121 protein-coding genes, 6 tRNA genes and 2 pseudogenes (1 of these 129 only partly in view) are annotated in these 113,111 nt (G+C 42.2%); 22 read left to right on the top strand and 107 right to left on the bottom strand.

Annotated features, from left to right (window positions below):
* Positions 1–9: 9 nt before the first annotated feature.
* The 3 genes from rnc to HMPREF9331_RS10955 form a co-directional block, all read right to left on the bottom strand.
* A complete protein-coding gene (rnc, locus tag HMPREF9331_RS10965) occupies positions 10–774 on the bottom strand; it encodes a ribonuclease III (RefSeq protein WP_009642429.1) in 765 nt (254 codons plus the stop codon).
* Positions 775–2,025: a beta-ketoacyl-ACP synthase II gene (fabF, locus tag HMPREF9331_RS10960; protein WP_009642437.1), complete on the bottom strand. Its 1,251-nt coding sequence runs from the start codon at positions 2,023–2,025 to the stop codon at positions 775–777.
* 92 nt (positions 2,026–2,117) lie between these two features.
* Positions 2,118–2,354: an acyl carrier protein gene (locus tag HMPREF9331_RS10955; protein ID WP_016420975.1), complete on the bottom strand. Its 237-nt coding sequence runs from the start codon at positions 2,352–2,354 to the stop codon at positions 2,118–2,120.
* Between the two features lie 274 nt (positions 2,355–2,628).
* On the opposite strand from HMPREF9331_RS10955, the gene HMPREF9331_RS10950 reads away from it, so the two are divergent.
* Entirely contained in the window at positions 2,629–3,690 is a 1,062-nt protein-coding gene (locus HMPREF9331_RS10950; RefSeq protein ID WP_016420974.1) for a TlpA disulfide reductase family protein, read from the top strand.
* A gap of 66 nt (positions 3,691–3,756) precedes the next feature.
* On the top strand, positions 3,757–3,972 hold the full coding sequence (locus HMPREF9331_RS10945; RefSeq protein WP_016420973.1) for a hypothetical protein: 216 nt from the start codon (positions 3,757–3,759) through the stop codon (positions 3,970–3,972).
* A 139-nt stretch (positions 3,973–4,111) separates the two neighbouring features.
* Here the strand turns inward: HMPREF9331_RS10945 and HMPREF9331_RS10940 are convergent, their stop codons facing one another.
* Both HMPREF9331_RS10940 and HMPREF9331_RS10935 read right to left on the bottom strand, forming a co-directional pair.
* Complete coding sequence (locus HMPREF9331_RS10940; protein ID WP_016420972.1) at positions 4,112–5,023, bottom strand: lysophospholipid acyltransferase family protein; 912 nt, start codon at positions 5,021–5,023, stop codon at positions 4,112–4,114.
* Positions 5,013–5,261, bottom strand: coding sequence for a phosphopantetheine-binding protein (locus tag HMPREF9331_RS10935; protein ID WP_016420971.1), 249 nt, complete (start codon positions 5,259–5,261; stop codon positions 5,013–5,015). Before HMPREF9331_RS10935 ends, HMPREF9331_RS10940 begins: the two co-directional genes overlap by 11 nt.
* 255 nt (positions 5,262–5,516) lie before the next feature.
* On the opposite strand from HMPREF9331_RS10935, the gene HMPREF9331_RS10930 reads away from it, so the two are divergent.
* A tRNA-Asp gene (locus HMPREF9331_RS10930) sits at positions 5,517–5,590 on the top strand.
* Between the two features lie 174 nt (positions 5,591–5,764).
* On the opposite strand, the gene HMPREF9331_RS10925 is transcribed toward HMPREF9331_RS10930, so the two are convergent.
* Together HMPREF9331_RS10925 and HMPREF9331_RS10920 are read right to left on the bottom strand one after the other, a co-directional pair.
* Entirely contained in the window at positions 5,765–8,143 is a 2,379-nt protein-coding gene (locus HMPREF9331_RS10925; RefSeq protein WP_016420970.1) for a heavy metal translocating P-type ATPase, read from the bottom strand.
* Position 8,144: 1 nt separating this feature from the next.
* On the bottom strand, positions 8,145–8,348 hold the full coding sequence (locus tag HMPREF9331_RS10920) for a heavy-metal-associated domain-containing protein (RefSeq protein WP_016420969.1): 204 nt from the start codon (positions 8,346–8,348) through the stop codon (positions 8,145–8,147).
* Positions 8,349–8,894: 546 nt separating this feature from the next.
* Here HMPREF9331_RS10920 and HMPREF9331_RS10915 point away from each other — a divergent pair.
* The 3 genes from HMPREF9331_RS10915 (at position 8,895) to HMPREF9331_RS10905 (ending at position 13,854) form a co-directional block, all read left to right on the top strand.
* Positions 8,895–9,317: a transposase gene (locus tag HMPREF9331_RS10915; RefSeq protein ID WP_200792503.1), complete on the top strand. Its 423-nt coding sequence runs from the start codon at positions 8,895–8,897 to the stop codon at positions 9,315–9,317.
* A 583-nt stretch (positions 9,318–9,900) separates the two neighbouring features.
* Positions 9,901–10,986: a bifunctional 3-deoxy-7-phosphoheptulonate synthase/chorismate mutase type II gene (locus HMPREF9331_RS10910; RefSeq protein WP_016420967.1), complete on the top strand. Its 1,086-nt coding sequence runs from the start codon at positions 9,901–9,903 to the stop codon at positions 10,984–10,986.
* A gap of 9 nt (positions 10,987–10,995) precedes the next feature.
* Positions 10,996–13,854: a DEAD/DEAH box helicase gene (locus tag HMPREF9331_RS10905; RefSeq protein WP_040357471.1), complete on the top strand. Its 2,859-nt coding sequence runs from the start codon at positions 10,996–10,998 to the stop codon at positions 13,852–13,854.
* A gap of 114 nt (positions 13,855–13,968) precedes the next feature.
* Here HMPREF9331_RS10905 and HMPREF9331_RS10900 read toward each other — a convergent pair whose 3' ends face one another.
* The 3 genes from HMPREF9331_RS10900 to panD form a co-directional block, all read right to left on the bottom strand.
* Positions 13,969–14,412 (bottom strand): tellurite resistance TerB family protein, encoded by a 444-nt coding sequence (locus HMPREF9331_RS10900; protein ID WP_009642423.1) that lies wholly within the window; start codon positions 14,410–14,412, stop codon positions 13,969–13,971.
* Positions 14,413–14,508: 96 nt separating this feature from the next.
* The gene (locus HMPREF9331_RS10895) at positions 14,509–15,960 is read right to left on the bottom strand and encodes a Fic family protein (RefSeq protein WP_016420965.1); all 1,452 of its coding nucleotides are present in this window, start codon (positions 15,958–15,960) and stop codon (positions 14,509–14,511) included.
* Between the two features lie 46 nt (positions 15,961–16,006).
* Positions 16,007–16,363: an aspartate 1-decarboxylase gene (gene panD / locus HMPREF9331_RS10890; RefSeq protein ID WP_016420964.1), complete on the bottom strand. Its 357-nt coding sequence runs from the start codon at positions 16,361–16,363 to the stop codon at positions 16,007–16,009.
* Between the two features lie 89 nt (positions 16,364–16,452).
* Here panD and HMPREF9331_RS10885 point away from each other — a divergent pair, with 89 nt between their 5' ends.
* Positions 16,453–16,872 (top strand): hypothetical protein, encoded by a 420-nt coding sequence (locus tag HMPREF9331_RS10885; protein WP_016420963.1) that lies wholly within the window; start codon positions 16,453–16,455, stop codon positions 16,870–16,872.
* 56 nt (positions 16,873–16,928) lie between these two features.
* Here the strand turns inward: HMPREF9331_RS10885 and rplL are convergent, their stop codons facing one another.
* The 16 genes from rplL to HMPREF9331_RS10805 form a co-directional block, all read right to left on the bottom strand.
* Complete coding sequence (gene rplL / locus HMPREF9331_RS10880) at positions 16,929–17,306, bottom strand: 50S ribosomal protein L7/L12 (RefSeq protein WP_009642430.1); 378 nt, start codon at positions 17,304–17,306, stop codon at positions 16,929–16,931.
* Positions 17,307–17,351: 45 nt separating this feature from the next.
* Complete coding sequence (gene rplJ, locus HMPREF9331_RS10875) at positions 17,352–17,870, bottom strand: 50S ribosomal protein L10 (RefSeq protein WP_009642436.1); 519 nt, start codon at positions 17,868–17,870, stop codon at positions 17,352–17,354.
* A gap of 23 nt (positions 17,871–17,893) precedes the next feature.
* Positions 17,894–18,583, bottom strand: coding sequence for a 50S ribosomal protein L1 (gene rplA, locus HMPREF9331_RS10870; RefSeq protein WP_016420962.1), 690 nt, complete (start codon positions 18,581–18,583; stop codon positions 17,894–17,896).
* A gap of 10 nt (positions 18,584–18,593) precedes the next feature.
* Positions 18,594–19,031 (bottom strand): 50S ribosomal protein L11, encoded by a 438-nt coding sequence (gene rplK, locus HMPREF9331_RS10865; protein WP_016420961.1) that lies wholly within the window; start codon positions 19,029–19,031, stop codon positions 18,594–18,596.
* A gap of 135 nt (positions 19,032–19,166) precedes the next feature.
* The gene (gene nusG, locus HMPREF9331_RS10860) at positions 19,167–19,715 is read right to left on the bottom strand and encodes a transcription termination/antitermination protein NusG (protein WP_009642440.1); all 549 of its coding nucleotides are present in this window, start codon (positions 19,713–19,715) and stop codon (positions 19,167–19,169) included.
* Positions 19,716–19,898: a preprotein translocase subunit SecE gene (gene secE / locus HMPREF9331_RS10855; RefSeq protein WP_009642443.1), complete on the bottom strand. Its 183-nt coding sequence runs from the start codon at positions 19,896–19,898 to the stop codon at positions 19,716–19,718.
* 36 nt (positions 19,899–19,934) lie between these two features.
* Positions 19,935–20,008, bottom strand: a tRNA-Trp gene (locus tag HMPREF9331_RS10850).
* A gap of 62 nt (positions 20,009–20,070) precedes the next feature.
* The gene (tuf, locus tag HMPREF9331_RS10845) at positions 20,071–21,258 is read right to left on the bottom strand and encodes an elongation factor Tu (protein ID WP_002666853.1); all 1,188 of its coding nucleotides are present in this window, start codon (positions 21,256–21,258) and stop codon (positions 20,071–20,073) included.
* 69 nt (positions 21,259–21,327) lie between these two features.
* A tRNA-Thr gene (locus HMPREF9331_RS10840) sits at positions 21,328–21,399 on the bottom strand.
* 8 nt (positions 21,400–21,407) lie between these two features.
* A tRNA-Gly gene (locus HMPREF9331_RS10835) sits at positions 21,408–21,480 on the bottom strand.
* Positions 21,481–21,509: 29 nt separating this feature from the next.
* Positions 21,510–21,592 (bottom strand) — tRNA-Tyr (locus HMPREF9331_RS10830).
* Positions 21,593–21,627: 35 nt separating this feature from the next.
* A tRNA-Thr gene (locus HMPREF9331_RS10825) sits at positions 21,628–21,701 on the bottom strand.
* 131 nt (positions 21,702–21,832) lie between these two features.
* Entirely contained in the window at positions 21,833–22,591 is a 759-nt protein-coding gene (locus HMPREF9331_RS10820; RefSeq protein WP_016420960.1) for a lysophospholipid acyltransferase family protein, read from the bottom strand.
* 12 nt (positions 22,592–22,603) lie between these two features.
* A complete protein-coding gene (locus tag HMPREF9331_RS10815) occupies positions 22,604–23,842 on the bottom strand; it encodes a murein hydrolase activator EnvC family protein (protein ID WP_016420959.1) in 1,239 nt (412 codons plus the stop codon).
* Positions 23,842–24,609 carry a lipoprotein insertase outer membrane protein LolB1 gene (gene lolB1, locus HMPREF9331_RS10810; protein ID WP_016420958.1) on the bottom strand — a complete coding sequence of 256 codons (768 nt, stop codon included), beginning with the start codon at positions 24,607–24,609 and terminating at the stop codon, positions 23,842–23,844. Before lolB1 ends, HMPREF9331_RS10815 begins: the two co-directional genes overlap by 1 nt.
* A gap of 71 nt (positions 24,610–24,680) precedes the next feature.
* Entirely contained in the window at positions 24,681–25,694 is a 1,014-nt protein-coding gene (locus HMPREF9331_RS10805; protein WP_016420957.1) for a helix-turn-helix transcriptional regulator, read from the bottom strand.
* 102 nt (positions 25,695–25,796) lie between these two features.
* Here HMPREF9331_RS10805 and HMPREF9331_RS10800 point away from each other — a divergent pair, with 102 nt between their 5' ends.
* Positions 25,797–26,621 (top strand): SAM hydrolase/SAM-dependent halogenase family protein, encoded by an 825-nt coding sequence (locus HMPREF9331_RS10800; protein ID WP_051113226.1) that lies wholly within the window; start codon positions 25,797–25,799, stop codon positions 26,619–26,621.
* Positions 26,622–26,810: 189 nt separating this feature from the next.
* Here HMPREF9331_RS10800 and HMPREF9331_RS10795 read toward each other — a convergent pair whose 3' ends face one another.
* The 19 genes and pseudogenes from HMPREF9331_RS10795 to HMPREF9331_RS10710 all read right to left on the bottom strand — a co-directional run bounded on the left by HMPREF9331_RS10795 (position 26,811) and on the right by HMPREF9331_RS10710 (position 41,525).
* A complete protein-coding gene (locus HMPREF9331_RS10795; RefSeq protein ID WP_016420955.1) occupies positions 26,811–27,317 on the bottom strand; it encodes a hypothetical protein in 507 nt (168 codons plus the stop codon).
* Positions 27,318–27,351: 34 nt separating this feature from the next.
* Positions 27,352–28,290 (bottom strand): bifunctional riboflavin kinase/FAD synthetase, encoded by a 939-nt coding sequence (locus HMPREF9331_RS10790; RefSeq protein WP_016420954.1) that lies wholly within the window; start codon positions 28,288–28,290, stop codon positions 27,352–27,354.
* Positions 28,291–28,296: 6 nt separating this feature from the next.
* Complete coding sequence (locus tag HMPREF9331_RS10785; protein ID WP_016420953.1) at positions 28,297–29,097, bottom strand: rhomboid family intramembrane serine protease; 801 nt, start codon at positions 29,095–29,097, stop codon at positions 28,297–28,299.
* An 11-nt stretch (positions 29,098–29,108) separates the two neighbouring features.
* On the bottom strand, positions 29,109–29,849 hold the full coding sequence (locus tag HMPREF9331_RS10780) for a rhomboid family intramembrane serine protease (RefSeq protein ID WP_016420952.1): 741 nt from the start codon (positions 29,847–29,849) through the stop codon (positions 29,109–29,111).
* Positions 29,850–29,861: 12 nt separating this feature from the next.
* Positions 29,862–30,788, bottom strand: coding sequence for an electron transfer flavoprotein subunit alpha/FixB family protein (locus HMPREF9331_RS10775; protein ID WP_016420951.1), 927 nt, complete (start codon positions 30,786–30,788; stop codon positions 29,862–29,864).
* A 9-nt stretch (positions 30,789–30,797) separates the two neighbouring features.
* Positions 30,798–31,538 carry an electron transfer flavoprotein subunit beta/FixA family protein gene (locus tag HMPREF9331_RS10770; protein WP_016420950.1) on the bottom strand — a complete coding sequence of 247 codons (741 nt, stop codon included), beginning with the start codon at positions 31,536–31,538 and terminating at the stop codon, positions 30,798–30,800.
* Positions 31,539–31,646: 108 nt separating this feature from the next.
* Positions 31,647–33,137, bottom strand: a complete 1,491-nt coding sequence (locus tag HMPREF9331_RS10765; RefSeq protein WP_016420949.1) for a cellulose synthase family protein — start codon at positions 33,135–33,137, stop codon at positions 31,647–31,649.
* 103 nt (positions 33,138–33,240) lie between these two features.
* Positions 33,241–33,471: a WG repeat-containing protein gene (locus tag HMPREF9331_RS13380; RefSeq protein WP_262482233.1), complete on the bottom strand. Its 231-nt coding sequence runs from the start codon at positions 33,469–33,471 to the stop codon at positions 33,241–33,243.
* A gap of 24 nt (positions 33,472–33,495) precedes the next feature.
* Positions 33,496–33,618, bottom strand: a complete 123-nt coding sequence (locus tag HMPREF9331_RS13470; protein ID WP_016420947.1) for a hypothetical protein — start codon at positions 33,616–33,618, stop codon at positions 33,496–33,498.
* Between the two features lie 168 nt (positions 33,619–33,786).
* Entirely contained in the window at positions 33,787–34,038 is a 252-nt protein-coding gene (locus HMPREF9331_RS10755) for a type B 50S ribosomal protein L31 (RefSeq protein WP_009642311.1), read from the bottom strand.
* 225 nt (positions 34,039–34,263) lie between these two features.
* Positions 34,264–34,584, bottom strand: a complete 321-nt coding sequence (locus HMPREF9331_RS10750; RefSeq protein ID WP_016420946.1) for a DUF4286 family protein — start codon at positions 34,582–34,584, stop codon at positions 34,264–34,266.
* Positions 34,585–34,598: 14 nt separating this feature from the next.
* A complete protein-coding gene (locus HMPREF9331_RS10745) occupies positions 34,599–36,749 on the bottom strand; it encodes a TonB-dependent receptor (protein WP_016420945.1) in 2,151 nt (716 codons plus the stop codon).
* A gap of 91 nt (positions 36,750–36,840) precedes the next feature.
* Positions 36,841–37,479, bottom strand: a complete 639-nt coding sequence (locus HMPREF9331_RS10740; protein WP_016420944.1) for an HmuY family protein — start codon at positions 37,477–37,479, stop codon at positions 36,841–36,843.
* 12 nt (positions 37,480–37,491) lie between these two features.
* Positions 37,492–38,728, bottom strand: a pseudogene (locus tag HMPREF9331_RS13555) (HmuY family protein).
* 160 nt (positions 38,729–38,888) lie between these two features.
* Positions 38,889–39,494 (bottom strand): HmuY family protein, encoded by a 606-nt coding sequence (locus HMPREF9331_RS10730; RefSeq protein WP_016420941.1) that lies wholly within the window; start codon positions 39,492–39,494, stop codon positions 38,889–38,891.
* A gap of 267 nt (positions 39,495–39,761) precedes the next feature.
* Positions 39,762–40,580, bottom strand: coding sequence for a purine-nucleoside phosphorylase (locus HMPREF9331_RS10725; protein WP_009642361.1), 819 nt, complete (start codon positions 40,578–40,580; stop codon positions 39,762–39,764).
* Positions 40,581–40,649: 69 nt separating this feature from the next.
* On the bottom strand, positions 40,650–40,934 hold the full coding sequence (locus HMPREF9331_RS10720) for a virulence protein (RefSeq protein ID WP_016420940.1): 285 nt from the start codon (positions 40,932–40,934) through the stop codon (positions 40,650–40,652).
* On the bottom strand, positions 40,922–41,131 hold the full coding sequence (locus HMPREF9331_RS10715) for a hypothetical protein (protein ID WP_016420939.1): 210 nt from the start codon (positions 41,129–41,131) through the stop codon (positions 40,922–40,924). The genes HMPREF9331_RS10720 and HMPREF9331_RS10715 overlap by 13 nt, the downstream gene beginning before the upstream one ends.
* Before the next feature lie 25 nt (positions 41,132–41,156).
* On the bottom strand, positions 41,157–41,525 hold the full coding sequence (locus tag HMPREF9331_RS10710) for a helix-turn-helix domain-containing protein (protein WP_016420938.1): 369 nt from the start codon (positions 41,523–41,525) through the stop codon (positions 41,157–41,159).
* 150 nt (positions 41,526–41,675) lie between these two features.
* On the opposite strand from HMPREF9331_RS10710, the gene HMPREF9331_RS10705 reads away from it, so the two are divergent.
* The 3 genes from HMPREF9331_RS10705 to HMPREF9331_RS10700 all read left to right on the top strand — a co-directional run bounded on the left by HMPREF9331_RS10705 (position 41,676) and on the right by HMPREF9331_RS10700 (position 43,760).
* The gene (locus HMPREF9331_RS10705; protein ID WP_016420937.1) at positions 41,676–42,266 is read left to right on the top strand and encodes a membrane lipoprotein lipid attachment site-containing protein; all 591 of its coding nucleotides are present in this window, start codon (positions 41,676–41,678) and stop codon (positions 42,264–42,266) included.
* Positions 42,267–42,278: 12 nt separating this feature from the next.
* A complete protein-coding gene (locus tag HMPREF9331_RS13220; RefSeq protein ID WP_016420936.1) occupies positions 42,279–42,809 on the top strand; it encodes a hypothetical protein in 531 nt (176 codons plus the stop codon).
* A 108-nt stretch (positions 42,810–42,917) separates the two neighbouring features.
* Entirely contained in the window at positions 42,918–43,760 is an 843-nt protein-coding gene (locus HMPREF9331_RS10700) for a hypothetical protein (protein WP_040357465.1), read from the top strand.
* Positions 43,761–43,814: 54 nt separating this feature from the next.
* Here HMPREF9331_RS10700 and rplQ read toward each other — a convergent pair whose 3' ends face one another.
* From rplQ to HMPREF9331_RS10535, 34 genes and pseudogenes are all read right to left on the bottom strand, one after another.
* On the bottom strand, positions 43,815–44,291 hold the full coding sequence (gene rplQ, locus HMPREF9331_RS10695) for a 50S ribosomal protein L17 (RefSeq protein ID WP_009642314.1): 477 nt from the start codon (positions 44,289–44,291) through the stop codon (positions 43,815–43,817).
* Positions 44,292–44,324: 33 nt separating this feature from the next.
* Complete coding sequence (locus HMPREF9331_RS10690) at positions 44,325–45,317, bottom strand: DNA-directed RNA polymerase subunit alpha (RefSeq protein WP_034567245.1); 993 nt, start codon at positions 45,315–45,317, stop codon at positions 44,325–44,327.
* A 20-nt stretch (positions 45,318–45,337) separates the two neighbouring features.
* Complete coding sequence (gene rpsD / locus HMPREF9331_RS10685; protein ID WP_009642375.1) at positions 45,338–45,943, bottom strand: 30S ribosomal protein S4; 606 nt, start codon at positions 45,941–45,943, stop codon at positions 45,338–45,340.
* Between the two features lie 86 nt (positions 45,944–46,029).
* Positions 46,030–46,422: a 30S ribosomal protein S11 gene (gene rpsK / locus HMPREF9331_RS10680; protein ID WP_002666650.1), complete on the bottom strand. Its 393-nt coding sequence runs from the start codon at positions 46,420–46,422 to the stop codon at positions 46,030–46,032.
* Positions 46,423–46,433: 11 nt separating this feature from the next.
* Positions 46,434–46,808, bottom strand: coding sequence for a 30S ribosomal protein S13 (rpsM, locus tag HMPREF9331_RS10675; RefSeq protein WP_009642357.1), 375 nt, complete (start codon positions 46,806–46,808; stop codon positions 46,434–46,436).
* Positions 46,809–46,811: 3 nt separating this feature from the next.
* Positions 46,812–46,928: a type B 50S ribosomal protein L36 gene (gene ykgO, locus HMPREF9331_RS12865; RefSeq protein ID WP_002666762.1), complete on the bottom strand. Its 117-nt coding sequence runs from the start codon at positions 46,926–46,928 to the stop codon at positions 46,812–46,814.
* A gap of 31 nt (positions 46,929–46,959) precedes the next feature.
* On the bottom strand, positions 46,960–47,175 hold the full coding sequence (gene infA, locus HMPREF9331_RS10670) for a translation initiation factor IF-1 (RefSeq protein ID WP_002666434.1): 216 nt from the start codon (positions 47,173–47,175) through the stop codon (positions 46,960–46,962).
* A complete protein-coding gene (secY, locus tag HMPREF9331_RS10665; RefSeq protein WP_009642291.1) occupies positions 47,175–48,503 on the bottom strand; it encodes a preprotein translocase subunit SecY in 1,329 nt (442 codons plus the stop codon). The genes infA and secY overlap by 1 nt, the downstream gene beginning before the upstream one ends.
* 13 nt (positions 48,504–48,516) lie before the next feature.
* On the bottom strand, positions 48,517–48,969 hold the full coding sequence (gene rplO / locus HMPREF9331_RS10660; RefSeq protein ID WP_009642325.1) for a 50S ribosomal protein L15: 453 nt from the start codon (positions 48,967–48,969) through the stop codon (positions 48,517–48,519).
* Between the two features lie 17 nt (positions 48,970–48,986).
* Complete coding sequence (rpmD, locus tag HMPREF9331_RS10655) at positions 48,987–49,172, bottom strand: 50S ribosomal protein L30 (protein WP_009642301.1); 186 nt, start codon at positions 49,170–49,172, stop codon at positions 48,987–48,989.
* Between the two features lie 12 nt (positions 49,173–49,184).
* Positions 49,185–49,709, bottom strand: coding sequence for a 30S ribosomal protein S5 (rpsE, locus tag HMPREF9331_RS10650; RefSeq protein ID WP_009642374.1), 525 nt, complete (start codon positions 49,707–49,709; stop codon positions 49,185–49,187).
* Positions 49,710–49,715: 6 nt separating this feature from the next.
* Positions 49,716–50,069, bottom strand: coding sequence for a 50S ribosomal protein L18 (gene rplR / locus HMPREF9331_RS10645; protein WP_009642295.1), 354 nt, complete (start codon positions 50,067–50,069; stop codon positions 49,716–49,718).
* 11 nt (positions 50,070–50,080) lie between these two features.
* Complete coding sequence (rplF, locus tag HMPREF9331_RS10640) at positions 50,081–50,623, bottom strand: 50S ribosomal protein L6 (protein ID WP_009642292.1); 543 nt, start codon at positions 50,621–50,623, stop codon at positions 50,081–50,083.
* A gap of 19 nt (positions 50,624–50,642) precedes the next feature.
* Positions 50,643–51,041: a 30S ribosomal protein S8 gene (rpsH, locus tag HMPREF9331_RS10635; protein ID WP_009642373.1), complete on the bottom strand. Its 399-nt coding sequence runs from the start codon at positions 51,039–51,041 to the stop codon at positions 50,643–50,645.
* A gap of 17 nt (positions 51,042–51,058) precedes the next feature.
* Positions 51,059–51,328, bottom strand: a complete 270-nt coding sequence (rpsN, locus tag HMPREF9331_RS10630) for a 30S ribosomal protein S14 (protein ID WP_002666758.1) — start codon at positions 51,326–51,328, stop codon at positions 51,059–51,061.
* Position 51,329: 1 nt separating this feature from the next.
* Positions 51,330–51,881: a 50S ribosomal protein L5 gene (gene rplE, locus HMPREF9331_RS10625; protein ID WP_009642331.1), complete on the bottom strand. Its 552-nt coding sequence runs from the start codon at positions 51,879–51,881 to the stop codon at positions 51,330–51,332.
* A gap of 2 nt (positions 51,882–51,883) precedes the next feature.
* A complete protein-coding gene (rplX, locus tag HMPREF9331_RS10620) occupies positions 51,884–52,198 on the bottom strand; it encodes a 50S ribosomal protein L24 (RefSeq protein ID WP_016420934.1) in 315 nt (104 codons plus the stop codon).
* Positions 52,199–52,209: 11 nt separating this feature from the next.
* On the bottom strand, positions 52,210–52,578 hold the full coding sequence (rplN, locus tag HMPREF9331_RS10615; RefSeq protein WP_009642349.1) for a 50S ribosomal protein L14: 369 nt from the start codon (positions 52,576–52,578) through the stop codon (positions 52,210–52,212).
* Between the two features lie 2 nt (positions 52,579–52,580).
* Positions 52,581–52,838 (bottom strand): 30S ribosomal protein S17, encoded by a 258-nt coding sequence (rpsQ, locus tag HMPREF9331_RS10610; RefSeq protein WP_009642304.1) that lies wholly within the window; start codon positions 52,836–52,838, stop codon positions 52,581–52,583.
* Between the two features lie 16 nt (positions 52,839–52,854).
* Positions 52,855–53,046 carry a 50S ribosomal protein L29 gene (gene rpmC, locus HMPREF9331_RS10605; RefSeq protein ID WP_009642293.1) on the bottom strand — a complete coding sequence of 64 codons (192 nt, stop codon included), beginning with the start codon at positions 53,044–53,046 and terminating at the stop codon, positions 52,855–52,857.
* 11 nt (positions 53,047–53,057) lie between these two features.
* Entirely contained in the window at positions 53,058–53,477 is a 420-nt protein-coding gene (rplP, locus tag HMPREF9331_RS10600) for a 50S ribosomal protein L16 (protein ID WP_009642299.1), read from the bottom strand.
* Positions 53,478–53,497: 20 nt separating this feature from the next.
* Positions 53,498–54,232: a 30S ribosomal protein S3 gene (rpsC, locus tag HMPREF9331_RS10595; protein WP_016420933.1), complete on the bottom strand. Its 735-nt coding sequence runs from the start codon at positions 54,230–54,232 to the stop codon at positions 53,498–53,500.
* A gap of 10 nt (positions 54,233–54,242) precedes the next feature.
* Positions 54,243–54,650, bottom strand: coding sequence for a 50S ribosomal protein L22 (rplV, locus tag HMPREF9331_RS10590; protein ID WP_009642329.1), 408 nt, complete (start codon positions 54,648–54,650; stop codon positions 54,243–54,245).
* A gap of 5 nt (positions 54,651–54,655) precedes the next feature.
* Positions 54,656–54,935 (bottom strand): annotated as a pseudogene (gene rpsS / locus HMPREF9331_RS10585) (30S ribosomal protein S19).
* Between the two features lie 7 nt (positions 54,936–54,942).
* Positions 54,943–55,767 carry a 50S ribosomal protein L2 gene (gene rplB, locus HMPREF9331_RS10580; protein ID WP_016420931.1) on the bottom strand — a complete coding sequence of 275 codons (825 nt, stop codon included), beginning with the start codon at positions 55,765–55,767 and terminating at the stop codon, positions 54,943–54,945.
* Positions 55,768–55,775: 8 nt separating this feature from the next.
* A complete protein-coding gene (rplW, locus tag HMPREF9331_RS10575; RefSeq protein WP_016420930.1) occupies positions 55,776–56,066 on the bottom strand; it encodes a 50S ribosomal protein L23 in 291 nt (96 codons plus the stop codon).
* 4 nt (positions 56,067–56,070) lie between these two features.
* Positions 56,071–56,700, bottom strand: a complete 630-nt coding sequence (gene rplD / locus HMPREF9331_RS10570; protein WP_009642365.1) for a 50S ribosomal protein L4 — start codon at positions 56,698–56,700, stop codon at positions 56,071–56,073.
* A complete protein-coding gene (gene rplC / locus HMPREF9331_RS10565) occupies positions 56,700–57,317 on the bottom strand; it encodes a 50S ribosomal protein L3 (RefSeq protein WP_009642338.1) in 618 nt (205 codons plus the stop codon). The genes rplD and rplC overlap by 1 nt, the downstream gene beginning before the upstream one ends.
* Before the next feature lie 205 nt (positions 57,318–57,522).
* Positions 57,523–57,828, bottom strand: a complete 306-nt coding sequence (gene rpsJ / locus HMPREF9331_RS10560) for a 30S ribosomal protein S10 (protein ID WP_002666495.1) — start codon at positions 57,826–57,828, stop codon at positions 57,523–57,525.
* A gap of 12 nt (positions 57,829–57,840) precedes the next feature.
* Positions 57,841–59,961 carry an elongation factor G gene (gene fusA / locus HMPREF9331_RS10555; protein ID WP_016420929.1) on the bottom strand — a complete coding sequence of 707 codons (2,121 nt, stop codon included), beginning with the start codon at positions 59,959–59,961 and terminating at the stop codon, positions 57,841–57,843.
* 13 nt (positions 59,962–59,974) lie between these two features.
* Positions 59,975–60,451: a 30S ribosomal protein S7 gene (gene rpsG, locus HMPREF9331_RS10550; protein ID WP_009642347.1), complete on the bottom strand. Its 477-nt coding sequence runs from the start codon at positions 60,449–60,451 to the stop codon at positions 59,975–59,977.
* Positions 60,452–60,478: 27 nt separating this feature from the next.
* A complete protein-coding gene (gene rpsL, locus HMPREF9331_RS10545; RefSeq protein WP_002666477.1) occupies positions 60,479–60,892 on the bottom strand; it encodes a 30S ribosomal protein S12 in 414 nt (137 codons plus the stop codon).
* Positions 60,893–61,387: 495 nt separating this feature from the next.
* Positions 61,388–63,784 (bottom strand): Lcl C-terminal domain-containing protein, encoded by a 2,397-nt coding sequence (locus HMPREF9331_RS10540; RefSeq protein WP_016420928.1) that lies wholly within the window; start codon positions 63,782–63,784, stop codon positions 61,388–61,390.
* A 27-nt stretch (positions 63,785–63,811) separates the two neighbouring features.
* Positions 63,812–64,408 (bottom strand): hypothetical protein, encoded by a 597-nt coding sequence (locus HMPREF9331_RS10535; RefSeq protein WP_016420927.1) that lies wholly within the window; start codon positions 64,406–64,408, stop codon positions 63,812–63,814.
* Positions 64,409–64,571: 163 nt separating this feature from the next.
* Between HMPREF9331_RS10535 and HMPREF9331_RS10530 the strand changes: the two genes are divergently transcribed.
* On the top strand, positions 64,572–65,882 hold the full coding sequence (locus HMPREF9331_RS10530) for a DUF389 domain-containing protein (protein WP_016420926.1): 1,311 nt from the start codon (positions 64,572–64,574) through the stop codon (positions 65,880–65,882).
* Here HMPREF9331_RS10530 and HMPREF9331_RS10525 read toward each other — a convergent pair.
* From HMPREF9331_RS10525 to HMPREF9331_RS10465, 13 genes are all read right to left on the bottom strand, one after another.
* Entirely contained in the window at positions 65,872–66,906 is a 1,035-nt protein-coding gene (locus tag HMPREF9331_RS10525; RefSeq protein ID WP_016420925.1) for a threonine aldolase family protein, read from the bottom strand. The genes HMPREF9331_RS10530 and HMPREF9331_RS10525 overlap by 11 nt on opposite strands.
* Positions 66,903–67,580 (bottom strand): hypothetical protein, encoded by a 678-nt coding sequence (locus HMPREF9331_RS10520; RefSeq protein WP_016420924.1) that lies wholly within the window; start codon positions 67,578–67,580, stop codon positions 66,903–66,905. The genes HMPREF9331_RS10525 and HMPREF9331_RS10520 overlap by 4 nt, the downstream gene beginning before the upstream one ends.
* Positions 67,580–68,275, bottom strand: a complete 696-nt coding sequence (locus HMPREF9331_RS13550; protein ID WP_016420923.1) for a hypothetical protein — start codon at positions 68,273–68,275, stop codon at positions 67,580–67,582. Before HMPREF9331_RS13550 ends, HMPREF9331_RS10520 begins: the two co-directional genes overlap by 1 nt.
* Positions 68,276–69,085: 810 nt before the next feature.
* Entirely contained in the window at positions 69,086–69,595 is a 510-nt protein-coding gene (locus tag HMPREF9331_RS10510) for an STM3941 family protein (RefSeq protein WP_016420922.1), read from the bottom strand.
* A gap of 14 nt (positions 69,596–69,609) precedes the next feature.
* On the bottom strand, positions 69,610–70,305 hold the full coding sequence (locus HMPREF9331_RS10505; RefSeq protein WP_016420921.1) for a hypothetical protein: 696 nt from the start codon (positions 70,303–70,305) through the stop codon (positions 69,610–69,612).
* 15 nt (positions 70,306–70,320) lie between these two features.
* Positions 70,321–71,007: a hypothetical protein gene (locus HMPREF9331_RS10500; RefSeq protein WP_016420920.1), complete on the bottom strand. Its 687-nt coding sequence runs from the start codon at positions 71,005–71,007 to the stop codon at positions 70,321–70,323.
* An 11-nt stretch (positions 71,008–71,018) separates the two neighbouring features.
* Entirely contained in the window at positions 71,019–71,678 is a 660-nt protein-coding gene (locus HMPREF9331_RS10495) for a hypothetical protein (protein WP_016420919.1), read from the bottom strand.
* 29 nt (positions 71,679–71,707) lie between these two features.
* On the bottom strand, positions 71,708–72,526 hold the full coding sequence (locus HMPREF9331_RS10490; protein ID WP_016420918.1) for a DUF2262 domain-containing protein: 819 nt from the start codon (positions 72,524–72,526) through the stop codon (positions 71,708–71,710).
* Positions 72,527–72,613: 87 nt separating this feature from the next.
* A complete protein-coding gene (locus tag HMPREF9331_RS10485; protein WP_211212268.1) occupies positions 72,614–73,234 on the bottom strand; it encodes a hypothetical protein in 621 nt (206 codons plus the stop codon).
* A gap of 110 nt (positions 73,235–73,344) precedes the next feature.
* Positions 73,345–76,182 (bottom strand): leucine--tRNA ligase, encoded by a 2,838-nt coding sequence (gene leuS / locus HMPREF9331_RS10480; protein ID WP_016420916.1) that lies wholly within the window; start codon positions 76,180–76,182, stop codon positions 73,345–73,347.
* Between the two features lie 82 nt (positions 76,183–76,264).
* Positions 76,265–76,789 carry a DUF1877 family protein gene (locus HMPREF9331_RS10475; protein WP_016420915.1) on the bottom strand — a complete coding sequence of 175 codons (525 nt, stop codon included), beginning with the start codon at positions 76,787–76,789 and terminating at the stop codon, positions 76,265–76,267.
* Positions 76,790–76,841: 52 nt separating this feature from the next.
* The gene (locus HMPREF9331_RS10470; protein ID WP_016420914.1) at positions 76,842–79,898 is read right to left on the bottom strand and encodes a type III restriction-modification system endonuclease; all 3,057 of its coding nucleotides are present in this window, start codon (positions 79,896–79,898) and stop codon (positions 76,842–76,844) included.
* 3 nt (positions 79,899–79,901) lie between these two features.
* Entirely contained in the window at positions 79,902–81,749 is a 1,848-nt protein-coding gene (locus HMPREF9331_RS10465; protein WP_016420913.1) for a site-specific DNA-methyltransferase, read from the bottom strand.
* 218 nt (positions 81,750–81,967) lie between these two features.
* Here HMPREF9331_RS10465 and radC point away from each other — a divergent pair, with 218 nt between their 5' ends.
* On the top strand, positions 81,968–82,675 hold the full coding sequence (gene radC, locus HMPREF9331_RS10460) for a RadC family protein (RefSeq protein WP_016420912.1): 708 nt from the start codon (positions 81,968–81,970) through the stop codon (positions 82,673–82,675).
* Here the strand turns inward: radC and HMPREF9331_RS10455 are convergent.
* The 3 genes from HMPREF9331_RS10455 to HMPREF9331_RS10445 form a co-directional block, all read right to left on the bottom strand.
* Positions 82,672–83,781, bottom strand: coding sequence for a beta-ketoacyl synthase N-terminal-like domain-containing protein (locus HMPREF9331_RS10455; protein WP_016420911.1), 1,110 nt, complete (start codon positions 83,779–83,781; stop codon positions 82,672–82,674). The two genes, radC and HMPREF9331_RS10455, sit on opposite strands and share 4 nt — an antisense overlap.
* A gap of 54 nt (positions 83,782–83,835) precedes the next feature.
* Positions 83,836–85,557 carry a mechanosensitive ion channel family protein gene (locus HMPREF9331_RS10450; RefSeq protein WP_016420910.1) on the bottom strand — a complete coding sequence of 574 codons (1,722 nt, stop codon included), beginning with the start codon at positions 85,555–85,557 and terminating at the stop codon, positions 83,836–83,838.
* 209 nt (positions 85,558–85,766) lie between these two features.
* On the bottom strand, positions 85,767–86,333 hold the full coding sequence (locus HMPREF9331_RS10445; protein WP_016420909.1) for a hypothetical protein: 567 nt from the start codon (positions 86,331–86,333) through the stop codon (positions 85,767–85,769).
* A gap of 866 nt (positions 86,334–87,199) precedes the next feature.
* On the opposite strand from HMPREF9331_RS10445, the gene HMPREF9331_RS10440 reads away from it, so the two are divergent.
* Entirely contained in the window at positions 87,200–89,257 is a 2,058-nt protein-coding gene (locus tag HMPREF9331_RS10440) for a ribonuclease R family protein (protein WP_248641635.1), read from the top strand.
* A gap of 59 nt (positions 89,258–89,316) precedes the next feature.
* Here the strand turns inward: HMPREF9331_RS10440 and HMPREF9331_RS10435 are convergent, their stop codons facing one another.
* Positions 89,317–89,778 (bottom strand): lipocalin family protein, encoded by a 462-nt coding sequence (locus tag HMPREF9331_RS10435; RefSeq protein WP_016420907.1) that lies wholly within the window; start codon positions 89,776–89,778, stop codon positions 89,317–89,319.
* Positions 89,779–90,010: 232 nt separating this feature from the next.
* On the opposite strand from HMPREF9331_RS10435, the gene HMPREF9331_RS10430 reads away from it, so the two are divergent.
* Together HMPREF9331_RS10430 and HMPREF9331_RS10425 are read left to right on the top strand one after the other, a co-directional pair.
* Positions 90,011–90,673: a class I SAM-dependent methyltransferase gene (locus tag HMPREF9331_RS10430; RefSeq protein ID WP_016420906.1), complete on the top strand. Its 663-nt coding sequence runs from the start codon at positions 90,011–90,013 to the stop codon at positions 90,671–90,673.
* 60 nt (positions 90,674–90,733) lie between these two features.
* Complete coding sequence (locus HMPREF9331_RS10425) at positions 90,734–91,393, top strand: LysE family translocator (protein WP_016420905.1); 660 nt, start codon at positions 90,734–90,736, stop codon at positions 91,391–91,393.
* A gap of 82 nt (positions 91,394–91,475) precedes the next feature.
* Here the strand turns inward: HMPREF9331_RS10425 and HMPREF9331_RS10420 are convergent, their stop codons facing one another.
* The 7 genes from HMPREF9331_RS10420 to HMPREF9331_RS10390 form a co-directional block, all read right to left on the bottom strand.
* Positions 91,476–91,982 (bottom strand): OmpH/Skp family outer membrane protein, encoded by a 507-nt coding sequence (locus tag HMPREF9331_RS10420; RefSeq protein ID WP_016420904.1) that lies wholly within the window; start codon positions 91,980–91,982, stop codon positions 91,476–91,478.
* Between the two features lie 871 nt (positions 91,983–92,853).
* Entirely contained in the window at positions 92,854–93,672 is an 819-nt protein-coding gene (locus tag HMPREF9331_RS10415; protein ID WP_016420903.1) for a class I SAM-dependent methyltransferase, read from the bottom strand.
* Positions 93,673–94,539: 867 nt separating this feature from the next.
* Entirely contained in the window at positions 94,540–95,214 is a 675-nt protein-coding gene (tsaB, locus tag HMPREF9331_RS10410; protein WP_016420902.1) for a tRNA (adenosine(37)-N6)-threonylcarbamoyltransferase complex dimerization subunit type 1 TsaB, read from the bottom strand.
* Positions 95,215–95,687: 473 nt separating this feature from the next.
* Positions 95,688–96,884 (bottom strand): alpha/beta hydrolase, encoded by a 1,197-nt coding sequence (locus HMPREF9331_RS10400; protein ID WP_016420900.1) that lies wholly within the window; start codon positions 96,882–96,884, stop codon positions 95,688–95,690.
* Positions 96,885–97,029: 145 nt separating this feature from the next.
* Entirely contained in the window at positions 97,030–97,179 is a 150-nt protein-coding gene (locus tag HMPREF9331_RS12995; protein WP_234945881.1) for a hypothetical protein, read from the bottom strand.
* A gap of 226 nt (positions 97,180–97,405) precedes the next feature.
* Positions 97,406–99,718 (bottom strand): glycoside hydrolase family 3 protein, encoded by a 2,313-nt coding sequence (locus HMPREF9331_RS10395; RefSeq protein WP_016420899.1) that lies wholly within the window; start codon positions 99,716–99,718, stop codon positions 97,406–97,408.
* A gap of 7 nt (positions 99,719–99,725) precedes the next feature.
* Positions 99,726–101,930, bottom strand: coding sequence for a TonB-dependent receptor (locus HMPREF9331_RS10390; RefSeq protein WP_016420898.1), 2,205 nt, complete (start codon positions 101,928–101,930; stop codon positions 99,726–99,728).
* A gap of 222 nt (positions 101,931–102,152) precedes the next feature.
* Here HMPREF9331_RS10390 and HMPREF9331_RS10385 point away from each other — a divergent pair, with 222 nt between their 5' ends.
* The gene (locus HMPREF9331_RS10385) at positions 102,153–102,848 is read left to right on the top strand and encodes a YiiX/YebB-like N1pC/P60 family cysteine hydrolase (protein WP_016420897.1); all 696 of its coding nucleotides are present in this window, start codon (positions 102,153–102,155) and stop codon (positions 102,846–102,848) included.
* 31 nt (positions 102,849–102,879) lie between these two features.
* Here the strand turns inward: HMPREF9331_RS10385 and HMPREF9331_RS10380 are convergent, their stop codons facing one another.
* The 4 genes from HMPREF9331_RS10380 to HMPREF9331_RS10365 form a co-directional block, all read right to left on the bottom strand.
* Entirely contained in the window at positions 102,880–104,748 is a 1,869-nt protein-coding gene (locus HMPREF9331_RS10380) for an ABC-F family ATP-binding cassette domain-containing protein (protein WP_016420896.1), read from the bottom strand.
* Positions 104,749–104,774: 26 nt separating this feature from the next.
* On the bottom strand, positions 104,775–105,275 hold the full coding sequence (locus tag HMPREF9331_RS10375) for a hypothetical protein (protein WP_016420895.1): 501 nt from the start codon (positions 105,273–105,275) through the stop codon (positions 104,775–104,777).
* A 6-nt stretch (positions 105,276–105,281) separates the two neighbouring features.
* A complete protein-coding gene (gene recN / locus HMPREF9331_RS10370) occupies positions 105,282–106,940 on the bottom strand; it encodes a DNA repair protein RecN (protein ID WP_016420894.1) in 1,659 nt (552 codons plus the stop codon).
* 78 nt (positions 106,941–107,018) lie between these two features.
* Positions 107,019–107,531: a nitroreductase family protein gene (locus tag HMPREF9331_RS10365; protein WP_016420893.1), complete on the bottom strand. Its 513-nt coding sequence runs from the start codon at positions 107,529–107,531 to the stop codon at positions 107,019–107,021.
* 577 nt (positions 107,532–108,108) lie between these two features.
* Between HMPREF9331_RS10365 and HMPREF9331_RS10360 the strand changes: the two genes are divergently transcribed.
* The 5 genes from HMPREF9331_RS10360 to HMPREF9331_RS10340 form a co-directional block, all read left to right on the top strand.
* Complete coding sequence (locus tag HMPREF9331_RS10360; RefSeq protein ID WP_016420892.1) at positions 108,109–108,441, top strand: HipA N-terminal domain-containing protein; 333 nt, start codon at positions 108,109–108,111, stop codon at positions 108,439–108,441.
* Positions 108,434–109,402: a HipA domain-containing protein gene (locus HMPREF9331_RS10355; RefSeq protein ID WP_016420891.1), complete on the top strand. Its 969-nt coding sequence runs from the start codon at positions 108,434–108,436 to the stop codon at positions 109,400–109,402. The genes HMPREF9331_RS10360 and HMPREF9331_RS10355 overlap by 8 nt, the downstream gene beginning before the upstream one ends.
* 130 nt (positions 109,403–109,532) lie before the next feature.
* A complete protein-coding gene (locus HMPREF9331_RS10350) occupies positions 109,533–110,939 on the top strand; it encodes a leucine-rich repeat domain-containing protein (RefSeq protein ID WP_016420890.1) in 1,407 nt (468 codons plus the stop codon).
* A gap of 19 nt (positions 110,940–110,958) precedes the next feature.
* Positions 110,959–112,125 carry a DUF4903 family protein gene (locus HMPREF9331_RS10345; protein WP_016420889.1) on the top strand — a complete coding sequence of 389 codons (1,167 nt, stop codon included), beginning with the start codon at positions 110,959–110,961 and terminating at the stop codon, positions 112,123–112,125.
* 2 nt (positions 112,126–112,127) lie between these two features.
* A protein-coding gene (locus HMPREF9331_RS10340; protein ID WP_016420888.1) for a TonB-dependent receptor crosses the window boundary here: on the top strand, positions 112,128–113,111 show its 5' end (the start). 1,353 nt of this gene lie beyond the right edge of the window; the window shows 984 of its 2,337 coding nt (coding positions 1–984); its start codon is at positions 112,128–112,130; the stop codon falls past the right edge of the window.

Raw genomic sequence — 113,111 nt, 5'->3', positions numbered from 1 at the left:
CGTTTTGGGTTAGGGTTGTTTGATAGGATTTTTCTTTTTGTTTTTCTTTTTCTGATCTCCCGCACGGAAGAAAGCACGCTTGGCAGCGCGTTCTTCAGCTTTTTTCTTGGAGGTATCATGCGCTTTGGCATAGACTTTTTCGTTGATCATCACCTTGGCTTGGAAGTGCTTGGTGTTGCCCTGATAGGTGGTGTCTTCTTCGGAAACGAAAGCGATGGTCTTGTGGTACTTCTGTGCCCACTCTACCATTAGGGACTTGTAGCTAATGACCTTATGCTCCAAGTCTCTCATGCTTAAGTTGTTATCTATCAGGATACGATGGATAAACTCGGTGGCCTTGCCATAGCCCAAGTCCAAGTAAATTGCCCCTACGAGGGCTTCCAATAGATTTCCCGTGATGTTGCCGCTAAGCAGTACGGTCTTCTTGTCCGTCAGCAGGTAGTCCCTCAGGCGTAGCTGTTCGCCTATTTGGTTGAGGTTCTCTCGCCTTACCATACGGGTACGCATCTTGGTCAGATCCCCTTCGTTCTTGTCGGGGGCTTGTAGGAAGACAAAGTGAGCGATGACCGCACCGAGTATGGCATCGCCAAGGAACTCCAATCGTTCGTAGCTCACATGGGGCGCAGTCCCCTCACAGCGAGCCGTACCAAGGGTAAAAGCCTCCTGGTAGTAATGGATCTCCTTAGGGCGGAAGCCTAAGAGATTCTCCATTTTAGCAAAAAATATCCCGTCTTTTTTTTGAAAACGGGATATTATTTTTTTTAAGAATAGCATCTAATCCAATTTTTTGAACAATACACAAGCATTATGTCCTCCAAAACCAAAGGTATTACTCATGGCAACCTTTACCTCGCGTTTTTGTGGTTGGTTAAAGGTGAAGTTAAGTTTTTGGTCAATGTTCTCATCAGGGTTTTCAAAGTTGATGGTTGGGGGGACTACTTGGTGTGTGATAGCCAGTACAGAAGCGATAGCCTCTATAGCTCCAGCGGCACCGAGTAGGTGACCAGTCATGGACTTGGTAGAGTTAAGATTGAGCTTATAGGCATGTTCGCCAAAGACCTCCTTAACGGCCTTCGTCTCAGCTATATCGCCTAGTGGAGTGGAAGTACCATGTAGGTTGATGGCATCTACGTCCTCTGGGGCGAGATGAGCATCGGCCAAACAGTTCTTCATCACTGCTTTTGCTCCTAGTCCTTCTGGGTGAGGAGCTGTTAGGTGATAGGCATCGGCAGAGAGACCGCCTCCTGCTAGCTCACAGTATATTTTGGCACCACGTGCCTTGGCGTGTTCGTATTCTTCCAAGATGAGCGCCCCTGCCCCCTCTCCCAGTACGAACCCATCGCGGGTTACATCGTAAGGGCGAGAAGCACGCTTGTAGTCATCGTTACGGGTAGAAAGGGCATGCAAAGCATTGAACCCTCCGATACCAGCCTCGTTGACTGCCGCTTCGGAGCCTCCTGTGACCATTACATCGGCATAGCCTAGGCGGATATAGTTCAGCGCATCGATCAGCGCATTGGCCGAAGAGGCACAAGCCGATACGGTAGTGAAGTTAGGCCCGCGCAAGCCATAGCGAATGGAGATCATACCAGGGGCAATGTCGGCAATCATCTTAGGGATAAAGAAAGGGTTAAAGCGGGGTGTACCATCGCCACGACCAAAGGCGAGTACCTCGTCTTGGAAGGTCATCAGTCCCCCGATACCAGCACCCCATATAACTCCGATGCGGTCTTTGTCCTCGTGTTCTAAATCAAGGCCAGCGTCCTTAATTGCTTCATCGGAAGCCACTACGGCAAATTGGGTAAAGCGGTCCATCTTGCGTACCTCTTTCTTGTCTATAAACTCGTTGGGGTCAAAGCCCTTTACCTCACAGGCGAATTGGGTCTTGAACTTGGAAGCGTCAAAGTGTGTAATGAGGTTCGCTCCACTCTCCCCACGAAGGAGTGCGTCCCAATAGGCGTCCAAGGTGTTTCCTATAGGAGTGATGGCGCCTAATCCTGTTACAACTACACGTCTGGTTTGCATAATTAATAGAGGTTTTAAATTAAAATGGTATTACCTACAATATACCAAACGGGGAGTTTTCCTCCCCGTAGAGCATTTCAAGTGAGTATATGCTATTTTTTGTTTTCTTCTATGTACTTAATAGCTTGTCCCACTGTTGAGATGTTTTCAGCCTGATCATCAGGGATTTGAATGTCAAATTCTTTTTCAAATTCCATGATCAACTCTACAGTGTCCAAGGAATCTGCTCCTAGATCATTGGTGAAGCTAGCCTCTGGTACTACTTCTGTTTCATCTACTCCGAGCTTATCCACAATAATAGCTTTTACTCTTGATGCAATGTCTGACATAACTTAAAAATTTTAATTTAACTCGTTGCAAAAGTAAGAAAGTTTTTTTGATTAGCAGTCATATGTTGAAAAAAAAAGCGTGGTTTTTCGCAAATTAGCTGTATATCAATGTTTTAACTCTCTTAAAATATCTTTTTGAGGGGTTAAAATAGGGGTCAAGGAGGAGAATCGTCTTTAAGAAATTCTCTTAAATTCTCGGCAAGGCTGCTTTTTCTGCGCTTTATGGTATGAAAAGTGAAAAAAAATTTATATTTTTGCCCAATATTTATGCCTTATGAGAACTATTTTTTCATATCTATGCTTGCTACAGGCAGCCGTAGGTTTTTCCCAAAACTTTACACTCACTGGTCGGGTAAGTAGCCCCTATGAGGGTAAGATATACTTGTGGTATGGCGACAAGGTGGATAGTACCGAGGTCTCCAACAAGGAGTTTTATTTCTCAGGACAAGTGCCCTATCCTACCAAAGCCTCTCTTTCGGTGAGTCCTAAGTTCAAGAATACAGGCTTTTTTGTCTTGGAAGCGGGCGATCTCTCTACTGATATTGCCATAGAAAACCGCCATCAGGTGTATCTTAAAGGGCTTAACGGTAGCCCCTCGCTCAATGAGGTCAAGGATATTCTGATCTTCAGGCATAAGAATGCTTCGCTCTCCAACCTGGCTGATCTGCTAACTCCTCGCTTGGAGAAGCTCATCAAGCGCGAACCTAAGAGCCAGTTTGCTGGTATCCTCTTGTCCGACCTGATGACCGACCGCATACTCCCCTACCGCTATGCTCAAAGGCTCTATGACCTTTTGGACAAACGTACGCAGGACAAGGAAGATATCCAAAAAATAGAACAGATGCTTAGTGCCATGAGCCGAACTCAAATAGGTAGCCAACTGCCTGATATGGAGTTTGATACCGAAAAAGGGCGTGAGAAGCTCTCGGCGGCTAAGAAGAAACTCACCTTGGTGCTCTTTACTGCCTCGGATTGTATTGCTTGTGTGGAGGTTACCCGCCAGTTTGCCGAGCTTTACAAGAAATACCACAGCTCGCATGGCTTTACCATCTATGCGGTTTATCTAGATCATGAGCGCAACACTTGGCTTGATCATATCCATCGCGAAGGCTATCGCTTCACTACTCTTATTGCTCCTAAGAAGTTCAAGGACGAGACTTTACAATCCTTAGGCATCATAGATGTACCGTCCAACTTCCTCATTGACGAAAATGGCAAAATCCTCGCGGTAAACATTACCCCTAAGGGCGTACATCGTGGCCTTGACCCCGAAGCGGCTGCCTATGTCCCCGTTCCAAAAAAAGTAAAAGGTAAAAAAGTGAAAAAACTTAAATAGTGACGAGTGACGAGTGACTAATGACAAGTGACTAATGACTAATGACTAACAACTAAAAACTAACGAATGTATATAGAATATATCGGTTATTTTGCCTCGGTATGTATTGTACTGAGCTTTATTATGAAGAAGGTACAGCATATTCGCCTAATCAACTTGATAGGTTGTTTATGCTTTGTTATCTATGGCCTTCTGTACGAACCTAAACTATGGCCTGTTATTATTCCTAATGCCCTTATCTGCTTTGTACAAATATACTACCTTAGTAAAAGTAAAAAGTAAAAAGTAAATGGTAAAAGGTAAAGCCCATAGGCTGGCGCGAGTCACATACTTGCTTCCAAGTATTCAGCAACTTTAGCTCGTGCCTAACTATTATTAGAGCTTGTAGCTCGTCCCTTTCATGTGGCGCGCTACAAGCTTTTCATTTTTTATTTTTCGTTTCTAACTCTTCCCAAAAATCAAAGTAGTTAAACCACTGCAAGGGGTATCGCTGTAGCATCTGCTCCATGCTTTGTGTAAAGGCGCTTAGCAGGCCTTGAGCATCTCGGTGAGCGGTCTGTGCGACACGAGCGTAGAGGTGATAGTGTAGGTTGCGCTCCTTCATTACATAGACGAAGATGACGGGCACGCCCAAGCGGGAGGCAATATGAAAAGGACCCGCAGGAAAGCGCGCCATTTGCCCCAAGAGCGGAGCGGTGAGATACTTATTGCCCTCAAAATAGCGATCGCCTGTAAGGCAGATAATCCCATGGTGTTGCAAGGCTTCATTGATCTCAAAGATATGAGAGAGGTCGTCCTTGATATAAATGTACTTAGGCGGGGGAGCCGAAGAAATCTCCTGCAAATAGTCCCTAATGGCGGTACGCTCCAGATCTACCGTAACAGTGTGTATCTGGCAATCCTCATCTATCTCCCTGAAGAATGGTTCGGCCATCTCAAAGTTACCAATATGAGCGGAAATAAGTACCCCGCCCTTATGTGCCTTAAGCAATTCTTGTAGGTGTTCTACCCCATCAAAATCATAAGTGAATTGATCACGTAGCTGAGCTGAGACGGCTACCTTGTCTATTATCGTCTGTCCGAAGACAAAGTAATTGCGGTAGAGGCTTACCCAAGTCTTTGCCCACGAATACCCCAAGCGTTGGCGGAAATAGTAACGCAACACACGGTTGGAACGCCTTTCGAAGAGGAAGTAATAAAAAGCCACAAAGACAAGCAACCCATAAGCCCAGCGGACACCTAAGTGCTTGATGAGCAGCACAAATACCTTGTACCCCCATACACTTCCCTTGGACTTACCCTGCCATTGGGTCTTGGCCTTTTTATCTTCCATTCATTTTCTCCTCTAAAGTAGTATAAAAATCATTGAAGCTGACAATGGGTTTGAAATCCGCCTCCACGAGTTTTACCCCGAAGGTCTCCTGAATGACCACTACCAAATCCACATAGTCAAGGCTATCCAAGCCTAAGGACTCGCGGAAATTGGCCTCTGGAGCAATAACCGAGCGATCTACTTCAAACTCTTCTACCAAGATATCGTTGATGGTAGCTATAATTTCATCTCTTTTCATAAGTACTAGTTCTTGGGTGCAAAAATAGGAAAAAAAATTGAATTTTGAGTTTTGAGTTTCAAGTTGCTAATAGCTAACCACTGATTCTATGGGGGCAATTTGTCATTTAATCCTCCTGCTGACCACTGATTACTGACTGCTCATCACTGTAACATATTGACAATCAATGAAAATAAAAAATAATTGAATTTTTTTTGAAAAAAGTATTGTTAGTTTGAAAAAATGTTGTACCTTTGCACCGCAAAACAAAACAATGGTCTGGTAGTTCAGCTGGTTAGAATACATGCCTGTCACGCATGGGGTCGCGGGTTCGAGTCCCGTCCAGACCGCTAAAAATTTAGTTGTGTTGTTTTGTGTAATATTTGGTTTTACACAGGTTTATTTAAACCAATGAAAGGCTTTCCTATGGAAGGCTTTTTTTATTTAATGACTAATGACAAGTTAATGACTAATGACAAGTGACTAATCCATTCTATTAGTCACTTGTCATTAGTCATTATTTTTTACTTAAGCCTAAGCGCATTTGTTATCACACTTACAGAGCTAAAGCTCATAGCTAAAGCACCGAGCATGGGTGAGAGCAGTATACCAAAGAAGGGATACAATACCCCTGCGGCGATGGGAATGCCTACCGTGTTGTACACCAAGGCAAAAAACAAATTCTCCCGTATATTCTTCACGACCGCCTCACTGAGGGTACGCATCTTGACGATTCCGCCTAAGTCTCCTTTGACCAAGGTAATCTGTGCACTCTCTATGGCTATATCTGTACCTGTACCCATGGCTATTCCCACATGAGCTTGCGCTAAGGCGGGCGCATCATTGATACCATCTCCTGCCATGGCCACAATCTTTCCTTGTTGCTGCAGGTGCTGTACTTCCTTTTGCTTATCTTCGGGAAGCATGCCCGCCTTGTAGTGGGTAAGACCCAGTTGCTGGGCTACTGCCTGAGCGGTAATAGGATTATCACCTGTGAGCATAACCACGGTGATTCCCTGCTCTTGTAAGGCCTTGACAGCTTGAGCGGCAGTATCTTTGACCTTATCGGCTATAGCTACGGCGGCAATCACTTCTTTTTCTATAGCCAGAAAAGAAAGTGTTTGCCCTTGACGCTGTGCTTCTGTTACTTGGCTGAGCTGCCCCTCGGTAAGAGTAGCTCCGATCTCCTGCATGAGTCGGTCATTGCCAAAATAATAATGTTTGCCCTGATAGGTTGCCTCTACCCCACGCCCTGCTAAGGCCTTGAAATCGGTCATAGCAAGGGGAATTATTCCATGTTCGGCTGCATAAGTATTAGTTGCCTTGGCCAAAGGGTGTTCGCTGGATTTATTCACTCCATAGAGAATTGGCCATAGGGTTTGCTCGTTATACCCTGCCCAGGGGATAAGCGCCCTTACACTGGGTTTACCTTCGGTAAGAGTACCTGTCTTATCTACAATCAAGGTATCCACTTGCTTCATACGCTCTAAGGCCTCCGCATTCTTGATGAGGATTCCCTGCCGTGCCCCTTTGGTAACCCCTACCATGACTGATACAGGGGTAGCTAAGCCCAAGGCACAAGGACAAGCGATGATAAGCACTGCAATGGCATTGACCAAAGCATATTCGTAGGCGTGTTCTTTAGCAAAAACTGCCCAGATGATAAAAGTCAAGACAGATACGGCTACCACAATAGGAACAAAGTAAGCGGCAATACGGTCGGCCAACTTTTGGATAGGAGCTCGGCTAGTGGTAGCCTGCTGTACCATGGCAACAATCTGGGAAAGCAGCGTATCGCTACCCACTTTCTCGGCTTGCATGACAAAGGCCTGCGCGCCATTGATAGTTCCTGCCGATACGGTGTCGCCCGTTTGCTTTTCCACTGGCAGCGGTTCTCCTGTAATCATACTCTCGTCTATCGTAGCGACCCCTGTGGTGATACGACCATCTACAGGGATTTTAGCCCCTGGTCTTACCCTGAGTAGGTCGCCCTTGACAACCTGCTCTATAGGCACTTCCTTTTCCTCTTCACCTATGAGCTTTATAGCGGTGTTCGGTGCTAATTGGAGCAGCATACGCACCGCCTCTTGGGTACGTCCGTGAGCATTGGCCTCCAAGAGTTGGCCTAAGATAACCAAGGTAAGGATCACCGTGGTAGCTTCAAAATAGAGGGGCACCGAACCATGTTCCTTGAACTGCTCAGGCAGGCTATCAGGCAGGCAGAGCGCTACTACGCTAAAGCCCCAAGCTGCTGCTGCACCAATACCAATAAGGGTAAACATGTTGAACCGCAGCGTTTTGATACTCACCCATGCGCGAACAAAGTACGTCCATCCATAGTAGAAAACCACAGGTAGTGATAGGGCAAACTGTACCCAGTTCCAATAAGTAACGGGCATCAGCCTATACATAGGGTTGTCATGCCACATACCCCCCATAGCAATGATAAAAATAGGCAAGGTAAAAGCCACTGCTCCCCAAAACTGACGGCGTAGCTCCTGGCGCTTCTGCTGTTCTTGCCCGCCTCCTTTGAGGCTCTCAGTGGAGACCTGTTCCACTAAGTCCATTCCACAAACAGGACAATGGCCTGGATGGTCGTAGGTCTTGTTCCCCTCACAGCGCATCGGGCAGTAATACACCCCTGTCCCCTTGTGGGTAGAGGCTTGAGGCTTAGGCGCAGATGTAGCCTCCTCCAAGGAGGTTACCAAGGTGTAATGAGTACCCTCCAAGGCGGTTTTAAGCGTTTCAAAAGGCACATGCTGGCTCATCTCCACTACAGCGGTTTTCTCCTTAGCATTGGCCACGACCTTGCTGACACCCTCTATAGCCTCCAGACTCTTTTTGACGGTCATCTCGCAGCCGCTACAACTCATGCCCTTTACATAATAGGTGTGTGTCATCATGTCAGTCTTTTTTAATAGTGTAATCAGTACCTTCTAAGGCTTTTTGGAGTGCTGGCAAAGACACTTCTTCTTTGGATTCCACAAAGGCTTTTTGCGCGTTAAAATCTACTTTAACGGTAGTAACACCTGCTACTTTAGACAATCTTTCTTCTACGGTGGTTGCACACCCAGTGCAGCCCATTCCTTTGATAGTGTATGTTTTCATGAAATTATTTATTTATACGCATTCTTCCCCTCAAATACTGTGCTAAAGGGGAAATACTGACAGAATGACATAGAATAATAATTAATGATTAATGAGTTAGGGAATTAATCATTAATCATTATAGGCATTAATCATTATTTTTTGTATTTTTGCGTTTTCGTATTTGAAGGGAGAATTGAAATAAGGGCGAATTGCCATTCGCCCCTACAGCACACCCATGACACATTTGCTCACACATATATACGCATGAATATTTGGCCAACACATGTCGTAGGGGCAAAGTCTGCGCTAGTAGAGCATGTGAGGCATTTCGCCCACACAAGAGACATTTCGCCCACACAAGGGAGCATTTCGCCCTCTCAAAGGAGCAATTCATTTAAACCATAATAATCAACAACTATAGAAATGAATAACTATGAAATAAACAAATACCATCGTAGATCGATTCGCCTACAAGGATATGATTATTCACAGAAAGGCATGTACTTTTTAACTATATGCGTAAAAGATAAAGAATGTATATTTGGAACTATTTCTGATGGTAATATGATACTGAATGTCATAGGTCATATAGTAGCTAATGAATGGGAGAACACCCCCAATATTCGTGATAATATTGCCCTTCATGATTATGTCATAATGCCTAATCATTTACATGGTATCATAGAAATTACCTACAATAAGAATAACGAAGAGCAGGTAGGCGATTTTGTTTCTCCAAAGAAATCAATAGGCGCTATCGTAAGAGGATTTAAGATTGCTACCATAAAAAGGATAAAGGCTCTCATATCCACTGTAGAGGAGAATGACAGTTCGCCGATAGAAGAATGGATTATCAACCATTTACCACAGATATGGCAGCGAAATTATCACGAACACATTATAAGAAATTATGAAGATCATGAGCGTATTGCCAATTATATAAACACCAATCCACTACGCTGGGATGAAGACATGTTCAATAATTGATAATACATATTTCACGAGCGAATGTTAAAAAGGGCAAATTACCATAAAGATAAATTGAAATAGGACAAATCAAAATGAGGATAAATTGAAATAAGAGCGAATTGAAATAAAGACAAATCGAAATAAGAGCGAATCGAAATAGGGCGAATTGCCATTCGCCCCTACAGCACACCCATGACACATTTACACACACATATATAACGAATGGCCAACGCATGTCGTAGGGGCGAATGGCAATTCGCCCACACAAAGAATAATTAAGCAATTTTTACCCTCTCATAAGCAAGGTAAAATTTTAATTGTAACTTATTGATTGTCAATCAAAAAATATTGCTAAGCATTTTTTGAGGAGAAATAAGCAATTTTTACCCCCTCATAAGCAAGGTAAAATTTTAATTATAACTTATTGATTATCAATCAAAAAATATTATTAAGCAATTTTCGAGAGGAAATAAGCAATTTTTACCCTCTCATAAGCAAGGTAAAATTTTAATTGTAACTCATTGATTATCAATATAAAAATATCGATGAGCAATTTTTGAGAGAAAATAAGCATTCTTTTGCACCTATAACCCCTAACACAATGGAAATAACCAAAGCAAACCGAAAATGGCTCGATGACCTACACCTCTCTCACCCTGTGGTGATTGCTGGCCCTTGTAGTGCCGAGACCGAAGAACAAGTCCTTAAAATCGCCCATGCACTCAAGGATACCGACGTTACTTACTACCGTGCTGGTATTTGGAAACCGCGTACTCGCCCTGGTATGTTCGAGGGCGTAGGTGCCTTGGGTCTCAAATGGCTCGAACGCGTTAAGAAAGAAACAGGCCTGAAAACCGCTACCGAGGTAGCCAACAAAGACCATGTGAGATTGGCCTTGGAGCACGATATTGACTTGCTCTGGATCGGTGCCCGCTCTACCGTGAGCCCCTTTATCGTACAGGAAATTGCCGACGAACTTAAGGGTACCGACAAAGTCATCTTGGTCAAGAACCCTGTAAACCCCGACCTCTCCCTATGGATAGGCGCCATAGAGCGCTTGCTTAGGGCAGATATCAAAAACTTAGGGGTCATTCACCGCGGCTTCTCTACCTATGAGAAGACCCAGTACCGAAATATCCCTGAGTGGCAGTTGGTCATAGAATTGCAAAATAAGTTCCCCGACCTGCCTCTTATCTGTGACCCTTCGCATATCACTGGCAATCGCGAACTGATTTTCGATGTGTCACAGACAGCACTAGATCTGAACTTCAACGGACTGATGATCGAGACTCACTGCACCCCCAATGAGGCTTGGAGCGATGCCGCCCAACAGGTTACCCCTGAGCGATTGGTAGATATCATGAACGACCTGCGTATCCGCCAGACTTCCTTCGGCGAGGGCGACTATGCTTCCCAAATCAGTTCCTTGCGCTCTCGTATCGATATACTGGACGACGAACTCTTGGAACTGCTCAAAAAGCGTATGCTCCTCTCCGACGAAATAGGTAAGCTCAAGAAAGCCAACAATGTGGCCATCCTACAGAACACCCGTTGGCATGAAATCCTTGGCAAAATGATTCTTGAGGGGGAAAAATATAACCTTAGTGAGGAATTTGTGATAAAAATCTTCAAGGCGATACACCAAGAATCCATCAACCGACAAGAGAAAATCGTCAAAGGCAAATAATCCATGGCTGTGCACCTCTTCTTTAATTTTTCTTACGATGCTGATTTCCAACTCTTCCTTCCGCATGCCTTTGTGGCTGAACAGCGGAATGGTTGTTGGTACCTGCTGCGAAAGGCTACCGAGGAGGTGCTTAAGAACAGCCCTATAGAACTCTCTGTGGTAGAGAAAGAGGCCTTGGTGCTATCCCATAGCCTTGACCCCCTGCTCTTATTCGAAAAATATACCGATCGGAAACACCCGCTCCCTGAGCGTTATAAGGACAAGGCCAAGAAGAAGTATATTCAGCAACAGATAGAGAGCAAGGCCAATGCTCTGCTCACCCTGATTGCCCAGCATAAGTTGTGGCTTGTGGTGAACTGCCAAAAGGAGCAGCCACTGGATCGGCAACTACTTGAGTGCTCGGATAGGGTGCTGGCTCCTCTGCTGGAGTTTGAGAAAACCCCTACAGGCATCACCTACCGCCTTTTCCTCTTGGACAAAGAAAAATCTCTCCCTTCTGAACATGCTATTACACTGCTTAGCCACGAGGGGCCTTGGATTGTCTGGGATAAGACCTTAGTGCAAGTAGCTCCTATCAGGGCGCTGAACCTCAAGCCGTTTTTGGACAAGACGGCTGTTGCTATCCCTGAGAGTACCATACCCGAATACTTCAACAAGTTCCTCAAGGAGATTATCAAAAAGGTTGATATCAGCACTATAGGCTTTGATATGATCCAAAAGCACCACTTGGTCTCTACCCAAATCAGATGGGTGCACGACTTCATGGCCGATACATACAAGCTCTATTTGTCTTTTGACTACGATGGAGTTGTCTTCCATAGCAATCAAAGCCGAAACCAGCAATCCCACTTGGAGGTCTTGCCCAATGGTGCTATCCAGATAGAACACTACAAGCGCAACCCCGCTGAGGAGGCCGAGCGAGGCCAATGTTTGGAAGCCCTTGGTTTTGCCGAAGAAGGAGGTAATTTCTTTGTGAAAGACCCTTACCCCTTTGCCTCTTATTTCCTCCTGCTTAAGCATAGAGAAACGCTTGAAGCCCAAGGATTTGTCCTCTCCGACCTTGAGATTAACGGACAGAAAGTCAATACAGCTGCCTTCTCCCTTAGCATTGGAGAAACCACTGAGGCCAATGATTGGTTTGACCTACATATCACCCTCACTCAAGGAACACATCAAATACATTTCTCACAGCTTATCAAGAACCTACGGGAGCACAATCCCCTCTATCCCCTACCCGATGGCACACTGTTTGTCATTCCAAAGGAGTGGTTTTCCAAATATGAGAAAATCAGTAAGTTCGCCCGTGTGGTAGATCATAAAGTACAACTGCCCAAGAGTAACTACACCCTCTTGGAAGAGCTGCCTGAACTCCGCCCTATAGCTCCCATGGCTGAAGTCCAGTATAGCCCCTCCCCCAATCTCAAAGCTACACTACGACCTTACCAAAGGGAAGGTGTCCAATGGCTCCTGCAACATCATTATAATGGTTTAGGCGCCTGCCTTGCTGACGATATGGGGCTGGGTAAGACCCTACAGACCATTGCCCTCTTGGTACACATACATGATAGCTTGCCTGAGAGGGAGAACCCATTCCCTACCTCTATCTTTGACCTTGGCAAACCACAAAAGGAAGCCCTCAAGTGCCTTATTATCATGCCTTCCTCCTTGTTATTCAACTGGTATGAGGAAATCAAGCACTTTGCTCCTCATCTATCTTGTACCCAGTATGTAGGCTTAGACAGGAAGAACAAGGCGCTCCGACTCTCCAACTATGATATTGTGCTCAGTAGCTACCCCATTGTCCTGAGAGACGCTAAACTACTGGAGCGCTATAGCTTTCGCTATATCATTCTGGACGAAAGCCAACGTATCAAAAACAACAATTCCAAGATATTCAAGACCATCAGCACGCTCAAGGCCGAACACAAGATCTCCCTCAGTGGTACCCCTATTGAAAACTCGCTATCTGACCTATGGGCACAGATGCAGTTCATCAACCCCAATATCTTGGGTAGCTATAGCCAATTCAACAAGTATTTCCGCACCGAGATAGAGAAGAAGCACAACCCTATTGCCTTGGAAGAACTCAAAGGTATCATCAGCCCCTTCCTGCTTAGGCGTACCAAGCAGCAAGTACTACAAGACCTACCCGATATGGAGGAACAAATTGCCTATTGCCCCATGAGCGAGGCTCAAGAGAAGTGGTATGAACAGGAGAAATCCAAGGTGCGCAACCAGCTATTGCATATTGACACCGACGCTGATCCTGCTGCTGTGAAGCTCAACACGCTTAATATGCTCACCAAGCTGCGACAGATCAGCAACCATCCTCGTCTGGTAGATCCACAAAGCGAGATCCCTTCAGGCAAATACGAAGAGGTAACCAGCCACTTAGAACAACTATGGCGTGCAGGACAGAAAGCACTTGTTTTTAGCAGTTTTGTTTCCCACTTAGCCATTTATGAAGATTGGTGCCAAAAGGAGAAATTTAAGTACGTTTCGCTCACTGGATCCACTTCCTTAGAAGGTCGTCAAAGAGCGGTAGAGCAGTTCCAGAACAATCAAGATGTATCCTTTTTCTTTATCTCGCTCAAGGCAGGCGAAGTAGGGCTAAACCTTACCGCTGCCTCGTATGTGCTCTTGCTTGACCCTTGGTGGAATCCCTTCTCTGAGCGGCAAGCTATAGGGCGCGCTCACCGTATGGGACAACAGCACAAGGTCAATGTCATTCGTTTTGTCAGCCGTAACACCCTTGAGGAGAAGATCATACACCTCCAGCAGAGCAAAAAAGAACTCTCCGAACACCTCATAGAAGAAGACAACCTGAAGAACGAGGCTTTAGAACACTTAGAAGAACTCCTGCAATAGTGACTAACGACAAGTGACTAACGACTAAAGACAAGTGACTAATCACTAACCATTAAAACAAAAAAATGACCAATGACGAATCGTCATTGGTCATTTAATCGTTTGTCATTTAGATTAAACCTTATTCTTTATGAGCATTACTTCAATAATAGAAATTGCGGTTTTTTCTGGTACAGTAAGCAATTCAGCCAATTGGTTGATCATATCCTTTTCTTCTTCTTCGAGTACGCCGTCAGAAGTAGCGATATCTACTGCACAAGCGAAAGCAGTCAAGCGAAGATCAGAAGGAAGTGCTGCCACTGATTTCTCTACCAAGCTACCTGGGCCTTCTTTTTTAAGAATGCGGAAGAGCTTGTCGAATAGCTTATCAAAAGCTGCTCCTGAATAGTTATCATAGAGGCTAAGACGGTTCATGTAATTGACAATCTCGTCCCACTCTCCACGACCTACGTTACCATCGGCTCCAGCCATGGCAAGGGCAATCCCTGCGAAGGATTCTTGTTCGTTTAGTTTCACCTCCTCAGTTACAGCCTGGAAGATTTTTCCGAATAAACTCATAAAACTTTATTTTTAAATACTTGGGCAAAGATATAGAAAAAAACCGAATAAACAAATTTTTATTTCACTTTTTATTTATCATTTATTAAAAATTTGTCACTTGTCGTTAGTTATTAATTGTAGGACTTCTTTCCCTTTTTCAGTAAGGAAATATTGTTGCTTGCTACTGGTAGGTTTATCAGGAATGGTAAGCGCCACTAAGCCCTCTTCTATCGCGGGATTAAGGTAGTTTTTCCTAAAATAATCTCTATTCTTTAAACCTAATTTTTCTTGTATTTCCTCTCTATAAAGTATCCCTTCTAATATTTTTAACAATTCTCGTACTTGCATGGTACTTGCATGGTACTTGCATGGTGCTTGCATGGTATCTTGTTCCTTCCTATAACCATCTTGTTTTTCAGCCTCTTGCGGGGTACTTGCGGGGTACTTGCGGGGTACTTGCATGGTTGTTTCTTCTTGTTGCATTAACGCTTGCAAATCTTCGTCTATAGGGAGAATAACTTGTAAGAAATTATCCATAAAGTTAAACTGATCCCGACTATAAGCCTGCAAGATACGCGGAATACCTGAGCCTAAGTGCTCTACCAAATCCAAATCCCTATAGATACGCATCAACTCCTTATTCCTAGGAATAGACGCCCCTGAGAAAAACTCTTCTCGTGAAATCCCATAAGGAAGACCTCCACAGGAGGTAATCACCAAGCGGTCTTTAAATATCTCAAACTTGGGAGCCACTTCGTAGGTATAGTCATTATGTACAAAAGCATTGATCACTGCTTCACGGAGTGCTACTGCATTCCATAGTCTACGCTCTATACGTTGCTTATGGGTAATCTTGGTAAAAGTACGATTCTCTATATTGAGCCTATCCAAAACCTGTTGGGTTGCCTTGATGAGTGACTCATGCCCATACTCTTCATTCTGAATCAAATCCACTTGATTAACTCCTGCATAACGTGCTACCCTTACAGATATATTATTGATATCATTCATCAAATAGGCAACATAATTGTAATCCCCATCATCGTTCAGAAGCTCTAAGTTCTTAGCAAACTGCTCATTAAGTGTTTTCCCTATGGATTGATAATAAATATGCAATTGTTGGAAACGCAGATCCTTCTTCGGCGACCTAATTCTCGCTATAGAATTAAGCGTTCGTTTGACGAATAATTCCTCTATTCTTTTCACTGGCATAGGCTCAGAGGCACTTCCTATACGCATAAAAGCCCCTTTTTCCGAAAGTCCGTATTTCTTGATATAGTAAGGGCGTTCATAACCCATAAGCACAATGACTTTGATAATATCCTTTTCTTCTCTCTTTTCCACAAGGATATCAAAAAGCCCCATACAAGAGGGAACTATATTATTTTTTAAACGATCCTTGAGTTCCAACTGCAATGCATCAGCTGAGGCTACCCCTACCGTATGCCCCTCCTTATCAACCCCTATATAGATAGCCCCTCCCTCACTATTGAGGAAAGCTACCACTTCTTTCTCTAACTCTGGTGTTACTTTTTGTTTGTATTCTATGTGCTTGGTTTCTAACATAATCAACAAATTAGCGACTAATAGAGTAAGGATTAATCACTTGTCATTAGTCATTAATCAAACGGTTTGTTGTCTCATCAGGGAAGATGACGGTGGGTTGGAAGGTCTTAGCCTCCTCAAAATCCATCAGGGCATAGGAGATGATAATGACGATATCGCCTTTTTGCACCTTGCGAGCTGCCGGGCCGTTGAGGGTAATAGTGCCTGAGTTGCGTTCGCCACGAATGATATATGTGTCAAAACGCTCACCGTTATTGACATTTACGATAGAGACCTTTTCCCCTACAATAAGGTTAGCCGCCTCCAAAAGAGCCTCATCTATAGTGATGCTCCCTATATAATCCAAGTCCGCTCCGGTTACTTTTACGCGGTGGATTTTTGATTTTAATACTTCTATTTTCATAGGACAAAGGTAAAAAATTATTGGATAACTATAGGCTTTTCCCTCCCATTTTTTGTATATTTGCTTTCTGAACCTTCATACTAATCGTTATGAGAAAGTTATTGCTTTTATCCCTACTCTTGGTCGGTTGCAAACCACTTCTATTCATTGAAGTTCCCCCCGACATGCAGCTCGATACGAGTTTTCATGCTAAGAATCCCCATAAAGTAGTACTCTTTGTAGAGCATGATGTCTACTACAAGCAAGCTCAGACCAACCCCGATTATAGGGCTGCCAAAGAGCGTATTTCGGCACTGCTCCCTCCTGCCTCTAACAAATGTCTTTGTGGCATTACCGTACGGGGCGGTATTGTAAGGATAGACGGGAAGAAATCCTGGGTGATTGACATAGAGCAACTCCCCACTATAGCCGCCTTGGTACTCTACCGAGACAAAGGAAAGCCAGAGGTGGTGACCGATCCCAAGCAGTATGAGAAACGCTTACGCAAAATGTGGAAAGACTCTCAATAAAAAATCTCTTCCCCACGGGGGAAGAGACTTTCGTATTGTAAAAACTAAGAAAAGAATTATTTTAATTCTACTTCTGCACCAGCTTCTTCTAGTGATTTCTTAAGGTTTTCAGCGTCCGCTTTAGAAATACCTTCTTTCACTTTAGAAGGAGCACCATCCACTACTTCTTTAGCTTCTTTTAGTCCAAGACCAGTAAGGTCTTTTACTAATTTCACTACTGCCAATTTGTTAGCTCCTGCATTTTTGAGGATTACATCAAATTCAGTTTTTTCAGCAGCAGCTTCTCCAGCGCCAGCAGCAGGGCCAGCAGCTACAGCTACAGCAGCAGCTGCAGGTTCTATACCATACTCATCTTTAAGGATTTGAGCAAGCTCGTTTACTTCCTTAACTGTCAAATTTACTAATTGTTCTGCGAAATTTTTCAAATCTGCCATTTCTATCGTTTTTTAATGGTTTATAAATAAATTAATGTGTGTGTCTTACTGACGTTCAGAGAGTGTTTTAACAATTCCTGCAATTTTTCCACCTCCTGATTTAAGAGCTGAAATAACATTCTTAGCAGGCGATTGCAAGAGTGAAATGATATCTCCGATGAGTTCTTCTCTAGACTTGATAGCCACAAGAGTATCCAATTGGTTATCACCTACGAATACGGCTTCTTCTATATAAGCACCTTTGAGAAGGAGTTTGTCGGATTTCTTCTTGAAAGCCTGGATGAGTTTTGCAGGAGCGTTACCTACTTCAGCGAACATAAGGGAAGTATTTCCTTTAAGTACGGAAGGAAGCTCTCCAAAGTTCTTATCGGAAGCCTCCATTGCTTTGGCAAGGAAAGTGTTTTTTACTACCGATAATTTTATATTAGCTTTAAAACAAGCGCGACGAAGGTCGGAAGTTTCTTTTGCATTAAGGCCGGTGAGGTCTGCCAGATAGATTACATGGTTGGCTGCTAACTGTGCGGTTAAATCCTCTATTATTACTGATTTTTCTTCTTTTGTCATAATTTTCTTTTTTAACTACGTTGTTAGACTATTTTTGTATCTACTGCCACACTCGGACTCATAGTGCTTGAAAGGTAAATAGATTTTACGTAAGTACCTTTAGCGGTGGTTGGTTTTAGCTTAATGAGGGTTTGGATCAGCTCATTGGCATTCTCAGTGAGTTTTTCAGCAGAGAAAGATACTTTACCGATAGCGGCATGTACGATCCCTGTCTTATCCACACGGAAGTCAATCTTACCGGCTTTTACCTCTTGTACGGCCTTACCGATTTCCATAGTTACGGTACCAGTCTTAGGGTTAGGCATAAGCCCACGAGGACCGAGTACACGACCCAAAGGCCCTAACTTACCCATTACAGCTGGCATGGTTACGATCACATCTACATCTGTCCAGCCGTCTTTGATTTTTTGTAGGTATTCGTCCAATCCTACATAGTCAGCGCCAGCGGCTTGTGCTTCAGCTTCTTTGTCTGGAGTAACCAAAGCTAGTACGCGTACATCTTTACCAGTTCCGTGAGGAAGAGTTACCACGCCACGTACCATTTGGTTTGCTTTACGAGGGTCTACTCCTAATCTTACTGCGATATCCACAGAGGCGTCAAATTTTGTAAAAGAGATTTCTTTTATTTTCTTGCTTGCCTCTGCAAGGCTATATAGTTTGTCAGCTTCTATTTTAGATAAAGCCTCTTTGTATTTCTTTGTTAGTTTTGCCATAGTCCGTCAATTAAAAAGGTTTATCTCCAGTGATTGCGATACCCATAGAGCGCGCAGTACCTGCCACCATACTCATAGCCTTCTCAATAGTGAAAGCACTAAGGTCAGGCATTTTATCTTCAGCGATAGCACGTACTTGATCCCAAGTGATATTGGCTACCTTTTTACGGTTAGGCTCACCAGAGCCTCCCTTAGCTTTGGCTGCTTCCAAGAGTTGAACTGCCGCAGGTGGGGTCTTGATCACAAATTCAAAAGATTTGTCTTTGTATACGGAGATCACCACTGGTAATACTTTACCTGGCTTGTCCTGTGTGCGTGCATTAAATTGCTTACAGAACTCCATGATGTTAACTCCAGCAGCCCCCAAGGCAGGTCCAACCGGTGGCGAAGGATTCGCAGCACCTCCCTTAACTTGTAGTTTAACTACTTTGTGTAATTCTTTTGCCATTGTTCAACTTTAATTTATAATTCTATAATATATTCTTTCTTAATAGGCGAATTGCCATTCGTCCCTACATGCGGCCAATTGCCTTTTCTATGTGGGCGAATTGCCATTCGCCTCTACAGTAGGGCCTTTTGCCTTTTATATTTTCTCCACTTGAGTATAGCTAAGTTCAAGTGGGGTTTTTCTTCCAAAAATTTTGACAATTACCTCCAGCTTACGTTTTTCCTCATTAACCTTTTCCACATTTCCTGTAAAGCCATTGAAAGGTCCGTCTATTACTTTGACTGATTCTCCTACGGCATAAGGAATCGCTACAACTTCTACCTTTTCTTGCAATTCGTCTACGATACCGAGCATACGGTTCACTTCGGATTTGCGGATAGGAGTAGGAGCACCGCCCTTGGTTTCGCCTAAGAAGCCTATCACTCCTGATATACCTTTGATTATATGGGAAATCTCTCCAGAGAGGTCAGCCTTAATCATGACATAGCCAGGGAAGAAGACTCTTTCTACATTAATCTTTTTCCCGTTGCGTAGCTGTGGCACCTTTTCGGTAGGAACCAGTACTTGTTCTACATAGTCAGCATAACCAAGGCGGCTAATTTCGGACTCTATGTAGTTCTTTACTCTGTTCTCTTGGCCACTTACAGCACGTACTACATACCACTTTTTTTCAAGGACTGCCATTTAGAAAATTTTAAATATCTGTGCTATGAAGCTCTCAAATATGAAATCAACTCCAGCGATAAATAAGGAAAATACAACGGAGAAAATAGTTACTACCCACAGTAGGCGTTGTGCCTCGGCAAAGGGTGTCCAAGTAACATTCTGTGTCAATTCTGTGTAAGATTCTCTGATATAGTTTATCATTACTTTCCGTTTTATTAAGTTTGTAAAAAACTATCTTGGCACGGGTGGAGGGATTCGAACCCCCATCAACGGTTTTGGAGACCGCTATTCTACCCTTGAACTACACCCGTATAAAAAGAGTTTTGTTGCCAAAACCCTTTTGAAACATTTAATATTATGAAATCAAGATTTCTTAGTCAAGGATTTCAGTTACCTGACCAGCACCTACGGTACGACCTCCTTCACGGATAGCGAAGCGAAGACCTACGTTAAGAGCGATAGGTTGTAGCAATTCTACAGTAATGGTAAGGTTATCCCCAGGCATTACCATATCTACACCTTCAGGAAGGTTGATAGTACCAGTAACGTCGGTTGTACGTACGTAGAACTGAGGGCGGTAGTTATTGTGGAATGGAGTGTGACGTCCACCTTCTTCTTTTTTCAAGATATACACCTCAGCTTTGAATTTAGCGTGTGGTTTTACAGAACCTGGTTTGCAGATTACCATACCACGACGGATATCTTTTTTGTCGATACCACGAAGGAGTAGTCCTACGTTATCACCAGCTTCACCACGGTCAAGGATTTTCTTGAACATTTCTACCCCAGTGATAGTAGAGGTAAGCTTATCAGCACCCATACCGATGATTTCAACAGCATCACCTGTGTTAGCGATACCAGTTTCGATACGTCCTGTAGCTACAGTACCACGACCAGTGATAGTGAACACGTCCTCGATAGGCATCAAGAATGGTTTATCAATATCACGTTGTGGAAGCTCGATCCAGTTATCTACTGCATCCATAAGCTGCATTACAGTATCTACCCATTTTTGTTCGCCGTTAAGCGCTCCAAGAGCAGAACCTTGGATTACAGGGCCATTATCACCATCGTAGTCATAGAAAGAAAGAAGTTCGCGTACTTCCATTTCTACAAGTTCCAATAGTTCAGGGTCGTCCACCATATCCACTTTGTTAAGGAACACAACGATACGAGGAATACCTACCTGGCGACCAAGAAGGATGTGCTCACGAGTTTGTGGCATAGGCCCGTCGGTAGCAGCTACCACAAGGATAGCACCGTCCATCTGAGCAGCACCAGTAACCATGTTCTTTACATAGTCGGCGTGTCCTGGACAGTCCACGTGTGCATAGTGACGGTTCTTAGTTTGATATTCTACGTGTGAAGTGTTGATGGTAATACCACGCTCTTTTTCTTCAGGAGCGTTATCAATAGAGTCGAAACTTCTCGCTTCGGAGAGACCTGCATCAGCCAATACTTTAGTAATAGCAGCAGTCAAGGTTGTTTTTCCGTGGTCAACGTGTCCAATAGTACCAATGTTAAGGTGCGGTTTGGAGCGGTCAAAATTCTCTTTTGCCATGTTTAAATAATTTTAATCTTAGTTATAGAAAATCAATATATAAAGGTATGTTATTATATACTACAAAAGAGCCAATGACGAGATTTGAACTCGTGACCTCTTCCTTACCAAGGAAGCGCTCTACCCCTGAGCTACATCGGCTTTTCAAGAGCGGGAGACGAGGTTCGAACTCGCGACATTCAGCTTGGAAGGCTGACGCTCTACCAACTGAGCTACTCCCGCTTTTTAATACAATATGTCTTTCAAAATAGTGGGGAGAACAGGATTCGAACCTGTGAAGGTGAAAACCAGCAGATTTACAGTCTGCCCTCGTTGGCCGCTTGAGTATCTCCCCTCAAGTTAAAAATCAACAAATAACGATAAACATCGAGCCGGTAGAGGGATTCGAACCCACGACCCCGAGATTACAAATCACGTGCTCTGGCCAACTGAGCTATACCGGCAAAACAAACACTTATACCACAAAAAACAAGCGTTTTTTACTTCTCCTTTGCGAGGTGCAAATATACAACAATTTTTTGTTCTGACAACAAAAAAAATATTTTTTTTCAAAATAAGTTATTAACACCCCCCTTTATTCCTCTCTGCCCTTGATAAATGAGGGATGTTGCTCTATGGCTAGGGCTACTTTTTCTACGATTTCCTCTACAGTTTCTCTTTCATAATCTATCTCCAAGGGTGGTTTTATGCGCATACGTTGGGTAACACCCTTCTTTTTGACTATTATTCCTTTCTTGTCGAAGGAGCGGCGAAAGCCATCTATCACTATAGGTACTACGATTGGCTTATAGGTCTTGATAAGGTGGGCTGTCCCCTTACGAATGGGTTTCCATGGGGAGGTAGTACCTTGTGGAAAGGTAATCAGCCAACCGTCCTTAAGGGCAATCCCTATATTCTCTACATCTTCTGTCTTGACCTCTCTATGGATTTCCTTGCCCTTCTCTCGCCAAGTGCGGCTGACTTGTACCGCTCCTACATAGGCGAGAATCTTCGGTAGCAGCCCCGCATGCATGGTCTCGGTAGCAGCTACATAATATAGGTTGAGCTTAGGGTGCCATATATAGTTGATATTCTTAAGGCTATCCACCCGCCCACGGAGACTGGCATTGAACACATGGTACATGGCTACCACATCGGCAAAATAGGTCTGGTGGTTGGAGATAAAGAGTACTCCCTTATCAGGCAGGGTGCGGATAATCTCCGAGCCATCTATAAGCAAATGATTGAAGCCCCTATAACGGCGATGGGTCAAAGGGCCTAAGATACGTATGATCAGCCGCTTTATCCACAAGGCGTGCCCAAAGGGGTCTTGTTTCCATAGTCTAAATTTCATCTTGTTATATTTTTATTCTCTAAGCCAATGTTCGGGATTGAGCTTATTGGTGTTCTTATAGACAAAGAATTTCATCTCTGTTCGCCCCTCACTATCGGTAAAGATCTTGCCTAAGGGGGTTTTGGCGGAGACTTTTTGTCCCTTACTTACATATACTTGTATGAGGTTATAATATATGGTAATAAAATTCCCATGTCTCACCTGTACCGCCTTGTTGCCGCCAGGCACAGAGATAATAGCCGAGACTTCCCCATTGAACACACAGCGAGCATCGGAGTTGCGCGGTGCCATCAGGGTAATCCCATTATTATAGTGTTTCAGATCGGGATACACTGGGTCGTCATAGGTACCAAAGCCTTGGGACTTGTATCCACGCTCAATCGGCCAAATGAGTTTGCCTTTGTTGGCTTCAAAGTCCGAGGAGAGCGCTTGCCCTTCGGGGGTGAGGTCAAAGACCTTATCACTGCTTGTCTTGCCAGAGGTGGTGCCTGTGGTGGTAGTCTTGCCCTTGCCTTTTTTGTTGGCCTCGGCTATGGCCAAGCGGATCAATCGATCTATTTCTCTGTCTATCTTATTGGCTTGTGCCTGTTTTTTCTTTATCTCATTGGCATATTCGCTCTCTTTCTTTTTGATAGAAGCCACTAAACTTTCCTGTGTTTTGCGCTCTTGGGAGAGACGCTCTTGCTCTTTTTGGTTATCCTCTACGATTTTGCGCTGGTGGTTGTACTGGGCAGAAAGTGAATCGGTAAGCTGCTGCATGAGCGTATTTTTCTCTTGTATCTCCTGGGCTTGTTGCTTTCTGTATTGGCTATATTGTTGCAAATACTTCAATCGCTTGTAGCCCTGAGCAAAACTCTCTGAGGTCAGCAGCAAGAGCCAACGGCTTTGAGGCGAACGTGTTTTATAGGACTGTTCAATCACTGCGGCATAGTTCTTCTTCAGTAGCTCCAACTCTTTTTTAAGGCTGGCTATCTGGCTTTGGTTCTCATTGATCTGCTGGGAGAGCAGGTTGGCCTGATGGTTGGTTACTCGAATCAGCTGGGTACGTGCGGAAATTTTTTCACTGATCTCCTCTATTTGGGTAGCCAAGCTCTTGCGCTCCTGTGCTTGTTGGGAACGCAGGGCGGACATCTCTCGGATTTGCTCCAAGAGGGCTTTCTTCTGTCGCTCCAGTTGTTTTTGCTTTTGGGAGGTCTGGGCAAAAACGCCTGTAAATGAGGTGATGAGTATGAATAAGAGAATACGATGCATTAGGGTTGGAGGGTTAAGGGTTGGTAACCAGCAGGTACAGTATAAGGGAATTTAACAGATACATTACGCTGTAAGTTACTAAGTTGCAAGTTTAGCTGTACCTGCTCCCCTCCCTGACTGCCCTGTAGCAATAGGGAGAGCGGGAAGAGCTGCCCCTCCACCGTCTGATATGTATAAGCAGCCGAGAGAGAACGCTCTTGCTGAGTTTTTCCCTCTTGTACAATCAGCAAACTATCCATTCTGAAAGCAGTATTTAAAAAGAAAGACAAATCCAATTCGTCCTTTCTAAGCGCCCCCTTGTAGAGTTCCCCATCAGGAGTGAAGGTTGTGTGTCGGTCACGGAAAAGCAATTGTCCTAAGAGCAAATTTTCCAAAGCCTCAAATCCAAGATGCACCCCTAAATATTTTTCCGAGATGGAATAATCCCCCTCAAAATATGTATTGTCCAGCTTGTTATAGAACTGTACCTTTTCCTTGGTAATCAGCGCCTTGGCAATTCCTAAGGGCGCACTAAGCCAGATGATTTCCCCTTTTTTCATTCTAAAAGACAATGGGATGGTCTGCCCGATCTTACCTGCCTTAGAATAAGATACGGTCAGCGTTCCAGCCAGTGTCTCAAAAGCGGGGAAAGACTCCTGATGCTTTTCAAGAATCTCCTTTCCCCTGAGACGACTATCGGCAACTCCTTGGGTATTAGTAACCTTAGTTGTGCGACAGCTTGTTAAAAGCACTGTCAAAAGTGTTATATACGCTAGTAATGATTTCATTGTGTTTTCTACTTTTAAAAGGGTAAAATTACAATATTTTCCTACATGCTTGGAAAATGACTTTTATTTTATCATATATTTAGTTTTTCTTCTGTGTAATTAGCAGCTGCTTTTTTAAGTAATGAGGATATCTTACGCCTTAGCCTAGAGGGAGCCAAGACGACTATACTATTGCCAAAGCCGAGAATAAGCCGCTCCAGCTCGTAATTGTACCGTACCCTAATGCGAAAGACCACTCCGCCCTCTCGTGTCTCTACCACCTCCTGAGAGTGGTGAAAGGGCTTGGTGATCACATAGTTAGCATTATTATTATCTATCCAGAAAACCACTTCCTCCACGGGGTTGCCACGGGAGAGGGTTACTCCTATGATGTCTTTGAAGTATTCGTTGGGGTCTATATTTTTATCAACATAAGGAATTGGTAAAATATTCACACTTTCCATACGGTCAAGGGCTAAGGTAAGCAGTTCTGACTTGTAAAAAGCAATGAGAAACCAGCGATTGTTATACTCCTTGAGAAATTGTGGGTGCAGCTCTAGCTCTTGGGCTTGCTTGGCCTTGAACGATTTGTAGACAATTGCCAAAGCCTGCTTATGTAGAATCGCCTGATAGATAGGATCTATATACTCCAATCCCCTAAGGTGCTCGTTTTTATCCATGTGAATAGCGGGTTGCTTGGCGCGGGAGAGGAATATGGAGTCCTCCAACCTATGTACAATACCGCTCATATGCTTAAAGAAAGAGAAATCCTTGAATTCCTTGAGAAAATCCACCGCCTCACGCATACGCTTGATGTCTTCATAGGGAATCTCCGTCTTGGTAATGCTGTATTGGGGATCGGCATAGCGGTAATACTTATTGTCAAAGACCTCTATGGGGGCATTGTATCCGATCTTATCACTGCGCATATTTTGAATATCAAGCTGTACGGTACGCTTACTGACGACACTATCCTTGCCTTCATACTCGGTGAGTGCGTCGGTACAGGCATCAATAAGATCATCTATCGTCCAAAGGCGTGAGGTGTTTCTCAAGCATTTATCAATCGTTTTATACCGTATCAGTGCGTTTTTGTTGGTAGCCATAACAGTTGAGAAAGAGTTCCTAAGGGGCAAAGATAAAAAGAAATTGGAAATATAGTGGCCAATTGGCAGTTTTTTCTTACATTTGTACGAGCAAACGAAGCTATGGACAATATCAATATCATTACCCTCACCACAGATTTCGGAGAGCAGGACTACAGCGTGGGAGCTCTCAAAGGGCAGCTCTACGGCCTTATCCCTAAGGCACGTATTGTAGATATATCCCACCAAGTAGATCGCTATAGTATCACCGAAGCGGCTTACCTGCTACAGGGGGCTTATCGTCATTTCCCCGAAGGAACAATCCATATTATGGGGGTCAATAATGAACTCTCCGCCGAGCGAGGCCTCTTGCTCTTGGTATATGAAGGGCAATACTTTATCACCGCTGACAATGGTTTTATCGCCCTTTTCACCCGCAATAAGAAGGGAGCAGAGGTCTATTTGCTGAATTTGGAGGATAGGCGTTCTATCTTCCCCACCTTGGCATTTTCCACCAAGATAGCTCAGAGGCTCTGCCAAGGGACACCTGTAGCAGTATTGGGTACTCCCTATAGCGAACACCTATATATTAGCAACTTTATCCCTAAGGTACGTGCTCAAAGGATAGAAGGCAGCGTAATTTATATAGACCATTTCGGCAATGTAGTGTCCAATATCACCGAGGCACTTCTAAGAGAAGAAGCCAAGGGACGCCGCTTTAACGTGTATTTCCGCTACCAAAGTGTAGATAACTCTTCCGTAGAGGAGATCTGTAGCCAATACAACCAAAAGGAAGATGGGCTCTCTGCCGGCAATCCGTTCTTAGTCTTCAACCACCTAAAGTATTTGGAGATGGCCATTGACAAAGCCAATCCCAAATCCTTCGGGGGCAGCGCCAGCCTTATGGGTATTCATGTGGGAGATCCTGTAAGTATAGACTTTATATAAAAATAAAAGAGAGCTTTCGCTCTCTTTTACCAATTCTAACCACAAAATCTAATATATGAAAAACAATTTATCTTTTCTCGTTCTTTAACGGTGCAAAGATACAGCGGTTTTTTTTCAAAGGCAACAAGTTTTCTATTATTTTTTTCTATAGAAGTATAAGGTTCTTTTATACAATGGCAAAGTCTGTGATTAGAAGTCAGGGGTCACCTCTTCACTACTTACTGAGAGCTTAAACTTCGGTTCTAAAGTTATTTTCTTGGCTATATAGAAGCCGTCCTGCTTATAGTCTTTATGGACGAGGTAGAGGCCTTTAGTCTCCTTGAGCAGTTGGAGCAATTCCAAAGGGTTCTTCGCTCCATAGAGATCACTATAAAAAATAGAATTCTTCATATCCCCTTCATATACCAATCGCCTTGGGTTATCTCCCTTGTCATTGATATAATAGAGTTCATACGAAGGCCAATCTTTCGTGTCTTCCTTGACATAGTTTTTCTTCAGCAACCCATCTTCTACCAAAAACTGTACAGAAAGGCGGACTTCATCTTTCTTATAGATACGATACATGGAGTACTCTATATCCTTGGAGATCACCCCCACCGTATCTACTTGGGAATGCTTGTCTATGATGATATAGAGCTCATCCAACTTTTGTCCATAAGTCGTAGCGACAAAACAAAGGAAAAAGAGTATTCTCATTAGTGGTTAGTGATTAGTGGTTAGTGGTTAGTGGTTAGTAACTGACACAATTAACAATTAACAATTTACAATTATCCTCGTCCTTCTTCAGTTGTGCCTTGAGCGCCTCCAAGGAATCGAACTTGATCTCGTCGCGGATAAAATCTATAAAGTAAAGGCGTATTTCTCTCCCATAGAGGTCTCCCTCAAAATCAAAGAAATGTACTTCTATACTCTCACCTTTGCCCTCTATAGTAGGGTTCTTACCTATAGAAAGCATCCCATAGACTTTTTTGCCTGCGATGATACTATACACCGCATAAACCCCTATCTTAGGAATGATTTTGTACGGACTCTCCACCTGTAGGTTGGCCGTAGGATAGCCCAAGGTACGTCCTAATTTTTGACCATGTACCACCTTGCCTGCCAAGGAAAAAGGATAACCAAGGTAGTGGGTAGCCGTCTGTATATCCCCTTCGGTGAGTGCGTGTCGTATTTTAGTGGAACTGACCGAGCAAGAATCTACCTCCTGTACGGGGATTTCCTCCACTTGGAAATGGTATTGTGTCCCAAAGGCCTTAAGCTCCTCTATGCCTGCGGCTCGTCCCTTGCCAAAACGATGGTCATAACCGATGATCACCACCCGTGCTCTGAGCTTCTCAACCAATAAGTTTTGCACATAGTCCTGTGCAGAAAGAGCGGCAAACTCCTTGTTAAAGGGCTGTATGACCAGCTGCTCTATCCCATAAGATTCCAATAGCTGAGCACGCTCCTCTATAGTTTGGATCAGTGCAATAGGTGAGGAGGGATCAAGCACCATACGAGGGTGCGGAAAGAAAGTCAGCAGCGTAGGGGTGAGCCCTTGCGCTTTAGCTGTAGCTACCACCTGAGCGATGATACGCTGGTGCCCTACATGGATACCGTCAAAGGTGCCTATGGTCAGGACACTTTCCTTTGAGGGGTGAAAATGTGCTATATCAGTGATCAGTTGCATACTTAATTAATCCTCTTTGCTGGCAAGGAATAGGAATTTCTTCTCCTCTGTCGTTAAGCTATCATAGCCACTCTTGGAGATTTTATCTAAGATAGTGTTGACGCGCTCTTCGGCGGCTTGGTTGGGGTACTTACCCGAAGTGCTGGCCTTGGTGTTACCCTTAGGCAACAAGCGCGGGAAACGTCCCTTGAGATGGCAGGCATAGAGAAAACCTATGAGCGCTCCCCCCAAATGAGCTATGTGTCCCCCTGCATTGCCTATGGGAATACTGACCAAATCTATTAGTACCATCAGTGCCCCAATAGACCACAAGGGCAGGGAAAAGACCCCAAAAAGGTATATCTTATAAGAGGGCGTATAGGTAGCCAAGCATATCAGCGGTGCCATAATCCCCGCCGAAGCACCCAAGAGGTAATCATCATGCCCAGCAAAGGCCGGCAATAGGCTATAGAGCACCATAAAGAGCAGCCCGCCTGCCACGACCCCACCTGTATAAACTGCTAAAAAACGCTTGGGGGTGAATAAGTTCATAAACAAGACCCCCACGAAATAGAGCATGATCGCATTGAAGACACTATGCAGAAAGCTCGCATGAAAAAAGCTGTAGGTGAGCCATGTCCAAGGTCTTTTGGCTAAAAGCGACACATGCTGCCAAAGCGCCAAATAATCCCTTACAAAAGGGGTTTCTATCTGCCAAAGAAAAGCAATGAGCAAGGGAATGATATATCCCCCTATATAGGTTATCATCAGTATATAGATGATACTCAGGGAGTGCCTCCCCCATATATTTGCCAGTATTCTATTCATGCTCGGTTATCTTAATACAATCGGCGGTCATCAAATGAGCGTTTTTGCCAGAGCTTCATCAGTACAAAACCGATCAATGCACCTCCTACATGGGCGAAATGAGCAATATTGCTGCCAAAGATAGAGACGCCTGTTACTCCTGAGAACAAATCCAAGGCTATTAGAATCGGGATAAAGTACTTTGCTTTGATAGGAATGGGCAAAAACATAAGCATGAGTTCGGCATTGGGAAAGAGCATACCAAAGGCTACCAATATCCCATAGATCGCCCCTGAAGCACCTACTGCACGGGTCATATAGGCGGACATCATATCGTTAAAATCTCCTGGGGAGAGTACCTCTTCCCAGTGGGTATCGTACATTCCTTTCTTCAAGAGCGCATGTACTTGTTCCATTTCGAATCCTTTGCTTTGCAAGAGGTCAAGCCCTGCGTGAAACTCATAATAGTTTACCCCCATATGTAGCAAACCTGCACCTAGTCCACAAGCAAAGTAGAAAAGCACAAAGCGGTTGCTGCCAAAATAACTCTCCAAAGGTGCTCCAAAGGAGTAAAGGGCGAACATGTTAAAGAACAGATGTGGAATCGATCCGTGCATGAACAAGTGTGAGAAGAGTTGCCACCAGTGGAACTCTGGATTCTCAAAATAATAGAGCGCGGCCTTGTCTTGTATCACAGGCACAAAGACTGCCAAGATAAAAAACAGCACATTGGCAATAATCAAGTGCATGACTGCCTTGGTTATATTCATCATAGGCAATGAGGATTAGGAGTGTAACTGCTTGATTTTCTCTGTCAGGCGTGGTACTACCTCAAAGAGGTCGCCCACAATACCATAGTCAGCTGCCTTGAAGAAAGGCGCTTCGGGGTCGGAGTTGATCACGACTTTCACTTTGGAGGCATTCACCCCTGCAATATGCTGGATAGCTCCCGATACGCCCAAAGCAATATAGAGATCGCAAGAAAGGGGTTTGCCTGTCTGTCCTATATGTTCGCTATGAGGTCTCCAACCCATGTCGGACACGGGTTTGGTACAAGCGGTAGCTGCTCCTAAGGCATCGGCAAGGTCTTCCACTATATGCCAGTTGTCAGGAGTCTGCATACCACGCCCCCCTGAAACAACTATGGAAGCATCGTCTATAGAAACCTTATTGGTGAATTTCTCTGTGCCCACCACCTTGATTGTGTCTTCTGACAAGACAGGAGTAAAGGCTTCTACTTCTGCCTGAACGGGGGCTTGCTTTATCTCTGTGGCATTACCTGCCAAGGTGATCACCTGCTTCTGCTCCAAAGGTAACCAAGCAATGGCTTTGGAGGAAAACACTACCTTCTGTACTTTTCCATCTTTAGGCAAAGAGCTTACATTGGAGAGATAAGCCGCTCCCCACTTCACGGCCAATACGGGAGCTAAATAGCGGGTATTGGCGGAGCTGGGTAGCAGTATTGTAGTGGCTTGTTCCTTCTCGGCGGCTTGCAAGAGCAGTGCTACATAGTGCTTTACAGAGAAGTCTCTCAGCTGGTCGGAGCTTACCGAGAGGATCTTGTCCGCTCCATAGGTTTGCAATACTGTAACATCGGCAGCATTGATAGCAAGGGCTACCACCTTGTCGGACATGGCCTTGGCATAGGAGAGCGCCTCCAAGGTCTTCTTAGAAAATTGTCCTTCGTTATGTTCGGTATATACTAATATCATGTCGGGAGATTAAAATAGTTTTCTCTTGTTGTGTAGTTCGTCAATAAGCTCATCAAGGTTATCAGGGGCAATCATCTTGACAGGGGCTTTTTCAGCAGGTTTTTCTAAGTGGTCAATCACCAACTGAGTGGTAGCCTCCACCGCAGGGCGTACTTCCAAAGGTGCCTTGCGAGCGGCCATGATGCCTTTCATACTGGGGATACGCATCTGCTCTTCGGGAATGAGTTCTTTCTGAGCGGCTATGACCACTGGTAGAGGCACTTCCAAGAGTTGCTTACCGCCGTCTATCATACGGCTAATTTGTGCCTTGTCGCCCGCTACAGAAAAAGCGGTTACCTCATCTACAAAGTTCAGATCAAGCAAAGCAGCCAACATACCGCCGACCATACCGCCGTTGTAATCCAAGGATTCGCGCCCGCAGAAAATAGCATCGTAGCCCTTAGCCACTGCGGCCAACTGCTGTGCTACAAAGAAACCATCGGTAGCAGTAGCATCGATACGCATCATTTGGTCTGCCCCATAAGCAAAGGCCTTGCGCAAGACAGGTTCGCTATCGGAAAGCCCCACATGCACCAAGGTAATATGAGCGCCTTGCTCCTCCTTGAGCTGCAAGGCGCGTATAAGAGCAGCCTCGTCGCTGGGGTTAATTATAAACTGCACTCCAGCAGGGTCAAAAGCCTTATGGTCAGCAGTGAAATTTATCTGTGAAGTGGTATCAGGCACCTGATTGATACATACTAATATCTTCATGAAAATATTTTTTTACTTAAAATTAATGACTTGTGACTAATGACTAATGACTAGTGACTAATAGTTCTCTGATTATTAGTCACTAGTCACTTGTCATTAGTCATTATCTTACGATTTCGGAACCAATGACTTATAGAACACAAAGCCAAAGCCAAAGGTAAGCATCAAGTGGAAGGGGAACAACCCGAAGTCATTGAGCTTGATACCGCTATAGAGCCCAAAAAGGAAATAGCACATAAGCAAGAACTCAAAAATCACATTGAGTGAAATCTTGTTATTTACATATTTGTTACCTTTCCAAGAGTCTTTCAGCGAGCTGATATTGAACTTAGGGGTGCGGACAAATTCGGTTTTCTTGCCCCAATAGCCCTGCAATACGGCCGATACATTGTGCCATGAAAAGCCCAAAGCCACAGAGAAGAAGCTCAAGAATAGAGTTACATAATCTATAAAGTCGTCAAAGGTCTTGCCCTGTATGTTCTTATAAGTAATCCAATAACAGCTAAAGAGGATTATGGTACTGGCAATAAAGAAGCTGGTGAGCTTGAACACCCAAGAGAGATGCGGATAAGCATCCTTGATGTACATCATCGGTACACTTAGGAGCGCCACGATAAATACATAGAGGAACATGGAGCTATTGAGCAGGTGCATCACCCCATGGAACTTAGTCTTCCAACCGATATTCTTGGAGGCTAAGATATTGCGAACCGACTTGCGGAATACCTCTGCCCCACCCTTATTCCAGCGGAACTGTTGGGAGCGTGCCGCAGAGACAACCACTGGCAATTCAGCGGGGGTTTCCACATCTTCCAAGTACTTGAATTTCCAGTTTTTCAACTGTGCACGGTAACTAAGGTCTAAGTCCTCGGTAAGGGTATCCCCTTCCCAGTTACCTGCATCCAAGATGGTTTTCTTTCTCCAGATACCAGCCGTACCATTGAAGTTGATAAAATGGCCTTTGCTATTGCGTCCCACTTGTTCCAAAGTAAAATGGGTATCGAGGGCAAGAGCTTGTATCTTGGTGAGCAAGGAGTAGTTACGGTTGATGTGTCCCCAGCGGGTCTGTACCACTCCGATTTTTTCATCTTTGAAATAAACAACCGTCTGTTTGAGCCAATCAGGCTTAGGGAGGAAGTCTGCATCGAAGATGGCAATGAAATCACCTTTGGCAATAGCAGTACCATACTTGAGGGCACCTGCCTTAAAGCCTTCGCGGTTTTCACGACGGATATGCACTATATCGAGGCCTGTTTTCTGTAGGCGCTCTATGATGCTTGCTGTCTCGGCTACCGAATCATCGGTAGAGTCATCCAAAACTTGGATTTCCAATTTGTTCTTAGGGTACTCCAGCTTGGCAATATTTTCCAAGAGGCGAGGTACCACATACTTCTCATTATAGATGGGAAGCTGCACCGTCACGTAAGGAATCTCATTGGGATCCAAGAGATTGAATTTTGGTGCTTCACTGTTCTGCTTCTTATTCTTTAGATAATTCACCGAAAGGTTCAGTATCGTAAGGCTATAAAAGAAGATCAGCAATAGTGCTAAACAATAGATAGCCACTACTGTATAGGTTATGATTAGTCCTAAATCCATATGAAAGTGGTTTTAAATCAGGGGGCAAAAGTACGCATTTTTTCTAACAAAACAATGTTAAATGTTATTTTTTGTAAAAAGAAAAGTTTGTGACATAAGGGATCTATTCTTTAGGGGCGTTTTGGCAATTTTCCACACATTTGCCCTCTTTCTTAACAGCAGCTAAGCCTTCACTAAATTTCTCGGCATTTTCATATACTAAGGGAACAATTTCTTTGCCTTGAGGATTTACAAATCCTTTCTTATCATCCTTAGTAACCACAGAAAGACCTTCTTCAAAAGGCTGCGCATCATCATACACAAAGGAGGTAAGAGGCTTGTTTTTCTTATTGATAAAGCCCTATTTTTTGTTATGAAGCTATACAGCAGCCAAGCCATCTTGAAAATCATCCACTTGCCTATAGTTATTGCGCCATGGCTCATTCTGAGCATGCAGCGAAGAAAGCAAGAAAAACAATAGAAAACTAAGCGTGTATTTCATTTTTATCTGTTTAATGTGACAAATGTATAACTTTTATTGCAAACAACGATGCCTTATCTAAAGATTTAACTTTTCAATACATTTTACAAAAAAACAGACTCCTTCCTTCTTACGAAGAAAGGAGCTGCCAAAATAATTTTAAAACTTATTTATTATGAAAAACCTTTACTATTTTTGGTATTTGGCATATTTGCTCTTGAACTTATCTATACGTCCTGCGGTATCTATAAGTTTGGCTTTTCCTGTATAATAAGGGTGTGAAGTACGAGAGATTTCCAATTTTACCAATGGATACTCTACTCCTTCTACTTCAATAGTTTCTTTTGCTTCAATGGTTGATTTAGTGATGAAGATATCGTCATTGGACATATCCTTAAAAACAACCAAACGATAATTTGCAGGATGTATTTCTTTTTTCATGATGTCTAAATATTTCTTCTGTTCGTTTCAGGGCGCAAAATTACTACTTTTTTTTGAATTGACAAATAAAAATACGTTTTTTTATTAACATTGCTAGTGTTTAATCACTAATAGTCAGCAACTAACGTAAACTCTCAAAAGGGTTATCAGTTCAAATGTATGATATTCAATATATTACACCTGAAAAGCCAAAATCATACTAAAGTGTACGCCCCCTTTTACTTTTTATCTTTTACTTTTTACTTCTGCTAATTCTTCGAGTAGTGTCCCGAAGGAGAGTACTTTCTCTCCAAATTGCTCATATAGAGCGCGCCTATAGGTAGGCTCCAAGGCAGACTGAAAGTGAGCGACAACACTGCTGTCCTCTGTCTCATATTGCAGGCTAAAGGCTTCACTGTCAGGATGGTCTATGTGTATTTTTAGGAGCTTCACTTGAGAGAATTGGCTCTGCTCAAGCCACTGCGGCATGTGCTGACCTATCCAAGCCTGCCACTGAGCAGATACCTCTGGGGCTATGTGATAGGTTACATTGTAAATATACTTCATAATAGCATTGTTTCTTATAAGTTCCACTTAAGCCCTACAAAGTAAGTACGACCAGGGGTTATACTCGAATAAAAGCTCGTTGTCGGGGTTACATAGTCAAAGAGGTTATCTATTCCCGCATTGACCACAAAGTGATAGGGGAGCTTTTTGGAGAGCTGCAACCGCCATATACTATAAGGGGCATAGTGGGTAAATGTATCTTTTTCCTCGTAGATGTCCGAACCACTGACCCACTTACCGCTGAGAATTATATTGGGCAAGTACTTCAGCTCGGACTGCTCTACATACTCCACCTTAGCGGTGAGGGTATGCGGACGTGTATCGGACTCACTATTGCTGGTGATATAGTAGGCATGAGACCCCTTCAGACGAAAATACTTACTCGGACGATAGGTTGCTGAAATTTCCGAGCTTATGATGTCCGTATTACCCTTGAAATTGACATAACGAATGGTATCATTGGACTGTGTCCAGCGGTAAGCAATCTTATCTTTCACCTTGGAATATTGAGTCATGGCCGTGATATTCCATTTTCTCGCATTGAAATCCACCGAAAGGGTAAAGTTATTACTCGTCTCAGGCTTTAAGCTCTTGTTCCCCATAATCTGGAAGCCTCCACCCCATGGGTGAAACCAATTGGTATAGAGTTCCTTGAGCGTAGGCGAGCGAAAGCCAGAGGAATAGCCCCCACGCAGGGTAAAGGCATCCACCTTGAACATACCCGAAAGGCGATAAGTGAGGTATTCCTTAAAGAGAGAATGGTAGTCCATACGTATCCCTGTAACCAAGGTAAAAGCATCGGAAAGTGCCCATTCCTGCTGGGTGAAAGCGGCATAGTTTTGGGCGTTCTTCTTGGCCTCCTCCCCTGAGTTGGTAAAGCGAAAGCTCAATAGCTCATCGGAATTGACCTCTGCCCCTGCCACCAAGGCATGTTTGTCATAGAGCATTTGGTTATACTGTCCGCCTATCCTAAGAATAGAGTTCTCATAGCTCTTTTCCTTTTCGTTGAGCAGTACATAGTACTTATATTTGTCATAGCGATCGTAAGCGGCCGAAAGGCTTAGGGTCTTACTATCACTGATTTTGTAATCCGACTTGAGTGCCCCTGTATAATTATAATACCTATCTCTGAGTTTTTTGGAACTCTCTGTCCCCGCATTGCGTTCGCTAAAATAATAGCTGGGTGCCAAGGAAAGATTCCACTTAGGCGAGAGATCAAAACTTAGCTTAGGCGTTGCCCCATAGTTGGTAAAACCAGCCACATTCAGTTCCCCTTTTTCAGAGAGAATCACCGAACCATTCTTATAAGTCTTCAGTGGCTCCTTATCAGTAAGAACATAAGGCTCCCTTAGATTATAGAAAGAGGACAAGCGGAAGCTACCCCACTTCTGTTTGGTACCCACCGAAAGATTGGTTTTGTGGTCTTTGTTGGTATTGTAGAGGTAACTGGCGCTCAGTTCCAAAGGCTTTTTGGTATCTTTGGTAATGATATTAATCACTCCCCCCAAGGCATTGGAACCATAGAGCGAAGAAGATGCACCCTTGATAATCTCAATACGTTCAATGTTTTCCAAATCAATACGGTCATAGTCAATATTGTCAAAGGTCTCCCCTGCCATACGCTCCCCATCCATGAGAAAGAGCACATACTTACCTCCGAAGCCCATCATGTTGATATTGGGCATACCACCGTTGTAGGTAAAGTTAATTCCAGAAAACTCATTCTCCAAGAAAGACTGAAAGTCAGGCGCTTGTGATTTTTGAATCTCTTGAGCGGTAACCACTTGCACCGTGATGGGCACATTCTTAAGATTGCGTTCGGTACGGGTAGCCGTTACTACCACCTCGCCCACCTCTATTTCTCTGTTCTTACAGAGAGCAAAGATATAGTTTTTTTCATTTCTTTTGAGAGACACCTTAAAGAAATGTCCTTTGTAGTCATCTTGAGTTACATAAAAATGATGTGTTCCCTTGGGAAGGTCTTGGAAGGTAAACTGTCCTTCGGCATCGGTGCGTACCGTCTTTTTTAGGGCAACCAGCTCCACCGTAGCTCCCGAAAGAGGTTCACGGGTTTGGCAATCGGTAATGGTTCCTGTAAAGGAATACTGCCCTCTTACCACCCAAGCAAAGAGAAAAAGACCTATAAATATAAGAAATCTTGACATGATTAAGGTATTATTATTGCAGCAAAAAGAATTGCTATACAAGACTAAAGAAGTATAGCAATTCTATTATCAACATTTAGAGTAGGTTCTTTTAGAATTTTCCATCCTCACTAAGGATATATTGGAAAGACGGACAATTTGCTTGTACTTTATCATTATAGAAATCTGTTACTTGGAACTTGGCATAAGCTCCTTTGGCAGTTCTAATAACATAGACAAACTTAGTTGGGGCATATACACTTGGCCATTTTCCCCCATTGGATTGCCTATTATTTGGATTAAGGCTTACAAAGCCTGTCTTGGTATCAAATCCTCCTGATAGAAAAGTGGAAAAAGTATCTTCCTTCTCTGTTAGTTTGGGATAATTCCCATAGGACATAGTCCCTTTGACATCTTGTATATATTCACTGGGCAGGGTAGCGATGGGTGCTGAAAAATCATCTCCTGCGACTTTAGCTACTCCCGCTTTCCCTTTGCCTGATGCGCCACCATTGAGCTTGGCAAAGTAAGCAAAAAAAGCGATATCCCAATCCAGACTATTTTGTGGATCGGCAACCTCTACAATAGCATTTTTTTCAAATGAGTAATACACCCATTTTTCTTGCCTTGCATTGAGGTTCTTCTCCTGCTTTACTCCGGAAGGTCTCTTCTCCTCTTTTTCGTCCTTACTACAAGAGGTAAGGGTAAGGAGTCCTACTAACAAAGTAGCGAACAATGACTTTAGTTTCATGGTTTTTCTGTTTTATTCACTTACTGTTTTGCTTAATTGGTATTTTAGCTTAACTGTTCCTCCTGAGATATCAGCATTATCTTTGTAATAGTCAGTCACTTGCACTTTTGCATAGGTGCCATCAGCTGTTTTAAGCACATATATATAATTAGTAGGTGTAAATACTTTAGGCGCTTTTGTAGGATCCAATCCTATGATGCCTGTTTTTGTTCCAAATCCTCCAGACATATATTGAGAGAAAGATGCATCTACTTTTGTAATATTAGGGTAATTACCTTGGCTTATCTTTCCTTGTGCATCTTTGGCAAAACCAGCTTTAGGTGCTTCTACTATTTCAGCAAAATTAGTTCCTTCTACTTTTACTACTTCTGCTTTTCCTTTTCCAGAGGTTCCTCCATTGAGTTTTACATAGTATCCCTTGAAAGCAATATCCCATGTAAGGTCATCAGCAGGCGTAGCAGGGGTTACTTCACCATTTTTTTAGGGAGAAATATTTCCAATCTCCTGTAGCATCAAGTTGTACTTCTTTTGCTTCATTACCTGCGAAATCCAAAGCTATTTTTTCTACTGGCTTAGCTGCTTCTTTTTCAGTTAAGAAATCATAAGTGAAAGTAATAAATCCACTCTTATCAGGTTGGTCTGACTTAGTGTAACTTGTCAATTGGATTTTCACATACTTATTGCCTTTGGCTGTTTTAATTACATATACATACTTGGTAATATCAAAGTGAGGAGTGTTTTCTCCTTGTTTAGGACGGTTATAATTATACCATCCTTTTGAATTTTCTACCATCACAGTTCCTGAAATCACAGGGTTTTTTTCCACTTCAGTTATAGAAGGTTGTGTTTGTCCAGGCGCAGGACGTCCCACTTCTGTAAATTTCTTATCTTTCTCATATCCCTCTGCTGGAGCTTTGGTTACGGCAGCGAAATCTTTGCTGTTGGTATTAACTACTTCAGCCTCTCCCTTACCTGATACACCACCATTGGTACGGATATTATAGCGGTTAAAAGCGATATCCCAATCATCATCGGTAGTTTTAGGGTTAGTAATCTCTACAACAGTACCTTCTGTGAAAGAGAAATAAACCCATTTTTGCTGATCAGAAGCATCTAAATCTTTTACTTCCTTAGCACCCTGAGGGGCAGGCGCTGGAGCTGGCTCCGGTTTTTTGTCATCCTCTTTACTGCAAGAAGTAAAGGCTACGAATCCTGCCAAAAGCGCAGGAGCTAAAAACTTTAATTTCATCTTAATCTAATTTTAATTGTTTTGCGGGTGCAAAGATACGTTTTTATTTAGAATAAAACAAAATAATTTTAATCGTTAGTAATTAGTGACTAGTGATTAGTGTATATAGTGCTGAAAATCAATAACTAACACATACAACCTAATCACTAGCCACTACTCTCTAAAACTTCGCATAACTAAAGGCGGGGTAGCCTCCTTTGCCTTTATCGCTTGTATAACCTGTAAATTGTAGTTTAAAAGGTGTCCCATCAGCGGCCTTTACTACATATACATACTTAGTTATTTCATAAATATCCCCCTTACCAGTGGCCATATTGACCATATCAATAGTTACATAACCCGTTGTATTAGCTCCCTTCAATCCTCCTGAGATAAGCTCACAGAAAGATTCTTTGGTAGGTTTGGGAGGCATTCCCAATAGCATAGTACCTTGAGCATCTTTGCTATACCCTGAAGTAGGTACTTGCTTTACTTCTTCCAAAACAAGCTTGTCTGTCTTGACAGCCTCAGCCTGTCCCTTACCAGAGTCTCCCCCGTTGAGTTTTACGTAATAACGATTGAAGGCGATATCCCAATCCAAAGAGGTCGTCGGGTCTTCCACAGCTATTTCCTTTCCTTTGGCAAAGGAGAAATACTTCCAATCAGCCCCTGAGGCATCTACCACCGTTGTAGAAGTTTTTGTTTGTTCTTTGTTTTCGTCTTTACTACAAGCGGTAAGGACGACAAACCCTGCTATCAAAGCAGGCATTAAGAATTTTGCTCTCATTTTTATAGTATTTAGTGATGATGAGCAAAGATACGTTTTTATTTAGACTTAAACAAAATAATTTTAGCCATTAGTTATTATAGTCAAACAGAAATAGTTTGCGAAAAATTAGCATGAGCAGGTGTAGGGGCTAATGGCAATTAGCCCTTGAAAGAGAGCAAATTAGGAATGAACCCCTTGCCTTATTTATTCGTATTTTATTCGCATTCTAAATATGATTGACTATATATTCATAGTGTCATTGGTCGTTGGTCACTTGTCACTATTTTACTTGCTTCTCTTGACAAATTCTCTTACCAAGGCCAAGACCTTCGGCATAGCGGCATTTACGGCATTGAGTACCTCGGTATGGGATACATTGGGGGAGATGTCCTTACCGCCCAAATCCGAGATGATAGAAAGCGCAAAAACACGCATTCCTTGATGACGGGCTACGATGACCTCAGGCACAGTACTCATTCCCACTGCATCTCCTCCTATGGCTCGTACCATACCATATTCTGATGGCGTCTCAAAGGTAGGGCCTTGCAAACCTACATAGACGCCCTTCTGCAATTGGGTACCTTGCTCCATGGCAATAGTCTCGGCCAAGTCAATCATTTGGCGATCATACGCCTGACTCATATCGGGAAAGCGGGTGCCAAACTTTTCTAAGTTCTTACCTCGCAAGGGGTGTTCTGGGAACATATTGATATGATCACGAATAAGCATAATATCCCCTACGGAGAAGTTGGGATTAACGCCTCCTGAGGCATTGGAGACGATCAATTTCTTGATGCCTAAGAGATGGAAGATACGGATAGGAAAGGTTACCTCTGCCATAGGGTAGCCCTCATAGTAGTGAAAGCGGCCGCTCATCAGTAGGACATACTTTCCTCCTAAAGTACCATATATGAGCTTGTTACCATGTCCTTCCACAGTAGATTGGGGGAAGTTTGGAATCCCAGCATAAGGGATTTCTACAATAGGAGCTATCTCGTCCTGCAAAGAAGAAAGGCCTGAACCGAGTATAATGGCAAACTCTGGAGTGCCCTCGGTGATAAATTGTCGGATATAATGAGCCGTCTGCTCGTATTTTGTGTACATAATATAAAGATTTTAAGCCACAAAGATACAGCATTTTTAGGGATTTTGCAAAATAGTTTTAAATTTTCCTCATTTTGTAGTTTCTTGAAATTCCTCAGTAAAGTCTGAGTAATCCTCTATCTTAAAAGCACGTATATCTCTTACAGAGAGACAAAACCATTGTAGTTTCTTTAAACTCTGTATAGCCCTAAAGAGTGTTCTCAAATCTCCCTTAGTTGCATAGGTACTTCCTTGTATCCAATAGAAATCATTTTTTTTGAGTGTCCTCTTAACTTCTGTATAAGCATTGTGATAAGGGTCTTTATAATGCTTTTTAAGTTCTGATATGATGAGATCAAAAGCTATAGCATACATAACTCCAATGCTTCTAAAGGTTTAAACATATCTTCTTTTTCAAAAAAAAGCTCACCTGCATCTGTTTTTACTTCAATAACGATGCCTACAAAAGGATTGTGCTCTACCTCTGTGATTGTTGCCTCCACCCAATCGGCTTTGCCTGTAAGTTGTGGAGAAACCCATACACGTTGTCCTAATTTAAAATCAGTTTTCATTGTCATACGATTTAGTTTTAAGTTTTTATCTTTGAGTTTTCAATTCCTCCAGTTCCTTTTGTAGGTAGGCGATAAGGCTATCTTTCTCAGCCAAGCGTTTTTCATACTGCTCTATCAGTTTATCCGAGAGTTGATTAACCACATAACCTCCGCTATATTGGCAAGAAGTATTATTGTTATTGATGACGATATGGTCGGTTTTGAGGAGTTCTTCGGGTTGTATTCCAAAGAATTCGCAGATGGGCAGGATATAGCCCGCCCATGAGTTACTTGCACCGCTTTCTATACATGCATAAGTAGATTGGGACACATGTAAGAACTCCGCCACTTCCTCTTGGGAAAGGTTTCTACTTTTGCGGAGGTTCTTGATTTTCTCGCCTACTATTTCGTTCATCTCTTGTATTTTCATGCAAAAATAGGGTAAAAATATCTATTTTCGGCATAAACAGCTGATTTTTTTCATATTATTTTTGTAGAATAATTCTACAAAGAAAGAAAAACTTTGTATCTAACTCATTATTAACAACTTAAATAATTCAATTACATGAAAAAATTTTTAGTATTTTTGACTATTGCGCTCCTTTTAGGTGCCTGTTCCGACAAACTTACCTCCTCTAAGGCGGAAAAATTAATCCAAGAAGCGCTCAAAAAAGAACCTATTCAGGGAGAAGAATCTATAAAAATAGGTGACGAAGTGGAGTTTATTGGGCATGACTTTATAGTAAAAGAAAAACTTAAACCTTATAAAAAACTTAAAGAAGAAGGGATGATAGAGATGGTTGATAAAGGAATAAGTAGATACGATGCTCCTCTCTATTCTATTCAACTTACAGATAAGGGGAAACAATATCTATTAAGAATTGAGGATGATGGTAAATACAAACAATATATTATGAAAACCTATTCTGCTACTCTTGATAGAGTAGATGAACTTCATGTTATCCCTGAACAGAATAGCGCAAGAGCCCTTGTCTCTTTCAAAATAGAAAAGACTCCTTTTTTTGTTTTAGAAAATTTAGAAACTCAAGATAGAATTAAAGAGAATCTCGTAGAAAGAGCTTTAGCCTTTAGAAAACTCGAAGAGAAAGGTTGGAAAGTAGAAGATATTAGTGACTACGATATAGAAGAATATTAATCCCCTTATATCATGAACTGTTATAATCATACTGATCAACCAGCAGTAGCTACTTGTATAGATTGTGGTAAAGGACTTTGTAGCGAATGTTCTAATAAATATAACATCTTCATTTGTGATTCTTGCAATCTAAAGCGTCTTTATACAGAAAAATCATCTATAGCAACGAGATGGGGTATCTCTATTGCCATTGCAGTCTTATTCACTCTTCTTAACTTTGAAATGTTACCTAAGGATTTTCTAATCTACTTGATAATGTTGCCTGCCATGATTATATGTGTATTTATTATATCTATAAGTATTCAATATGGATGGCGAGCTTTAAACTCCGTTATGCCTCCTGTTTCGTTTGTAGTATCCTTCTTTATTGGCTGGCTTCTTATAGGTTGGTTTCTTGCTTTAATAGGCTGGATTCTATACGTCTCCATTAGAGTAACTTTATCTTTCTTTATTGGTCTTATTATTACCCCCATAATGTTGTTTAAAGATATAAAACGCTACAAAGAAGTTAATAGAACTATTAAATATATCAGCAAAGGATAAAGTCTCTACACCATTTTATTTCCTACTCTTGTTAAAAACAACTATTTTCCTTGGAATATAATAGAAAAGAGTGTATTTTTGCCCTCATCAAAACTCAATCATTCACCTATGAAAAAAATAGCAAAAACAATGCTTTTTACTTTGGCTTCTGTAGCTTCTGCCTATAGCCAAGATATGATTTCTTTGAGAAATGGAGAAAAAATCAAGGCTAATGTCAAAGAAGTGAGCGATAGCGAAGTTGTATTTACCTATGATAAAGAAACGGTGATTAACAAGCTCCCCACTGCTCAAATCGCCCAAATCAAATTCAAATCGGGTAGAGTACAGAAATTTGAGGCTGCTAATAACCAAAGTAGTAATAATAACTACAACGACCAAGCCAACGCCTTATTAGAGGCCTATAATGCCTCCATGGGTAGGAAGGGACAAGGAAACCTATCGGCCGCAAACTACGGTAGCTCTCCCTACACTTTTAATACCCCTGAACCTAACTATGTAGGCTCTGTATCACTAATAGATGATAATGGAAATGTGTTAGCTGCTTTAGAAAACCAAAAAGTAGCTATTCGTACTAACTCCGATGCGGGGGTATTTATTGTAGGCATAGGCTCTACCAAAACCCGACAATATGTGAAGGGGAAAAGTTCTCCTTTGCGTATAAAGAAAGGTAAGGTACTGCTAATTGCCAAGGTTATAAACAATCAGGCAAATCCCAATGAGATTATAGAAGTGTTTAAGCTCGACCAAGGTAGAAAAGACCGCTCTGTAGTCGTTTCTGAAGGGCATACTTTTGGAGGGGTAAAAAGTAATGAAATTGATTTTTTGCCTTTCAAGGCTTATCCTTATAAGGATTCCTCTTTCTTAATAGAATTGAACATAGACCAAGCAGGTGAGTATGCTGTTGCTTTAAATGGCTCCAATATGAATTTCAATCTTTTCGGAATAGACTAGTTTTCCAAACATATCTATTAAAAAAACCGCCCCTTTGTGGAGCGGTTTTTTGTTTTATGCTTCAGAAGTAGTTTCTTCTTGTGCTTGAGGGGCGGCAGCTTGTTCTGCCTTTTTGCCTCCGCGGCTTCTACGAGTGGATTTCTTCTTCTTACCTGCTTTCACATCGTAAGTAGTGTTGTAATCTACTAGCTCGATAAGTGCCATTTCAGCGTTGTCACCCAAACGGTTACCCAACTTGATAATACGAGTGTATCCTCCTGGGCGGTTGGCTACTTTTACTGAGATGTCTCTGAAAAGCTCTGTAACGGCATATTTGTTATGCAAGCGGCTGAATACTACACGACGGTTGTGAGTAGTGTCTTCTTTTGATTTGGTAATCAAAGGCTCTACAAACACTTTCAAGGCTTTGGCTTTAGCCAAGGTAGTGTTGATACGCTTGTGTTGTATCAGGGAGCAAGCCATATTCGCCAACATAGATTTTCTATGAGCGGCGGTTCTTCCTAAGTTATTTATTTTATCTCCGTGTCTCATTTTCGTTGAATTAATGTATTATAACAGAATTTATTACTCTTTATCTAATTTATATCTTGAGAGATCCATTCCGAAGGTAAGTCCTTTACTTTCCACGAGTTCGTCGAGTTCGGTAAGTGATTTTTTACCAAAGTTACGGAATTTCATCAAGTCTGTTTTAGTAAAAGAAACCAAATCGCCTAAGGTATCTACTTCGGCTGCTTTGAGGCAGTTTAGTGCGCGTACAGAGAGATCCATATCTATGAGCTTAGTCTTAAGGAGCTGGCGCATGTGGAGTGATTCCTCGTCGTAGCTTTCAGGCTGAACGACCTCTTCAGGCTCTATGGTGATACGCTCATCGGAGAAGAGCATGAAGTGGTGAATCAATGTTTTGGCCGCTTCCATAAGGGCATCTTTAGGATGTATGGAGCCATCTGTTTTGATTTCAAAAATCAGCTTTTCGTAATCGGTTTTTTGCTCTACACGGTAGTTCTCGATGGTATACTTTACGTTTTTGATAGGGGTAAAGATGGCATCGGTAGGAATCGTACCTATAGGCATATTAGGCTTAGCGTTTTCCTCGGCAGAGAGGTAACCCATACCCTTATCTATAGTGATATCCATTTTGATATTCACTGTAGGTTCCATATTACAGATTACTAAATCGGGATTGAGTACTTGAAAACCTGTTATAAATTTTTGAAAATCACCCGCAGTCAATTGTTTCTTACCGGTAACAGAGATAGAGACCTTTTCGTGATCGGTACCTTCTGTTTGCAGTTTGAAACGCACTTGCTTCAAGTTCAAAATAATCTCGGTAACGTCTTCTACTACTCCTGCGATGGTAGAGAATTCGTGTTCTACCGTGTCTATTTTAACCGAAGTGATTGCGAAGCCCTCTAGGGAGGAGTGCATCACTCGTCGTAATGCGTTACCAATGGTGAGTCCGTAACCAGGTTCTAAGGGGCGAAACTCGAATTTGCCCTCGAACTCTGAGGATTCAATCATGATAACCTTATCTGGTTTTTGAAAATTGAATAATGCCATAATCTGACTGCTGACTAGTATTATTTAGAGTACAACTCTACGATTAATTGTTCTTTAATGTTTTCAGGTATTTGGATACGCTGAGGGAGTGCTACGAAGGTACCTTCCAATTTTTCAGGGTTCCAAGTGATCCATTCGTACACGGAGCTATTACTTGCGAGGGCGTTTTCGATCACAGTAAGAGATTGTGATTTGTGGCGTACCCCTACTACATCACCTGGTTTTAGGGAGTAAGAAGGAATATTTACCACTTCGCCATTGACGGTAATATGACGGTGAGAAACGAGTTGTCGTGCAGCACGACGAGAAGGTGCGATACCCATGCGATATACGACATTGTCCAAGCGAGCTTCACAGAGTTGGAGTAATACCTCACCTGTTACCCCTTTGCTACGACGTGCTTTTTCGTACATATTTTGGAACTGACGTTCCAAGATACCATAGGTATATTTTGCTTTTTGTTTTTCTTGTAGCTGGATTGCATACTCAGAGCGTTTTGCTCTTTTACGGTTGATTCCATGCTGTCCTGGCGGATAGTTCTTTTTAGCAAAAGACTTATCTTCACCGAAAATCGCTTCACCAAACTTACGAGCGATTTTGCTTTTTGGGCCTGTATATCTTGCCATTTTATACTATTTTGATTAAAAGGAGAGAGGATTATGAATTAAGGCTTATCCTTCGATAATCTGTGCCTCTCTCTGGGGGTTAAGTGTTATACTTTACGACGTTTTGGAGGGCGACAACCATTGTGTGGAAGTGGAGTTACATCGATGATTTCAGTAACTTCAATTCCTGCATTGTGAATGCTACGGATGGCAGACTCACGTCCTACTCCAGGGCCTTTTACGAATACGCGTACTTTCTTAAGACCTGCGTCAAAAGCTGTTTTAGCAGCGTCCTCAGCGGCTACTTGAGCGGCATAAGGCGTATTCTTTTTAGAACCTCTGAACTTCATCTTTCCTGCAGAAGACCAAGAAATCACGTCTCCTTTTTTGTTGGTCAAGGAAATGATGATGTTATTGAAAGTAGCTGAGATATGAGCCTCTCCAGATGATTCTATAACTACTTTACGTTTTTTGGTAACTTTTGTATTTGTTTTTGCCATATCGCTACTTATTATTTAGTTGCTTTCTTCTTGTTAGCAACAGTTTTTCGTTTTCCTTTTCTTGTACGAGAGTTGTTCTTCGTTTTTTGACCACGCAAAGGTAACCCTGAACGGTGACGGATACCGCGGTAGCAACCAATATCCATAAGTCGCTTAATGTTAAGCTGCACTTCGGAGCGTAGTTCTCCTTCTATTTTGTAAGAAGAAACTGCCTCACGGATACGAGTGATTTGCTCATCGTTCCAATCGCTTACTTTGATGTCTTCATCTACTTGAGCTTTTTTCAAAATTTCTTTAGCTCTACTTCTACCAATTCCAAAAATGTAGGTAAGTCCTATGACGCCTCTTTTGTGTTTTGGTAAGTCAATACCTGCTATTCGTGCCATAATTTATCCTTGTCTTTGTTTGAATCTCGGATTCTTTTTATTAATTACGTACAATACCCCTTTACGACGCACAATCTTGCACTCGGGGCTTCTTTTCTTAATAGATGCTCTTACTTTCATCTGTTGTCTGTTTTAAAAACGAATTTTATTATTAATATCGGTAAGTGATGCGTGCTTTGGTAAGGTCATAGGGTGTCATTTCGAGCTTTACTCTATCGCCTGGGAGTAGCTTTATGTAGTGCATACGCATTTTCCCTGAGATATGAGCGGTAACCACATGACCGTTATCCAATTCCACGCGGAACATTGCATTAGAGAGGGACTCTATGATTGTTCCATCTTGTTCTATCGCTGCTTGCTTTGCCATTATCTTCTCTTTTTACCTGTTTTCATTAGGCCATCGTAGTGGCGATTGAGTAGGTATGAATTGACCTGTTGCATAGTGTCAATGGCTACCCCTACCAAGATGAGCAAGGACGTACCTCCGTAGAACAAAGCCCATTGTTGGTCAATCTCCAACAAAGGTATCTTATTGACTATGGCAGGAAGTACGGCAATAGCCACTAGAAATAGAGAGCCTGGGAAGGTAATGAGCGACATGATTTTGTCCAAGTACTCACTGGTCTCTTGTCCTGGTTTTACCCCTGGTATGAATCCGCCGTTGCGCTTAAGGTCATCGGCCATCTTGTTACTTGGTACTGTAATGGCAGTATAGAAGTAAGTGAAGATGATGATGAGCAATCCAAAGAGCACATTGTACCAAAACTCAAAAGGCGAACGGAACGCATTCTGGATGCTTAGTGCCCATTCGGACTTAGAGAGTCCCGCCAAGGCAGCAGGAACGAACATGATAGCTTGGGCAAAGATGATAGGCATAACCCCAGCTGAGTTGAGCTTTAGAGGGATATACTGTCTTGCTCCGAAGATGTTCTTTTCCACCTGTCCGCCTGTGGTACGTCGGGCATACTGTACAGGGATTTGTCTTACCGCTAAAGTGAGGAAGATACACCCTAAGATCACCAAAAGCCACAAGAGGATTTCCACAATTACCAACATAGGGCTGTGTACCCTGTTCATCTCACCAAAGAAAGCATGAGGCATACGAGCGATAATCCCCACCATGATGAGCAAGGAAATACCATTACCTACACCCTTATCGGTGATTTTCTCACCTAACCACATCGCAAAAACAGTCCCTGTTACCAAGATGATTACCGAAGGAATGATAAAGCCTAAGCCTTTTCCTTGGATAAACGCCTCATCAGGCACCCCTAAGGCGCTGATAGAGTAAAGGTAAGCAGGAGCTTGTACGATACAGATGGCTATGGTAAGCCAACGGGTAATTTGGTTGATACGCCTACGGCCGCTTTCGCCCTCCTGTTGTAGTTTTTGCAGATAAGGAATCGCAATTCCCATAAGCTGCACTACGATAGAGGCGGAGATATAGGGCATAATCCCTAAGGCGAATACAGAGGCCTTAGCAAAGGCACCACCTGTAAAGGCATTAAGGATGTCCAACAAGCCTCCTTCCGAAGTTCTCTGAGTGAGTTTGCTCAGTTGTTCAGCATCAATCCCTGGGAGGATTATGTGGGCACCAAAGCGGTACACCAACAAAATCCCCAAGGTGAGAATGATGCGATTGCGCAACTCCTCTATCTTCCAAACATTCGTTAAGGTCTCTATAAACTTCTTCATAAAATATTAATTCTTAGAGCGTTATAGCCTCTCCTCCTAATTTTTCAACAGCTTCTTTAGCGCTTGCTGTGAATTTATGAACAGAGATTTTAAGTTTTGTTTTCAACTCACCTCCTCCAAGGATTTTCACCAAGTCGGTTTTTTTGGCCAAGCGGTTTTCCACGAGGATATCCAAATTAACAGTGTCGGTAACCACGCCCTTATCTACAAGTTCTTGTAGTTTTCCGAGGTTAATACCTGTATATTCCTTACGGTTGAAGTTTTTGAAACCAAATTTTGGTACGCGACGTTGAAGAGGCATTTGTCCTCCTTCGAAACCGATTTTAGTAGAGAAACCAGAGCGAGATTTAGCTCCTTTGTGTCCACGAGTGGAGGTTCCACCTTTACCAGAACCTTGTCCTCTACCTACGCGCTTCCCATCTTTGTGTACTGAACCTTGTGCAGGTTTCAAATTACTTAAATTCATAATTAAATACTCCTTGTTTATTGAGCTTCTTGTACAGAAACTAAGTGTTCTACTTTATTAATCATTCCCAAGATGCTTGGGGTAGCCTCGTGTATAGCTACTTTCCCAATAGAACCCAAGCCTAAAGAGACTAGGGTAAGTTTTTGGGTTTTCGCACGTTTTATACTACTACGTGTCTGTGTTACGATAATTTTCTTTGCCATGAGTGATTGATATTAACCTTTAAACATTTTTTCCAAGGAAATGCCACGTTGCTCGGCAATAGTCTTAGCGCTTCTGAGCTTTAGTAGGGCGTCAAAAGTTGCTTTTACCACGTTGTGCGGGTTGGAAGAACCTTGAGATTTAGAAAGTACGTTATGTACCCCTACGGCTTCCAATACGGCACGTACAGCACCCCCTGCGATCACTCCAGTACCTTCGGCAGCTGGTTGAAGATATACACGGGCACCACCGAATTTTCCTTTTTGTTCGTGAGGGAGGGTAGTTCCATTGAGAGGGATACGTACTAAGTTTTTCTTAGCATCTTCCACTGCTTTGGCGATAGCTTCGGAGACTTCTTTAGATTTTCCGAGTCCTTGTCCTACCACGCCATTTTCGTCGCCTACCACTACGATAGCCGAGAAGCCGAACGCGCGTCCTCCTTTGGTAACCTTGGTTACACGTTGTACGCCTACCAAGCGGTCTTTTAGCTCTAAGCCGCTTGGTTTTACATATTCTACATTTTTATAGTTCTGATACATAGTTTCTTAGAATTTAAGTCCGCCTTCTCTTGCACCTTCGGCTAAAGATTTTACACGTCCATGATACAAATAACCACCTCTGTCAAAAGAAACAGTTTCAATACCTGCGGCTAAGGCTTTTTTAGCGATAGCTTCTCCTACTTGTTTAGCTCTTTCGGTTTTGGTACCTGAAACCTTTAGATCTTTATCGCGAGAAGAGGCAGCCACTAGGGTAACACCTTTGGTATCATCTATAATCTGTGCATAGATCTCGCTATTGCTTCTGAAGACCACCAAGCGGGGTCTTTGAGCAGTTCCAGAAACGGTCTTTTTGATTCTGTACTTGATACGTTGTCTTCTTTCTATTTTTGATAATGCCATTATGTTACGTTTTAAGCTGATTTACCTGCTTTTCTTCTGAGTTCTTCTCCTACGAATTTCACACCTTTTCCTTTGTAAGGTTCAGGCTTACGGAAAGAACGAATCTTAGCTGCTACTTGTCCGAGTAATTGTCTATCGTGAGAGGTAAGTTTGATGATAGGGTTCTTACCTTTCTCATTGATAGTCTCTAATTTAATTTCTTGAGGGAGTTCCATAAGGATATTGTGAGAGAAACCGAGCGCTAGATCAAGTTTTTGACCTTGGTTAGTGGCACGATAACCAACCCCTACAAGTTCCAACTCTTTGGTAAAGCCTTCGGATACACCTACTACCATGTTGTGTAGTAGGGCGCGATAAAGCCCGTGGAAGGCATTACCTTGCTTTGTATTACTTAGGCTCTCCACTATGAGTTTTCCATCTTCTTGCTTTACAGCAACGTCTTTAACCACTTGGGTTAATTCGCCGAGTTTTCCTTTTACAGTAATGATATTATCTTTGATAGTAATCGTTACTCCTTGAGGAATACTGATGGGTGCTTTACCTATTCTTGACATTTTTTTAAGTCGTTAATTATTAGTAAACATTACAAATTACTTCTCCCCCTATATTAAGAGCGCGGGCTTGCTTACCAGTCATTACTCCTTTGGAGGTAGAAACGATAGTGATACCGAGTCCGTTGAGGATACGAGGGAGCTTAGCAGCACCTACATACTTACGAAGACCTGGGGTACTTACGCGTACGATTTTACGTATAACAGGTTCTTTGGTTTCTTTATCGTATTTGAGGGCTATTTTGATGGTTCCTTGCACATCATTATCTTCAAACTTGTAGCTAAGAATATAGCCTTGATCAAAAAGGATTTTGGTAATCTCTTTTTTAAGGTTTGAAGCTGGAATTTCTACTACTCTGTGCCCTGCGTTGCTTGCATTACGAATGCGTGTTAAGTAGTCAGCGATTGGGTCTGTGTACATAAATTTCTTTTTTTAAATTACCAACTTGCTTTTTTTACCCCTGGGATAAGTCCTTTGTTAGCCATTTCACGGAAAAGGACACGTGAGATACCAAATGTACGCATGTATCCTTTAGGACGTCCTGTGAGTTTGCAACGGTTGTGCAAGCGTACAGGAGAGGCATTTTTAGGCAGCTTCTGTAGGGCTTCGTAATCTCCAGCCTCTTTGAGCGCTTTTCTTTTTTCAGCATACTTAGCTACCAGCTTCGCTCTTTTCACTTCACGAGCTTTCATTGATTCTTTAGCCATATCAGTTCTTTTTAAATGGTAATCCTAATTCGGTTAATAATGATTTTGCTTCCTTATCGGTTGCGGCAGAGGTAACGAAAGTAATATCAAAACCTGCGATTTTGTTGATTTTGTCAATATCAATCTCAGGGAAGATGATCTGTTCGGTAACCCCTAGGTTATAGTTGCCACGTCCGTCAAATCCTGTTGCTTTGATTCCTTGGAAATCTCTCACACGAGGTAGTGCAATAGTGATGAGCCTATCGAGGAACTCATACATACGCTCACCGCGAAGGGTTACTTTAGCCCCGATGGACATACCACGGCGGAGCTTAAAGGAAGCCACGTCCTTTTTGGAGGTAGTAGCTACGGCTTTCTGACCTGTGATTTTGGTAAGCTCATCTACAGCGTATTCTATTTGCTTTTTGTCAGCAACGGCAGAACCTACTCCACGGCTTACAACGATTTTTTCAAGTTTAGGAACTTGCATTACATTCTTGTAACCAAATTCTTCTTTAAGAGCTGCAATTATGCGCTCCTTATATTCCTGTTTGAGTCGAGGTATATATGTCATAATTACACTACTTGTTTTGATTTTTTAGAAATTCTTACTTTTTTGCCATCTTTCACCTGATACTCTACACGGGTAGGCTCTCCGCTCTTAGGGTCTAAGAGGGAAAGGTTGGAGATGTGTATAGGAGCTTCTTTTTTGATGATGCCCCCTTGAGGATTTTGGGCGCTGGGTTTGGTATGTTTTGATACTAAGTTCACACCTTCCACGATAGCTCTGTTTTTCTCACGATCCACTTTGAGTACTTTTCCCTTTTCCCCTTTGTGGTCGCCTGCGATTACTTGTACAGTATCGCCTGTTTTTATTTTTAGCTTTATCATCATTGCATGGATTAAAGCACCTCAGGTGCTAATGACACAATTTTCATAAACTGCTTGTCACGGAGTTCACGTGCTACAGGACCGAAGACACGGGTACCTCTCATTTCACCAGCAGCGTTAAGCAGTACGCAAGCATTTTCATCAAAACGAATGTAAGAACCATCTTGGCGTCTTACTTCTTTTTTGGTTCTCACGACTACAGCGGTAGAAACCTGTCCTTTTTTCACACTTCCGGTAGGAGTTGCTTCCTTGATAGTCACAACGATTTTATCTCCTACAGAGGCATAACGGCGTTTGGTTCCTCCAAGCACACGGATGGTCAATACTTCTTTGGCTCCTGTGTTATCGGCTACTTTTAATCTTGATTCTTGTTGTACCATAATTACTTCGCTCTTTCTATGATTTCTACTAATCGCCAGCACTTAGTCTTGCTCAGTGGGCGGGTTTCCATAATGCGCACGGTGTCTCCGATATTGCAGTCATTTTTTTCATCGTGTGCTACAAACTTTTTAGTTTGCAATACGAATTTTCCGTACATAGGGTGTTTTACACGTTTTACGACTGATACCACAATGGATTTTTCCATTTTGTTGCTGGTAACAACCCCTATTCTTTCTTTTCTTAAATTTCTCTTTTCCATATTAAAGCCACAATGATTATTGTAATTCTCTACGGGTTAACTCACTTGCTACACGTGCAATATCGCGACGGAGGCTGCGAATAGTAAGTGGATTTTCTATTGGAGAAATGGCATGCGCCATTTTTAATTCCGAATGGGTTTTCTTAAGTTCGGTGAGCTTTTGTTCAAGCTCAGCGACTGATAAATCTTTAACTTCTGACTGTTTCATTGTTAATAAAATTACTCTTGATAATCTCTCGCTACAACGAACTTAGTAGTTACGGGTAACTTCTGAGCGGCAAGGCGAAGGGCTTCTTTGGCAACTTCCAAAGGTACGCCACCTACTTCAAATAGGATACGTCCTGGCTTTACCACAGCCACCCAGTACTCAACAGCTCCTTTACCCTTACCCATACGTACTTCCAAAGGCTTTTTGGTAATAGGCTTATCTGGGAATATTTTGATCCAAAGCTGTCCTTCACGTTTCATATAACGGGTAGCGGCCACACGGGCTGACTCAATCTGGCGAGCAGTGATAAAAGCGGATTCTAGGGACTTGATGCCGAATGTACCATTAGAAAGCTGATGCCCTCTTTGGGATACCCCCTTCATGCGTCCTTTCTGATCCTTACGATATTTTGTTCTTTTTGGTTGTAACATTGCTTACTGATTTTAAAATATTATTTTTTTCGGCGAGCACGTTTTGCATCGGAGTTTCCTTCTTTGGAAGCGGAAGAACCACCACTGAGGTTTTTCTTGGTCATTCCTACCAGCGGAGAAAGCTCTCTTTTACCATATACTTCACCTTTCATAATCCATACCTTGATACCCATACGTCCGTAAGTGGTGTGAGCCTCGTCGGTAGCATAGTCAATATCGGCACGGAAGGTAGAGAGAGGAATACGTCCTTCCTTGTAGCTCTCGTTGCGCGCCATTTCGGCACCGTTGAGACGGCCAGATATTTGGATTTTGATACCTTCGGCATTCATACGCATAGTAGCGGCGATAGCCATTTTGATAGCACGGCGGTAAGAGATACGATTCTCGATTTGGCGTGCGATGCTGGCAGCTACAAGTGGCGCATCAAGTTCTGGTCTTTTAATCTCAAAGATATTAATTTGAATATCTTTGCCTGTAATTTTTTTAAGTTCTTCTTTGAGCTTGTCTACCTCTTGGCCACCCTTTCCGATAATGCTACCAGGTCGGGAGGTAGTGATAGTAACGGTTACAAGTTTCAAAGTTCTTTCAATAATTACACGAGAAACACTAGCTTTAGACAAACGAGTATGCACATATTTTCTGATTTTGTCATCCTCAGCCAATTTGTCTCCGTAGTCATTTCCTCCGTACCAGTTGGATTCCCATCCTCTGATAATTCCAAGGCGATTCCCTATTGGATTTGTTTTTTGTCCCATACTTTTTATCTTAGCTTTCAGTGTTATTTTTAGCTCCTAATACGATGGTTACGTGGTTGGAACGTTTGCGAATTCTGTGTGCTCTTCCTTGAGGGGCTGGGCGAAGTCTTTTGAGCATCGCACCGCCATCTACGCGGATTTCTTTAACGAATACTTGGGCTGCTTCTACATCAGCACCTTCGTTCTTTGATTTCCAGTTTTCAATAGCTGAAAGTAATAACTTGTGCAAAGATGAAGCTGCATCCTTTTGGTTGAACTTCAAGATAGCCAAGGCTTTCTCTACTGCTACACCGCGTACAAGGTCAGCCACAAGGCGCATTTTACGGGGTGATGTAGGACAGTTATTCAATTTTGCAAAAGCCACATTTCGTTTCGCTTCTTTAATCTCTATTGCTTTTTCTCTTTTACGAACTCCCATAGCTTTTATTTTTTACCTTTATTTTTTGCACCTGCGTGTCCTCTGAAGGAACGAGTTGGGGCAAATTCTCCTAATTTGTGTCCTACCATGTTTTCGGTTACATATACAGGAACGAATTGTTTTCCGTTGTGTACTGCGATGGTTTCTCCTACGAAGTCAGGAGTAATCATAGATGCTCTTGACCATGTTTTGATCACGGTTTTCTTTCCTGTTTCCTTATTTTGGAGAACCTTTTTTCTCCAAGGCGTAATGAACATAAGGACCTTTTTTTAATGAACGAGCCATATCTTACTTATTTCTTTCTACGTTCTACAATATACTTATTACTTGCCTTGGTTTTAGAACGAGTTCTGTAACCTTTGGCAGGGATACCTTTACGTGAGCGTGGATGACCTCCTGAAGCGCGTCCTTCACCACCACCCATGGGGTGATCTACTGGGTTCATTACCACGGCACGAGTACGAGGACGACGTCCGAGCCAGCGTGAGCGACCTGCTTTTCCTGAAAGGACGAGCTGGTGATCGGAGTTAGATACTGCTCCAATAGTAGCAAGACATGTGAGCAGGATCATGCGTGTCTCTCCTGAAGGCATTTTCACAGTGGCGTACTTACCTTCTTTGGCCATAAGCTGAGCAAAAGTACCTGCTGAGCGAGCGATATTGGCTCCTTGTCCAGGACGAAGCTCGATGCTATTGATTACGGTTCCAAGCGGAATTTGAGAAAGTGGCATCGCATTTCCGATTTCAGGAGCGGCTGTCTCTCCTGATACGATTACCTGACCTACTTTCAAGCCTGCTGGTGCGATGATGTATCGCTTTTCTCCATCGGTATATTCTACCAAGGCGATAAAGGCTGTTCTGTTTGGGTCGTACTCAATAGAAACTACAGTGGCTTCTACACCGAACTTGTTTCTTTTGAAATCGATAATACGATACTTTTTCTTATGACCACCACCTATGTAGCGCATGGTCATCTTCCCTTGATTGTTTCTACCCCCGGTCTTTTTTAACGGAACGAGCAAGCTCTTTTCCGGCTTATCAGTGGTGATCGCATCGTAATTATTCACCACTCTAAAACGCTGACCTGGAGTCGTGGGTTTTAATTTTCTTACTGACATACAGTCTTTTAAATTGTGTTATAAAAATCGATTGTTTCTCCTTCTTTTACACTCACTACCGCTTTCTTCACTGCGTTGGTCTGGCTGAGTTGTAGGCCATTCTTGGTGTAACGAACCGAACGCTTAGGGGCATAATTGAGTGTGTGTACCTTCTCTACAGTAACGCCATAGGCTGCCTCTACTGCTTTTTTGATCTGAATCTTATTCGCCTTCTTATCTACTGAAAAAGTATAGCGGTTTTTGTCCTCAGCATCCTTGGTAGCTTTCTCTGTAAGGATTGGTTTTATCAATATACTCATAATCTTACTTTGTTAAATTTGATTGAATAACCTCCACGGCACCCTCTAACAATACTACACTTGTTGCATTAGCAATATCGTAAGTGTTTAGCTCAGAAGCTGTTACAGTATTTACGGTAGGTATATTGCGAGAGGACAAATATACATTTTTATTTGTATCTGTCAATACAAAAAGTGATTTTTTATCTTGGATACCAAGGGCTGCCAAAATCTGTGTAAAGTCTTTAGTTTTAGGAGCCTGAAGATTGAAATCTTCTACAACGATAATGGCTCCTTGTTGTGCTTTTTGGCTCAAGATAGAGCGACGAGCAAGACGTTTTACTTTTTTGTTCAGCTTTTGAGTGTAATCCTTAGGACGAGGACCGAAGATACGACCTCCACCTACGAATACTGGAGACTTCACGCTACCTGCACGAGCTGTACCTGTTCCTTTTTGTTTCTTAATCTTGCGGGTACTTCCTGCCACTTCGTTACGTTCTTTGGACTTGTGAGTACCTTGGCGTTTGTTAGCCAAGTATTGTTTGATGTCCAAATAAATAGTGTGGTTATTAGGTGTAATCCCGAAAACAGCCTCGGAAAGGGTCACCTTTCTTCCTGTTTCTTTTCCTTGTATGTTTAATACTGCTACTTCCATTATTTGTGAATCGTTACGTAAGCATTTTTGTGTCCTGGAACACATCCTTTTAGGATAAGGAGGTTCTTTTCAGCGACTACTTTTAACACTTTCAAGTTTTGTACTGTTACTTTTTCAGCTCCCATACGTCCTGCCATACGCATTCCTTTGAATACACGTGATGGATAAGAAGACGCTCCTACAGAACCTGGTGCTCTAAGGCGGTTATGCTGACCGTGAGTGGATTGTCCTACCCCGCCAAATCCATGACGGCGAACTACACCTTGGAAACCTTTCCCTTTGGAAGTTCCTGTTACATCCACAAATTCACCTTCTACAAAATAATCAGCGGCTATCACGTCGCCTAATTTGTAAGTGCTCTCAAATCCTTGGAACTCGACAAGTTTCTTTTTAGGAGTTACACCCGCTTTGGCAAAATGTCCTGCCGCAGCCTTGGAAGTGTGCTTCTCTTTTTTGTCATCGAAACCAAGTTGAAGAGCTTCATACCCGTCAACCTCTTTGGTTCTGACTTGGGTAACTACGCATGGCCCTGCTTCTATGATGGTACATGGGACATTCTTCCCATTTTCGTCAAAAATGCTGGTCATGCCTACTTTCTTTCCGATTAACCCAGACATATTAAAATATTTAATTTGATTTACTTTTTTTATCACAACAAAATCAAGGGGAACTCCTGTAGAACACTGCCCTACAGGGTACTCCTGACTTTATAATTTGATATTCAGGGTCAAGTATTCCAACCCTGAATATCAATAGTTTTACCGTTTTTCCCTCACGCTATTGTTTTGGGACAAGTCAAGCAAAACTTCCGCTTTGCTTTTATCATACTTTGATTTCTACTTCCACTCCACTTGGCAATTCGAGCTTCATTAGGGCATCAATAGTCTTTGGTGAAGAACTGTAGATGTCTAACAAACGCTTGTAAGAGCTTAGCTGAAACTGTTCTCTAGCTTTCTTGTTCACGTGTGGAGAACGAAGTACAGTAAAGAGCTTCTTGTGAGTAGGTAGTGGAATAGGTCCTACTACTCCTGCTCCTGTTGATTTTACTGTCTTTACGATTTTTTCAGCAGACTTATCTACCAAGTTATGGTCGTATGATTTTAATTTTATTCTGATTTTCTGACTCATTTCTTTTACAAATTAATTACCTCTTGCTTTTTTAATCACTTCTTCTGAGATGTTAGAAGGTGTTTCTGCATAGTGTGAGAACTCCATAGTAGAAGTTGCACGACCTGAAGAAAGGGTTCTAAGAGTTGTTACATAACCGAACATTTCAGAAAGTGGTACATTGGCTTTGATTACCTTAGCGCCATTTCTGTCGCCCATGTCATTTACCTGACCACGACGACGGTTAAGGTCTCCTACGATGTCCCCCATGTTCTCTTCTGGAGTGATTACCTCTAGCTTCATGATAGGCTCCATAAGTACGGCTTTGGCAGCACGAGCGGCTTCCTTGTAACCCAACTTAGCAGCCAATTCAAATGACAAGGAGTCGGAATCCACAGGGTGGAAAGAACCATCCTTAAGGGTAATCTTCATCGCATCCATTTCAAATCCAGCCAAAGGCCCGTTCTTCATCGCTTCTTTGAATCCTTTTTCTATAGAAGGGATATACTCTTTCGGAATGTTACCTCCCTTGATTTCGTTGATGAATTCCAAACCAGCTTTTCCTTCTTCAGCAGGTTCCATAGTAAAGACGATATCGGCGAACTTACCACGACCCCCTGTTTGTTTCTTGTACACTTCACGGTGGTCAGCCTTACCTGTAATGGCTTCCTTGTACTCTACTTGTGGTTCTCCTTGGTTTACTTCTACCTTAAACTCGCGTTTGAGACGGTCTACGATGATATCCAAGTGAAGCTCACCCATACCAGAGATGATAGTCTGTCCAGAGGCTTGGTCTGTTTTTACTTGGAAGGTAGGGTCTTCTTCGGCGAGTTTAGCCAAGGCCATACCGAGTTTATCTACGTCAGCCTTAGTCTTAGGCTCTACAGCAATACCAATCACTGGATCTGGGAACACCATACTTTCTAGTACGATAGGATATTTTTCATCACAAAGGGTATCCCCTGTTTTGATATCCTTGAAACCTACCGCAGCTCCGATATCTCCTGCTTCAATGTATTCGATAGGGTTCTGCTTGTTAGCATGCATTTGGTAGATACGAGAGATACGTTCTTTGCTTTCGGAACGTGTATTAAGCACGTAAGAACCTGCATCCAAGTGTCCAGAATATACGCGGAAGAATGCCAAGCGACCTACATAAGGGTCTGTTGCAATCTTAAAGGCCAACGCAGCGAAAGGTGCATCTACAGCTGGCTTACGAAGTGCTGGTTCCCCAGTATCAGGGTTAGTTCCTTCGATAGCTTCCTTATCCAATGGAGAAGGTAAGTAGCGGCATACTGCGTCGAGCATGAACTGTACTCCTTTGTTTTTGAAAGACGAACCGCAGGTCATTGGAATAATAGCCATGTCCATTACGGCAGCACGGAGCGCTTTGTGGATTTCTTCTTCGGAGATAGAGTCCTCATCTTCCATGAATTTTTCCAAAAGGCCTTCGTCGTAACCGGCTACTTCCTCGATGAGTTGTGCACGGTACTTAGCTACATCGGCTTTCATATCTTCAGGGATATCTACTACGTCAAAAGTAGCCCCTTGTGTTTCGTCATGCCATACGATAGCGCGGTTTTTGATAAGGTCAACTACCCCTTTGAAGTCAGCTTCTTCACCGATAGGCAATACGATAGGCACTGCATTGGATTTGAGCATGTCCTTCACTTGTTGGCATACTTTAAGGAAGTCAGAACCTTGTCTGTCCATCTTGTTCACAAAGCCCATACGAGGCACTTTGTAGTTATCGGCAAGGCGCCAGTTGGTTTCAGACTGAGGTTCTACCCCATCAACGGCAGAGAAGAGGAACACCAACCCGTCCAATACACGGAGGGAGCGGTTCACTTCCACGGTGAAATCCACGTGGCCTGGGGTATCTATAATGTTGAAATGGTATTCCTGTGCATCAGCAGTAGGTTTTCCATTTTCAGTTGGGAAGTTCCACTTACATGTAGTAGCAGCCGATTGGATTGTGATCCCACGTTCTGCCTCTTGCTCCATCCAGTCCATGGTAGAAGCTCCATCGTGTACTTCCCCTATTTTATGCGTTTTACCTGTATAGAAAAGGATACGCTCAGTGGTAGTAGTCTTACCAGCATCAATGTGTGCTGCGATACCAATATTTCTTGTATATTTTAAATCTCTACTCATACTACCTCACAAATTAAAATCTAAAGTGGGAGAATGCCTTGTTGGCCTCTGCCATCTTATGTGTATCCATTTTTTTCTTAACAGCAGCCCCTTCTTCTTTAGCTGCGGAGAGGATTTCTCCTGCCAATTTTTGCGCCATAGATTTTTCATTTCTCTTGCGCGCATATCCGATAAGCCATTTCATAGCCATAGACACTTTACGGTCTGGACGGATTTGCATAGGGATTTGGAAAGTAGCACCTCCTACACGGCGAGAGCGTACTTCCACATGAGGCATCACATTGGAGAGGGCATCTTTCCACACTTCCAAGGCTGTTTTCTCATCATTATTCTTCTTTTGTTCTACGATATCAATTGCATCATAGAAAATCTTAAAAGCCACTGACTTTTTACCATCCCACATCAGGTTATTTACAAAGCGCGTAACCAATTGGTCATTATACTTTGCATCTGGTAAAAGAGGTCTTTTTTTAGCTTGTCTCTTTCTCATTTGGTTGTTTTAGACGGTTTTAAAAATTTACTTTTTCTTTCCTTTTGCTGGTGCTGCAGCAGCTTGTCCTGGTTTAGGGCGTTTGGCTCCATACTTAGAGCGTCTTTGGGTTCTTCCATTTACCCCAGCAGTATCCAGTGCACCACGTACGATGTGGTAACGTACCCCTGGTAAATCTTTTACTCTTCCGCCTCTTACCAATACTATCGAGTGCTCTTGGAGGTTGTGTCCTTCTCCTGGGATATACGCATTGACCTCATTACCATTAGTTAAGCGAACACGCGCTACTTTACGCATTGCAGAGTTCGGTTTCTTAGGGGTAGTGGTGTACACACGTGTACATACGCCACGACGTTGGGGACATGAATCCAAAGCAGCCGATTTACTCTTCTTGGCTATTTTAGCTCTTCCTTTTCGTACTAATTGTGAAATTGTTGGCATTTATAAAATATTTTTTTAAGCGAGGGCAAAGATACAAACTTTTTACTAACTGACAAAACGTAAGACATTTATTTTCAACAACCCTTACTTGCTAACGCAGTGATTCTTACGACTTTTCGTCTTCACAAAATGTGTAATTATAAGATTATCAGCGTTTTATATTATCTATACAAAATACTTCAAAAAGAAAAATTTTCTTGAAAAAAGTTATTAACAGGGTAATGAAAGTATTAGCCTATGAGGTTGCAACCTTTCTCCTTCCGAGGTTGCAACCTTATTGCGTTAAAGTCAGAAAATTGATTCCTCAATTATCAATGCGAATCAATAGTTAAAAATATCTGTATAATCTTATTCGTTAAAACGCAATAAATTGCGTCTCTACGGATAACTACGCTCATCAGGAGTTGTCTTAGCCAGCGTTAGGGTAGAGACGCAATTTATTGCGTCTTAAAAAGTTAGCAAATAATATTTTAACTATTGATTCAAATTATCAAATTAAAACACTCTTATTGGCAATACTTTTTTAGGGCTATTCTTCTCTCCTACATGTACTCTGCCATCGGAGGGAGTGAAAGAAACATAATAGGCCTCATAATACCCTTTTTGGGTAGAACTCCAGTATTCGGCGGCGGGAAGTTGCAGTACCTCTCGGTTATGTGCAATATGGGATAGCTCCATCATGCTGGGAATAAACCAGTCGTCCTTGCCCATAGCACGGAAATGATGCCTTACATAGTAGCTGGCGGAGGTATCAGAACAGTCGTTGGCTATCAGTGCGGTATTGTCACGACCCGTACCAAAGGCAGCGCTGGTACTCTCTTGTGATAGCCCACAGCCCCAAGGATAAGCCTCCGCAGGCAGATCGGCCGTTGCTGGAATCAGGTAGCCATGTAGCTGGTCTGGTACAAAGCCTTCGTCTGAAGGGGTAAAGAGATAAGCCACAACACCACCCTGATACACATCGCCCACACTGAGCATAGGAGTGGTTAGCGACTGAGGATCTGAGTATGTGGTGCCACGTTCATTGGTAGCAAAGGCAGCTACATAATAGGTCGTATTGCGTTCCAGCTGAGTCAGTTCCATAGGGAAACTGCCCAAGATATTTCCGCTGAGTGATACCTGACCGGTATTGTTTTCCAAAGTAGGGTTGGTATGGTGTTGGCTATAAACAAAACCATACTGGAGAATTTTACCGCCCCCATTGGAGGTGATATTCCCAGTGAGTTTTACCTTAGTAGAGAAGGTCTCACCTTGTGCAAAGGAAGAGAGTGCAGGCAAAGAGACATTTTGGGTATGGAGCGTAAGAGGTTCGCTATAGGAGGTGCCTCGCTCATTGGTCGCAAAAGCTCGTACATAATAGCGTGTATCCACCGAAAGTCCTCTTAGGGTAGCCGAGAAGTTACCTTCGCCACTGCCTACCTCCACCAAATGGTCGTTTAAAGTGGGCTGAGACTGACTGCTGCTATAGACAAAGCCACGACGGGAGATACTACCGCCCCCATCCTGCCTTACCAAGGCCGTAAGGGCTATCTCATTCACCGAAGGAATCGCATAGATTATCTGTAAAGCGGAGGGTGTACCTATATCCTCGGTAGTAAAGGTAGCTACCTCCTCACTATAGGCTATACCCAATTGGTTTTTGGCATACGCTCTTACATAGTACTGTGTAAGAGCGGTTAGCCCCTGTACCGTAGCAAAGAAATTGCCCACTCCGCCCTGAAGTATTACCACTTGGGCTGCCTCTTGGGTGAGGTGTTCACTGAAGGTGTCATAGACAAAACCACGCTCGGTAACCACTCCTCCATCGGAGGCTGAGCCAACCGTCGCATAGAGAGAGACTGAATGCTGTTGCAAGTCCTTATAGGTTACAAAGTGTACCCCTTCAGGCGCCTGAGTAGGCAGCGTATGCAGCAGCAACTGTTCACTATAGACAGTACCTGCGGCATTGGTTACAAAAGCACGCAAGAAATAACGCTTGGCTGGGGCAAGGTCGGTGAGTTCGTGGAAGAATTTCCTTTCGGAGGTGTTGGTGCCTAATACCTTGGTAGCTCCATTCTCCAAGGAAGGCATATCCTGGCGATCACTATAGACAAAACCTGTCTGGTAAGTGGCTGCCCCGCCTATATGGGCTACTTTGGCCTTGACAAGGGCGGAGGTATTGGTGACATTGGCAGGAGCCTCCATCTCTACCCCTAAGGCAGGCTGTTCCCTTGAGGTGTTGAACTTAAGCACCTCGCCCACTGCCCTCCCCTTTTGGGTCATCACATAGGCGCGAACATAATAGGGCGTGTTGGCTACAAAGGTCTGTACGGATAGGGAAAAGGTCTCATTCCTATAAGAAGGGGTTGTTTTGGACACTACCCCATCGGCAGGCGAGGGTTGTTGATTGACTGTAGAATAATAGAAACCATATTCGGTTACAGGGTAACCCCCTGTATCGGGTATTGCTCCCTTGAAGGTGATTTGGTAGTCCTGCACCTCTGGTTGCAGTGTGGTGACAGTAGCAGCTGTTCCCTTGAGGGTGGTAAATGATTGTATATCTGCCAAGGCTGTTCCCTGTCCGTTGGTGGCAAAGGCTTGGTAGTAATAGGTGGTTTCGGGGATCAGGTGCTTGAGCTGTACTGTATAGCTTCCTGTTCCGAAAGAGGGATCGGTGGCTACTCGACGCTCTCCCACATTGGCCAAGGCCTCCTTGGAAGTGGCATAGTAGAACCCTCTTTTGCTGACCATGCTATTATAATCCTGTACAAGAGTGATACTCAGGGTAGCAGAACTCTTGGTTACTTCTGTTTCTTTTTGGTCTTTGAAAGCAGGAGCAAATACCTGCTTGAAGTTATAGTTTTCCTTGCTGCAAGCCACACAGACAAGCAGACATAATAGATATTTTTTCATAATTGTTCAGTTGTTAGCCGTTAGTGGTTAGTGATTAGTGGCTGACCACTGACTACTGATCACTGACCACTGTTTAAGGTTTATCGTAATTCCAAAAGTATATTCGGGGGCGTATAGTCGCTCAGTAAAGGCAATATAGGACATACCTCCCACTACATTGATGAGTTTGTTCAAGCGAAAGGTAGCTCCCCAATAACCAGGGATATAGCTCTTTCGCTCCAGAGTCTGCTCGTGGGCATATTCATTGACAAAAGGATAGCGGTGCCAGCCTATACCTCCGCCTACATTAAGATAAGCCCAATGAGTCAGCCTTAGAGATGCTCCGCCTACAAACTCGGTTTTGTTGGCTGGAAAGTCCTCGCGAGCATATTGTTCCAACTTGGAAGCCCTTCTAAGGGAGGAGCGGAAGTTTAGAAAAGCGCCTATACGCTTATCACTTCCCCCCAATTCGCCTCGGATACCAAAGGGTGCAATAGTACCGCCCTCATAGCCCACTGAGAAGAACCGCCCCCAGTAGGCTGCACGCTCCGCACGCCGAGCCTCCCTATCCTGAGCTGCGTCCTGCTGCTGGGCAAGGGCAGGTAAGACGCTGAGTAGCAATAAAGTAAAAATATATAGTTTCATCACGTCACTAATTTTATAGATAGTATCGACAAAAGTATAAAAAACTTTTGAAAAAAATCACAATACTTCGAAAATTAACACCCTATACTAGCTCATCAGTTCATTTGCTTATTTGCTTATTAATTCCTATCTTTGCAGCTGTAAAATTCTAAAACATAAAGATATGAGTTTCTTTAGACATCTTTTAAATCTGCACGACGGAGAGGAAAAAAAAGAGAAAGTAATAGAAGATATTATCAGTAATATTTCCTTTCGTGGAGCCAACTTATGGATTCTGGCTTGTGCCATTCTCATTGCCTCTATTGGACTGAATGTCAATTCTACGGCAGTAATTATCGGAGCTATGCTCATCTCTCCCCTTATGGGTCCTATTGTGGGAGCAGGATTTGCCTTAGCTACCTATGACTTCGATCTGCTTAAGAAGACCGGACGCAGCCTACTGATAGCCACTTTTGTCAGCCTATTGGTATCCTTTATTTACTTCTACATCAGCCCGTTCAAGGACGCCCAATCAGAACTGCTGGCACGTACCTCCCCCACTATCTATGATGTACTGATTGCCTTCTTCGGCGGTGTGGTAGGAGCCATCTCCCTTACCCGACAGGAAAAAGGGAACCCTATCCCAGGGGTAGCCATCGCCACTGCCCTTATGCCTCCCCTCTGTACCGCGGGCTTCGGCTTGGCAACAGGTAATTTAAGCTATTTCTTAGGCGCTTTCTACCTCTATAGCATCAACTGTTTCTTTATTGGAATCGCTACTTTCCTGATTATCAAATCCCTGAAATATACACCTAAGAATACAGGCAATGAAAAACTCAACCAACGCCTGCGCTATGTGATTACTTCCTTGGTGATACTCATTACCACCCCCAGCCTTTACTTAGCTTATACCCTCTTTCAGGAAAAGCGTTTCCATGAAAATGTTGCCCACTATATCACCGCCGAGTTTGAAAACAATGGCTATACAATCATCTACAAACGTATCCGCTACAATGCCTCTCCTAAAACAATTGAATTGGCTTTCTTAGATAAGAAATTCAGCGACGAAGAGGAGAAAAACCTACAAAACAACCTCAGAAAATTCAATATCTCCAATACAGAGCTTATTATCCGCCAAAAAGAATCGGATATAAGTCAGGAAATACTCTCTGAAATCAACAAAAATAAGGCTTCCCTCTCCAACAAAGACATAAAAATCAAACAGCTTACTGAGGAGTTGGAAAAGTACAAAATAGAAGATATCGATTTTGCCAAGGAAGTGAAGATCCTCTTCCCTAATATAAAGGATTTCTCGTTTGGTCGCTTAAATAGCTTTGCTTCTGATAGCCTTTCCACCACTACTCTGATGCTCTATACCCCTATCAGGGAACAAGTCAAGGGCAAGGAAGTGGATAAAGAGGTAGATATAGAACGCCTCCAACAATGGCTTGCTCAAAAGTTTACCGACAGGCATATCAAGATTATCAAGGAGTAAGCCCCTCTATAACCCTAAGGAGCGCCTCCACTTGGCTATCCTCCGTTGCCCACGAGGTGATGAGCCTAATAGCCGTATGCTCGGCATCTACCTTTTGCCATAGATAGAAATCAAAATCAGCAGAAAGTTGTGCTATCTGTCGCTGTGTAAGTATAGGAAACAACTGATTGGTACAAGTATCGGAGAGAAAGCCGATGCCTTTGGCTACAAAGGCCTCATTGATACGCTTCATCTGAGTATTAGCCACTCGCCCCAATTCCTCATAGAGGTTGTTCTGAAAAAGAGTAAGAAATTGTAACCCCAGTAGCCTTCCCTTGGCAAGCAAGGCACCTTTCTGCTTGATATAAAAGCTAAAGTAATCAGCCAAGGCTGCTTGGTTGAACACAATCGCCTCCCCTAAGAGTGCACCACATTTGGTAGCTCCTATATAGAAAATATCAGTATAACGGGCGAGGTCTTCCCAGCCAATATCATTCCCTTCGGCACTAAGTGCTTGAGCGAGGCGTGCTCCGTCCATATAGAGCAACAGCCCCAACTCCTGACAGCACTGCCAAATAGCTTTTAGCTCTGCCAAGCTATATAACGTTCCTATTTCGGTAGTCTGGGTGATATACACCAAGCGAGGTTGTACCTGATGAGGCACATTGGTATAGCGCGAAGCATAATCCCTGATCTGCTCAGGGGAGAGTTTTCCATTGTCCGAAGGTGCCAAGTGGATCTTGTGCCCTACCGCCTCTATGGCGCCTGTCTCATGGTCAGCTATATGTGCGCTTTGGCAGGCGATGATACTCTCATGAGGGCGCAATATATGTCCCAAGACCAACAAGTTGGCTTGTGTTCCCCCACTGACAAAGAAGATTTCAGCCTGAGGATTTCCAATACGCTCCCTGATAAGTGCTTTGGCTTGCTCGCTATAGTCATCAAGCCCATAACCAGGTTGTTGCTGCCTATTAGTCTGTAAGAGTGCTTCCAAGATAGCAGGGTGAGCACCCTCTGAATAGTCGTTTTTAAAAGAGATTTTCATATTTTTGGGTTATATTTTTTAATCACTGCCTCCAAATAAGGATATACCCTCTCGGTTATACTGGTGATAAACCATCTGGGTGTTTTCATCATAATTGTCATATTACTACCTCTGGAGTACCAAAGACGTATTTTCTCTACCTGCTTCGGGTCTATCTCTCTGATAGTGAAAAAAGTAAGAAAATACAGCTTATCTTTGCATAGTATAAAAAAGGGAAAGTATTTTCTTGGCCAAGATAAGTTCTTCTGTACCTTGAGCAAATACTCAAAATCCTTATCACTCATCTCCTCCAAAAGCAGATGTTGCGCTTTAGCATTTCTCTTCACTACAGCGCTTAGCAAGTAATAGCCCCAAAAGAGAAATATAATAGGAGACAATGCCCAAGAAGCTACCTGTATAAGCATCCAACCTTTCAGAATATCTAAGGCAATAAGATAACCAAGAGGGATTATAAATATAAGGCCAAAGAAAATAGCAAGACCATTACAGATATAGCGCTTATACTTCTCTACTTTCTCCAAATAGCGCTTACGCTCATCACTTATCGCATGATAAGGTATATAACGGGCTACACGCTGTTCAAAGGTATTCTTTCGGAAGGCTACAAAGTAGAGCAGCACTCCCATTAGCGTATAGTGGAAAGCACTTATCAAAAAGAAAATATCTATATCCATTATAAAAATACTAATTCGGGATTATGTTTTTCAATAATAGCTTTAAAATAATAAAATCCTTCCCGAGATAGACCAAGGGTTATTTTTTTAGGAACTTTAAATTGTACAAAAATACCACCCCTACCTGTACTCCAATTTATTTCGGTTATTTGAGCAGGGTCAATTTCTCTAATAGCATAGAAAAGAAAAATGTACAACTGATTGTTACACAATACAAACGGCGGACTATATTTACTGATAAATGGCAAACTATCTTTTACTTTCAGGAGCAGGTCAAAATCGTCATCACTCATTTGTTCCAAAAGCATACGTTGGGCTTTCTCATTGCGCTTCAATACATAATTGATGAGGTAATATACCATAACAATAGGCACAAAAACAAGCAGTATAATCATCTTCATGTCATTAGGAATAGCCATATATACTTTGCTTATTTTCTCATAGTCTCCTTCAAACATTGACAAAATTAGAACTATCAAAGGAAAAGAAAGTATCACCAAAAGCATAATAGTAGCATACTTGTGGTATTTGTGCATCCCTTGCATATAAGCTTCACGCCTTTGTGAGAGATGCCGAGTAGGTCGAAAAAGGGCTAATCGCTCTTCAAAGGCATTCTTACGGACTCTTGTAAAATACAAAAAAATAAGGACATAAAGTAATAAGGGCACAGAGCAAATAACGTAAAACTTGTCCATAGTTACTATAATTGAGATATTGTTTAAATAGGATAATTTCTTGGTTTTTCTGTCTAGTTAATAATTGAATTTGAGTTTTGTATATTGTTCTACAATCTGTAAAAAGAGAGGTAAGGCACTTTTAGATATACTAAAAACGGTAACTTTAGCTTTAGGATCTTTAATACGTACTAAAAACCCATGTTTAGTACTATGCCATTTTACTGAAATGATTTGGGTGGGGTCAATTTCTTTAATTGTATGAAAAATAAAAATTATCTCTTACTTTTAAGTAATTTAAAATCAGTTAATTACTAAAAATTTGATTCAATTATTGTAAAGAATTTTTAGCAATTTCAGTTTGCACTCCCCAATCTATTTCATTTTATAGGACTGTGGAATCATCTGTGACTACTCCATACATTACTTTGTTTTGGAATCCTACGAAATTTTCTCTGTTATTATTTATTTCTTTGCCTTTTCTCACACGATTGTCTCTATTGTAATAATATTTTATCCCAATGCGAGTATAAGGTTTTATATGACCATCATTATTGCTATGCTTCCCCAACCCTTTGCTATTGGCATACCAAATCCACCATAGATGTCAGTTAAAAATCTTCGAGATATAGGGAGCTCATAAGAAACCCAAAATCATGGTGCTACTAAATTTGCTTCAATACCAAATTGTTTTTGCAAATAATTTTCATCTTGTATGTCAGATATTCCAATCTCAAATATTTGCTTATTTGTCACTGAGTATTCTCTATCTGCTATTGATAGTACAATTGCATTTGGGTATAAGGAGCATAAACTAGATGCTATATTTTGCTAAGAATCGCCGTATTTAGCGAAATACTCCTTGATAAGCTTTTCTAATTCCTCAAAAGTGATTTCGAGTTCGCTATCGTTAATGTGAATTCCTTCAAACCCATTCCTTATTTCTTTACTTTTGATTTTGCTCAAGTAGTTTTCAGGGTGTTTGAGTTTGATATGGATGTGTTGTCCATAGTAATCTACTTTTCCTATAGCAGCTATTTCGCTCCAAGGGATTTCACCTACCCATTTACCTAGAGAATTCACATTGCTTTTGAGGTACTCGGGGGTGAGGATAAGCCCTTCGTTCTTCTTGTTCGACCGCCATAATTCTTGTATGTGTTTATAAAAAAGATAAGTTCCTATTATAAAAAGGACTACAAACAGCGCTAGATAGTATAAACTTATTCTATCAGCTGATAGGATAAAGACAATAATAGCAGCAATACCAAGCATTATAAGGATATATAAGCCTGTGAGTTTAAGCATTTTCTTTTTGCTAAACGGGATAATTGTGTGATTCATTTTTTTGTATTTAGTTAATAATAAAATTCTTGATCTGTATATTGTTCAATGATTTGCAAGAAATGAGGGAGTACTTTTTTAGGTAGGGTAAATATTATTTTTTCAGGAGCTTTGAATTCTATAAAAATACCATTTCTACGATAGCTCCAATCTAGATCGGTTATTTGGGTAGGGTCAATTTCTTTGATAGCAAAGAAAATAAAAATGTACAACTTATCGTTGCAAAGCACAAATGGCGGATTATATTTGCTTGTGAACGACAAACTATCTTTAACCTTGAGAAGGAGCTCAAAATCATCATCGCTCATTTGTTCTAAAAGCATATGCTGGGCTTTTTCATTGCGCTTTATTACATAGAAGAGAAGGTAATGCAGTAACAAAACAGGCACATAGACAGTTAGTAGGACCATTTTTATATCATCATAGATTGATATATACAGTTTTCCTGTTTCCTCATATCCTTCTTTGAGCAATATTGCTATAAAAGCACATAGAGGGAGGTATAAAATCACTAAGAGTATGATATTTGCGTACTTGCTGTATTTGCGTACTTGCTGCCTATAGGCGTCCCGTTTTTGGGAGAGCTGGCAGGTAGGGCGGAAGAGAGCTAAGCGCTCTTCAAAGGCATTTTTGCGCACTACTGTAAAGTACAAAAAGACAAGGGTGAGAAGAAAAAAAGGTGCAGAACAAATAATATAAAATGAGTCCATATTATTTATTTTTTTTTAGTCAGTTAATAATTTGAGTTTTGTATACTGTTCAACGATTTGCAAAAAGATAGGCAATGCACTTTTAGATATACTAAGGACGGTAACTTTAGGGTCTCTAATGCGTACTATAAGCCTATGTCTATTACTATACCATTTTACTGAGATGATTTGGGTAGGGTCAATTTCTTTAATTGTATGAAAAAGAAAAATATATAAGTGATTGTTACACAACACAAAAGGTGGGTCATATTTGTAGGGAAAAGATAAATTGTCTCTTAATTTGAGGAGCCGTTCGAAATCGGTATCGCTCATTTGTTCTAAAAGCATGTGTTTGGCTTTTTTACTGCGTTTCTGTATATAAAAAATGATATAATAACACACGAAAAGGGGCAGTAAAGTAGCTAGTAATATCATCAGGTTCTCATTAGAAAATGAAGTATTAGCTTTGCTTATTTCTTGATAGTTTTCTTTGAACAATACATAGACTAAAATGAAGAAAGGCAGTAAAAATAGGGCGAACATTATATGGTTATATTTACTAACCTTCTGCATATAGGCTTCCCGTTTTTGCGATAGCTGGCGGTAAGGGTAAAAAATATCGAGGCGTTTTTCAAACTCATTTTTGCGCACTACTATAAAGTAGAAAAGCGCAAAGAGAAAAAGAAATAAGGGTGCAAACCAGATAATGTAAATTATGTCCATAATTTAATGCTTTACTTTAACATTTCTACTTGAGCATCAGGACTATATCTCTTGATAATCTCCACCAAAATAGAATATACATTCCTATGCATCGCAATTGAAGTAGATTTTGTGGATTTGATATGTACAGTTACATCTCCTGCCCTAAGATAAACAAGACTTACTTTTTTTATCTTCTCAGGATTTATCTCTTGAACGGTAAGGAAAGTAAATAAATACAGCTTATCCTTACAAAGTATAAAAGGAGGAAAGTATTTGAATAAGTATAATTCTTTTTGTACACATAGCAACACCTGAAAATCGCTATCATTCATCTGTTCTAAAAGTGCTTGCTGGTTTTTAATATTTCGTTTAAAAAAACAATATAGTAAATAAATGCCCAAACACTCTATTACCATTAGAAAAATTATAAGAAGAAAAATCATAGGAACACCTACATCAGGTAGCAGAAACGCACACATAATCATTAAGGGAATGCCCATAAATAAGCCTATGATTAGGCTCACTTTTTTGATATATCGCTTTGCTCCTCTAATATATTCCTGTCGTTCGGGGGTGAGGAGGCGGGGAGTATGATAGGCTAAGCGTTTTTCGAAATTACTTTTGTACTGGACAATGAAATATACAGAAATACATACAAGAGCTAAAACGAGAATGATTGTGGTATTCATAGTTGAATGAAAAAAATTAGGATTTATCTTTATCCTTCAATAGTAGCATCTTCCAGCTGGCCGCTAAGGTTGCCATACACCGTAATAGCGTGCCCCCAGAACATATCGTCATCATCAAAATAGATGCAGAAACGCTTATTGTCAAATAAAACTAACTCTGTTATACACATACGCTCAGCAAAGCGTTCGGGGGTAATCTCAGGGGCAGTAGCATCTTCTCCTTTTTGCCATTTGTTAGCTAAATCAGTGAGCTTTCCTGCAGCAAAGGCTTTGAGCTGTTCTATCCACACTTTGAATTTGACAAGGGCTGTTTGCCTAAAAAGATTTAGAAGTTCTTTTAGTTTTTCAATACCATTGGTATGAACATTTAGTGAAAGACCCTCTTCTACCTCTTCATAATGCATTCCTCCTTCAAAATGCCCATATATTTTATTTAACTCCAGTGAAAAATCATCGTCTTCATAGGTTACCTCTGTATTGTATTCTTCTAAGATAGCCTCAAAACGAGGCTCTATTACGTCTTCCTCTAATATTTCAACCAGCATAAATGTGTGCTGAAAAACTTCAGCAGCATTTCCAGGTTTTTGAGGACGTACTTTTAGGCGGAAAGCCTTTTGTGCCTCAAAGAAATATTTCCAATTATTATCGGGTACTAGCCATTCTATGCGAGCGTTTTTATAAAAAAGCTCATTAGTAGCTACATCTATATAAGCCAAAGGGTCATTAGAAGGTACCCAAGCTCCCTGATAATAACTTGCTCCATCAGTACGTGTTTCTATAAGAGCTATGATTTCCTTTTCTTCGGGGAGGAACTTATCAGAGAATTTTTGTACAATTTCTGGATTCATTTTATTATAACAATTTATAACTTGCTATGTTAGTTAATTCTATTACGCACTGCCATGCGTTTTTTGGTAGTGAAGAAAGGTTTTGTATTATGTTTTAAGCTGATATTTATATAAAAGAGTTGTTAGATACAAATAGAAATTTGTATTCATATAGATATAGGTTTTCTTGGTATGTGTGATAACAACCCTATCCCCCCCATTATATTTTCTTGGGTATAATTTTTCAATAAGCAAAGGACGAATGCTGATATTTCTAATTGTAGCAATAGGTATTTCAATAATATGTAAAAACTTAAAAAGATACAATTTTCCTTTGCACACTACAAAAGGAGGGGTATAATTTTGAAATATATTGATCCTTCTTATCTCATTGAAACACTGAAAATCTTCGTCACTCATTTGTTCTAAAAGCATTTGCTGAGCACAGGTAGTTTTATTAGCCATAAAGTATAACCAATAGAAAAGTATACCCAAGTAAGGCAAAAATGAAATAACGGCATACAAGAGCAAAACAGAGAGTATATGGTATCTCTCTGTATTTTCTTGCTGAAAGACATTAAAGTCTATACACAATACCACAAATAGGAAGGATACAACTATAAAGACCCCTATTATTACTCCAAGAATGCAACGTACAAAACGCTTGCGCTTTTCTAAGTAAGTTTCTCTCTCTAAAGGAAGAGCTGATTTTGGCATATAAGAATCCAAACGCTTTTCAAAAGTGTTTTTAGTACCTTCTAAATAGCGTTTTACTATATAAAAGACAACTCCTCCAATAGAAAAGAAAACAAACCAAAAAATGGTTGATTGTGACATGGCTAACTCACTACGTTGATAATCCTATTAGGCACTACAATAACCTTTTTAGGAGCTTTGCCTTGCAGTTGTTCTGCCGTTTGAGGGTCAGCAAGGATGGCCTTCTCTATCTCAGCAATTGGCATATCGGTAGGGAAAGCACGCTTGAAGCGTACTTTGCCATTGAACGATACAGGGTATTCCTTGCTCTCTTCCTGCAAATATTGGTCATCATGAGTAGGATAAGGTGCATAAGTGATACTCTGGGTATGCCCCAAGTGTTTCCAAAGTTCCTCCGCTATATGAGGGGCAAAAGGAGCTATCAGTATGGCCACGGGTTCCAAAATAGCCTTGTGGTGACACTTGAGAGCAGATAGTTCATTGACACAGATCATAAACTGACTCACAGAGGTATTGAACGAGAAGCTCTGTATATCCTCATTGACTTTCTTAATGGTCTTATGTAGCGCTTTAAGCATCTCAGCCGTTGGGGTTTCATCGGTTACTTGCCAGCTGCTGTCTGAGAAATACAAGCGCCATAGCTTGCGCAAGAAATTGTACACACCCGAAATACCTGCCGTGTTCCAAGGTTTGGCTTGTTCCAAGGGGCCTAAGAACATTTCGTAGAGGCGTAAAGTGTCTGCTCCATATTGCTCACAAATATCATCAGGATTTACTACATTGTATTTGGATTTGGACATCTTTTCTACCTCGCGCCCTGTGATATATTTGCCATCTTCCTCTAAGATAAACTCCGCATCGGCAAACTCTTTGCGCCATGCCTTGAACTTCTCAATATCCAACTCATCAGAAGTGTCTTTTAGCAAAGAAATATCCACATGAATAGGTTGGACGTTCTGGTCTTTAATCTGGCCTTTAGAGACAAAGGTATTGGTGCCTTCTAAGCGATAGACAAAAGCACTCATCCCTAATATCATTCCTTGATTGATCAGTTTTTTGAAAGGCTCTTCAGTAGGAACAAAACCTCTATCCTTAAGGAACTTATTCCAAAAACGTGAGTACAAAAGGTGTCCTGTAGCGTGTTCGCTACCTCCTACATAGAGATCTACATTCTGCCAATAGTCAGTTACGGCTTTGGTAGGGAAGAGGGCACGGTCGCCTTTCTCCATCATATACTCCAACCAATACCACGAAGAGCCTGCCCAACCTGGCATGGTGTTAAGCTCTAATGGGAATATGGTTTGGTTATCAATAAGTTCGTTGCTCACTATCTTATGATTGGCCGTATCCCATGCCCAAGTGGTAGCATTGCCCAATGGGGGATTACCCTCTTCGGTAGGGAGGTATTTCTCTACTTCAGGCAGAAGTATAGGAAGATACTGCTGCTCAATCATCTGTGGCAAACCATCTTTATAATACACTGGGAAAGGTTCGCCCCAATAGCGCTGACGGGAGAAGACCGCATCACGAAGGCGGTAATTCACTTTTGCTTTGCCTGCTCCCTTAGCTTCTAAAGCGGCCAAAACCTTATCAAAAGCCTCCTTGAAGCTGGTACAACCGTCCAATAAATCAGAGTTTTGGTAGGTCATGCCCTCTTTTTCAGTAAAGGCGTTTTCTGAAATATCCTTGTCAAATATATTAATCATCTCAGGCATGCCCTTTGCTCCTTTAAAGTGTTTGGCAAAGGCATGATCGCGTTCGTCCCCCGCAGGTACGGCCATCACAGCTCCTGTACCATAGCTGGCCAGTACATAGTCTCCTATCCAGATAGGCACCCTCTTTGCTGTGAGTGGGTGCACCGCATAAGCACCCGTAAAGGCACCCGATACGGTCTTGGTATCGGCCATACGATCACGCTCTGAACGTTTGGCAGTAGCAGCGATGTAGGCTTCTACCTCAGCGCGTTGTTCCTCAGTAGTAATTTGCAATACTAAGGGGTGCTCAGGGGCAAGTGTAAGGTAAGTAACGCCGAAGAGGGTATCGGGGCGGGTAGTGAAGACCTCGACTTTGTGCTCGCCTCCGGCGAGCACAAAGTCGATAGAGGCTCCTACTGACTTCCCTATCCAGTTGCGTTGGCTTTCCTTGATACTCTCACTCCAGTCTATGGTGTCTAATCCCTGCAAAAGTCGGTCAGCATAAGCGGTAATACGCATGCTCCACTGGGTCATCTTCTTGCGAATCACAGGGTGACCTCCACGTTCGGAGACGCCATTGACTACCTCGTCATTGGCCAAGACGGTACCCAAGGCAGGACACCAATTCACTTCAGTTTCAGCTAAGTAAGTCAAACGGTACTTGAGTAAAATACGCTGCTTCTCGGCCTCAGAAAAGGCTTTCCACTGCTCGGCGGTAAAGGTTGGGGTATCGTCATCGCAAGGAGCATCAACCCCTGCATTACCGCCTTTCTCAAAGAGGGCAATGAGGGTCTCTATAGGTTCTGCCTTGTCGGTAGCACGGTTATACCACGAATTGAAGAGTTGAATAAATATCCACTGGGTATGGCGATAGTAGGCGGGGTCGGAGGTCTTCACCTCACGGCTCCAGTCAAACGAAAAACCTATCTTGTCCAACTGCTCCCGATAGCGAGCAATATTCTGTGCCGTGGTCAGGGCAGGGTGTTGCCCTGTCTGGATGGCGTACTGCTCAGCAGGTAGGCCAAAGCTGTCGTACCCTTGGGGATGCAATACATTGAAGCCTTGGTGGCGCTTATAGCGTGCCACAATGTCACTGGCTATATAGCCCAGCGGGTGTCCTACGTGTAAGCCCGCCCCAGAAGGGTAAGGAAACATATCAAGTACATAATACTTGGGTTTGCTAAAGTCGTTTACTGACTTATAGGTTTGGTGCTCTGCCCAATAAGCCTGCCAATAGGCTTCTATTTCTTTGTGATTATAGGTCATAGATATTTAGGTATTAGATGTTAGGTATTAGGGTACAAAGATAGTGATAATTTGTCAAATTGCCAATCATCTCTCTCGTATTTTATATCCTAAAGGTAATCATCCCTTCTTCGTTTACTACTGCAAAAGCATAGAAACGCTGAAGTTCTTCAAAATTTTTTATTAAATCATTGAAAATACCTACTTCATCATCACTACCATCTTCTAATGGAGGATAATATTCCCTACATTTGAGAAAACATAGACCAAAAACTTCCTCAAAATCATTCTTTGTCAGGTTAATAATCATGCGTGCGATCTTTTTTACTTCTTCAGGCTTCAGATAGTAATAATACATATCCCAATGGATGTCCTCTCCACTAAAAAATAACTTTTTAATAGTCTTCTTCTCAGCATAGTGATATCCATCATCCTCTTCTTTTTCTTCTTTTAAGTTCATTAGATCCAATAGAAACTCTATATCTTCCCAAAAATCTACTATTAAGATATTTTTTCTATTACTAGGAGCGAAGAAATCGTCATAGTCTAATTTAAATTGATAAGGATCATTTAGATACTTTTCAAGTTCAGTTTTGGGCAAACGTACAAATTTTACTTTATTTTCCATATTTCTGAATTTAATTGATTTACTCTTGTTTTTTATGTGTCACATAATCCTATTACTTCATCACCTTATCCAATAGGGTCTTATAATCTTTTACTACTCCATAGCAAATGCCTTTCTCTCCTTGGCTAAGGGCTTTAAAATGGCGTGCTGCACATTCTATTTTGGCTTCTTCTGCTCCACGAAGTTGTGAGCGCTGCCAATCATTCCCTTTGGTCTCAGCTACAAAATAGATATGATTTACGCTCCCTTCCCTGAAGACGATCGCCCAGTCGGGATTGTAGTGTCCCATAGGGGTGTTGATATAGAACCCACGGGGGAGCTTGGTATAGACCACTACCTCGTCTTGCTGCTCTAATTCGGTAGCAAAGCTCTTTTCTACCCCCTCACTATCCACTACTACAAGGTCATAGAGTGACTTGTGGCTTTCTATGGCATTGATCCCCAGCTTGCCTCGCAGGGTTGATTCGGTGAAAATGTCCATGGTATATGTATCATCGGTCTTCTCATACACTATCTTCTGTACTACCGCCATAGCCTTTTCATCATTGATGATATGGACTACCCTGCGAATAAACTCCTCTGGATTGAGCTTAAACTGATGGAAAGTATCAGGGCGTATCCCCTTGAGTATGGCTACTATGGTACGTCTTGTAAGCCCAGTAGCCTCTACTAACTTGCCTATGAGGTCATAGGTTACACTGCCCCCTACTCCCTCATAGACTTTGAGGTTTTCTACTTTAGTAAGCTTCATGGCAGCACCTTGCTGTAGGGCTTCTTTGCTCTCTATCTTATCCATGGTGCCTTGTTCCACTACCATTCGTATTTTGGTGACCGTCAGTCTCTCATCTATAGCCTTAATTGCCTTAGCTATCAGTTCATCAGTCTCAAAATCTACCTTATAGAAAGTCTTGATACTGATCTGCTTCCACAATTTTTGAAATTCATCACGCTTAAAATGTTCTTCCTGAAAAATAGCTTCTTTAGGTCTGCGGGCATCATCAATTTTGATACTATCGGGGCTTAGTATCTTATCCAAAGTATCAATAATCCCTTGCCTTATCGGCTCTAGTTCCTGCCCAAAATCAAGAGTTCCTTCCGCTTTGGCAGTATAGTAAGCAGGGGTTAGCTGGCCATCATCATTTACATAATCTCGCTTGATAAGTTGGTTGTAAATCTTTCGGGCATGGTCTTCACTTATAGTTACTTGGCTGCCATTCTCATCGGTATAAGTATGCCCTACAAAGAGCCTTGGGGTTACCTTCATCGGGCGACTGTGCAGATCGTCTGCAATTTCCTTTTGTAGTTGTTGGGAGAACTGCTGGTAGCTCTCACTGGCAATCACGGTAAGAATATTGATATCGAACACGCCTTCCTTGCCCAATAGCTCGGCATCTTGGCGTACCCCATGCTTATCCACACATAGGCGCATCCCACGGCCTACCTCTTGGCGCTTGCTCATCTGGCTATTTCCTTCTTTGAGAAAACAGATCTGGAACACATTGGGGTTGTCCCAGCCCTCACGCAGGGTAGAGTGCGAAAAGATAAAGCGGGTAGGCTCCTCAAAGCTCAGCAGTCGTTCCTTATCCTTCATAATCAGGTCGTAAGCACTCTGGTCATCACTGCCGCCCTCGCCTTTTTTCTCTTTCGAATCAATGAAGTTTCCCTGCTTATCCCTTGAAAAATAGCCATTATGCACCTCTTGAGCATGAGACTTCTTGAGGTAATCCAAGTAGGCTGTATCATCAAAGAGTGTAGGCTGGAGTTCTTCTATCACATGAGTGTATTCCTCTTCGAACATTTGGGCATAACTCCCCTTGCTTGAGCTACTTCCTTCATAAATGCGATAATTGTCTACATGGTCTATAAAAAACAAACTCAGTACTTTGATTCCTTTGGCAAAGAGCCGTCTTTCGCGCTCTATATGGCTCTTAATCGTCTCACGTATTTGGGTACGACGCATCACCGCCTCGCTTATCTTGCCTACTGCCTCGCCCTGGTGGAGTTCTATCCCATTGAGAAAGCGAACCGTCCCTTTGCGGCCGTCTATACTTTCTACCACAAAATGATTCTTATACTCCTGCAAGTGCCCACTTTGCTCATAGAGATTAAACCCCTCCCCTACCAAACGATTTACTTGCTTGGTGCCAGAGGTAGTACCCATATCAAAATGCAAGCGTGCTTGGGGATTACCTTTGCCTATGAGGATCTCTTCCAGATATACATAGCCATAGGTGGCTGTACTGCCCTGCTGGTGAATCCCTTTTACTTCTATCTTCTTGACTAAGTGTTGGTTATAGGCATCGATAGCATCTAGGCGGTAGACCATATTGAGCACCTGGCGGTGGGTAGCCGAGTAGCGCAAGACAAACAGCGGATTGAACTGACTGATAGCCTTGATCGTAGCGGTTCCTGAGGCACGCTGAGGCTCATCAATAATCACAATAGGGTTTGTCTTGGCCAAAACATCAATAGGGCGCCTACTACCAAAATCATCGCGTTTGGAAAAGATGATACGTGCTGTCTCATTTCTTTTGTTTGTTTCATTAAAAGAACTGTTGAAGGCTTGGGTGTTGATAATCATCACATGCAGCTTATCATCATCGGCAAAGGCTTGTATTTTGGAGAGCTGTTTGGAGTTATAGATAAAGTGCTGTATACGCTTGCCCTCATACTCGGCTGCAAAGTGGTCACTCATCACCTGAAAACTCTTCTGTACGCCTTCACGAATGGCAATACTTGGTACTATTATGATAAACTTACTCCAGCCATACTGCCTATTGAGTTCGTACATGGTTTTGATATAGGTATAGGTCTTGCCTGTCCCTGTTTCCATCTCTATAGTCAACTGTACCCCCTCGCCTTCCAATGCATCAATAGGCTTTATATCCTGTAGCATTTGTAGTGAGCGTATATTGGAGGCTATCTCGTGGGAGTTAAGAACCAAGGGATTATTGCCAAAGCCTATTTGCGTAAATGGAATATCACCAGAGCGTAAACCCATATTCATAATATACTCTGCCTTATTGTAGTAGGGCTGTCCTGCAAAGGCATCAATTACCTTTTGAGCGGCATCTGTCTGGAATTGTTGGTGTTTGAATTGTAACTTCATAGCTTATATGACTCTGATTTTGTCCATAGCTTCTTTTTCGTCCCAGCCGAGCTGTTGTTTGAAAATCTCAAAGAGATTGATTTTGTGTTTGTCCTCACTAAAACAGCTATCACGGAAGAGTACCCTAAGACTCACCTTGCTAGCCATAGCCTTTACCACTGCCTCGCTTATGTGTTCGGCAAAGCAGGCTACCAGGTCTCCCTCGTTTACGTTGTATACACGGCAACCATCTATCTCCTCTGTAGAGATAGGCAGTGACAGAGGTATCCCCCAACTGAGCATTGCCCCAAAGAGCAGGTCAAGGTCGCTGCGGTCTTCCTTGATATTAGTGGCAAAGAGGTCTAACAGCCCTTGGTCATACTCGCTAGGGTGACGCTCTACCTCACTAAAGTTGCTACTATCCAAGCGCAACACACGGAATCCTGTATCAAGCTGGGAAGTGAGATTTTCCTCCTTTATTTTTTTTCCCGCCCGGCGTATGCGTTCTTTGGCTATTTCAGGTATAGAGGTATAGCCCGCCTTGCGTGCTTCACTGTCCTTAGGGGTAGGCTCCCCAAGCTGTACACAGATGTACTTGCGCCTGCCGCCATCTTCTGCATTGAGCTGCATCACGGCATGAGCGGTAGTGGCAGAACCTGAGAAAAAGTCGAGGATAAGAGAGTTCTTATCCGAACCAGCTTCTACTAGCTGCTTGAGTAATTCCACAGGCTTTGGATAAGAAAAGAAAGAAATCCCCAAGGCCTCCAATTCTTTTTTTCCTTCCTCCGAAAGTACCTTGATAATAGTATATAGCTTAGAGGTAGCCTCTGAAACTTTTTCATATCGGCAAATAGTGTGCATGCCTTCTTTGTTAAGCTCTAAAAAGAGCGCACCTTCCTCAAGGAGTCTATCTATCTCTTGCTTCTTTTCTATTCCTTTGTATTGCTCTATTTGTTCGTAGAAACAACGCCTATCTCCGTTACTCTTATCATATTTGCCAAAGGTTTTTCTGAGTATATCATCATTTTTTATGAAAAGCTCACCGTCTATTTCCACTGTTTTTTGCTGGATAACTTTCTTTCTTACCAAGGAAATACAGCTTATGTTGTAAGCATATACCAGTATGTAGTCGTGCCCTTTGACTATATATTTTGCTTGTCCGCCTCCCTTAGCTCTCTGATGTATGAGTTCTCCTACAAAATTCTCTTCCCCAAATACCTCATCACCTATTTTCCTTAGGTTGTGTACCTCGTTGTCGTCAATAGAGATAAAAATCACCCCATCCTCGCTCAGCAGGGAGCGAGCAACCAGTAGGCGTGGATAGATCATCGAGCACCAATCGGAGTGAAAGCGACCATTGCTGCGGTTATTAGGACGGTAACGGTTACCTTGCTCATCTATATCGCCTGTGGCAAGGTCTTCTTCGGCTCTGGAGCGGGCAAAATCATCTTTGTACACAAAGTCACTACCGGTGTTATAAGGCGGGTCTATATAGATCATCTTAACCTTGCCCATATAAGCTTGTTGCAAGAGCTTGAGCACTTGCAGATTGTCGCCCTCTATATAGAGGTTTTCAGTGGTATCCCAGTCTATAGAGTCTTCAGGGACAGGACGGAGGGTTTGGTCAGTAGCCTCATTAGCCTCCAGGCGTGCAGCCTGCTTGCCTGCCCAAGTGAACTGGTAACGCTCATCGGTACTATCGGCAACGGCATCACCTAAGAGTTGTTTGAGAGCGTCCCAATCTACCACTTGTTGCCATTGCCCTTGTTGGTTTTGGGTTTCAGTCATACAAGTGGGGAAGAGCTGGCGGAGCTGCTCAAGGTAGTATATCTTCCTCTCTGGGGTCTGGGTATCCAATTGGGTAGGTTTCATGATGGTTTTTCCTGAATAATTTAAACACAAATTTTCTGCAAAGATAATACTAATTGTGAGTTCAACGTAAGCAAAATTATATTTTTCCTCCCACAAAACCAGCTGCCGACTCTCGCTGGCTTTGTGGGAGCTTTCGTTATATAGAACTTACACCAATTAGACAACTTGTAAATGACTTTTTTTTCGTAAATTTGTACTGAGAAAACACAAAAAATCTTATGACTAAGAATCCTTCCTCCTCCCAGCGGCTCTCTATCAAGGACTGGGCAGATAGTGATCGGCCACGAGAGAAGATGATCGCCCAAGGTAAGGCCGCACTTACCAATGCAGAACTATTGGCCATTCTTATTGGTTCAGGTAATGCCACTGAAAGTGCGGTAGCACTAAGCCAACGTATTTTGGCCTCAGTGAATAATAGTCTTACCACACTGGGCAAACAAAGTCTTCAGCAACTACTCACCTTCAAGGGTATAGGCCAGGCCAAGGCTATTACGATTCTAGCCGCTACCGAGCTGGGACGTAGGCGTAGCGCAGAAACTCCTGAGCCTCTACCTAAAATAGAGAGTGCCGAAGATGTTTTTACCCTTATGCAACCCCTTTTAGGCGAACTGCCTCATGAGGAATTCTGGGTGCTGTATCTAAGTAGTGCTGCCCGTGTGATGCACAAGGCACGGCTCTCGGTAGGGGGTATCACCCATACCGTAGTGGATATTCGATTGCTGCTTAAAATGGCCTTGGAGCAAGGGGCGGTCTCTATGATCTTGATACACAATCACCCTTCGGGTAGTCCTACTCCCAGCAAGGAGGACTTACAACTCACCCAGCGAGTAAGGGAGGCGGGACAACTATTGGATATACGCCTTCTAGACCATGTGATCATCACTGAAAAGCAGTATAAGAGCTTGGCCGATGAGGGCTTGTGCTAATCCATAAGCCTCAATACCATAGCGGCATTACTTCCGCCAAAGCCTGAAGCGGTCTTGAGTAAGTACTTCACCTGGGCATCTTGGGTTTGGGTGAGGATATGCAGTGGCTCAGAAACACCTAAGGTGTCAAAACCTTCACTTCTAAGGAGCTTTCCCTCTTGGGCAAGTGCCAAACTCACGACCATCTCCAAGAGACCAGAAGCTCCTAAGGTATGTCCAAAATAGCCTTTGTAGCTACTCAGTGGCGTCTGCTGTAGTCCCGCACGAGTAAAGGCAATAGCCTCCATCTCATCGTTATAGAGGGTACCTGTACCATGGGCATTGACAAAGTCTATTTGGGAGGGGGTAAGCCCTGCTTCAGCTAAGGCTTGGGTGATGCTCAGGTACAATCCCTCCCCTGTACGAGAGGGGGCTGAGATATGGTTGGCATCGTTGATACTGCTACTGCCTAAGATCTCAGCTTGTGCCCAGAAATCATCTTGGGTAAGGAAAACAGCCGCTGTAGCCTCGCCAAGGGTGATGCCATCGCGTGCCTTGTCATAAGGCTTGCACGGACGAGAACTCATTGCCAGAAAAGACTGAAAGCCAGAGAGAACAAACTCAGAAATCTCATCGCCTGCCAAGACCAAGGCACTGTCATAGACATCATTGTGCAGTAGCCTATCGGCTACCGAAAGAGCCACTACGCCCGATACACAGGCATTGGACACTACAATAGGTTCGGTAGTAATTCCTAAAAACCTGGCTATCTTCTTAGCTATCAAGGTAAGGTAAGGCAAGCTACCTCCCGATTGCAGTTGAGAGATATTCCCCTTGGTAGTGGAGAGTACCAGAGCGGTACGCTCCCCTATCTGCATCATAGGCAGCAGGGGCACCACAGCCAAAAGGAGGAGCTTCTCCAGCCATGTTAGCTCCATATTAGGGCTTACAAAAGGAATACACGCCTCCACTTGTTCTGAGGAAATCTTAGCCAAATATACATCGGGTATATGACCAAAATGGGAGAAATATTGTATTCCCGTCTGTCCCTTCAAGAGGGCATCTATATGATCTTGTACGGTAACACCTAAGGGAGTCACACAATTGTAGAAACGAATGTAAGACAACTTAAATAATGACTAATGATTAATGACTAATGACTAATGACTAATGATTAATGACTACTGGCATGATTTAATTTCAATAAATTCAATAGAGGTAAGCTCTATATTGCGCTCACGAAAAGCATTATAAATATTCTTAATCAGGTCGGACTTGATAATATACATATTCTGTGGCTCAAAGGTTACGGCATTGATCTCATAGGTAGCATTCAGCTCATTGAGCGATATGTGGTATATGTAGGGGGTAATCTTGTCCGTTACGCCCTTAGTAGCCTGAGCAGCAGCAATAAGGGTAGCATCTACATCCTCCAAACGAGCATCATACCGTACTTTCACTTGAGTGGTAACTACCAAACCAGTAGTACGACCTATGGAAGAAAAATTCATAGTGGAAGAGGAGAGTATCATGGAATTGGGTACAGTAACCTCTTCGTTGTTAATTGTCTTTAGGCGAGTAACTAAGCTATCCCTATGGATGACCATGCCTATATACTCCCCTACCTTGATCCAATCATTCTCACGAAAAGCACGCATATAAGTGATAAAAATCCCTGCTATCCCATTGGAGATTGTAGAGGACGAACCTAAGGAAATCAATAACCCCAAGAAAATGGATACTCCCTGAAAGGCAGACGAACCCGATCCAGGCAAGTAGGGAAAAATTACAATAAAGAGAAAGCAGAGAAATAGGATTCTCAAGATGTTATAAGTAGGCTTGGCAAATTCCTTGTAGAAGCCCTTAATCTTGAGTGCACCTCGTTGTATTTCGTATAGGAAGTAGCGCATAAGGTTTAGTATCATACGCCCAATCAAAAGAATGATACCTATGATAATCAAGTTAGGTAAATAATCGAGTATAGCATTGCCTATCTGACTAAGTGGGTCTAAAACCAGTTTCAAAAGCTTTTCTGCCCACATTTGGGTAGAAGGAAAAAGCTTTAAGGCGAAAGGAATACTTACAAAAATGATAATAAAAAAGATAACTAACTTTAGCAAGAAAAGTGCTTTTCCAAGGATATACTTCATATTCTCCTTGTTAAGCATTTGGTAATTCTTGAGTTTTAATCCTTTTTTAAAGAAAGATTGCTTAAGTAGCTGCTGTTCCAGTTTTCTAAAAAGAAGATTCAGTAAGTAGAAGAGTGTAATAATGGCTATAACAAATAGAAATAATTCACCAATACGCATAAGACGTTTTTGCATACTGTGTTCTATCCTATACTGGGTTACAGCGCGCAAAATATCTCTTTGTAGGGATTGAGCTAATTCCTCTTGAGAAAGATGTGCTAAGATAGCATCTTCCTCACTTACGGCTTGTATCCATTCTCCTTGGTAGGTCACCATAAGGAGATCATTTTGAGATTTTATCTTAAGTGAATCCTTTTTAAAAACAGGTAATTCTACTAATTTGCGTAACTTCTTAAGGGTATATTCAGTTCGTTCCAAGGGAGAATAAAGCCCCAAACTTGCATGGACTGTATAGAGGGTGTCATTCTCCAAAACCAATGGAGATCCATTGGCCTTGGAATAGATACGCTTAATCTCTTCTTGTCGCTGTGCTTTGTAGATTGAATCTTTCTCCGTATCCACACGGCGTGTATCCAAAAGCAATAAGGATTGTAACTCTTGGCTCAGTACATTGACCTTGAGCGAATCCTGGCTACGCTGTATCTTTAGTTCCCTTATCTGGCGCTGTAATACTTGTAACAGACTGTCCTGAGATTGTCCAAAAGCTGTTACAGAGAATAACCCACTCAAGAGGAGAAATAGACGTAAGTTCATGGTTTATTGGTTTGAAAGGCAAAAATACGAAAATTAATGATTAATGCCAATAATGATTAATTTTTTCTCTTATATAGACATAAAAAAAATTGCCTCAATTACGAGGCAATTCCTTTTTTAACCAATAAATTCCAATATTATGAAACAGTGCAAAGGTACGTCTTTATTTCCAATCTATATATTATTTAATATATATTTAACTTTTATAACTAGTTACAAGTAGTTGTAAAATTGGCTTTAGCCTTTCCTTGTGTGTCTGTATCTACCTTTATATTTTTAGGCTTATTCTTTATAGTGGTAAGTTGTATACGCTCAGTTTTTACACAAGTAAGTTTAGGATTACCTGTAAGATTGATATTACTTACTAATTTTGGAGATTTGGATATATCCAACTTAATAAGTCTATTATTGCTTAGGTTCAGTTCTGTCAAAAGAGGTGCACTAATAACGGCAACAGAAATCTTATTACCTGAAAAATCAGCTTGTTTCAGGTTGGTCATTCTAGCCAATACGTCAAGGTCGGTGATGCTCTTACCTACCACTTTAAGACTTTCTATCTGTGCCAGTTCTCTGTCCTGGAGAACTTTATCACCATTCTTGTCATATCCATTATTAATAAGATATTCGCTTAGCTTCAACTCAGGAGCATTGTCATCACTGGAAGCATTATCCCTTATCTTAGCATAGTCTTTATTTTCAATTGTATTGCCTATCTTAGATTTATCACAACTAAGCAGGCATACAAAGCCAAAACCTATTAAAAAAATTCTTTTCATGTTTTCTCTATTTTCTTGTTAGTAAATTCACGGGGCAAAGTAAATCATTTTTTTTGATAATATAATAAGTTTTAACACTTATTATTTTGTTAAAATAAAAAAGCAAAGCGTAAATATATGGGTAGTGGATAACCCTCTCAATTATTCACTTTTCAATTTTAAAATCTGTTGATAACTCTACAACAAAAAAGCATTAAAAAGTAGGCTTCTTTGAAAAAGTTGATTATATGCGAAGACAATTGAGAAAAACAACTTTATTTCTCACAACTTATTAACCGTCATCGAGGAGAAAATGAGGATTATTTTTTCTTGTTTTTATACCCAAATACTTTTAAGAACAAGAAAACGTTTTAGTGAATAAGTCTTCTTACGCTCTATATATCAGTACATTAGTATGCTTACAAATTGTTGATAAACTTCTTTAAGTGTCACATACAAGTATTTTCGCTCATTTTTCTACCTAAATTCACAGCATATTATCATCATCATTTTTTTTATATAAAAAAGAATATTTATTTTTTATATGTGAGTTGATGGTTGAAAATTTGTAACTTTGCACGCTGACTGGTCATAGACCTTCGTCTATTAGCTGTTTTTTACTTTTCTATACCGAGGATAGCTACTTTTCCTGAGTTAAGTAAAACAGAGACTAATGTGAGTGCAAAGGTACAAAAAAAATGAGAAAGTAGCTAATAATCAATAGAAAACTCGTAAATTAAAACGAAAATGAGTAAGAAGAAATTCGAACAGAAAAAGAAAAAAACAAGGACTTTAGTAGAGATATTTTGGTTATTCTGCAGAAGAATAGTGGCAAGAGTTTCTCTTGGAAACAAATAGCTGAAAAGCTTAAGGCTACTTCTACTGAAATGCGTAATGATATTATTGCTTCCTTGGCTAGATTGGTCAAGCAATCACATATCAATGAGACCAGCCAAGGCCACTTCCAAGCGCAAGGTGCTACTTATTATCACCAAGGAGTAGTGGATATGGCTTCCAATGGTAATGCTTATGTGGTGTGTGAGGACTTAGACCAAGATGTATTTGTTCCTAATAACTTGCTGAACAAGGCTTTACATGGCGATCTGGTGGAAGTGTATGTCTTTCCACGTCGCCGTGAGAAGCTCGAGGGGGAGATTACCCAAGTGATAGAGCGCAAGCGTACGACCTTTGTTGGTTTGGTACAGATGCAGAAGAATTTTGCTTTTGTGGTACCTACCGATAGGCGTATGTATACAGACATTTTTGTTCCCAAAGAAGATTGTAATGGTGCCGAAGATGGGGATAAGGTATTGGTGCGTATTACCCAATGGACTTCTCGTGCGAACTCTCCCTATGGCGTAGTGGAGAAAATTCTCGGTAAGCCTGGGGAACATAATACTGAGATACATGCCATCTTGGCTGAATATGGCTTGCCCAGTGAGTTTCCTCAGGAAGTGGAGGCTTATGCACAGCAATTGGATACCACTATCAAGGAAGAAGAGATTGCTCGCCGCAGAGATATGCGCGGAGTGCTTACCTTTACCATTGACCCTCGTGATGCCAAAGATTTTGATGATGCGTTGTCTTTTCGAGTGCTTGATGATGGCAACTTTGAGGTTGGGGTACATATAGCCGATGTTTCTCACTATGTGCAACCTGGCACTATCTTGGACGATGAGGCTTACCAGCGGGCTACCTCGGTATATTTAGTGGATCGGGTGGTGCCTATGCTTCCAGAGGTGTTGTCCAACTTTGCTTGTTCGCTGCGTCCTGAAGAGGAAAAATATACTTTCTCGGCTATCTTTGAACTTTCTCCTCAAGCAGAAGTGCGCAATGTATGGCTTGGCCGTACGGTAATTCGCTCCGATGCACGCTTTGCCTATGAGGAGGCACAGGCGGTGATTGAGGCTTTTGATACCCCCTATATGGAGGTACCAAGTGATTTTGTGATACCTGAGGAAATCTCTATCCGACCTGAGGGTAGCTATACGGTTTCCAAGGAGATAGTAGAGGCAATTCTTTCACTGAATGCTATGGCAGAAATTCTCCGTGAGAAGCGTATGAGAGCAGGGGCTATTTCTTTTGATAAGTTGGAGGTTAAGTTTTTCTTGGACGAGAACAATAATCCCTTGGGTGTCTATACTAAGGAGAGTAAAGAAGCCAACAAACTCATAGAGGAGTTTATGCTGCTGGCCAATCGCAAGGTAGCCGAGTATGCCTCCAAGCTACAGAAGACTTTTGTATATCGTATCCACGATGTGCCTGATGAGGAAAAACTCCTGCAGATGCAGGGCGTTATCTCTCGCTTTGGTTACAAGCTTAATCTCAAGGACAAGAAGAACATTTCTCATTCTATCAATCATCTTCTGCAGGAGGTACATGGCAAGAAAGAACAGAACTTAGTGGATACCTTGGCTATTCGCTCTATGAGTAAGGCTGCTTATTCTACGCATAATATAGGGCACTATGGTTTGGCTTTTGCTGATTATACCCACTTCACCTCCCCTATTCGTCGTTATCCTGATGTGATGGTACATCGCCTTTTGCAACTCTATTTGGACGCAGGTGCTTCGGCTAATGAGGCGGAATATGAAGAAAAGTGCAAGCACTCTTCCCAAATGGAGAACTTAGCTACTTCGGCTGAGCGTGATTCTATCAAGTACATGCAGATTAAGTACATGGAAGCACATAAGGATCAGGAGTTCTTGGGAGTGATTTCAGGGGTTACCGAATTTGGTATCTATGTAGAGATTATTGAAAACAAGTGTGAGGGTATGATACGTGCACGAGATATGAAGGACGATTATTATGTATTTGACGAAAAGGCTTATGCTCTTATAGGCGAAGTAAGCAAGCAGCGTTATACCTTGGGTGACGAGGTAATGATACGTGTTAAGAATACCGATTTGGTCAAGCGCTATTTAGACTTTGAATTAGTGAACTAACAAAAAACTCCGAACGAGAAAAGTTCGGAGTTTTTTTATATGAGCTATTTTTCTGCTATTTATTTTTGTTTGGTATATACTTTATAGTTGTTTTCAGCGTCATAATTATGGTAGATGGTCAGTTGGGTATTGTTATTTTCAAGAGTAATTTTTTGAGGCATCATATAGGTTTTTCCTTTTACTTCTATTTCTAAGTAGAGTTTGTTTTCCTCTTTTTTGTATTCGTAAGTAGGATATACCTCTTTTTGACTTCTACATTCTAACTTATTATCGTAAGGATTGAATTTTCCCTTTTTGAAACTTTCATTAATAGCTTCTTTCTCTTGGAAGACAAAAGTTTCATTGGCATCACAATCGTTATAGAGTTCTTTTATTTCACCGTTTTCTACTTTTTTAGTAATCTTCCAAGTACCTAAAAGTACTGATTTAGGTGTGTCATTCTTTTCTTCTTTGCAGTTACAATCATTTTTACTGCAAGATAATACCAAAGCAGCTACAAGGAGTGAGACAATTTTTTTCATATTGTTAGTATTTTAAATTTGTGACAAAGGTAATAAAAATATTTGTTTTCCTACTATTTTTTATTAATTTTGTTGCTCCTTATTAAGTACTTAGTTTGTTCCACGTGGAACAATTAAGAAAAAAGTTAATAGTGAATAATTAAAAACTGATTGATACTATTTACCCAAATGCTCAGTTTTAAGTATTTACTATCTTTGTTTTTCACTTTTCACTTTAAATTTTTCACTTATTATGCTTCCTCCTACAACTGATAACTTATTATTGGGCAGGCAATTGCGCTGTCCTGAAGGAGCACTCGCCAAGGAAGTGGGTGCTTATATCTTTGCCTCCAACCGAAATATGATAGAGCGTAGTATAGATTGTCTTCCCCTCTCTGGAGTAAAACAGCTATTGGAAATAGGTTTTGGTAATGGAGCACACCTCCCCTACCTCTTTGCCAAGGCACCCCACTTACACTATACAGGGATAGAACGCTCTGAAGCTATGATAGCTGATGCTACTGCACTTAATGCTGAGCTTGTGGAGCAAGGAAAGGCTGTTTTTTTACACGCTCTTACCGAGGAACTACCTCCACTACCCTATGAGAGTTTTGGGGTCTGTTTTTGCGTCAATACGTACTATTTTATTACAAACTTGAGGGCTTATTTTGCTCAGGTCTATTCCCTACTCAGGCAGGGAGGTAGCTTTGTTTTGGGTGCTATAGGCAAAGAATTTGGTGAGCGTATGCCCTTTACCAAGGAAGTATTTACTTTCTATACCCCTGAGCAGCTTCAAGAACTATTGCTTTCGGTAGGTTTTACAGCTTTTGACTTACAGACTTTTACGGAAGAGATTCCCACTAAGCGTGGTACTACCATAGAGCGACCATTTCAGGTAATAACAGTAAGAAAATAAAGTTTTTGTTTTTCTTTTATAATTTCTATTTTTTCACTATATTTGTTTTTTCTTTTAGCAATGATAGAGACTGTTTTTATAGCAATTTCCTTAGGGATTATTTTAGCTTTCACTATAGGGCCTGTATTTTTCATTTTGATAGAGACCAGCATTACTAAGGGGGCACGTTCGGCTTTGGCTTTTGATCTGGGTGCTATTTCAGGAGATGTATTTTTTATAGCTTTAGCCTATTGGGGTACCAGTAAGTTATCGGCTTATATAGAGAATAACCCCAATTTGTTCGTCTATGGAGGTTTGCTGATTATTGTATATGGCTTATTTTCTTATATTAAGGAGCGCCGTGATTTCAAGCTACGTCCTCCGCAGACTCGGATAGTAGCTATTAAGGAAGGTAGTTATTTTACCTATTTTTACAAGGGTTTTTTTCTTAATGTGATTAATGTAGGAGTGTTTTTCTATTGGTTGGCTACCATTGCAACTTTCTCTGCTCGCCCTGGTATGACCCCTACTCGTGTATTATTCTTCTTAGCTACTATATTGCTTACCTATTTGCTTACTGATGTATTAAAAATTCTCATAGCTAAGCGCTTACGTCATCGTCTTACCCCTACTAATATACACAAGGTAAAGCAAGGTATCAATATCTTTTTAGTGATTTTTGGAGTATTTCTTTTGATTAATGGATTCTTTCCAAACCTGATTCAAACGATTAAAAAGTAGTATTAATCATAAAAAAAAGTGTTCCACGTGGAACACTTTTTTAATAATCAATAATAAACTTAAACAACGAGTAAAGTAACCTTTACTTTTTTTCATTGAGTGCTTTCACTATATCGGCAGTAATATCTTTGTCTGCTTTTCCATAGTGCACGCTACCTCCGTCATTGGCGCCCAATATGAAGTCATAATCATGTTGTTTGCCATAGTTTTTGATGAAGCTTTTGACTTTCTTTAGGAGGGTATCCATTTTGGTACGGCTTTCTTCTTGTATAGCTTGTTCTTCTACCATGAGTTGTTGTTGTAGGAGTTGGCTTTCTTGAGCCAGTTCGCTATACTTTTGTTGTGCTACTGCGGGGGCTAAGCTCTTAGCTTGTGCTTCGAAGGCCTGTGCTTTCACTTGGAAGGCCTGTGAGATGCTATCACGCTTGAGCTGGTACTTGTTGATTTTCCCCTTGAGCATTGCTTCCAAATCCTTTTTTTCTTGATATTCATCTAAGAGCTTGCTGTTATCTACATAGGCAATTTTTTGACTTTGCTGACAAGCAGCGAGGCTCAATACGAATGCTACACCTAAGATGACTTTATTCATAACTATATGGTTTTTACATTATTTCTCAAATTCAGGTACAAATGTACGAAAGTTAATGAAGATTCTATTTTTATTTAACAAAACAGTTAGGAAAAAAATGGATATTTAACTTTTGTACTCCTTACTCCTTGCTTTTTGCTTTTTATTTTATTATGCTCAAAAATTTTGCTTTCAGAAATATATCAAATTTCTATTTTCTTTTTATTTTGATATAAGATTACACTGGATAGTAAAATCATTTAAAAAATACTATTTAAAATTGTTTTTTACTTTTTTTACCTATCTAAGATGAGATAATCTTGAATTTGTCATAGTAAGAGTTGCCTACAAGGCTATAAGATATCTACAAATAGGTATATAGAAGAAAAATTATAGCTTACTTATAGTCAATTATATTTAGAATGCAAATAAAATACGAATAAATAAGGCAAGGAATTTATTCCTAATTCGTTTTCTTTCAAGGGCTAATTGCCATTAGCCCCTACACCTGCTCATGCTAATTTTTCGAAAATCATTCCTGTTTGACTATAAGTCGAACTTACATTAACGTGAGTTCGATATAACGAAAGCTCCCTCGGATTTTCACGGATTTCACAGATTTTCTATGTTTGTGTAATTGTGCTGTTGCGATTTACACAGATTTTTATAAGGCCAAAGGCCTTATTTATCCGTGGAAATTAAGGAGTTATACTTAGTTGTTGTATCATTCTCTCCGTGAAAATCCGTGGAATCTGTGGGAGAAAAATATAATTTTGCTTATGTCGAACTCGCGTTACATTACATTGAGAAATGGTATTTTTGAGATATGATTTATAGTATTTCTACAAGATGTTGGCTAAGATAGTTCAATTGTTCCACGTGGAACAACTTTTTACCTTTTACCTTTTACTTTTAAAAGGTATATGAGTGATGAGTATTCTCCTGTCCTTAAGGCTGAAAGATTAGAAAGTAGTCCATGGTAAAAGCCTTTTATAAAGTTCATTTTCCCTGACTTGTATTTTTCTGAGAGTAGGCTTACATAGAAAGCATCGAAAAGCATAGGTTTTACCCCTATAAGTTCGAAACCTTTTTCTTCGAAGAGTAGCCGAATACTCTCTTGAGAGAAGTGCCATAGGTGTCTGGGTACATCATAGGCAGCCCAATAAGAGCCATAATGCTGGGCATCTCGGCTTAGGTAATTAGGTACTGCAATGACTAATAACCCCTCTTTTTCTAGGTGATTCTTTAGAAATATAATCTGTTCTTTCAGCTGGGGAATGTGTTCTAAGACATGCCAAAGAGTGATGACATCGTATTTCTCGGTAAGTTGTTCTTGACTTTCGTATAAGAAAACTCCCTTCTCCCCTGCCCTATCACGAGCCTTGGCTTCAGGCTCTACTCCTGTAGCATACCAGCCTCGTTGCTTAGCGGTGCGAACAAAATCTCCTGTACCTGCTCCTATATCTAGGAGTTTGCCTTGAGGTACGTACTGTTCTACAAGGTGTATTTTTCTCTGTAAGGTGTAGTGTTTTACCCATTGGTATAGTTTTTCAAAAAGGCCTTTATTTCCATCGGTATGGGAGATATAAGCCTCGCTTTGGTAGTAGCTACCTAAGTTTTCAGGAATAGGTGTGGTGCGATAGAGTTTGTAATGGTCATCATATTCCAGTGCAAACGTCTCTCCACTCACACTGTGGTCTATTACTTTCATAGTTTTGAGTTCTTAGTTTTTTGCATGCTTAATTTTTTACCTTCAATTTTCACTTTTCTATTTATTTTTCACTTTCTACTTCTCTCTGCTGATTTTTTCTCTTTCAGAAACATATCAAATTTCTATTTTCTTTTTATTTTAATATAAGTATTCATCAGGTAATAAAATCGTTTAAATTTACCTTGTTAGAATTGTTTTTTACTTTTAAGATACGATTTATTGAATCTTTACACAAGTCTGACTACTCAATTGTTCTACGTGAAACAGTTAAGTGAATAACGAATAGTGATTAGTGAATAACGAATAGTGATTAGTGAATAACGAATAGTGATTAGTGAACAACGAATAGTGATTAGCGAATAACGAAAGTATATATTAACGTGAGTTCAACCTAAGCAAAGTTATATTTCTTCCCACAGATTCCACAAATTTTCACAGAGAGAATGATATAATTAAGCGTAACTCTGTAATTTTCACGATAAATAAAACATAAGCTCTTATAACAATCCGTGTAAATCGCAGCAACACAATTACACAGACATAGAAAATCTGTGAAATCTGTTAAAATCAGTGAGAGCTTTTGTTATATTGGACTTACGTTATTTTAGCTTCACTTTCCATTTTTTGCTTCTCTCTACTGATTTTTTCTCTTTCAGAAACATATCAAATTTCTATTTTCTTTTTATTTTGATATAAGTATTCGTCAGCTAATAAAATCGTTTAAATTTACCTTGTTAGAATTGTTTTTTACTTTTAAGATGTGATTTATTGCATCTCTACACAAGTCTGACTACTTAATTGTTCCACGTGAAACAGTTAAGTGAATAACGAATAGTGATTAGTGAATAACGAAAGTATATATTAGCTTCATTTTTCACTTTTCACTAAATAAACTTCTTTGAGGTAAAAGGGTTCAAAATATGCTATATCTTCAAAGGCTTGTGCTTGGTATTTTTCCAAGGCTAAGCGACCCATCTGCTTAGCAGAAGGAAATTTGTTCTCCCAGAAATAAGCATTCTTATGCTTACAAATAGCTTGAAACTTAGTGATTCCATCTCCTAAAAAAATGGTTTTTCCTTTGTTAAGATAAGTATCAAATGTACTTTCTGTAAGAATTTCTGCCCGCTCCCCTAGTATAGGGGAAAAATCATGACTATATACGGCAGTAAAAACCTCCATCCTACGAGCATCTATCATAGGAATAATATATTCAATATCTGTAAATTCATAAGTTACCTGTTCGGCTAAGATACGCAAGGTAGGCAAGGCTATCAGGGGTATATCCCAGCCATAACATAACCCCTTGGCAGTGGCTACCCCTATACGCAAACCCGTATAAGAACCAGGTCCTGCACTGATGGCTATAGCCTTGATAACCTTAGGCTGGAGGTTACTTTCCTTGAGTACTTGCTCTATGAAAACATGTAGGTTTTCCGAATGGGAAAATTGTTCCGTATGCACCTCTCGAATGCTTACCAATTGTAGGCCTTCAAAGAGCGCTACCGAACAGTTCTTACCAGAAGTTTCTATACACAACAGCATTATAGTTTTGAGTTTTAAGTTCTAAATTTTAAGTTGCTACGTGAGTTCGACGTAAGCAAAATTATATTTTTTTCTCCCACAAAGCCAGCGAGTGCCCACAGCTGGGTATGTGAAACACGGATTTTCACGGAGAGAATAAAATAACTAAGCGTAACTCTTTAATTTTCACGAATTAATAAGACCTAAGCTCTTATAACAATCCATGCAAATCGCAGCGACACAATTATACAGACATAGAAAATCTGTGAAATTCGTGAAAATCAGTGGGAGCTTTCGTTATATCGAATTCACATTATTCACTCTTCACCAGCGCCAACCCGCAAAAGTACAAAAAAAACAGCAAGTACAGATGACTTGCTGTAATTTTTTATCTTTAGAATTAATTGTTCCACGTGGAACAGTTAAGAGAGAAATGAATAGTGATTAGTAAAAAATGAAAGTACTTGCTGACTTTACTTTTCGCTATTTATTTTTCACTTTCCGAGTATGTTATCAAAGAAAAGTAACATGTGTTTGGTACAATATTTACCATATTTGCTAAAAGTTTCTTGGGTTTCTTTATCGGGTTTCCAGTCAAGGAAAGCATGGTTAGCACCTCCTACTTGTAGGTATTCTACCCTTTGTCCTGCCTTGATAAGGGCTTTGGCATAGCTCTCTACTTCTTCATTTTTGATAAGCTGATCCTCTGTACCACGAAGTAGAAAATAAGGTACTGCCCTACCCTCTGGTATATAGTTAATAGGAGCTACTTCCTTCAAGAAAGGATAATTAGCAAAGCGCTGAGAAAGCATCTGCATACTGAATACTCCATAACTAGGTGCTACCCCTTTGATGCTTTGGGCAAGCTTCTGCTTGATCTCCTCTATACTCTTCCCTTTAGGCATATAGGTAGGGGCAAACTGGAAAGTGTTCTCTATCTTGTTGAAACTCTTATCCCCTAATCGCTCTACAAAATTAGCTACAGAAGCAGCAAGATGCCCCCCTGCACTATCTCCTGTAAGGAAGATGTTATTGCTATCACCCCCATACATGGCAGCATTTTCGGTAATATGTATCACCGCTCCATATACATCTTCTATGATTTGGTGTAGTGCTGTAGGCTTCTTATCCCCATCAAGATTATCCATCCAGCGATAATCTATATTGAAAACTACATAACGACCACTATTGGCCAACTCACGGGCGAAACCACGCATAACCTCCTCGCTGTTGGAACTCCAGCCACCTCCATGAATGATGATAATACAAGGAAGTCTGTCCTTGCCCTTGGGAGCATAAATATCGTATTTCAGTGCCTTAACACCTGGCTTGGCATAGACAATATCTTGGATAACCCTGAGGTTCTCTTCCGTTTCTTTGGGAACAAAAGAATAGCCTATGTTCATTTCCTTATCTACCTTTACCTTAAAGGATGATTGCATAGTCTCGTGGTATTGCACATAACCATCTTGTATGGTTGCATAATAGCCACCATCGGGTATATAGCCCTCATTAGCAGTAGCACTTATAGTCAGGGTAGTTCCTCGCTTTACGATGCCATCTTTGGGTAGCTTAGGACTCACGGTATACGAACCATTACGCGCCTCATCAAGGGTTATTTTGAATTTCCTCTGTGCTTGTAATCCCATACTAAAGAGGGATAATGCACCTAATAATAAAATTTTCTTCATTTGTTTTTGTAGTATTTATCTTTATGAATTTTAAGTTTTTTACTCAGACCGCAAAGGTACAAAAAAAACAGCAAATATTAAGAATATCTGCTGTTAAAAAAAATTTTTTTAGTAAAATGAACTCTTGCAGACTAGTCATTAGTCACTATTTAAGTACATCATCAAAAAAGGCAAGCATCTGATGGGTATAGTATTTGCCGTATTTGTCAAATGTCTCTTGGGTTTTTTGGTCAGGTTTCCAGTCAAGGAAAGCATGAGTAGCACCCCCTACTTGTACATATTCTGCTTGAGCCAATCGACTCTCTGTATATTGTTATAGAATAGTCTTGGGCTATGATAGAAATAGTTATTATAGAAAGCACAGAAATGACTAAAATTTGTTTTAAAATTACTTTTATGTATATTTGAGTATCTACTTGTTGAATAGTTGTAATTTGTATAGAAATTCTCTAATAGTAATTGGGATTATCTGAAAAGTGATTGTGGTTAGTTTTCAGTGTTTAACCACTAACCACTATTGACTAATTTCGTTTGTACTTAGCAGTACGGGCATCTTTGATAACCCCTTTCCAGTTGAGTCCAAAACCAAAATCATATACATTGCCTTCGCTGTCCTTGTGGCACTCCATGTCAAAAGGTACATCCTCAAACTGTTGCTCTACCATCTTCATGTTGGCAGGCATCTGAGTGGGGAGCAAGGCAGAAGGCTCTACCTTACCAGAGAGAATTTCTAAAAGGGCTTGTTCGGAAGTACCGAAGTTAAGCAAGATACCATCTACCTGTTTTTCAAACTCATGGAATACCATAGGACGAGAGGCGGTGATGGAAACCACCACTGGTTTGCCTTTCATCTTTTCTTTGGTTTCCAAGATGTTGTATAGGTCGGTGATGTTGGAAGCATTGGCCATCTTGCCTTTGTAAGAACGGTCGGTCACCTGTGGAGCAATCACTTTATCCCCTGCGGCTATACTATGTTCGCGGGCATACTCAGCAGTATAGGTGTTGTACTGTAGGGAGATAGGAATATAACCATTCTCTCCTGCCTTGAAGAGTTCGTCGTTATAACCTGGGTGATTTTGGGTAGGGCTCTTAACAAAAACAATAGCAAGATCAGCCTTATTGGGATCATCGGTTACATTGAAATACTTCTTCACATTCTCTATATTCACAGGGTAAGCTATGTTGCCTTCGGTATATACACCCCACCAGTTGCGTTGAGGTTCGTTATACACTTTAGGGATATAGACGGTTTTCTTCTTGTCAATAGGCAATACCTGTCCTTTGTTCTTGAGCATGATGATGGATTTGAGCTGGGCATCGTAACCTGCTTTCATGAACTCAGGATTTCCTACAATCTTAGCACTTTCCTCTGGGTTGAGGTATGGATTTTCAAACAGACCCAAGCGGAAGATGTTGCGCAATAGGCGTACAGCCGATTTCTCAAAACGTTCTCTCATATAGGCTTCACCATGTTCTTTCACCCCTATCTTATAGGCTTCTACCACAGGAGCCACCATGTTGTTACCACCAAATTGGTCTACTCCTGCCTCCAAAGCCTTGTAGTGAAGCTGTGGCAAGTCTAAGTCTTCTACCCCCCAAGGCTTACCAGCAAAGCCCCCTGGTGTGCTTGGTTCCTTGGCAACGATGAGCCAGTCGGTACATACCACCCCGTCAAAGCCGTATTTGTTGCGCAATAGGTCGGTTACTATGTATTTGCTAAAGCCATTACCTACATTCTCATGGTTTTTGGTATCTTGGTTATAGGAAATAGTGTAGTAAGGCATCACCGCAGAGGCGGATTTGGTCTTGCCATGGAGCTTAAAGGCACCTTCGGTAAAAGGTTTTTGGTGCATCTCGAAGTTTTTACCTGGGTATACAGCATACTTACCATAGGCAAAGTGGGCATCACGACCACCTTCGCCAGCACCTCCTCCTGGGAAGTGCTTGCTCATGGCATTGACACTCTCAAAGCCCCAACCATCTTTGATTTCGGCCTTACCTGTGGAGGTTTGGAAACCATCTACATAGGCACGTGCCATATCGGTAGTCAGCTCAGGAGACTCGCCAAAGGTGAAGACCATACGATTCCAGCGAGGTTCCGTACCCAAGTCTATCTGAGGGGAAAGGGCTGTGGTGATCCCCATAGCGCGGTATTCCTTGGCAGCTATTTCACCAAACTTCTGTACCACAGCAGGGTCAAAGGTGGCGGACATAGCCAATCCATCAGGCCAAAGAGAGATACTTCCTCCTGCTCCTGCATTGTATTCGGCCGTTACCAAGGTGGTATGGCGTGGGTCGGAAGAGATATTCACTGGAATACCCAGCGGTAGGCTCTCAGTGGTACGCTGTAGGTTGTTGCTCCATATGGCTGCATCCTTAGGAGAGGAGACAGTAGTGATCAGCACATGGCGTACATGGTCGCGGTCTAAGAAGACTTTTTGCTGGTCGGTAAGGTCGGAAGCTTTGGCACCACTCTCGGCAAAAGGCTTACCTCCATAGCTACTCTTGCGATAGCCATCAGGAGGGCCAGGCAAGGCTTGGTGGTTACTGTAGAGCATAAGCCCTGCAATTTCCTCTATGCTCATCTGCTTGGCCAAGTCTTTGGCACGCTCATCTACCGGTAGGCGCCAGTCTTCGTACTTGTCCAACTTGCCGTTTTTGTTTAGGTCTTTGAACTGCTTTCCCCCTACGGTGAGGATCTTCACCCCTGAGGTAGTACTATACCCTAGGGTAGCGCCCTTTTTCTGGGTAATGTACTTGATGTCAGCCTCTTGCGCTAGGACACTTACCCCTACGGAGAGACTCAGTGCTAAAAGAATATTTTTTGCTTTCATAAAATGACTAAAACCTAAAATTCAATTGTAGTTCAAAGGTAAGCGGACGTATGTAAGAACCTGTAACTAAGCTACCTTCAGCATCTTGTATGTTATCATAAGGGATTTCTGAATTGGCAATACTGGTGGAGGCTCCTGTCTGGTTGAAGATATTCACCACATTGAAACCAAGGTTCAGGTGCTTGTTGATCTCATACGAAGAGGAGAAGAAGGATTCCCAACGGGGTTCTACAAAGAACTGATTGGTAGGGCTTACATATTGTTTGCTGAAATAGCGGAAGTTAAGTCCGAAACGGAACTTATTGATGCTATACGAAGGGTCTATTTCCATCAGTACCTTGGAGATACCTGTTACGATATTGTTGTTATAACTGATAGCGCGTCCGTTGAACGGATTCGTCCAGCCATAGTTGTTATACTCAGGGTTTTGCAAGGTAAGTAGGTAGTGCAATTGGAAATTATCAAAAGGCTTGAGTACCATATCGGTAGTCCAACCCACAGTTTTGATGTCGTAATGTACAGAAACCACTTCAGAACGAGGGCTGTTGCGGTCGGAGATACTTAGGCGGGTTTGGTAATTGTTACGTGTAAGGGTAGATACTTGTGATACCAAGCTAAGCCATTTGTTGTTATAGTAGATACCACCAGCTAAGAAAGGTGTTTTAGTCTTAGCAAAATCAGGTGTATAGGCACCTGAGTAGTTTTCCAATTGGCCGTGTTTTTCCTGATAAGTGAAGTTAGCCAATAGGCCAAACTCAGGCGTGAGTTTTACCACCGCACGTAAGTCTCCGTTGAGGTGGTACCAGTCGTGGTTAAAAGTAGTAAAAGGTTGGTTTAGCACTACATTTGCCCCGCGAGGTTGCAAGCTATAATCACCTTCGAGCTTGTGGTACTGGAAGTTAGCTCCATAAGAGAGGTCAAGCCAAGGGGTTGTATTCCAGCTGTCGGAGGCATAGGCGGTAATCTTAGTTTCATACCCGCTGTGGTATTCTGCTCCTACGTTGTAGTCAAAGAAGGGATCAGTAGTGCCATCTCGGCGCAAGATGCGAGGTTGCTTCTCTACAGAGTGGAAGAGGAAAGAACGATCTTGGTGGTAGTTATCTTCCTTGTAGTACTGACCCAATACCCCAAAGCGCCACTGGTGGTTGTCCGTCTTTTTCTCTGCCCATAGGCGGGTCATCCAAGTAGTGGTAGGGGTTTTAGGAGAAAGAATAGCCAACATACGCTGTACATACTCTCCTGTGTAAGGGGTACCGTCAAGGTAGCTATAACTATCGCTGCCCCTTTTTACAGAGCCTGCTGGTAGTGGAATAAGGGCGGAAGATTCTGCATAACGAATACGAGTGGAGTGCTTAAAGAACCAATCATTACCCAAGTCATTCTTACCAAAGAGGTCAAAGGTATGGGAGAAAGACCAAAGCGGAGAATCACTGCCTGTATAATTGGCGCGATAAGGCTCACCTGTAAGAGCATTCTTGAAGATGATATACCCATCGCTGATCATATACGAGTCGGTACCGATGCCTATGCCATTGTATTCGCTTACCTTACCGTCGGTATGATAAATAAAAGGGGCGTAATGATTTATCATTCTTGAACGAGCAAACTTATAACCAAAGTTAATATCGCTTTTCTCATCAAACTTGTAAGTCAGTACGCCTCTGAATATTTGAGTATCATCAATAAGTCGGGAGCCTTTGTGCTTGGCCTCTCCTGGGTCGCCAGTAACCAATGCTCCTATAGCATAGTGCCAATGGCTTTGCCCAAAGCGACCATTAAGATTCACGTCGCCTAAGTAATAACCGTGGTGATTACCCTTGAGCAGACCCTCTATCTGGGTCCTGTCACCCCCTGTTTTGGTATAACTATTAACCGCATAACCAAAGTCCCCAATGGTAAGGGTGGATTCGCCTACCGAGATAAGCCCACGCATATTCAAGCTCTGTGAGGGTCGCCAAGTACGCGAAGGCAGCTCAGGCCAAAAATAATACACCACAGGGAGGTCATTCTCCAATACGGTAATACCTCCTACAGAAGAAGGCAGTCCAATATTTACTTCGCGAGGCCCTGAGTTGGAGGAAGCATTGAGCATTACATTGCGGTTTTCCTCGGTATCAGGTGTCTTTTGTTTGTTAGAGAGACTATCTTTCTCTTGAGCCATCAGTGGAATCCCCATAAGGGCAGTGGCTAGTAAAAAATAACTACGTTTCATACATTAAAAATTTTATTTTATTTGACCTCAAAAGTACAACATTTTTTTGGAATAAAAGAAAAATATACAAAAAAAATTTGCACAAAAAGGAATTATATGTATGAAATTAGTAATAAGTGACTAGTGACAAATTCTACTGTGATATATCTGTTTGTCACTTGTCGTTCGTCACTTGTCATTTGTCATTATTTCCCTATCTTTGCACTCAAAACAAATCACATATTGGCACATCGACTCATAGATAAATTGACACATTGGCGCATGGGCAAATTGGCCTATTGGCTCCTTCTTCCGCTGCTCTTATGGGGTGGGTTTCACCTCTTTTTCTATATAGATACCCAAGAGGAAGAGCGGCAGGTGGCTAAAAACAAAGACCGCATACGCCTCTCCCCTACCCAACTGGATTCTCTTCGCCCAGGGGATATTATCCTTAGAAGGGGTTATGGCTTCTTTAGCGATATGATCTCCCAAAGGCTTAATGATGGTAGGTTCGATGTTACCCATTCGGGGATTCTCTGCCGTCAAGGGGGCAAGTGGTGGGTTATTCACTCCCTCTCCTCCGATGTCAGCGAAACGGACGGCATGCAGCAGCAACCCCTTTCTACCTTTCTGCAATACTCTATGCCTGAGAAGATACTCGTGGTACGCCCCCAAGGACTGACCCGTGAACAAGGCCTCAAGGTAGTGGAGCGCGCTCGCTATTACCTACAACAAGGGGTGCCCTTTGACCATCGTGGCGTGATAGATGACCCCAGTGAGCTCTATTGTACCGAACTGATTTACCAGATATTGGACAACGACCTACATTACCTCTCCTTCCCTCAAGACAAAAAGCAACGTAAAGACGCCTTCTACTCCATGACTACCCTCTATGATCCTAAATATTTTAGGATTGTGATAAACACCTATAATCAGTAGTCAGTAGTTAGTTCTGACCACTGTCTTCTGACTACTGATCACTATCTTTCATAGAGAGTTCCAGCCAGCGGTCGCCTTTCTCCTCCAGAAGGGCAAGCACTTCGCTGAGGGTTTGGGATTGTTCTTGTAGCTCCTCAGTGGAGAGAGTGGCTTCGGTAAAGAGAGCTTCTATGGCTTGTTTCTGTGCTTCCAGCTGGGCAATTTCCTTCTCCAAACGGGCTAATTCGCGTTGCTCACTTTGGGAAAGGGGACTATTAGCACCACGCCAAGAGTTCTTTTGGGCAGGGGTTTTCTCCTCGGTTTTGACGGTTTCCTTAGGGGTAGATTGCTCATAGACAAAGTAGTCGGAGTAGTTGCCAGGGAAGTCCTGTACCTCTCCCCCGCCCTTGAAGACAAAGAGGTGATCCACAATCTTATCCATGAAATAGCGGTCGTGGGAGACAATCACCAAGCAGCCCTCATAGTCCAAAAGGAATTCTTCCAAGACATTGAGCGTAACGATGTCAAGGTCATTGGTTGGCTCGTCCAGAATGAGGAAGTTAGGGTTCTGAATTAGGACCGTACATAGGTATAGGCGCTTGCGCTCTCCCCCACTGAGCTTTTCTACATAGTCGTATTGCTTCTTGCGATCAAAGAGAAAACGCTCCAAGAGTTGTGCCGCTGAGAGGGTGCGCCCCTTGAGCAGTGGAATATATTCGCCATATTTCTTGATCACATCTATGACCTTCTCCTGTGGGTTGATCTCAATGCCCTGCTGGGTGTAGTAGCCAAATTGTACCGTCTCCCCTATGATGATTTTACCTGCATCGGGGGCAATTTTGCCTGTGAGCAGGTTTAGGAAGGTACTCTTGCCTGTACCATTCTTGCCTACAATACCTACCCGCTCGCCCCGCTTGAATACATAGGAGAAGTGGTCAAGGATCGTTTTCTCAGGGAATTTCTTTACCACATTGTGCAGCTCCACAATCTTGCTTCCCAAGCGCTGCATGGCAATCTCCAGCTCTACCACATGCTCGCGGCGGCGCTTCTGGGCTTGCTCCTTGATGATCGCAAAGTCGTCAATACGCGATTTGCTCTTGGTAGTACGCGCCTTGGGCTGCCTACGTATCCAATCCAACTCACGTACATATAGGTTTTTTGCCTTTTCTTGAGAGGCTTGCTCCTGCTGTAGGCGTTGTTCTTTTTTCTCTAAAAAATAGCTGTAATTTCCTTTGTAGCTATAAAGGGTACCCTCGTCCAGTTCCACAATCTCATTGCAGACGCGCTCCAAGAAATAGCGGTCGTGGGTAACCATGAAGAGCGTCATTTTCTCCTTGGCAAAGAAGTTCTCCAACCACTCAATCATCTCAAGGTCAAGATGGTTGGTAGGCTCGTCAAGGAAGATAAGGTCGGGCTTGCTGATGAGCACATTGGCCAGTGCCAATCTTTTGCGCTGACCTCCTGAGAGGTGCTTGATGGGCAAGTGCAGGTCAGTGAGTTTCAGCTGGAAGAGGATTTGCTTGTATTGGGTCTCGAAGTCCCAAGCCTCATGCCGCTCCATAGCCTCAAAAGCCTTTTGGTAGGCTGCTTCGTCTTCGGGGTGTTCGAGGGCATGTTCGTACTGCTGAATGACCTTCAGAATAGGGTTTTCCTCTTGGAAGATATAGTCTTCTATACTTAAATCCTCAGGCAGTGCAGGCTCTTGAGAGAGAAAGGCTATTTTTAGTCCCTTGCGAGAGACTACCTGCCCTGTATCGGGCGTATCTTCTCCAATAAGGATTTTTAACAGCGAACTCTTCCCTGCTCCATTCTTAGCGATAAGGGCTATTTTTTGGTCTTTGTTGATACCGAAAGACACATTTTCGAAGAGCACCCGCTCCCCATAGGCTTTGGATATGTTTTCTACAGATAAATAATTCAAATTGAGGGCATTTTAAGAGTTTGTTATTAGTCTTTGAGAAAGATTACTTCGTCTTTTACAGGGATATGTTGTTCTATAAAATAGGCTTTTAAGGCTTCATAATCCTTATATTCAATCCACAGATGTAGAATGCGACCTTTCTCTTTTGTGAATAAGTCTAAGAAGGGCTTACTCATTTTATATCTCTCCTCTGAGAGATTGAAAAAATAAGCCATTTTGATAACATCTTTCTCCAAAGAATATAAAATCTGTTCTTTATAATGTATTTTTAGCCTCTCACCACGGATAACGAGGGTGTATAAGGTGTACTTGTACTCTTTGAAAATCATTATGAGTGTATAAATGATTATCGAAGTGGTAGCTACTACCAGAAGAATACGTAACAGAAAACCTATTGGGTCAAGAGTGTCTGTTAGAAAGCTATGGCTTACGCCACTAACAAAAAAAGTAGTTAGGGCGAGTATTAATATTCTGTTTCCCCATTCCATAGCAGTAAGGCTCCTTCCTTGGATAGTTAGGTGAGTCATAAGTTTCTAACTTTTTGAAAGAAGTTGCTTGGCGTGTTCCCTTGCTGATTCGGTAATATCCTTTCCTCCGAGCATCTGGGCGATTTCCTCTATGCGCTCCTCTGGGCTAAGCTCTTGGAACTGGGTAGTGGTGCGGCCTGCGATGTCAGTTTTGTATATCTTGATATGTACATCGCCTTTGCTGGCTACCTGTGGGAGGTGAGAGATGGCAAAAACCTGTCGGCTCTGGCTCATCTGCTTCATGATTTCCCCCATTTTGTGGGCTATCTCACCGGAGACTCCCGTGTCTATCTCGTCAAAGATGATGGTAGGCAGGGCAATCTTGGTAGCCAGCAGATGCTTGATGGTGAGCATGATACGAGAGAGTTCTCCGCCAGAGGCGGTTTTCTTAAGCAGCCCGAAGTTGCCCCCTTTGTTGGCTGAAAAGAGGAAGGAAAGACTATCGTTGCCCTTGGCTAAATACTGCTCGGTAGGGGTCAGGCTGATTTGGAATTGAGCATTGGGCATACCCAAGTCCTTAAGGGAGGCCTGTAGGCTCTTGGTAAGGGTAGGCAAGACCTTTTCACGTGCCTTATGGAGCTTCTGAGCAAGGGCACTTAGGCCTTCGAGGGCTTTATCTACTTCCTTTTGGGCTATTTCTATATCCCCCTCTATGTTTTCCATTTGGGCGACTTTCGCCTCAAGAGCTTCCTCTATGGCGATAAGTTCCGATACGGTCGTTACTTTGTGCTTTTTCTGTAGGTCGTAGAGCTTTTGGAGCTTCTTCTGTACGCGAGCGAGCTTTTTGGGGTCAAACTCCACATTCTCCGCTAGGTCATACACCTCGCGGGAGAGGTCGTCCAGCTCTATATACACCGCATCAATACGCTCATAGAGTTCGTTGTACTGGGGCGAATAGCTGCTCAGCGTAGAAAAGAGCGAGGAGAGATCACGCATCTGGGTCATGATGCCCTGCTCCTCCTCGGCCAGCAGATTGGCCGCCTCGGTGAGGTTGTCCCTGATAGTCTCACTGTTGGAGGCTTGGGTATAGAAAGCCTCTAGCTCCTCTTGCATGCCTTCTTCTAAATCAATCTCTTGCAGCTCACCCAAGACAAAGGTATTATAATCGTGCTCCTTCTGGGTGTTCTCCTGGAAGTCCTTGAGCTCTTGTAGCTTTTTGGCTTGTTGTTTATACACCTTTAGGGCGGCTTGGTATTGTTCCAGCAGTGGGGTGTTCTCGGCCAAGGCGTCTATGAGGAAGAATTGGAAATCCTCCTCGCTGAGCTGTTGGGTATCATGTTGGGAATGGATATCAATGAGCGCCTTGGCTAGCGTAGAGAGTACGTCCAAGGTAACAGGGCTATCATTGACAAAGGCACGGGACTTACCCGAAGGGAGAATCTCTCGGCGGATAATGGTTAGCGGTTCATAGTCCAGCTCCTGCTGCTTGAAAAAATCGGCCAAGGCATAGTTCTCTATGGCAAACTCGGCCTCCACTACACACTTTTCCTCCTTGTTTCTCAAGGCACTGAGGTCTGCTCTACGGCCTAAGACCAAGGCAAGCGCATCCAAGAGGATAGACTTCCCAGAGCCTGTCTCCCCTGTGATAATAGTAAAGCCCTTAGAGAAATGAATCTTGATGTCCTCAATAAGGGCAAAGTTCTTAATAGCTAATGATTGTAACACGAATTCAATGATTAATGACAAGTGACTAGTGACAAGTGACTAACTACCAATCATTAGTCACTTGTCACTAGTCATTAATTAAAGGCTTCCTATAAAAAAGATTCCATAGCACTCTTGGTTTTCGCTAAGGTGCAAGAAGTCCTTGAGCTTAGGGCCAAAGGCAGGGGAACCCCAGTAGCAGCCTAGCTCATAGGCGGTGCATAGCAGATACATGTTCTGTACAGCCATAGCCACGGCAGCGACTTCCTCCCACTGGGGTACCTTACCGCTGAACTCCACTGAGATGGAGATAATCGTATCGGTCTTGGCTACCTTTTGGGCAAGGGTATCGTAAGTCTCCTGAGAGAATTTCTCCGCGGGCACATGTCCCTTATAGAGGCGTTGGAGTTCGGCTCCTAGGGCAGTTTTCTCCTCTCCACGGAAGGCTTTCAGACGCCAAGGCTTGGTTTTCTTATGGTTAGGGGCATAAGTGGCGATGTCCAGAATATCGTCTATCACCTCCTGAGGTATAGGCTCCCCAGTATAGTCCGCAGGGAAAGTACTCTTGCGGGCTTTGATGATGTGTTTTACTAAGGTTGCAGTAGTATTCATGATTATTAGGTTTAATGCCAGCAATGATCAATGCCAGCCAAATAATTATGGGTGCAAATATACAAAATTTAACGGGTAATGATTAATGATTCACGGTTAATTTTTTAGTTAATGTGAGTTCGATATAACGAAAGCTCCCACAGATTTTCACGGATTTCACAGATTTTCTATGTTTGCGCAATTGTGCTGTTGCGATTTACACAGATTTTTATAAGGCCAAAGGCCTTATTTATCCGTGGAAATTAAAGAGTTATAATTAGTTGTTGTGTTATTCTCTCTGTGAAAATCCGAGGAATCCGTGGGAAAAAATGTAATTTTGTTTACGTCGAACTCACGTTAGTTAAGAAATAAAGGAGTCTGAGCAATAAAGAGTTTAAGCCCGCTAATCCCCACTCCCCCACAACCCACAAATCAGAAACTTTTCTTGACTTTCCCTCTAAAATATCGTACCTTTGCATTTGTTTTAGTTACCAGTGGTCAGAAGTCAGTGGTCAGAGGTCAGAAGTCAGAGGTCAGAGGTTACTATTCACTATTCGCTGTTCACTATTCACTGTTCACTGTTCACTATTCACTTATTATGCGGCAAGCAAAAGTACTTTACAAAGGTGCCCTTTCGGGGGTAGTAACTCAGGGAGACGACGGGGCTTTCCGTTTCGTCTATGATCCCTTGTGGCTGGCCGATACTAAAGCACCTCCCATCAGCCTTGCCATGCCTAAGCAGGCGGAGCCTTATACTTCAGAGGGGCTGTTTCCTGTGCTGTTCAACCTATTGCCTGAGGGGGAGAATAGGACACTGCTTTGCCGTGCCTTTCGGTTAGACCAAGATGATGACTTTGGCTTGCTTCTGTGTATAGCTAAGCATGATACCATTGGCGCCATTACCGTTGCAGAAATCAAAGAAAATGAATAAGCTACCCTCTATAAACGTATGTCCTGCTCTGCTCACACAAGGCTTCCATACCTATAGTCCTGAGGCACTCCAGCGATTGTTTGCACAGGCCAAGGTATCTCATTTGTTGCCTTTTGCCTTGCAGACCTCCCAAGAGCGCTTTTGGGAAAACAGAAAAGCCATGTCCCTCTCTGGCTATCAAGACAAGTATTCCCTTGTCTTGGAGGGAAATCGGCTAAGCCTAAGCCAAGCAGGCAAGAGAGGGGGCTATATCCTAAAGCCTATCTCCCCCATGCCTAAAAATCGGGAGTTTGCTCCAGCGAACGAACACCTTACCATGCAACTCGCCGCACAGGTATTCGGTATAGAAACAGCAGAGAATGCTATGATTTTCTTTGCTGATGGTGCGCCTGCTTACCTTGTTAAGCGCTTTGACATAAGCCCCTCTGGGGATAAGTTGGCTGTGGAGGACTTCGCTTCTCTACTGGGCAGAGCTCCACAAACACATGGAGGGAATTACAAATACGACGGTAGTTATTACGAGTTGTTCCAAGCCCTCAAGCAGTTTCTCCTTTCTTGGGAGGCACAGGCCGAGCGCTTATTTCGTTTGCTGCTCTTTAACTACCTCTTTTCCAATGGAGATGCTCACTTGAAAAACTTTTCCTTGATAGAGGACGGCCATGGCAGCTTTCGCTTAAGCCCTGCCTATGACCTGCTCAATACAAGGCTGCATATAGAGGACACCGATTTTGCTCTTACCGAGGGACTACTGCCCAAAGCACAAGGAAGTATTCGCCAGCAATTCATTGCTTTAGCCAGCGCGGTAGGTCTTGACAGCGAATGGACTCTAAGTACCCTCGAGCAGATGACCTCCCACAATCAAGAAGTGGAAACACTTGTGAGCCGTTCCTTTCTTAGCCCACGCCTCCAGCGCAATTACTTACAAGGCTACCAAAGGAGGGTAAAGAAAGTGAAGTTATAAGAAACTGATTTACATATTCTTATGTTTTAATTATCACCTTTTTATCTTTTATTTATTCTTAATACAAATAAAAAACGTATCTTTGCGGTTCTAAACATAATTAATTTATTGAACTATAAAAAGACGTTTTATGAAAAAATTTCTTCAACGAGCATCCCAGATATGGCTTCTTGCCATGCTAATAACTTTAGTGGGTTGCAAGAAAGACGAACTTACCCTTTATGGGAAGAGTTTTGCGCTGAACAATCCCGAACTGACCACAGCGCTCAAGGCAAAGGGATTTACCTTTGAGGGGAATGACATCGTAATTGATGATAAGCTCTGGAACCTCACCTCCCTTGACCTCTCTGGTTCGGGAATTAAGAGTATTTCGGGGATTACAATCTTCAAGAACTTGCAACAGGTGAATCTCTCCAATAATGCTTTGGGGAAGGTCTTTGACTGCTCATTACTTCCTGAGAATATACAGCAGGTAGACCTAAGCGGCAACCCTATTTATGAGTTTAAGAACTTGCGCCCTTTGCAAAAACTTGTACTCCCTACAACTGCTCAGTATGATATGGAAAGCCTTCCTGCCTATGCCAAGGCTGCTAAAAAAACAGATATCCAGATAGTCAGCAAGGACGGTTCCTTGCAGAAATACACTACCCTACGCGAGGTGCCTGATCCTACCCTACTTGCCTTGCTCAAAAAACTATTTCCTAGCCTCATCGTAGGAGATAAGATTGATATCAGCAGGCCAATGCGGACAGCCGAACTGTCAAACCCTATCGTCATAGAACAATATCACTATGATCCTACAGGCTTGGAGGTAGATAAAAGTAAAATAGAAAAGCTTGATGGTTTGGAATACATCATCAACCACCCTCACTATGCAGGAAATATACAGATAGAGATGTCCGAAGAGAAGGAAAACACCTTACCTTACTTGAAAATAGGCAAATATACAGAATTGGTCTCTTTCAAATGGGTGAATACCCCCCTCTTAGACCTCTCTCAGGCAGAGAACCTCAATATCTTAGGGCTTTCACATAATAAAGCTATCAAGCAAATAGACCTCTCTCATAGCAAAGTATTCCTACAAAGAGGAGAGAAAAGTATTTTCTCAGGATTACTTGGAGGGGATATACTTAGCTTAGGAGATTGCCCCGCCTTGGAAAAGATAAACTTACCAGAGCTAAGTAAAGCTAAAAATCCTATAGGGGTATATATGATTTCCCTAATAGCACTTCCTAAGTTACAAGCCTTTGATATGAGTAAGTTACAAGTGATTAATAAACTTACCTTGGGAGCACTGCCTACAACCAAGATTACTTATCCTATCCAAATAGCTTATTTTACAAATAATGGAGAAAGAGATGACCAAGCGGGAGAACTTGATTTTGCCATTACCCAAGATATCTATGAAAGAGAGGAAACCAAAGCCTTTATCCAAAAGTATGACGGAAAAGTAACACCCGATAGAGGAGAGCTTGGAGAATATGATCTGGATAACTACGACTGGGTACAAGCTCAAGAAAACCAAGATGAAGACTAACTTTTTAAAATATCTCATGATGAAAAAAATAATATCCCTCTTATGTATAGCTTCCTTTGTAATAGGAGCTGTCTCATGTAAAAAAGAAGAACAACACCAAGAAATTGTCCGAGAGGATAACAGAACGGCTAAGGTAATCCAACAACTCAATGGTACAGTTATATTAGGGCAAGATGTCAAGATGGCGGGCGTGGATAAGAGCCGCCTTCAAGGAGGTGTACCTACCAAATTCCGATTCCGCTGGAAAGAAGCTGAAAAGAAAATGGAAATCCAAATTGTTAAAATACAGCCTGGTTCTATGCCTTTTGCTATTGGAGTGACTGCCAATGCGACCCTGATGGAACTCTCCTCTTGGGAGAAAAACGAATATCCTGAAGCAGGCTGGATAAAGCTCTTTGACGATAAAGGAGAGGTAACTCCCTACCTCAAGGACGATGACCCTGCCAAGCCTAAACCAGATGGTGCAATGATCATGATTGGTTTCTACAATGTTAACACACAAGAAATTGAGTTTTCTATCAACTACAATATGATGAATGTAGTAGGCCATGTCTTCCGCCAAAAGATAGATGCGGCTCGTCTGAAAAATTTTGACGAGGAATACGACGCCTATGAAGAAGCCCTTGCCGAATGGAAGTTAGACCATGGGGACGAACAGCTACGCGGTAAGACTTACCAATATACCGTGGAGTTCCTCGGTGAAAGCAAAACCCTGCCTGCCGCTACCCTCTCCTACGAAGGGAAAACCACTCAGGTAGATTTGCCTATACATTTCCAATGGGAAGGCGGCACAGAATATACCAATGTTACCAAGCGTATGCGCATTACTCTGCCTAAAACCTTGGTAGGGGCTAATAATATCCAGATTTCGTTTGATGCATCGGCTCGTTTTGCTTATCCTACCACTAAAACCGAACAGGAATTATACCAAAAAGCAGGAATAGAGGGTGAGATTTTTTCTCATTATGTCTTTACCAAACTCAAAGCAGTGAATGTAGCTACTACTATTTGGAATGCAGAAGGTACCCAACAGCTAAAAACCTCTAACAAAGGGGAACTACGCATCATTACCCGCTTGAAAAAAGATGCTCCTTCTATTCGCTTGGCTTATGTCAACAAAGAACTGGGCTTATCTATCACCTCTCCTATCATTCCTTTAGAAGGAGGTTATGATTCTTTTTATTAGAAATGAAATATACAATATTCTTATTTCTCTTTGCTATTTATTTGCAAAGTTATGGACAACAAATACGGCTACGGGTGCTCGATGAGAGCACCCGTGAGCCTATTGTGGCAGCAGTGGTAAGCTATACGGAACCTGCCTATAGTGATAAGCTACAACACAGCGTAGCCGATGATAAAGGGGTAGCACTACTGAAAAAACATAAGGAAGGTGCTCTGTACTACCAGATACAATCATTGGGCTACAAGGCAAAGAAAGGAACGCTTACCGAGCAAAAGGATATAACCATATACCTCTCTCAGGAGACAACAGCGCTAGCTGGCACTACCTTTACAGCCAAGTCGGACACACCCTTACGCCCTATCAAGGAGACGCCCACTGTGGTACAAGTAATTACAGGAAAGCAGCTTGTAGAGGCTGGCTATAGCAATATCCAACAAGCCCTGATGCAGGAAACCCCTGGTATGAATATCCAGAAGGTAGGCTTCGGTAATGAGATAAGTATGCAGGGGCTTGATGCGCGCCATATCCTTTTCCTAATGGACGGAGAACGTATGACAGGTGAGATGGCGGGGAACTTGGATTATGAGCGCTTTAACCTACATGCAGTAGAGCGTATCGAGGTGATCAAGGGGGCGTCCTCTACGCTCTATGGCTCACGCGCCGCAGGGGCGGTGATTAACATCATTACCAAGAAAACAAACAAACCTCTGAGCATTACCGTAGGTTCGCGCCATGCCCAGATGAATGAGCGCAATTACTACAATCCCCAACCACGTGATTTTCTCTATATGTTTGAGAAAAATGCCGATAAGCCCAACTTGCAATCATGGGTATCTGCTGGGGCTAAAATAGGAAAATTCACTACCCAGACCGATGTGTGGTTCAGCAGCCAAGACGCTTATTACCTCTATCAAAGAGAACCCGACCGAAAGGTATATACCCATGAGGCCAATCCATTCCTCACAAAAGATACTATAGTACAAGCT

Origin of the sequence: Capnocytophaga granulosa ATCC 51502 (assembly GCF_000411115.1) — a bacterium.
Classification (GTDB): domain Bacteria; phylum Bacteroidota; class Bacteroidia; order Flavobacteriales; family Flavobacteriaceae; genus Capnocytophaga; species Capnocytophaga granulosa.
The sequence above is the reverse complement of the archived record's forward strand: the minus strand, read 5'-3'. Positions and strand labels throughout refer to the sequence as shown.

Excerpts from the sequence above, each read along its gene's own strand:
- rnc (WP_009642429.1), bottom strand. The coding sequence starts at position 774 with ATGCTATTCTTAAAAAAAATAATATCCCGTTTTCAAAAAAAAGACGGG.
- fabF (WP_009642437.1), bottom strand. The coding sequence starts at position 2,025 with ATGCAAACCAGACGTGTAGTTGTAACAGGATTAGGCGCCATCACTCCT.
- HMPREF9331_RS10955 (WP_016420975.1), bottom strand. The coding sequence starts at position 2,354 with ATGTCAGACATTGCATCAAGAGTAAAAGCTATTATTGTGGATAAGCTC.
- HMPREF9331_RS10950 (WP_016420974.1), top strand. The coding sequence starts at position 2,629 with ATGAGAACTATTTTTTCATATCTATGCTTGCTACAGGCAGCCGTAGGT.
- HMPREF9331_RS10945 (WP_016420973.1), top strand. The coding sequence starts at position 3,757 with ATGTATATAGAATATATCGGTTATTTTGCCTCGGTATGTATTGTACTG.
- HMPREF9331_RS10940 (WP_016420972.1), bottom strand. The coding sequence starts at position 5,023 with ATGGAAGATAAAAAGGCCAAGACCCAATGGCAGGGTAAGTCCAAGGGA.
- HMPREF9331_RS10935 (WP_016420971.1), bottom strand. The coding sequence starts at position 5,261 with ATGAAAAGAGATGAAATTATAGCTACCATCAACGATATCTTGGTAGAA.
- HMPREF9331_RS10925 (WP_016420970.1), bottom strand. The coding sequence starts at position 8,143 with ATGATGACACACACCTATTATGTAAAGGGCATGAGTTGTAGCGGCTGC.
- HMPREF9331_RS10920 (WP_016420969.1), bottom strand. The coding sequence starts at position 8,348 with ATGAAAACATACACTATCAAAGGAATGGGCTGCACTGGGTGTGCAACC.
- HMPREF9331_RS10915 (WP_200792503.1), top strand. The coding sequence starts at position 8,895 with ATGATACTGAATGTCATAGGTCATATAGTAGCTAATGAATGGGAGAAC.
- HMPREF9331_RS10910 (WP_016420967.1), top strand. The coding sequence starts at position 9,901 with ATGGAAATAACCAAAGCAAACCGAAAATGGCTCGATGACCTACACCTC.
- HMPREF9331_RS10900 (WP_009642423.1), bottom strand. The coding sequence starts at position 14,412 with ATGAGTTTATTCGGAAAAATCTTCCAGGCTGTAACTGAGGAGGTGAAA.
- HMPREF9331_RS10895 (WP_016420965.1), bottom strand. The coding sequence starts at position 15,960 with ATGTTAGAAACCAAGCACATAGAATACAAACAAAAAGTAACACCAGAG.
- panD (WP_016420964.1), bottom strand. The coding sequence starts at position 16,363 with ATGAAAATAGAAGTATTAAAATCAAAAATCCACCGCGTAAAAGTAACC.
- HMPREF9331_RS10885 (WP_016420963.1), top strand. The coding sequence starts at position 16,453 with ATGAGAAAGTTATTGCTTTTATCCCTACTCTTGGTCGGTTGCAAACCA.
- rplL (WP_009642430.1), bottom strand. The coding sequence starts at position 17,306 with ATGGCAGATTTGAAAAATTTCGCAGAACAATTAGTAAATTTGACAGTT.
- rplJ (WP_009642436.1), bottom strand. The coding sequence starts at position 17,870 with ATGACAAAAGAAGAAAAATCAGTAATAATAGAGGATTTAACCGCACAG.
- rplA (WP_016420962.1), bottom strand. The coding sequence starts at position 18,583 with ATGGCAAAACTAACAAAGAAATACAAAGAGGCTTTATCTAAAATAGAA.
- rplK (WP_016420961.1), bottom strand. The coding sequence starts at position 19,031 with ATGGCAAAAGAATTACACAAAGTAGTTAAACTACAAGTTAAGGGAGGT.
- nusG (WP_009642440.1), bottom strand. The coding sequence starts at position 19,715 with ATGGCAGTCCTTGAAAAAAAGTGGTATGTAGTACGTGCTGTAAGTGGC.
- secE (WP_009642443.1), bottom strand. The coding sequence starts at position 19,898 with ATGATAAACTATATCAGAGAATCTTACACAGAATTGACACAGAATGTT.
- tuf (WP_002666853.1), bottom strand. The coding sequence starts at position 21,258 with ATGGCAAAAGAGAATTTTGACCGCTCCAAACCGCACCTTAACATTGGT.
- HMPREF9331_RS10820 (WP_016420960.1), bottom strand. The coding sequence starts at position 22,591 with ATGAAATTTAGACTATGGAAACAAGACCCCTTTGGGCACGCCTTGTGG.
- HMPREF9331_RS10815 (WP_016420959.1), bottom strand. The coding sequence starts at position 23,842 with ATGCATCGTATTCTCTTATTCATACTCATCACCTCATTTACAGGCGTT.
- lolB1 (WP_016420958.1), bottom strand. The coding sequence starts at position 24,609 with ATGAAATCATTACTAGCGTATATAACACTTTTGACAGTGCTTTTAACA.
- HMPREF9331_RS10805 (WP_016420957.1), bottom strand. The coding sequence starts at position 25,694 with ATGGCTACCAACAAAAACGCACTGATACGGTATAAAACGATTGATAAA.
- HMPREF9331_RS10800 (WP_051113226.1), top strand. The coding sequence starts at position 25,797 with ATGGACAATATCAATATCATTACCCTCACCACAGATTTCGGAGAGCAG.
- HMPREF9331_RS10795 (WP_016420955.1), bottom strand. The coding sequence starts at position 27,317 with ATGAGAATACTCTTTTTCCTTTGTTTTGTCGCTACGACTTATGGACAA.
- HMPREF9331_RS10790 (WP_016420954.1), bottom strand. The coding sequence starts at position 28,290 with ATGCAACTGATCACTGATATAGCACATTTTCACCCCTCAAAGGAAAGT.
- HMPREF9331_RS10785 (WP_016420953.1), bottom strand. The coding sequence starts at position 29,097 with ATGAATAGAATACTGGCAAATATATGGGGGAGGCACTCCCTGAGTATC.
- HMPREF9331_RS10780 (WP_016420952.1), bottom strand. The coding sequence starts at position 29,849 with ATGATGAATATAACCAAGGCAGTCATGCACTTGATTATTGCCAATGTG.
- HMPREF9331_RS10775 (WP_016420951.1), bottom strand. The coding sequence starts at position 30,788 with ATGATATTAGTATATACCGAACATAACGAAGGACAATTTTCTAAGAAG.
- HMPREF9331_RS10770 (WP_016420950.1), bottom strand. The coding sequence starts at position 31,538 with ATGAAGATATTAGTATGTATCAATCAGGTGCCTGATACCACTTCACAG.
- HMPREF9331_RS10765 (WP_016420949.1), bottom strand. The coding sequence starts at position 33,137 with ATGGATTTAGGACTAATCATAACCTATACAGTAGTGGCTATCTATTGT.
- HMPREF9331_RS13470 (WP_016420947.1), bottom strand. The coding sequence starts at position 33,618 with ATGAAATACACGCTTAGTTTTCTATTGTTTTTCTTGCTTTCTTCGCTG.
- HMPREF9331_RS10755 (WP_009642311.1), bottom strand. The coding sequence starts at position 34,038 with ATGAAAAAAGAAATACATCCTGCAAATTATCGTTTGGTTGTTTTTAAG.
- HMPREF9331_RS10750 (WP_016420946.1), bottom strand. The coding sequence starts at position 34,584 with ATGAAGTATATTTACAATGTAACCTATCACATAGCCCCAGAGGTATCT.
- HMPREF9331_RS10745 (WP_016420945.1), bottom strand. The coding sequence starts at position 36,749 with ATGTCAAGATTTCTTATATTTATAGGTCTTTTTCTCTTTGCTTGGGTG.
- HMPREF9331_RS10740 (WP_016420944.1), bottom strand. The coding sequence starts at position 37,479 with ATGAAACTAAAGTCATTGTTCGCTACTTTGTTAGTAGGACTCCTTACC.
- HMPREF9331_RS10730 (WP_016420941.1), bottom strand. The coding sequence starts at position 39,494 with ATGAGAGCAAAATTCTTAATGCCTGCTTTGATAGCAGGGTTTGTCGTC.
- HMPREF9331_RS10725 (WP_009642361.1), bottom strand. The coding sequence starts at position 40,580 with ATGTACACAAAATACGAGCAGACGGCTCATTATATCCGACAATTTATC.
- HMPREF9331_RS10720 (WP_016420940.1), bottom strand. The coding sequence starts at position 40,934 with ATGTATGCTATAGCTTTTGATCTCATCATATCAGAACTTAAAAAGCAT.
- HMPREF9331_RS10715 (WP_016420939.1), bottom strand. The coding sequence starts at position 41,131 with ATGAAAACTGATTTTAAATTAGGACAACGTGTATGGGTTTCTCCACAA.
- HMPREF9331_RS10710 (WP_016420938.1), bottom strand. The coding sequence starts at position 41,525 with ATGAACGAAATAGTAGGCGAGAAAATCAAGAACCTCCGCAAAAGTAGA.
- HMPREF9331_RS10705 (WP_016420937.1), top strand. The coding sequence starts at position 41,676 with ATGAAAAAATTTTTAGTATTTTTGACTATTGCGCTCCTTTTAGGTGCC.
- HMPREF9331_RS13220 (WP_016420936.1), top strand. The coding sequence starts at position 42,279 with ATGAACTGTTATAATCATACTGATCAACCAGCAGTAGCTACTTGTATA.
- HMPREF9331_RS10700 (WP_040357465.1), top strand. The coding sequence starts at position 42,918 with ATGAAAAAAATAGCAAAAACAATGCTTTTTACTTTGGCTTCTGTAGCT.
- rplQ (WP_009642314.1), bottom strand. The coding sequence starts at position 44,291 with ATGAGACACGGAGATAAAATAAATAACTTAGGAAGAACCGCCGCTCAT.
- HMPREF9331_RS10690 (WP_034567245.1), bottom strand. The coding sequence starts at position 45,317 with ATGGCATTATTCAATTTTCAAAAACCAGATAAGGTTATCATGATTGAA.
- rpsD (WP_009642375.1), bottom strand. The coding sequence starts at position 45,943 with ATGGCAAGATATACAGGCCCAAAAAGCAAAATCGCTCGTAAGTTTGGT.
- rpsK (WP_002666650.1), bottom strand. The coding sequence starts at position 46,422 with ATGGCAAAAACAAATACAAAAGTTACCAAAAAACGTAAAGTAGTTATA.
- rpsM (WP_009642357.1), bottom strand. The coding sequence starts at position 46,808 with ATGGCACGAATAGCAGGTATTGACTTACCAAAACACAAAAGAGGCGTC.
- ykgO (WP_002666762.1), bottom strand. The coding sequence starts at position 46,928 with ATGAAAGTAAGAGCATCTATTAAGAAAAGAAGCCCCGAGTGCAAGATT.
- infA (WP_002666434.1), bottom strand. The coding sequence starts at position 47,175 with ATGGCAAAGCAAGCAGCGATAGAACAAGATGGAACAATCATAGAGTCC.
- secY (WP_009642291.1), bottom strand. The coding sequence starts at position 48,503 with ATGAAGAAGTTTATAGAGACCTTAACGAATGTTTGGAAGATAGAGGAG.
- rplO (WP_009642325.1), bottom strand. The coding sequence starts at position 48,969 with ATGAATTTAAGTAATTTGAAACCTGCACAAGGTTCAGTACACAAAGAT.
- rpmD (WP_009642301.1), bottom strand. The coding sequence starts at position 49,172 with ATGGCAAAGAAAATTATCGTAACACAGACACGTAGTAGTATAAAACGT.
- rpsE (WP_009642374.1), bottom strand. The coding sequence starts at position 49,709 with ATGTATCAGAACTATAAAAATGTAGAATATGTAAAACCAAGCGGCTTA.
- rplR (WP_009642295.1), bottom strand. The coding sequence starts at position 50,069 with ATGGCATTATCAAAAATAGAAAGAAGACAACGTATCAAGTACAGAATC.
- rplF (WP_009642292.1), bottom strand. The coding sequence starts at position 50,623 with ATGTCAAGAATAGGTAAAGCACCCATCAGTATTCCTCAAGGAGTAACG.
- rpsH (WP_009642373.1), bottom strand. The coding sequence starts at position 51,041 with ATGTACACAGACCCAATCGCTGACTACTTAACACGCATTCGTAATGCA.
- rpsN (WP_002666758.1), bottom strand. The coding sequence starts at position 51,328 with ATGGCTAAAGAATCAATGAAAGCTCGTGAAGTGAAAAGAGCGAAGCTG.
- rplE (WP_009642331.1), bottom strand. The coding sequence starts at position 51,881 with ATGACATATATACCTCGACTCAAACAGGAATATAAGGAGCGCATAATT.
- rplX (WP_016420934.1), bottom strand. The coding sequence starts at position 52,198 with ATGATAAAGCTAAAAATAAAAACAGGCGATACTGTACAAGTAATCGCA.
- rplN (WP_009642349.1), bottom strand. The coding sequence starts at position 52,578 with ATGGTACAACAAGAATCAAGATTAAAAGTAGCCGATAACACAGGAGCC.
- rpsQ (WP_009642304.1), bottom strand. The coding sequence starts at position 52,838 with ATGGAAAAGAGAAATTTAAGAAAAGAAAGAATAGGGGTTGTTACCAGC.
- rpmC (WP_009642293.1), bottom strand. The coding sequence starts at position 53,046 with ATGAAACAGTCAGAAGTTAAAGATTTATCAGTCGCTGAGCTTGAACAA.
- rplP (WP_009642299.1), bottom strand. The coding sequence starts at position 53,477 with ATGTTACAACCAAAAAGAACAAAATATCGTAAGGATCAGAAAGGACGC.
- rpsC (WP_016420933.1), bottom strand. The coding sequence starts at position 54,232 with ATGGGACAAAAAACAAATCCAATAGGGAATCGCCTTGGAATTATCAGA.
- rplV (WP_009642329.1), bottom strand. The coding sequence starts at position 54,650 with ATGGGAGTTCGTAAAAGAGAAAAAGCAATAGAGATTAAAGAAGCGAAA.
- rplB (WP_016420931.1), bottom strand. The coding sequence starts at position 55,767 with ATGTCAGTAAGAAAATTAAAACCCACGACTCCAGGTCAGCGTTTTAGA.
- rplW (WP_016420930.1), bottom strand. The coding sequence starts at position 56,066 with ATGAGTATATTGATAAAACCAATCCTTACAGAGAAAGCTACCAAGGAT.
- rplD (WP_009642365.1), bottom strand. The coding sequence starts at position 56,700 with ATGGAAGTAGCAGTATTAAACATACAAGGAAAAGAAACAGGAAGAAAG.
- rplC (WP_009642338.1), bottom strand. The coding sequence starts at position 57,317 with ATGTCTGGGTTAATCGGAAAGAAAGTAGGCATGACCAGCATTTTTGAC.
- rpsJ (WP_002666495.1), bottom strand. The coding sequence starts at position 57,828 with ATGAGTCAGAAAATCAGAATAAAATTAAAATCATACGACCATAACTTG.
- fusA (WP_016420929.1), bottom strand. The coding sequence starts at position 59,961 with ATGAGTAGAGATTTAAAATATACAAGAAATATTGGTATCGCAGCACAC.
- rpsG (WP_009642347.1), bottom strand. The coding sequence starts at position 60,451 with ATGAGAAAGAGACAAGCTAAAAAAAGACCTCTTTTACCAGATGCAAAG.
- rpsL (WP_002666477.1), bottom strand. The coding sequence starts at position 60,892 with ATGCCAACAATTTCACAATTAGTACGAAAAGGAAGAGCTAAAATAGCC.
- HMPREF9331_RS10540 (WP_016420928.1), bottom strand. The coding sequence starts at position 63,784 with ATGAAAAAATATCTATTATGTCTGCTTGTCTGTGTGGCTTGCAGCAAG.
- HMPREF9331_RS10535 (WP_016420927.1), bottom strand. The coding sequence starts at position 64,408 with ATGAAACTATATATTTTTACTTTATTGCTACTCAGCGTCTTACCTGCC.
- HMPREF9331_RS10530 (WP_016420926.1), top strand. The coding sequence starts at position 64,572 with ATGAGTTTCTTTAGACATCTTTTAAATCTGCACGACGGAGAGGAAAAA.
- HMPREF9331_RS10525 (WP_016420925.1), bottom strand. The coding sequence starts at position 66,906 with ATGAAAATCTCTTTTAAAAACGACTATTCAGAGGGTGCTCACCCTGCT.
- HMPREF9331_RS10520 (WP_016420924.1), bottom strand. The coding sequence starts at position 67,580 with ATGGATATAGATATTTTCTTTTTGATAAGTGCTTTCCACTATACGCTA.
- HMPREF9331_RS13550 (WP_016420923.1), bottom strand. The coding sequence starts at position 68,275 with ATGGACAAGTTTTACGTTATTTGCTCTGTGCCCTTATTACTTTATGTC.
- HMPREF9331_RS10510 (WP_016420922.1), bottom strand. The coding sequence starts at position 69,595 with ATGAATCACACAATTATCCCGTTTAGCAAAAAGAAAATGCTTAAACTC.
- HMPREF9331_RS10505 (WP_016420921.1), bottom strand. The coding sequence starts at position 70,305 with ATGGACTCATTTTATATTATTTGTTCTGCACCTTTTTTTCTTCTCACC.
- HMPREF9331_RS10500 (WP_016420920.1), bottom strand. The coding sequence starts at position 71,007 with ATGGACATAATTTACATTATCTGGTTTGCACCCTTATTTCTTTTTCTC.
- HMPREF9331_RS10495 (WP_016420919.1), bottom strand. The coding sequence starts at position 71,678 with ATGAATACCACAATCATTCTCGTTTTAGCTCTTGTATGTATTTCTGTA.
- HMPREF9331_RS10490 (WP_016420918.1), bottom strand. The coding sequence starts at position 72,526 with ATGAATCCAGAAATTGTACAAAAATTCTCTGATAAGTTCCTCCCCGAA.
- leuS (WP_016420916.1), bottom strand. The coding sequence starts at position 76,182 with ATGACCTATAATCACAAAGAAATAGAAGCCTATTGGCAGGCTTATTGG.
- HMPREF9331_RS10475 (WP_016420915.1), bottom strand. The coding sequence starts at position 76,789 with ATGGAAAATAAAGTAAAATTTGTACGTTTGCCCAAAACTGAACTTGAA.
- HMPREF9331_RS10470 (WP_016420914.1), bottom strand. The coding sequence starts at position 79,898 with ATGAAGTTACAATTCAAACACCAACAATTCCAGACAGATGCCGCTCAA.
- HMPREF9331_RS10465 (WP_016420913.1), bottom strand. The coding sequence starts at position 81,749 with ATGAAACCTACCCAATTGGATACCCAGACCCCAGAGAGGAAGATATAC.
- radC (WP_016420912.1), top strand. The coding sequence starts at position 81,968 with ATGACTAAGAATCCTTCCTCCTCCCAGCGGCTCTCTATCAAGGACTGG.
- HMPREF9331_RS10450 (WP_016420910.1), bottom strand. The coding sequence starts at position 85,557 with ATGAACTTACGTCTATTTCTCCTCTTGAGTGGGTTATTCTCTGTAACA.
- HMPREF9331_RS10445 (WP_016420909.1), bottom strand. The coding sequence starts at position 86,333 with ATGAAAAGAATTTTTTTAATAGGTTTTGGCTTTGTATGCCTGCTTAGT.
- HMPREF9331_RS10440 (WP_248641635.1), top strand. The coding sequence starts at position 87,200 with ATGCGTAATGATATTATTGCTTCCTTGGCTAGATTGGTCAAGCAATCA.
- HMPREF9331_RS10435 (WP_016420907.1), bottom strand. The coding sequence starts at position 89,778 with ATGAAAAAAATTGTCTCACTCCTTGTAGCTGCTTTGGTATTATCTTGC.
- HMPREF9331_RS10430 (WP_016420906.1), top strand. The coding sequence starts at position 90,011 with ATGCTTCCTCCTACAACTGATAACTTATTATTGGGCAGGCAATTGCGC.
- HMPREF9331_RS10425 (WP_016420905.1), top strand. The coding sequence starts at position 90,734 with ATGATAGAGACTGTTTTTATAGCAATTTCCTTAGGGATTATTTTAGCT.
- HMPREF9331_RS10420 (WP_016420904.1), bottom strand. The coding sequence starts at position 91,982 with ATGAATAAAGTCATCTTAGGTGTAGCATTCGTATTGAGCCTCGCTGCT.
- HMPREF9331_RS10415 (WP_016420903.1), bottom strand. The coding sequence starts at position 93,672 with ATGAAAGTAATAGACCACAGTGTGAGTGGAGAGACGTTTGCACTGGAA.
- tsaB (WP_016420902.1), bottom strand. The coding sequence starts at position 95,214 with ATGCTGTTGTGTATAGAAACTTCTGGTAAGAACTGTTCGGTAGCGCTC.
- HMPREF9331_RS10400 (WP_016420900.1), bottom strand. The coding sequence starts at position 96,884 with ATGAAGAAAATTTTATTATTAGGTGCATTATCCCTCTTTAGTATGGGA.
- HMPREF9331_RS10395 (WP_016420899.1), bottom strand. The coding sequence starts at position 99,718 with ATGAAAGCAAAAAATATTCTTTTAGCACTGAGTCTCTCCGTAGGGGTA.
- HMPREF9331_RS10390 (WP_016420898.1), bottom strand. The coding sequence starts at position 101,930 with ATGAAACGTAGTTATTTTTTACTAGCCACTGCCCTTATGGGGATTCCA.
- HMPREF9331_RS10375 (WP_016420895.1), bottom strand. The coding sequence starts at position 105,275 with ATGACTCACCTAACTATCCAAGGAAGGAGCCTTACTGCTATGGAATGG.
- HMPREF9331_RS10365 (WP_016420893.1), bottom strand. The coding sequence starts at position 107,531 with ATGAATACTACTGCAACCTTAGTAAAACACATCATCAAAGCCCGCAAG.
- HMPREF9331_RS10360 (WP_016420892.1), top strand. The coding sequence starts at position 108,109 with ATGCGGCAAGCAAAAGTACTTTACAAAGGTGCCCTTTCGGGGGTAGTA.
- HMPREF9331_RS10355 (WP_016420891.1), top strand. The coding sequence starts at position 108,434 with ATGAATAAGCTACCCTCTATAAACGTATGTCCTGCTCTGCTCACACAA.
- HMPREF9331_RS10350 (WP_016420890.1), top strand. The coding sequence starts at position 109,533 with ATGAAAAAATTTCTTCAACGAGCATCCCAGATATGGCTTCTTGCCATG.
- HMPREF9331_RS10345 (WP_016420889.1), top strand. The coding sequence starts at position 110,959 with ATGAAAAAAATAATATCCCTCTTATGTATAGCTTCCTTTGTAATAGGA.